The sequence below is a fragment of the Mesorhizobium sp. C399B genome (assembly GCF_030323185.1).
Lineage (GTDB): Bacteria > Pseudomonadota > Alphaproteobacteria > Rhizobiales > Rhizobiaceae > Mesorhizobium.
In genome coordinates this window covers 2473565-2585341 of sequence record NZ_CP100472.1, presented here as the reverse complement: position 1 = coordinate 2585341, position 111777 = coordinate 2473565, and the positions used below count along the sequence as shown (strand labels likewise).

At 63.2% G+C, this 111777-nt stretch carries 110 protein-coding genes, 1 tRNA gene and 1 riboswitch (2 of these 112 only partly in view); of the genes, 54 read left to right on the top strand and 57 right to left on the bottom strand.

The features are described 5' to 3' along the window. Positions 1–500, bottom strand: the beginning of a protein-coding gene (locus tag NLY36_RS12250; RefSeq protein ID WP_023751671.1) for a phytoene desaturase family protein. The gene continues 1066 nt to the left of window position 1, outside the view; the window shows 500 of its 1566 coding nt (coding positions 1–500); it begins with the start codon at positions 498–500; its stop codon lies off the left edge, out of view. Beyond that, positions 487–2106 carry a phytoene desaturase family protein gene (locus NLY36_RS12245; RefSeq protein ID WP_023670078.1) on the bottom strand — a complete coding sequence of 540 codons (1620 nt, stop codon included), beginning with the start codon at positions 2104–2106 and terminating at the stop codon, positions 487–489. Before NLY36_RS12245 ends, NLY36_RS12250 begins: the two co-directional genes overlap by 14 nt. A 201-nt stretch (positions 2107–2307) precedes the next feature. Between NLY36_RS12245 and NLY36_RS12240 the strand changes: the two genes are divergently transcribed. The 5 genes from NLY36_RS12240 (at position 2308) to NLY36_RS12220 (ending at position 7442) form a co-directional block, all read left to right on the top strand. Beyond that, positions 2308–3108 (top strand): class I SAM-dependent methyltransferase, encoded by an 801-nt coding sequence (locus NLY36_RS12240; RefSeq protein ID WP_023696414.1) that lies wholly within the window; start codon positions 2308–2310, stop codon positions 3106–3108. A 27-nt stretch (positions 3109–3135) separates the two neighbouring features. Continuing rightward, positions 3136–3816: a transcriptional regulator BetI gene (gene betI, locus NLY36_RS12235; protein ID WP_023670076.1), complete on the top strand. Its 681-nt coding sequence runs from the start codon at positions 3136–3138 to the stop codon at positions 3814–3816. Between the two features lie 58 nt (positions 3817–3874). After that, on the top strand, positions 3875–4957 hold the full coding sequence (locus tag NLY36_RS12230) for an ABC transporter substrate-binding protein (RefSeq protein WP_023696413.1): 1083 nt from the start codon (positions 3875–3877) through the stop codon (positions 4955–4957). A gap of 116 nt (positions 4958–5073) precedes the next feature. Then, positions 5074–6150: an extracellular solute-binding protein gene (locus tag NLY36_RS12225; RefSeq protein WP_023735210.1), complete on the top strand. Its 1077-nt coding sequence runs from the start codon at positions 5074–5076 to the stop codon at positions 6148–6150. Further along, the gene (locus NLY36_RS12220) at positions 6147–7442 is read left to right on the top strand and encodes a flavin monoamine oxidase family protein (RefSeq protein ID WP_023683950.1); all 1296 of its coding nucleotides are present in this window, start codon (positions 6147–6149) and stop codon (positions 7440–7442) included. Before NLY36_RS12225 ends, NLY36_RS12220 begins: the two co-directional genes overlap by 4 nt. A gap of 40 nt (positions 7443–7482) precedes the next feature. On the opposite strand, the gene NLY36_RS12215 is transcribed toward NLY36_RS12220, so the two are convergent. The 3 genes from NLY36_RS12215 to NLY36_RS12205 form a co-directional block, all read right to left on the bottom strand. After that, on the bottom strand, positions 7483–8556 hold the full coding sequence (locus NLY36_RS12215; RefSeq protein ID WP_023683949.1) for an ABC transporter ATP-binding protein: 1074 nt from the start codon (positions 8554–8556) through the stop codon (positions 7483–7485). 91 nt (positions 8557–8647) lie between these two features. Then, entirely contained in the window at positions 8648–9472 is an 825-nt protein-coding gene (locus tag NLY36_RS12210) for an ABC transporter permease (protein ID WP_023670071.1), read from the bottom strand. Continuing rightward, entirely contained in the window at positions 9469–10386 is a 918-nt protein-coding gene (locus NLY36_RS12205; protein WP_023701363.1) for an ABC transporter permease, read from the bottom strand. The genes NLY36_RS12210 and NLY36_RS12205 overlap by 4 nt, the downstream gene beginning before the upstream one ends. Positions 10387–10681: 295 nt before the next feature. On the opposite strand from NLY36_RS12205, the gene NLY36_RS12200 reads away from it, so the two are divergent. Continuing rightward, on the top strand, positions 10682–12094 hold the full coding sequence (locus NLY36_RS12200; protein ID WP_023670068.1) for an aminotransferase: 1413 nt from the start codon (positions 10682–10684) through the stop codon (positions 12092–12094). Positions 12095–12109: 15 nt separating this feature from the next. Here the strand turns inward: NLY36_RS12200 and NLY36_RS12195 are convergent, their stop codons facing one another. Then, positions 12110–13312, bottom strand: coding sequence for an aromatic ring-hydroxylating oxygenase subunit alpha (locus NLY36_RS12195; protein WP_023670067.1), 1203 nt, complete (start codon positions 13310–13312; stop codon positions 12110–12112). Positions 13313–13815: 503 nt separating this feature from the next. On the opposite strand from NLY36_RS12195, the gene NLY36_RS12190 reads away from it, so the two are divergent. Next, on the top strand, positions 13816–14196 hold the full coding sequence (locus NLY36_RS12190) for a hypothetical protein (RefSeq protein ID WP_023670066.1): 381 nt from the start codon (positions 13816–13818) through the stop codon (positions 14194–14196). A 235-nt stretch (positions 14197–14431) separates the two neighbouring features. On the opposite strand, the gene NLY36_RS12185 is transcribed toward NLY36_RS12190, so the two are convergent. Next, positions 14432–16522, bottom strand: coding sequence for a hybrid sensor histidine kinase/response regulator (locus NLY36_RS12185; RefSeq protein WP_023670065.1), 2091 nt, complete (start codon positions 16520–16522; stop codon positions 14432–14434). Positions 16523–16744: 222 nt separating this feature from the next. Next, complete coding sequence (locus NLY36_RS12180) at positions 16745–17473, bottom strand: response regulator (RefSeq protein ID WP_023670064.1); 729 nt, start codon at positions 17471–17473, stop codon at positions 16745–16747. 94 nt (positions 17474–17567) lie between these two features. On the opposite strand from NLY36_RS12180, the gene NLY36_RS12175 reads away from it, so the two are divergent. After that, positions 17568–18272 (top strand): response regulator transcription factor, encoded by a 705-nt coding sequence (locus NLY36_RS12175; RefSeq protein WP_023670063.1) that lies wholly within the window; start codon positions 17568–17570, stop codon positions 18270–18272. Positions 18273–18343: 71 nt separating this feature from the next. On the opposite strand, the gene NLY36_RS12170 is transcribed toward NLY36_RS12175, so the two are convergent. Both NLY36_RS12170 and NLY36_RS12165 read right to left on the bottom strand, forming a co-directional pair. Next, complete coding sequence (locus NLY36_RS12170) at positions 18344–18514, bottom strand: hypothetical protein (RefSeq protein WP_023670062.1); 171 nt, start codon at positions 18512–18514, stop codon at positions 18344–18346. 33 nt (positions 18515–18547) lie between these two features. Next, positions 18548–18880, bottom strand: a complete 333-nt coding sequence (locus NLY36_RS12165; RefSeq protein WP_023670061.1) for a hypothetical protein — start codon at positions 18878–18880, stop codon at positions 18548–18550. A 331-nt stretch (positions 18881–19211) separates the two neighbouring features. On the opposite strand from NLY36_RS12165, the gene NLY36_RS12160 reads away from it, so the two are divergent. Then, complete coding sequence (locus tag NLY36_RS12160) at positions 19212–19673, top strand: L,D-transpeptidase (RefSeq protein WP_023683946.1); 462 nt, start codon at positions 19212–19214, stop codon at positions 19671–19673. Between the two features lie 164 nt (positions 19674–19837). Here the strand turns inward: NLY36_RS12160 and NLY36_RS12155 are convergent, their stop codons facing one another. Both NLY36_RS12155 and NLY36_RS12150 read right to left on the bottom strand, forming a co-directional pair. Next, positions 19838–22921 carry an efflux RND transporter permease subunit gene (locus NLY36_RS12155; RefSeq protein ID WP_023696405.1) on the bottom strand — a complete coding sequence of 1028 codons (3084 nt, stop codon included), beginning with the start codon at positions 22919–22921 and terminating at the stop codon, positions 19838–19840. Further along, positions 22918–24222, bottom strand: coding sequence for an efflux RND transporter periplasmic adaptor subunit (locus NLY36_RS12150; protein ID WP_023735209.1), 1305 nt, complete (start codon positions 24220–24222; stop codon positions 22918–22920). The genes NLY36_RS12155 and NLY36_RS12150 overlap by 4 nt, the downstream gene beginning before the upstream one ends. 149 nt (positions 24223–24371) lie before the next feature. Between NLY36_RS12150 and NLY36_RS12145 the strand changes: the two genes are divergently transcribed. From NLY36_RS12145 to NLY36_RS12110, 8 genes are all read left to right on the top strand, one after another. Further along, positions 24372–24908 carry a TetR/AcrR family transcriptional regulator gene (locus tag NLY36_RS12145; protein ID WP_023683943.1) on the top strand — a complete coding sequence of 179 codons (537 nt, stop codon included), beginning with the start codon at positions 24372–24374 and terminating at the stop codon, positions 24906–24908. Between the two features lie 332 nt (positions 24909–25240). Next, positions 25241–26029, top strand: a complete 789-nt coding sequence (locus NLY36_RS12140; RefSeq protein WP_023735208.1) for a 3-hydroxybutyrate dehydrogenase — start codon at positions 25241–25243, stop codon at positions 26027–26029. Positions 26030–26169: 140 nt separating this feature from the next. After that, the gene (locus NLY36_RS12135; protein WP_023683941.1) at positions 26170–26988 is read left to right on the top strand and encodes a chromate resistance protein ChrB domain-containing protein; all 819 of its coding nucleotides are present in this window, start codon (positions 26170–26172) and stop codon (positions 26986–26988) included. Beyond that, on the top strand, positions 26985–28376 hold the full coding sequence (chrA, locus tag NLY36_RS12130) for a chromate efflux transporter (protein WP_023683940.1): 1392 nt from the start codon (positions 26985–26987) through the stop codon (positions 28374–28376). Before NLY36_RS12135 ends, chrA begins: the two co-directional genes overlap by 4 nt. A 237-nt stretch (positions 28377–28613) precedes the next feature. Next, complete coding sequence (locus NLY36_RS12125) at positions 28614–29600, top strand: methyltransferase (protein WP_023696403.1); 987 nt, start codon at positions 28614–28616, stop codon at positions 29598–29600. A 379-nt stretch (positions 29601–29979) separates the two neighbouring features. Then, the gene (locus NLY36_RS12120) at positions 29980–31185 is read left to right on the top strand and encodes a pilus assembly protein TadG-related protein (RefSeq protein ID WP_348529196.1); all 1206 of its coding nucleotides are present in this window, start codon (positions 29980–29982) and stop codon (positions 31183–31185) included. Positions 31186–31204: 19 nt separating this feature from the next. Further along, the gene (locus tag NLY36_RS12115; protein ID WP_245260130.1) at positions 31205–31630 is read left to right on the top strand and encodes a TadE/TadG family type IV pilus assembly protein; all 426 of its coding nucleotides are present in this window, start codon (positions 31205–31207) and stop codon (positions 31628–31630) included. 58 nt (positions 31631–31688) lie between these two features. Then, entirely contained in the window at positions 31689–32030 is a 342-nt protein-coding gene (locus tag NLY36_RS12110; RefSeq protein ID WP_023685375.1) for a TadE/TadG family type IV pilus assembly protein, read from the top strand. Positions 32031–32308: 278 nt separating this feature from the next. Here the strand turns inward: NLY36_RS12110 and NLY36_RS12105 are convergent. Continuing rightward, positions 32309–32385: transfer RNA gene (locus NLY36_RS12105), tRNA-Arg, on the bottom strand. A gap of 106 nt (positions 32386–32491) precedes the next feature. Then, the gene (locus NLY36_RS12100; RefSeq protein ID WP_023735206.1) at positions 32492–33655 is read right to left on the bottom strand and encodes a M20 aminoacylase family protein; all 1164 of its coding nucleotides are present in this window, start codon (positions 33653–33655) and stop codon (positions 32492–32494) included. 233 nt (positions 33656–33888) lie between these two features. Here NLY36_RS12100 and NLY36_RS12095 point away from each other — a divergent pair, with 233 nt between their 5' ends. Further along, the gene (locus NLY36_RS12095) at positions 33889–35067 is read left to right on the top strand and encodes a D-alanyl-D-alanine carboxypeptidase family protein (protein WP_023735205.1); all 1179 of its coding nucleotides are present in this window, start codon (positions 33889–33891) and stop codon (positions 35065–35067) included. Between the two features lie 3 nt (positions 35068–35070). Beyond that, a complete protein-coding gene (locus NLY36_RS12090; RefSeq protein ID WP_023726959.1) occupies positions 35071–36165 on the top strand; it encodes a CobW family GTP-binding protein in 1095 nt (364 codons plus the stop codon). A gap of 3 nt (positions 36166–36168) precedes the next feature. Here NLY36_RS12090 and NLY36_RS12085 read toward each other — a convergent pair whose 3' ends face one another. The 5 genes from NLY36_RS12085 to NLY36_RS12065 all read right to left on the bottom strand — a co-directional run bounded on the left by NLY36_RS12085 (position 36169) and on the right by NLY36_RS12065 (position 40140). Then, on the bottom strand, positions 36169–36426 hold the full coding sequence (locus NLY36_RS12085) for a sulfurtransferase TusA family protein (protein WP_031193210.1): 258 nt from the start codon (positions 36424–36426) through the stop codon (positions 36169–36171). A gap of 59 nt (positions 36427–36485) precedes the next feature. Continuing rightward, positions 36486–37781: a L,D-transpeptidase family protein gene (locus NLY36_RS12080; protein WP_023685371.1), complete on the bottom strand. Its 1296-nt coding sequence runs from the start codon at positions 37779–37781 to the stop codon at positions 36486–36488. Positions 37782–38015: 234 nt separating this feature from the next. Next, positions 38016–38966: an acetyl-CoA carboxylase carboxyltransferase subunit alpha gene (locus NLY36_RS12075; RefSeq protein WP_023685389.1), complete on the bottom strand. Its 951-nt coding sequence runs from the start codon at positions 38964–38966 to the stop codon at positions 38016–38018. Between the two features lie 88 nt (positions 38967–39054). After that, on the bottom strand, positions 39055–39966 hold the full coding sequence (locus NLY36_RS12070; protein ID WP_027050748.1) for a site-specific tyrosine recombinase XerD: 912 nt from the start codon (positions 39964–39966) through the stop codon (positions 39055–39057). Between the two features lie 21 nt (positions 39967–39987). Further along, positions 39988–40140, bottom strand: coding sequence for a hypothetical protein (locus NLY36_RS12065; RefSeq protein ID WP_023670666.1), 153 nt, complete (start codon positions 40138–40140; stop codon positions 39988–39990). Positions 40141–40312: 172 nt separating this feature from the next. On the opposite strand from NLY36_RS12065, the gene NLY36_RS12060 reads away from it, so the two are divergent. Genes NLY36_RS12060 through NLY36_RS12050 form a run of 3 tightly spaced genes read left to right on the top strand, consistent with a single transcriptional unit; the run spans position 40313 to position 42947 of the window. Further along, positions 40313–40924, top strand: a complete 612-nt coding sequence (locus tag NLY36_RS12060; RefSeq protein ID WP_023670667.1) for a shikimate kinase — start codon at positions 40313–40315, stop codon at positions 40922–40924. Then, positions 40921–42054, top strand: a complete 1134-nt coding sequence (gene aroB, locus NLY36_RS12055) for a 3-dehydroquinate synthase (protein WP_023694054.1) — start codon at positions 40921–40923, stop codon at positions 42052–42054. Before NLY36_RS12060 ends, aroB begins: the two co-directional genes overlap by 4 nt. Continuing rightward, positions 42051–42947: an HlyC/CorC family transporter gene (locus NLY36_RS12050; protein ID WP_023670669.1), complete on the top strand. Its 897-nt coding sequence runs from the start codon at positions 42051–42053 to the stop codon at positions 42945–42947. Before aroB ends, NLY36_RS12050 begins: the two co-directional genes overlap by 4 nt. A 41-nt stretch (positions 42948–42988) precedes the next feature. Here NLY36_RS12050 and NLY36_RS12045 read toward each other — a convergent pair whose 3' ends face one another. The 3 genes from NLY36_RS12045 to NLY36_RS12035 are packed head-to-tail and all read right to left on the bottom strand — an operon-like array spanning position 42989 to position 47823. Beyond that, positions 42989–44539 (bottom strand): SpoVR family protein, encoded by a 1551-nt coding sequence (locus tag NLY36_RS12045; RefSeq protein ID WP_023685369.1) that lies wholly within the window; start codon positions 44537–44539, stop codon positions 42989–42991. Positions 44540–44548: 9 nt separating this feature from the next. After that, entirely contained in the window at positions 44549–45856 is a 1308-nt protein-coding gene (locus tag NLY36_RS12040) for a YeaH/YhbH family protein (protein WP_023685368.1), read from the bottom strand. Between the two features lie 17 nt (positions 45857–45873). After that, positions 45874–47823 carry a PrkA family serine protein kinase gene (locus NLY36_RS12035; RefSeq protein ID WP_023685367.1) on the bottom strand — a complete coding sequence of 650 codons (1950 nt, stop codon included), beginning with the start codon at positions 47821–47823 and terminating at the stop codon, positions 45874–45876. Positions 47824–47915: 92 nt separating this feature from the next. Here NLY36_RS12035 and NLY36_RS12030 point away from each other — a divergent pair, with 92 nt between their 5' ends. Then, entirely contained in the window at positions 47916–48248 is a 333-nt protein-coding gene (locus tag NLY36_RS12030) for a hypothetical protein (protein ID WP_245260187.1), read from the top strand. A gap of 112 nt (positions 48249–48360) precedes the next feature. Beyond that, complete coding sequence (locus NLY36_RS12025) at positions 48361–49914, top strand: acetolactate synthase large subunit (protein ID WP_023735204.1); 1554 nt, start codon at positions 48361–48363, stop codon at positions 49912–49914. Between the two features lie 11 nt (positions 49915–49925). Here the strand turns inward: NLY36_RS12025 and NLY36_RS12020 are convergent, their stop codons facing one another. Next, positions 49926–50228, bottom strand: coding sequence for a BolA family protein (locus NLY36_RS12020; protein WP_023670675.1), 303 nt, complete (start codon positions 50226–50228; stop codon positions 49926–49928). Positions 50229–50396: 168 nt separating this feature from the next. Here NLY36_RS12020 and NLY36_RS12015 point away from each other — a divergent pair, with 168 nt between their 5' ends. The 4 genes from NLY36_RS12015 (at position 50397) to NLY36_RS12000 (ending at position 55068) form a co-directional block, all read left to right on the top strand. Further along, positions 50397–51026, top strand: coding sequence for a J domain-containing protein (locus tag NLY36_RS12015; RefSeq protein WP_032887126.1), 630 nt, complete (start codon positions 50397–50399; stop codon positions 51024–51026). Positions 51027–51149: 123 nt separating this feature from the next. Continuing rightward, on the top strand, positions 51150–52136 hold the full coding sequence (gene cobS / locus NLY36_RS12010) for a cobaltochelatase subunit CobS (RefSeq protein ID WP_023670677.1): 987 nt from the start codon (positions 51150–51152) through the stop codon (positions 52134–52136). Between the two features lie 11 nt (positions 52137–52147). After that, positions 52148–54046: a cobaltochelatase subunit CobT gene (cobT, locus tag NLY36_RS12005; protein WP_023735203.1), complete on the top strand. Its 1899-nt coding sequence runs from the start codon at positions 52148–52150 to the stop codon at positions 54044–54046. Then, a complete protein-coding gene (locus NLY36_RS12000) occupies positions 54043–55068 on the top strand; it encodes an esterase-like activity of phytase family protein (RefSeq protein ID WP_023731083.1) in 1026 nt (341 codons plus the stop codon). Before cobT ends, NLY36_RS12000 begins: the two co-directional genes overlap by 4 nt. Positions 55069–55073: 5 nt before the next feature. Here the strand turns inward: NLY36_RS12000 and NLY36_RS11995 are convergent, their stop codons facing one another. The 3 genes from NLY36_RS11995 to rpmB all read right to left on the bottom strand — a co-directional run bounded on the left by NLY36_RS11995 (position 55074) and on the right by rpmB (position 56888). Further along, positions 55074–55745, bottom strand: coding sequence for a polyamine aminopropyltransferase (locus tag NLY36_RS11995; RefSeq protein WP_023686729.1), 672 nt, complete (start codon positions 55743–55745; stop codon positions 55074–55076). A 3-nt stretch (positions 55746–55748) separates the two neighbouring features. Continuing rightward, a complete protein-coding gene (locus NLY36_RS11990) occupies positions 55749–56429 on the bottom strand; it encodes a queuosine precursor transporter (RefSeq protein ID WP_023735202.1) in 681 nt (226 codons plus the stop codon). A gap of 162 nt (positions 56430–56591) precedes the next feature. Next, the gene (rpmB, locus tag NLY36_RS11985; protein ID WP_023670682.1) at positions 56592–56888 is read right to left on the bottom strand and encodes a 50S ribosomal protein L28; all 297 of its coding nucleotides are present in this window, start codon (positions 56886–56888) and stop codon (positions 56592–56594) included. A gap of 260 nt (positions 56889–57148) precedes the next feature. On the opposite strand from rpmB, the gene NLY36_RS11980 reads away from it, so the two are divergent. The 3 genes from NLY36_RS11980 to NLY36_RS11970 are packed head-to-tail and all read left to right on the top strand — an operon-like array spanning position 57149 to position 59553. Then, the gene (locus NLY36_RS11980) at positions 57149–57949 is read left to right on the top strand and encodes a DUF3108 domain-containing protein (protein WP_023711708.1); all 801 of its coding nucleotides are present in this window, start codon (positions 57149–57151) and stop codon (positions 57947–57949) included. Between the two features lie 45 nt (positions 57950–57994). Then, positions 57995–58882, top strand: a complete 888-nt coding sequence (yddG, locus tag NLY36_RS11975; RefSeq protein WP_023699112.1) for an aromatic amino acid exporter YddG — start codon at positions 57995–57997, stop codon at positions 58880–58882. Further along, on the top strand, positions 58879–59553 hold the full coding sequence (locus tag NLY36_RS11970; RefSeq protein ID WP_023735201.1) for a lysoplasmalogenase: 675 nt from the start codon (positions 58879–58881) through the stop codon (positions 59551–59553). The genes yddG and NLY36_RS11970 overlap by 4 nt, the downstream gene beginning before the upstream one ends. Here the strand turns inward: NLY36_RS11970 and NLY36_RS11965 are convergent. Together NLY36_RS11965 and gloB are read right to left on the bottom strand one after the other, a co-directional pair. Then, entirely contained in the window at positions 59550–59981 is a 432-nt protein-coding gene (locus tag NLY36_RS11965; protein WP_023699114.1) for a cupin domain-containing protein, read from the bottom strand. The genes NLY36_RS11970 and NLY36_RS11965 overlap by 4 nt on opposite strands. Before the next feature lie 20 nt (positions 59982–60001). Continuing rightward, positions 60002–60769 (bottom strand): hydroxyacylglutathione hydrolase, encoded by a 768-nt coding sequence (gloB, locus tag NLY36_RS11960; RefSeq protein ID WP_023670687.1) that lies wholly within the window; start codon positions 60767–60769, stop codon positions 60002–60004. A 118-nt stretch (positions 60770–60887) separates the two neighbouring features. Between gloB and NLY36_RS11955 the strand changes: the two genes are divergently transcribed. The 3 genes from NLY36_RS11955 to NLY36_RS11945 all read left to right on the top strand — a co-directional run bounded on the left by NLY36_RS11955 (position 60888) and on the right by NLY36_RS11945 (position 64481). Continuing rightward, entirely contained in the window at positions 60888–61670 is a 783-nt protein-coding gene (locus tag NLY36_RS11955) for a class I SAM-dependent methyltransferase (protein WP_023735200.1), read from the top strand. A 137-nt stretch (positions 61671–61807) separates the two neighbouring features. Continuing rightward, positions 61808–63628 (top strand): ABC transporter ATP-binding protein/permease, encoded by a 1821-nt coding sequence (locus NLY36_RS11950; protein WP_286461906.1) that lies wholly within the window; start codon positions 61808–61810, stop codon positions 63626–63628. Between the two features lie 64 nt (positions 63629–63692). Next, entirely contained in the window at positions 63693–64481 is a 789-nt protein-coding gene (locus tag NLY36_RS11945; protein ID WP_023735199.1) for a DUF1194 domain-containing protein, read from the top strand. A gap of 51 nt (positions 64482–64532) precedes the next feature. Here the strand turns inward: NLY36_RS11945 and NLY36_RS11940 are convergent, their stop codons facing one another. After that, entirely contained in the window at positions 64533–65468 is a 936-nt protein-coding gene (locus NLY36_RS11940) for a glycosyltransferase family 2 protein (protein WP_023735198.1), read from the bottom strand. A gap of 248 nt (positions 65469–65716) precedes the next feature. On the opposite strand from NLY36_RS11940, the gene NLY36_RS11935 reads away from it, so the two are divergent. Next, complete coding sequence (locus NLY36_RS11935; protein WP_023735197.1) at positions 65717–66037, top strand: DUF1330 domain-containing protein; 321 nt, start codon at positions 65717–65719, stop codon at positions 66035–66037. Between the two features lie 7 nt (positions 66038–66044). Here the strand turns inward: NLY36_RS11935 and metW are convergent, their stop codons facing one another. Both metW and metX read right to left on the bottom strand, forming a co-directional pair. Next, complete coding sequence (metW, locus tag NLY36_RS11930; RefSeq protein WP_023685353.1) at positions 66045–66659, bottom strand: methionine biosynthesis protein MetW; 615 nt, start codon at positions 66657–66659, stop codon at positions 66045–66047. Beyond that, a complete protein-coding gene (gene metX / locus NLY36_RS11925) occupies positions 66656–67825 on the bottom strand; it encodes a homoserine O-acetyltransferase MetX (protein WP_023685352.1) in 1170 nt (389 codons plus the stop codon). Before metX ends, metW begins: the two co-directional genes overlap by 4 nt. Before the next feature lie 60 nt (positions 67826–67885). Then, a riboswitch (SAM riboswitch) is annotated at positions 67886–67963 on the bottom strand. Between the two features lie 126 nt (positions 67964–68089). Between metX and hisC the strand changes: the two genes are divergently transcribed. Continuing rightward, positions 68090–69199, top strand: coding sequence for a histidinol-phosphate transaminase (hisC, locus tag NLY36_RS11920; RefSeq protein WP_023686716.1), 1110 nt, complete (start codon positions 68090–68092; stop codon positions 69197–69199). 4 nt (positions 69200–69203) lie between these two features. Then, a complete protein-coding gene (locus NLY36_RS11915; protein ID WP_023735196.1) occupies positions 69204–70139 on the top strand; it encodes a prephenate/arogenate dehydrogenase family protein in 936 nt (311 codons plus the stop codon). Between the two features lie 7 nt (positions 70140–70146). On the opposite strand, the gene NLY36_RS11910 is transcribed toward NLY36_RS11915, so the two are convergent. After that, positions 70147–71070, bottom strand: a complete 924-nt coding sequence (locus tag NLY36_RS11910) for a sugar kinase (protein WP_023735195.1) — start codon at positions 71068–71070, stop codon at positions 70147–70149. A gap of 124 nt (positions 71071–71194) precedes the next feature. Next, entirely contained in the window at positions 71195–72193 is a 999-nt protein-coding gene (locus NLY36_RS11905; RefSeq protein ID WP_023735194.1) for a DUF2125 domain-containing protein, read from the bottom strand. Positions 72194–72317: 124 nt separating this feature from the next. On the opposite strand from NLY36_RS11905, the gene NLY36_RS11900 reads away from it, so the two are divergent. The 3 genes from NLY36_RS11900 to NLY36_RS11890 all read left to right on the top strand — a co-directional run bounded on the left by NLY36_RS11900 (position 72318) and on the right by NLY36_RS11890 (position 74673). Further along, positions 72318–72851 carry a gamma-glutamylcyclotransferase gene (locus NLY36_RS11900; RefSeq protein ID WP_023735193.1) on the top strand — a complete coding sequence of 178 codons (534 nt, stop codon included), beginning with the start codon at positions 72318–72320 and terminating at the stop codon, positions 72849–72851. Between the two features lie 164 nt (positions 72852–73015). Beyond that, the gene (locus tag NLY36_RS11895; RefSeq protein WP_023735192.1) at positions 73016–73963 is read left to right on the top strand and encodes an aldo/keto reductase; all 948 of its coding nucleotides are present in this window, start codon (positions 73016–73018) and stop codon (positions 73961–73963) included. A gap of 83 nt (positions 73964–74046) precedes the next feature. Beyond that, positions 74047–74673: a LysE family translocator gene (locus NLY36_RS11890; protein ID WP_023735191.1), complete on the top strand. Its 627-nt coding sequence runs from the start codon at positions 74047–74049 to the stop codon at positions 74671–74673. A gap of 69 nt (positions 74674–74742) precedes the next feature. Here the strand turns inward: NLY36_RS11890 and NLY36_RS11885 are convergent, their stop codons facing one another. Next, the gene (locus tag NLY36_RS11885; RefSeq protein ID WP_023704323.1) at positions 74743–75552 is read right to left on the bottom strand and encodes a lysophospholipid acyltransferase family protein; all 810 of its coding nucleotides are present in this window, start codon (positions 75550–75552) and stop codon (positions 74743–74745) included. Positions 75553–75668: 116 nt separating this feature from the next. Next, complete coding sequence (locus tag NLY36_RS11880; RefSeq protein ID WP_023685345.1) at positions 75669–76574, bottom strand: LysR family transcriptional regulator; 906 nt, start codon at positions 76572–76574, stop codon at positions 75669–75671. Positions 76575–76686: 112 nt separating this feature from the next. Between NLY36_RS11880 and NLY36_RS11875 the strand changes: the two genes are divergently transcribed. After that, the gene (locus NLY36_RS11875) at positions 76687–77319 is read left to right on the top strand and encodes a pyridoxamine 5'-phosphate oxidase family protein (protein WP_023735190.1); all 633 of its coding nucleotides are present in this window, start codon (positions 76687–76689) and stop codon (positions 77317–77319) included. Positions 77320–77417: 98 nt separating this feature from the next. On the opposite strand, the gene NLY36_RS11870 is transcribed toward NLY36_RS11875, so the two are convergent. The 3 genes from NLY36_RS11870 to ftsE all read right to left on the bottom strand — a co-directional run bounded on the left by NLY36_RS11870 (position 77418) and on the right by ftsE (position 79912). After that, complete coding sequence (locus NLY36_RS11870; RefSeq protein WP_245260186.1) at positions 77418–78098, bottom strand: YdcF family protein; 681 nt, start codon at positions 78096–78098, stop codon at positions 77418–77420. A 172-nt stretch (positions 78099–78270) separates the two neighbouring features. Further along, the gene (locus NLY36_RS11865; protein ID WP_023701396.1) at positions 78271–79260 is read right to left on the bottom strand and encodes a cell division protein FtsX; all 990 of its coding nucleotides are present in this window, start codon (positions 79258–79260) and stop codon (positions 78271–78273) included. Then, entirely contained in the window at positions 79253–79912 is a 660-nt protein-coding gene (ftsE, locus tag NLY36_RS11860; RefSeq protein ID WP_023685344.1) for a cell division ATP-binding protein FtsE, read from the bottom strand. The genes NLY36_RS11865 and ftsE overlap by 8 nt, the downstream gene beginning before the upstream one ends. Before the next feature lie 174 nt (positions 79913–80086). On the opposite strand from ftsE, the gene NLY36_RS11855 reads away from it, so the two are divergent. The 3 genes from NLY36_RS11855 (at position 80087) to NLY36_RS11845 (ending at position 81725) form a co-directional block, all read left to right on the top strand. Next, entirely contained in the window at positions 80087–80722 is a 636-nt protein-coding gene (locus tag NLY36_RS11855; protein WP_023735188.1) for a hypothetical protein, read from the top strand. A 24-nt stretch (positions 80723–80746) separates the two neighbouring features. Then, complete coding sequence (gene hpt, locus NLY36_RS11850; RefSeq protein ID WP_023673315.1) at positions 80747–81289, top strand: hypoxanthine phosphoribosyltransferase; 543 nt, start codon at positions 80747–80749, stop codon at positions 81287–81289. Positions 81290–81353: 64 nt separating this feature from the next. Then, positions 81354–81725 (top strand): response regulator, encoded by a 372-nt coding sequence (locus tag NLY36_RS11845; RefSeq protein ID WP_023673316.1) that lies wholly within the window; start codon positions 81354–81356, stop codon positions 81723–81725. 6 nt (positions 81726–81731) lie between these two features. On the opposite strand, the gene NLY36_RS11840 is transcribed toward NLY36_RS11845, so the two are convergent. Continuing rightward, a complete protein-coding gene (locus NLY36_RS11840; RefSeq protein ID WP_023735187.1) occupies positions 81732–82682 on the bottom strand; it encodes a DMT family transporter in 951 nt (316 codons plus the stop codon). A 226-nt stretch (positions 82683–82908) separates the two neighbouring features. Between NLY36_RS11840 and NLY36_RS11835 the strand changes: the two genes are divergently transcribed. Beyond that, the gene (locus tag NLY36_RS11835; protein ID WP_023701399.1) at positions 82909–83772 is read left to right on the top strand and encodes a LysR family transcriptional regulator; all 864 of its coding nucleotides are present in this window, start codon (positions 82909–82911) and stop codon (positions 83770–83772) included. On the opposite strand, the gene NLY36_RS11830 is transcribed toward NLY36_RS11835, so the two are convergent. From NLY36_RS11830 to NLY36_RS11820, 3 genes are all read right to left on the bottom strand, one after another. Further along, positions 83769–84140 (bottom strand): glyoxalase superfamily protein, encoded by a 372-nt coding sequence (locus NLY36_RS11830; protein ID WP_023735186.1) that lies wholly within the window; start codon positions 84138–84140, stop codon positions 83769–83771. The two genes, NLY36_RS11835 and NLY36_RS11830, sit on opposite strands and share 4 nt — an antisense overlap. A 41-nt stretch (positions 84141–84181) precedes the next feature. Next, on the bottom strand, positions 84182–86758 hold the full coding sequence (locus tag NLY36_RS11825) for a TIGR02302 family protein (RefSeq protein ID WP_023735185.1): 2577 nt from the start codon (positions 86756–86758) through the stop codon (positions 84182–84184). 136 nt (positions 86759–86894) lie between these two features. Next, positions 86895–87836, bottom strand: a complete 942-nt coding sequence (locus NLY36_RS11820) for a threonine/serine dehydratase (protein ID WP_023735184.1) — start codon at positions 87834–87836, stop codon at positions 86895–86897. A 50-nt stretch (positions 87837–87886) separates the two neighbouring features. On the opposite strand from NLY36_RS11820, the gene NLY36_RS11815 reads away from it, so the two are divergent. Beyond that, entirely contained in the window at positions 87887–88189 is a 303-nt protein-coding gene (locus NLY36_RS11815; protein WP_023694025.1) for an ArsR/SmtB family transcription factor, read from the top strand. 20 nt (positions 88190–88209) lie between these two features. Here NLY36_RS11815 and lysA read toward each other — a convergent pair whose 3' ends face one another. The 3 genes from lysA to argH all read right to left on the bottom strand — a co-directional run bounded on the left by lysA (position 88210) and on the right by argH (position 91234). Beyond that, positions 88210–89478, bottom strand: coding sequence for a diaminopimelate decarboxylase (gene lysA / locus NLY36_RS11810; RefSeq protein ID WP_023735183.1), 1269 nt, complete (start codon positions 89476–89478; stop codon positions 88210–88212). Between the two features lie 80 nt (positions 89479–89558). Then, a complete protein-coding gene (locus tag NLY36_RS11805) occupies positions 89559–89765 on the bottom strand; it encodes a hypothetical protein (protein WP_023673325.1) in 207 nt (68 codons plus the stop codon). Positions 89766–89833: 68 nt separating this feature from the next. Next, positions 89834–91234 carry an argininosuccinate lyase gene (gene argH / locus NLY36_RS11800; RefSeq protein WP_023735182.1) on the bottom strand — a complete coding sequence of 467 codons (1401 nt, stop codon included), beginning with the start codon at positions 91232–91234 and terminating at the stop codon, positions 89834–89836. A gap of 34 nt (positions 91235–91268) precedes the next feature. On the opposite strand from argH, the gene tlpA reads away from it, so the two are divergent. Next, complete coding sequence (tlpA, locus tag NLY36_RS11795; RefSeq protein ID WP_023734604.1) at positions 91269–91961, top strand: thiol:disulfide interchange protein TlpA; 693 nt, start codon at positions 91269–91271, stop codon at positions 91959–91961. 90 nt (positions 91962–92051) lie between these two features. Here the strand turns inward: tlpA and NLY36_RS11790 are convergent, their stop codons facing one another. Together NLY36_RS11790 and NLY36_RS11785 are read right to left on the bottom strand one after the other, a co-directional pair. Continuing rightward, a complete protein-coding gene (locus NLY36_RS11790) occupies positions 92052–94499 on the bottom strand; it encodes a bifunctional diguanylate cyclase/phosphodiesterase (RefSeq protein WP_023698706.1) in 2448 nt (815 codons plus the stop codon). Positions 94500–94647: 148 nt separating this feature from the next. Continuing rightward, positions 94648–94794 (bottom strand): hypothetical protein, encoded by a 147-nt coding sequence (locus tag NLY36_RS11785; RefSeq protein ID WP_023685332.1) that lies wholly within the window; start codon positions 94792–94794, stop codon positions 94648–94650. A 185-nt stretch (positions 94795–94979) separates the two neighbouring features. On the opposite strand from NLY36_RS11785, the gene ugpB reads away from it, so the two are divergent. The 4 genes from ugpB to NLY36_RS11765 all read left to right on the top strand — a co-directional run bounded on the left by ugpB (position 94980) and on the right by NLY36_RS11765 (position 99173). Beyond that, positions 94980–96290, top strand: a complete 1311-nt coding sequence (gene ugpB, locus NLY36_RS11780) for a sn-glycerol-3-phosphate ABC transporter substrate-binding protein UgpB (RefSeq protein ID WP_023698705.1) — start codon at positions 94980–94982, stop codon at positions 96288–96290. A gap of 71 nt (positions 96291–96361) precedes the next feature. Beyond that, positions 96362–97246, top strand: coding sequence for a sn-glycerol-3-phosphate ABC transporter permease UgpA (gene ugpA / locus NLY36_RS11775; protein ID WP_023686696.1), 885 nt, complete (start codon positions 96362–96364; stop codon positions 97244–97246). Between the two features lie 9 nt (positions 97247–97255). Then, complete coding sequence (ugpE, locus tag NLY36_RS11770; protein ID WP_023698704.1) at positions 97256–98104, top strand: sn-glycerol-3-phosphate ABC transporter permease UgpE; 849 nt, start codon at positions 97256–97258, stop codon at positions 98102–98104. A 7-nt stretch (positions 98105–98111) separates the two neighbouring features. Next, complete coding sequence (locus tag NLY36_RS11765) at positions 98112–99173, top strand: sn-glycerol-3-phosphate import ATP-binding protein UgpC (protein ID WP_023698703.1); 1062 nt, start codon at positions 98112–98114, stop codon at positions 99171–99173. A 35-nt stretch (positions 99174–99208) separates the two neighbouring features. Here the strand turns inward: NLY36_RS11765 and NLY36_RS11760 are convergent, their stop codons facing one another. The 3 genes from NLY36_RS11760 to NLY36_RS11750 form a co-directional block, all read right to left on the bottom strand. After that, complete coding sequence (locus NLY36_RS11760) at positions 99209–100291, bottom strand: ABC transporter ATP-binding protein (RefSeq protein WP_023686694.1); 1083 nt, start codon at positions 100289–100291, stop codon at positions 99209–99211. Further along, complete coding sequence (locus NLY36_RS11755; RefSeq protein ID WP_023694015.1) at positions 100288–101859, bottom strand: ABC transporter permease; 1572 nt, start codon at positions 101857–101859, stop codon at positions 100288–100290. The genes NLY36_RS11760 and NLY36_RS11755 overlap by 4 nt, the downstream gene beginning before the upstream one ends. A 154-nt stretch (positions 101860–102013) precedes the next feature. Continuing rightward, a complete protein-coding gene (locus NLY36_RS11750; RefSeq protein ID WP_023735181.1) occupies positions 102014–103021 on the bottom strand; it encodes an iron ABC transporter substrate-binding protein in 1008 nt (335 codons plus the stop codon). Between the two features lie 204 nt (positions 103022–103225). Between NLY36_RS11750 and NLY36_RS11745 the strand changes: the two genes are divergently transcribed. The 3 genes from NLY36_RS11745 (at position 103226) to NLY36_RS11735 (ending at position 106554) form a co-directional block, all read left to right on the top strand. Continuing rightward, the gene (locus tag NLY36_RS11745; protein ID WP_023671665.1) at positions 103226–103777 is read left to right on the top strand and encodes a sigma-70 family RNA polymerase sigma factor; all 552 of its coding nucleotides are present in this window, start codon (positions 103226–103228) and stop codon (positions 103775–103777) included. 1 nt (position 103778) lies between these two features. Beyond that, positions 103779–104417: an NrsF family protein gene (locus NLY36_RS11740; RefSeq protein ID WP_023671666.1), complete on the top strand. Its 639-nt coding sequence runs from the start codon at positions 103779–103781 to the stop codon at positions 104415–104417. A gap of 202 nt (positions 104418–104619) precedes the next feature. After that, positions 104620–106554, top strand: a complete 1935-nt coding sequence (locus tag NLY36_RS11735) for a PAS domain S-box protein (protein ID WP_050587141.1) — start codon at positions 104620–104622, stop codon at positions 106552–106554. 27 nt (positions 106555–106581) lie between these two features. Here NLY36_RS11735 and NLY36_RS11730 read toward each other — a convergent pair whose 3' ends face one another. The 7 genes from NLY36_RS11730 to NLY36_RS11700 all read right to left on the bottom strand — a co-directional run. Further along, positions 106582–107460, bottom strand: coding sequence for a 3-hydroxybutyryl-CoA dehydrogenase (locus NLY36_RS11730; RefSeq protein WP_023671668.1), 879 nt, complete (start codon positions 107458–107460; stop codon positions 106582–106584). A gap of 120 nt (positions 107461–107580) precedes the next feature. Further along, the gene (locus tag NLY36_RS11725) at positions 107581–108510 is read right to left on the bottom strand and encodes an electron transfer flavoprotein subunit alpha/FixB family protein (RefSeq protein ID WP_023671669.1); all 930 of its coding nucleotides are present in this window, start codon (positions 108508–108510) and stop codon (positions 107581–107583) included. Between the two features lie 20 nt (positions 108511–108530). Further along, positions 108531–109280, bottom strand: a complete 750-nt coding sequence (locus tag NLY36_RS11720) for an electron transfer flavoprotein subunit beta/FixA family protein (RefSeq protein WP_023671670.1) — start codon at positions 109278–109280, stop codon at positions 108531–108533. Between the two features lie 215 nt (positions 109281–109495). After that, a complete protein-coding gene (locus NLY36_RS11715; protein ID WP_023698701.1) occupies positions 109496–110296 on the bottom strand; it encodes a rhomboid family intramembrane serine protease in 801 nt (266 codons plus the stop codon). 31 nt (positions 110297–110327) lie between these two features. Beyond that, the gene (locus tag NLY36_RS11710; RefSeq protein ID WP_023698700.1) at positions 110328–110909 is read right to left on the bottom strand and encodes a cob(I)yrinic acid a,c-diamide adenosyltransferase; all 582 of its coding nucleotides are present in this window, start codon (positions 110907–110909) and stop codon (positions 110328–110330) included. Between the two features lie 19 nt (positions 110910–110928). Continuing rightward, positions 110929–111120 (bottom strand): twin transmembrane helix small protein, encoded by a 192-nt coding sequence (locus NLY36_RS11705; RefSeq protein WP_023671673.1) that lies wholly within the window; start codon positions 111118–111120, stop codon positions 110929–110931. Between the two features lie 24 nt (positions 111121–111144). After that, on the bottom strand, positions 111145–111777 hold the 3' portion of the coding sequence (locus NLY36_RS11700) for an SDR family oxidoreductase (RefSeq protein ID WP_084026156.1). Its footprint extends 234 nt past the window's final position; only the last 633 of its 867 coding nucleotides appear in the window; its start codon lies off the right edge, out of view; it ends in the stop codon at positions 111145–111147.

Here is a 111777-nt window from a genome sequence, read left to right as displayed (position 1 = left end):
TTGCCGAGCTTTTTCAGCGCCACGGCCGTCTGGCCGAGCGCTGCGGTTTCAAGCAGCGACATGCCACCGAGATCGGGCGGGCGCCGCGACAGGAACGGTTTCAGGATGCCGGCATAGCGCATGAGTTGCGCGCGCAATTCCTTCCAGGCGGACTGCTCGGACGGAGTGGAGCCGGTCAGCACTTCGCCATAGGCGCCATGCAGGACAAGCGGCGGGCCGTCCCTCGCCAAGGCGACCGACGGAATGAAGTCTGCGCGGGTGACCTGCAGCCCGTGTTTCTCCAGCTCCAATGTCTTCACCACGTCGGGGTGCAGGCGGTTCAGCACATGCGCGATCGAGGAGACCCGAAAACCTGGCGCAAACTCTTCGGTGCGCGCCGCGCCGCCGACATCGCCGGCCGCTTCCAGCACCAGCACCTTGCGGCCGGCTTTCGCCAGAGTGGCGGCAGCGACAAGGCCGTTATGGCCGCCGCCTATGATGATGGCATCAAATGACGTCATGGGCCGGGCTCATATGGGAGGTCGATTTGGCGAGGTCGCGCAGGATCTCGGCTGCCGCATTGCGGCCGGGTGCGCCCATGACGCCGCCGCCGGGATGTGTCGAGGAGCCGCACATATAGAGCCCGCCGACCGGCGAGCGGTATTGTGCGTAGCCCGGCACCGGCCGGTTGAACAGCAACTGGTCGAAGGTCAGCTCGCCCTGGAAAATGTTGCCTTCGGTGAGGCCGACCTCGGCTTCGATCTCGCGCGGCGTGCGCACCTCCATATGGACGATGCGGTCGCGGAAGCCTGGCGAGTATTCGGCGATCTGCGCAACTACGCTTTCGGCGAAACCGTCGCGGTCGGCATCGGTCCAGTCGCGGCCGTTCACCTTGGGCGGTGCGTACTGCACGAAGCAGCTCATGAAATGCTTGCCCGGCGGCGCCATGGTCGGGTCGAGCGTCGTTGGGATGACCATGTCGAGGAATGGGTCGGCCGACCAGCGACCGGCCTTCCAGTCGTCATAGGCGCGCTCCATGCGCTCCATGGAATCGGTGAAATGCATGTCGCCGCGATAAACGGGTGAATCCTTCGGCAGTGCCGGGAATTCCGGCAGAGAATCCAGCGCGATGTTGACCTTGCCGGAGGAGCCGCGGATCTTGAAGTTCCTGACCCGCCGCAGGAAAATGTCGGGCAGTTCCTTCTCCTCGACCAGTTTCAGGAATGTGCGTTTGACGTCGGCGTTGGAGACGACGAGCTTGCCGTAGACCTCCTCGCCGCCGGCCAGCACCACGCCCTTGGCCTTGCCTCGGCTCACCAGCACATGGTCGACCTCGGCGCCGGTGCGGATAGCGCCGCCGGACGCCTTGAATGAAGCGGCGAGCGCCTTGGTGACGGCGCCCATGCCGCCGCGCGCATAGCCCCAGGCGCCGACCGAGCCGTCGACCTCACCCATATAATGGTGCAGCAGCACGTAGGCTGTGCCGGGCGACATCGGCCCGAGCGCGGTACCGATAATGCCGGACAAAGCGAAGTTCGCCTTGATGACATCGGTCTCAAAATATTCGTCGAGGAATTCCGAGATCGACATGGTCCAGAAGCGCAGCGTCAGCGCCATTTCTTCTGATGACAGGCCGACGAACTTCTTGCCGAGATAGAGAAGCTCTCCGAGGTCGCGCGGCTTGAGACTGGCCGGGTCCGGTGCGGTGCGCATCAGCAGCGGCTGGATGAAACGGCACTGCCGCGTCACGTCGCGCGAATAGCGGTCATAGGCCTCCGCGTCGCGCCTGGAGAAGCGGGCGAATTCGCGCCGGTGCGCATCGTGGTCACGGTAGTTGGCGAGGTAGTCGCCGTCGCGGGTGAACACGGCGCCGCCTTCATAGGAAATAACCTGCAAGCCGAAACGCGGCAGTTCGAGGTCGCGCATGATCTCGGGGCGAAACAGCGAGCAGACATAGGAGCAGTTGGAGTAGAGGAAGCCCGGCGTCAGCTCGCGGCTGGTGGCGGCGCCGCCGACCCAGTCGTTCTTTTCCACCACCAGCACGTCGAGCCCGGCGCGTTGCAAATAGCAGGCGTTGACCAGGCCGTTGTGTCCGCCGCCGATGACGATCGCATCCCAAGCTTTCATTCGCGCCCAGCCTTCATGGTGCTCGACCCTTCATTTTCGCGTGATTTGTCGCCGAATGCGCGGAATTTGGCACGGCAGCGGCTATTCTGTCCAGCCATTCTGAATGAATGTTCAACAAATGATATTGCGTTTTCCTGTTAATACGCTACGCTTTGCCGGCATTCGAACCTGCGCAATTCGGCTGACGGGACTTAAGGTCTGATGATCGAAACGGCAGATGGCGAGCCGGAATATGACGACGCCGCGATCCGCTTCCTCGAGGCGCTGTGGGGCGAGGGCTATCTGTCGCCGGGCGGACCAGACGAGGTCGACCGGGTGGTCGAAGGGCTGTCGCTCAGGGGCAAGACGATCCTCGACATCGGCTGCGGCTCCGGCGGCATCGCGCTGCATCTGGTGGAGCGCCACGGTGCTGCTCATGCCACCGGCTTCGACATCGAGCGGCCGGTGATCGAGGCGGCCAGAAAGCATGCCGCTGCACGAGGGCTTTCAGACCGCGCCAGCTTCGTCCAGGCGCCGCCGGGGCCGCTGCCTTTTGCCGACGCTTCGTTCGATGTCATCTTCTCCAAGGATGCGCTGGTGCACGTGTCCGACAAGGACGCGCTGTTTGCGGAAATCTTCCGCGTGCTGAAGCCGGGCGGCGTCCTTGCCGCCTCCGACTGGCTGATCGGCCATGACGGCGAGCCGTCATCTGAGATGAAGGCCTATGTCGCGGCCGAAGGCCTGTCCTTCGCCATGGCCTCGCCGGCACGCTATGCGCAAGCGATGCGCAGCGCCGGCTTTGCCGATGTCACTGTGAAGGACCGCAATTCTTGGTACCGCGAGGTCGCACGCGGCGAGCTGGAAAGGCTGAAAGGCCCGCTCTACGAGACGGCGGCAGTCGCGGTCGGAGCGGCCTATGTCGACAAGAACATCAAGACCTGGGAAGCCATGCAGAAGGTGCTTGACAGTGGCGAGCACCGTCCCACTCATCTTCGCGGGTGGAAGCCGGCTGTGGTGGGATAGCCGGCAATGTGGAGCATGACGGCACCGATGAAAGCTGCAGCGCGCGAAGAGCGATCCTCCGACACGTCTGGAAAAACCGAGCCGGAAAAACGCGGCCGCAAGGCGTCGAAGGAGGTCAGGCAACAGCAGCTGATCGAAGCGACCATCGATTCGCTGGCCAAGCGCGGTTATTCGGAAACGACGATGGCCGATGTCGCTGACGGCGCCGGCCTGTCGCGCGGCATCGTCAACTTCCATTTCGAGAGCAAGGAGAAGCTGCTCGTCGCCACGCTGGCCTATATGGCCGACGAATATGCGGCGCATTGGCGCGTCGCGCTGACCAAGGCCGGCGAGGATCCAGCCCGGCAGCTGCGGGCGCTGGTCGCCGCCGATTTCGACCGTTCGATCTGCAACAAGCGCAAGCTCGCGGCGTGGTGCGCGTTCTGGGGCGAGGCCAAGTCGCGGCCGACCTACCAGGCGCTGTGCGGCGCGCGCGACGCGGCCTACCAGAAGATCTTCATCGACCTCTGTGCCACGCTCAAGCAGGGCGGTGGTTACGCCTATGAGCCGCAGGTCATGGCGCTGGCGCTCAGCGCCATGCTGGAGGGCTTGTGGCTGCGGCTGATGATGGGGACCGAGGACGTCACCCGTGAGAGCGCGCTACAGGCGGCAAACGAATTCCTGTCGGCCGCCTTTCCGAAGCACTACCCGCCGGACAGCGGACGTTGACAACAACCGGCGGATCCAAGCCGGAGCGAACAATCAGAAACAAAGAGGATGGAACAGCATGAAAAGAATAGCCCGACGCCTGACACTGACATTGGCGCTGACGGCGACGCTGGCTGGTTCGGCCGCGGCGATTGCGGTCGCCGCCGACAAGGACCTGATCGTGTTCGACTGGTCCGGCTATGAGGACCCGAGCTTCCACCCCAAATATGTCGAGAAGAACGGCGACTCGCCGACCTTCGCCTTCTTCGGCGACGAGGACGAAGCCTTCGAAAAAGTGCGCTCCGGCTTCAAGGCCGATCTTGGTCATCCCTGCTCGCAGAGCGTGACAAAGTGGCGCGAGGCGGGGCTGCTGCAGCCGCTCGACACCTCGAAGATCACCGGCTGGAAGGATCTCAATCCCGGCATCATGGCGATGAAGGATCTGGCCACCACTTCGGACGGCAAGGCCTGGTTCATGCCGTGGGACTGGGGCAACACCCAGCTCACCTACAACTCCGACAAGATCGACGCGAAGGATGTGCAGTCGCTGAAGGCCTTCGCCGATCCCAAGTTCAAGGGGCGGGTCTCGATCGGCGACAATGTCGACGACGCCTATGCGCTGGCCAGCCTTGCCATGGGGCTCAAGGACTGGACCAAGATGACGGACGACCAGTTCAAGCAGGCGTCCGACTTCCTGCGCCAGGTGCACAAGAATGTCCGCTCCTACTGGACCGATACCACGGACGTCGTCCAGTTGCTGAGCGGCGGCGAGGTCGATCTCGCCTGGGCATGGAACGATGCCACGGTACAATCCGTCGCTGCCGGTGTGCCGATCAAGTCCAAGAAGGATACGGACGAAGGCATCTCGACCTGGGTCTGCGGCTACGTGCTGTTCAAGGACGCACCCGGCAATGTCGACAAGGCCTATGACTACCTCAACGCGATCAACGATCCCGAGACCGCCAAGGTGCTGGTCAAGGACTGGGGTTATGGCCAGGCCAACGCCAAGGGCATGGCCGGCGTCGACCCGGCGATCCTGAAAGAAAAGGGCTATGACGATGTGCAGAGATTCGTCGACAAGACCCTGTTCCAATCGCCCGTGCCGTCGTCGCTCAAGCTCAAGATGATCGCCGAATTCGAGAAGATCAAGGCGGGGTACTAAAGGTCTGTCCGGCTTCCTCCGTCTGCCTGTCAGTGCGCCGGGCAGACGGTCTCGCCAAGGCCGCTGAAATTCCGTAACGTCGCCCGGCCGCTTTTCGCGATGAGGAGTTTCGCGCCATGAATTCCATGCTTCGCCGCCTTGCTCTTGCTGCCGCCCTTACGGTCGGCGCAGGCGCCGTGCTTGCTTATGCCGAAGGCGGCGGAGACCTCGTCGTGTTCGACTGGTCGGGTTATGAAGATCCGTTGCTGCACCCTGACTACACCGCCAAATACGGCGCCGAGCCGACCTTTGCTTTCTTCGGCGACGAGGAGGAAGCGTTCCAGAAGATGCGCGCCGGCTTCAAGGCCGACATCGCCCACCCCTGCTCGCAAAGCGTGACCAAGTGGCGCGCGGCCGGCATTCTGCAGCCGCTCGACACCTCCCGGATCGCCGGCTGGCAGGATCTCAATCCCGGCATCATGGCGATGAAGGATCTCGCCGTCACCGCCGACGGCAAGGCCTGGTTCATGCCGTTCGACTGGGGCAACACTTCGCTGCTCTACCGCACCGACAAGGTCACGGCGGAGGAAGCGCAGTCGCTGAAGATTTTCGCCGATCCCAAATTCAAGGGCCGCGTCACCATCGGCGACAATGTCGATGACGCCTATGCGCTGGCCAGCCTGGTCATCGGCCTCAAGGACTGGACCAAGATGACCGACGCGCAGTTCCAGGAGGCGTCCGCCTTCCTGCGTGACGTCCACAAGAACATCCGCTTTTACTGGACCGACGACACCGACCTCAACCAGGCCTTTACCGGCAATGAGGTCGACCTCGTCTGGGGCTGGAATGAGACCTTCGTGACGCTCAAGGGCCAAGGCATGCCGATCGCCATGAACCGCGACACCAGGGAAGGCATATCCACCTGGGTGTGCGGCTATGTGCTGATGAAGGACGCGCCGGGCAAGCTCGATCAGGCCTATGATTTCCTCAGTGCGGTCAACGCGCATGCCGTGTCCGATTACTTGGTCAAGACCTTCGGCTACGGCCACGGCAACAGCGCCGGGATGGCCGCGATCGACCATCAGGTGCTGAGCGACCGTGGCTTCGACAATCTCGACAAGTTCTTGGACAAGACGCTGTTCCAGCAGCCGGTGCCGCCTGAGCTCAAGCAGCGCATGGTCACGGAATTCGAGAAGATCAAGGCCGGCTATTGAGCGACAGGACTGAAAGAACCGATGTCGTCATCGTCGGCGCCGGTTTCACCGGCCTGTCGGCTGCGCTTGAGCTGAGAAAGGCCGGCATCAATGTCGTGCTGCTCGAGGCACGCGACCGCGTCGGCGGCAGGGTCGAGGCTATTCGCAACGGGCTTGGCGAGCGCATCGACAGCGGCGGCCAGTTTTTCTGCGAAGACATGCCGGAGGTGACGGCGCTGGCCGCGTCCCGTGGCAAGGCCTTCGTCGAAACCTATGTGAATGGCGATTTCATCACCCATCCATCGCTGTCGGTCGAAGAGGCCGAACGGACCTATCATGGCGCGATGGCAATCCGCGAGCGGATGAATGCGATCGAGCCGGACGATCCCTCGATCGCCGGCATGAGCGCTGCCGCCTGGCTCGAACGCCAGCATGATCCCACTGACGCCAAGACGGCTTTCCGCTCGATGATCGAAGGCCTGTGGTGCTTGGCGATGCACAAGGTGCCGCTGTGGTACCTCATCGACAATGACCGCCGCATCACCAACGAGGTGCCGGAGCTGCAGTATTCGCTGCTCGAAACCATGCAGTCGCTGGCCGACGACATGGCGGGAGATCTCGGCGACAGGGTTTGGCTGAACGAACCGGTTACGCGCATCGAGCACGGGCCGCAACGGGTTCGTGCCGTCTCGGCGAGCAACTCCATCGAAGCGCGAAAAGTGCTGGTCGCGCTGCCGCCGGCGACGGCCGCGAAGCTGGATTTCGCGCCCGCTCTGCCGCCGGCTCTCGCAAAGGCGCTCGGCGTCTGGGAAAGCGGTGCGGTGATCAAGATCCTGGTGCGCTATCCCACGCCGTTCTGGCGCGAGCGCGACCTGTGCGGCATGGTGATGTGGCGCGACCTGCCGGGCCTGTTCGCCTGTGACGCCAGCAAGGATGCGCAACATGCCGCGCTGGTCGTCTTCGTCGGCGGACCACTGGCGTTGCGTTGGCGTCCGCTCGCGGACGCGGCGCTGCGTGCGGAGGTCACGGCAAGGCTCGTTGATGCCCTTGGCCCGGAGGCGGCCGATATTATCGATTTCAGCCAGCGCGACTGGATCGATGACCGCTGGAGCGGCGGCGCCTACAGCGACCTTATTGTCGATGTGACGGCAAGGGATGCCGAGCGCACGATCCGTGCCGGCGCAGATCCTGTTCATTTCGCATCGTCGGAACTGTCGCCGTCATTCCCGGGTTATGTCGAAGGCGCCATCGTGATGGGGCGGATCGCAGCCAAACAGATCGCGACGGAACTTAAAATTCTTAGTGGAGCATGATCTTATTCCGAAAACCGGTTTCCACTTTTCGGGATCATGCTCAGTCCGCCATCGCCACCAAGGCCTCCGGATCGTAGCCGAGGCGGATCGAAGTGCCGACGGGGATATCGTCGGCGCCGAAGTCGTTGGTCTCGGTGACCGACAGTGGCTTTTCCAATCCGGGTATCTCGACGATGAGATGGGTGATCTCGCCAAAATAGTGGCGTTCGACCACCTTGCCGGCCACTTCGAATTTCGCCGTCGCATTGTCCCACAGCACGCGCAATCGCTCCGGCCTGATGCCCAGAGTGGCGCCGCCGCCATTGCGCATGAAGGCCTTCGGCTTGTCGGTCCTGACGCGGCCGAAGCCCAGCGTGTCGACGACCAGCGAGGCGGCATTCTCCTCTATAATCTGCGCTTTTACGAAATTCATGCCGCCGAGGAAATCGGCGACCTGGCGGTTGACCGGCCGCTGGTAGATTTCCTTGGGCGAGGCGACCTGGGCGATCTTGCCGCGGAACATTACGGCGATGCGGTCGGACATAGCGAGCGCCTCATACTGGTCATGGGTGACCAGCACGAAGGTGATGCCGACCGCCTGCTGCAGGCGGCGCAGTTCGACCTGCATCTGCTCGCGCAATTTCTTGTCGAGAGCCGACAGCGGCTCGTCGAGCAGCAGCACCTTGGGCCGCATCACCAAGGCGCGGGCGAGCGCCACGCGCTGGCGCTGGCCGCCGGAAAGCTCGGTGGCGAGGCGTTTGCCGAGGCCGGTGAGCGACACCTGCGCCAGCCCTTCCTCGACGCGGCGCTTTTCTTCCGTTCCTCCCAGCCTGAGCCGTTTCAGCCCATAGGCGACATTCTGCTCGACATTGAGATGCGGGAAGATGGCATAACTCTGGAATACCATGTTGGTCGGCCGGCGGTTGGCGGGGATGCCTTCCATCGACTGGCCGCCGACCGAGATCGAGCCGCTGGTCGGGTTGTCGAAACCGGCAATCATGCGCAGCAGCGTAGTCTTGCCGCAGCCGGAAGGGCCGAGCAGCGAAAAGAATTCGCCCTCCTTGATGGTCAGCGAGGCGTCGTCGAGCGCCTTGAACGCCCCATAGCTGCGGGTAACGCTGCGGATTTCGATCATTGCTCGGTCGGTTTGGGGTCGATCAGATTGGGCCCGCTCGGACTTATCTTGCTTGGATGGTTCATCCTGAGGCCGTTCGGCCCGGGACTGCTCAGGCATAGAGGCCTCCCTCGCTCTGGGTGCGTCTGGCCGCATGGCGGCGCAGGATCTCGGCAACGGTCATCAAAACGAAAGAGGCAACCAGCAGCAGCGTGCCCAGCGCCAACACACCCGGCAGCTTGGCGGCAAAGCGCAACTGGCCCCAGATATAGATCGGCAGCGTCGTCTCGGTGCCGGTCAGGAAGAAAGCGATGACGAACTCGTCGAGCGAGATGGTGAAGCAGACCAGGAGGCTGGAAATGATCGCCGGCGCCACCATCGGCAGCGTCACCCGCCGGAAGGTGCCGAAGGCACTCTCGCCGAGATCGGCGGAGGCTTCTTCGAGGCTGCGGTCGAAGCCCTCGAAACCGGCGGTCAGCACCGTCATCGAATAGGGAATGCAGATCAGGACATGGCCGAGTACGACGGTGAACAGCGAAAGGCTCAAGCCCAGTTGCAGCATGACCAGCAGCATGGAGATGGCGAGGATGATTTCCGGCAGCACCAGCGGCGCCATGATCAGGCCATTGATTGTGCGGCGGCCGGGATAGCGGTAGCGGGTGATCGAGCGGGCGGCGAGGATGCCGAGCAGCGTCGCCAGCACCGATGCCGAGATACCGACGATCAGGCTGTTCCAGGCGGCGTCAAGCAGCGCCGGCGTCTTCGGCAGGTCTTGGTACCATTTCAGCGTATAGCCGGTGAGAGGAAATTTTGGCGTCGGCGCGGTGTTGATCGAGAAGATCGGCAGGAAGATCACCGGCAGATAGAGAAAGACGACGTAGAGGAAGGCGTAGGCGGACAGCCAGCCGCCGGGAAAAAGGCGCCGCCTCGCTGTCATCGCGCCAGCCTCTGCAGCGCGCGGATGATGAGCACGGTGGCGCCCGCCATCAGCGTCACGACCAGCATGGTGGTCACGGACAGTGCCGCGCCGAGTGGCCAGTTGGAGGCCTTATGGAACTGCGACTCGATGGCATTGGCGATCATCACGCCATCCTTGCCGCCGACCAGCCTTGGGGTGACATAGTCGCCGACGGTGGGGATCATGACGATGAGAGCGGCCGAGATGACGCCCGGCGCCGACAGCGGCAGCGTCACGCGCAGGAAGGAGCGCAGCGGGCCGTCGCCAAGATCGGTGGCAGCCTCGACCAAGGTGCGGTCGACCTTCTCGAGCGAAACGAAGATCGGCAGGATGGCGAAGGCCGCCCAGGCGTGTGTGAGCGTGATGATGACGGCGCTGGAATTGTAGAGTAGCGCGGTCGATGGTTCGTCGATGATGCCGAGGCCCATCAGGCCGGAATTCAGCACGCCATTATAGCCGAGGATGACTTTCCATGACATCACGCGCAGGAGATAGCTGGTCCAGAACGGGATGGTAATCAGGAACAGCCACAGGCTCTTGTGGCGACCGCCATGGAACGAGATGAAATAGGCGATCGGATAGGCGAGGATGACGGTGAAAAAGCTCACCGTCAGCGAAATGTAGAGCGAGCGCCAGAGCAGATCGCGGTAGATCGGCTCGGTCAGCGCGATGCGATAATTCTCCAGCGTGAATGTATGGTCGATGGTGAGGTAGTTCTGCGTCCAGAAGGAGTGGGCGAAGACCACCAGGATCGGCACCAGCAGCAGGATCAAAGCGTAGACCAAGGTCGGGCTGATCAGGGCAAGGCCCTGGACGGACTCGGACTGCAGAAGGGCGTTTCGCCTTGCTCGCGTCATGCGCCGCGTGGGCACCCCTTCGGCAGCTACCGTCATTGCAGCGACCCGGGCGTGATCTCGGTTGCTGGCTCGAACTGTTCCGCCATGATGCTCCCTTCGACCGGGCCGGCTGCCTGTTCCCAATTTTTGCGGAGCGCGCTTTGCTGGTTGCGCGCTCCAAGCTTGCCGGCTTTCTTTCATCATGAGCGCATCCGTGCATTGAAATCAAGCGCTATTTCTGTAATATTGATTGAACGGACATTCAAAATGGAGTGAAGAAAGCCGGCTTTCCTGCCCTTGGCGCTTCATGTTCTGTCCGGTGAAAATTACGCTCAGACGATGCGAGGCAATGATGGCGGCTGCAAGAGACCTAAGAGCGATGGAAATGGCTGACGGTGGCGATGCGGTCGAGCTGGCCAAGCGCCATCTCATCCAGCCCTGGCCTTATGCCGGCTCGGTCGGCAATGAAGCGCGTGCGCTGATTGGCGAGGGCGATGGCATCTACATCACCGATGTAACAGGCAAGCGACTGATCGACGGGCCGGCCGGCATGTGGTGCATCAATGTCGGCCACCGCCGCGAGGAGCTGGCCAGGGTGATGTACGACCAGGCGATGATGCTGTCCTACAACACGCCCTGGTATACGATGAATGCGCCGTCGGCCGAGCTCGCCAAGCGCCTCGCCGATCATGCGCCGGGCGATCTCAGCCATACCTTCTTCACCACCGGCGGATCGTCGGCTGTCGAGACGGCACTGCGCTTCATGCAGTTCTACAACAATGTGCGCGGGCGGCCGGAAAAGAAGCTGATCCTCAGCCGCGGCGGCGCCTATCACGGCTCGACCTATCTGTCGGCCTCGCTCAACGGCCGGCCGCGCGACCGCGACTGGATGGACGGCGCCGACGATCTGGTCGTCAAACTGTCCTCGCCAGACCCGTTCCGGCGGCCGAAAGGCATTGACATCGCCGCCTTCTGCGATTTCCTGGTCGATCAGTTTCGCGATACGGTCGCCCGCGTCGGCGCAGAGAAGATCGGTGCTTTCGTCGGCGAACCGGTGCAGGCATCCGGCGGCGTCGTCGTGCCGCCGGATGGCTATCTCAAGCGCATTCGCGAAATCTGCAGGGACAACGATATCCTCTATATCTCCGATGAGGTGGTGACCGGCTTCGGGCGGCTCGGCCATGTCTTTGCCTCCGGCGATGGCTTCGGCATCGACCCCGACATGATCACCTTCGCCAAGGGCGTTACATCAGGCTATTTCCCGCTTGGCGGCGTCATCATCTCGGAGCGGCTGCTTCAGGAAATGCGCCGTTCCAACCATCCCGATGCGATGTTCGGCCATGGCCTGACCTATACCAGTCATCCCATCGGCTGCGCGGTGGCGCTGAAGAACCTCGATATCCTGGAAGACAGCGTGCTGGCCCACACGCGCGATGTCGCGCCCTATTTCCAGGCGCAGTTGAAGACGCTGGAGGAACTGCCGCTGGTTGGCGAAGTCCGCGGCATGGGCCTGATGGGCTGCGTCGAGTGCGTAGCCGACCGCGAAAGCAAGGATCCGCTGCAGCTCGACAAGGATGTCGGCAAGCGCATCGACGCGCATTGCCACGAACTCGGCCTCCTGGTCCGGCCGCTGATCAACATGTGCGTGATGTCGCCGCCGCTGATCATCACGCGAGAGCAGATCGACGACATGGTGGCGATCCTGCGCGAAGGCATTTCGCGGACCATGGATGATCTGCGCAAAGAGGGCGTGTGGCAGGGGTGACTGGCAGTTCCGCCCCTACACCTGCGAGCGCATAGCCTCATTGAGGTTCCACATGTCCTTCTCCTCCGGCGCCGTCTCCAGGCCCAGCACCGGGATCTGCTTGCGCAGATGGTCGTGGTGGGTGCGCACACCGTATTCGAGGTCGGAGAGATAAAAACCCTCGAAGGCCTCCGAGATCATGGACTCGTTTGACCAGACGGAAAGCTGCACGTCCTCGTTCATGGTGTCCCGGTCGATGCGGTAGGCGAGATAGCGGGCGGCCGCCTGTTCCCGGGTCTCGTCGGGGTAGCGGTAGATGGCGCCGCGCAGCAGCGTCTCGCCGGTCGACAGCGGGAACTCCTGATAGAACTGCACCGATTCCGGCATGATCGACAGCGCGTTGTTGGGGAAGATGCCGTAATAGATCCAGGCCCTGCGCAGATGCTCCGGCAGGTGTGAGGCATCGGGCGTGAGCTTGATGTATTCGCGCACGCTCCAGCGCCGGCCGGCATGCGGATTGTAGGTGGCAAACGAGCGCGACACGCCGTCGATGAACGGCTCGTCGAAATAGGTTGAGCCGTAGAGATCCTGCAGCGCCGGATGCGCCATGGCAACGTGGTAGCCTTCATTGTCGACGTCGCGCACCGACTTCCAGTTGACCGGCGTCTTCTGTGTCCAGATGCCCCAGGACGGCACCATCTCGGTCACATTGTAGTGTGCCATCTCGGCCTCGATCGGCTTCAACAGTTCGGCCACCGAAGGCTGCGGGCCGCCCTTGCGAAAGCGGACAAAGATGAAGCCCATCCATATCTCGAGGTTGAGCGGCATCAGGCCGAATTCGGTCTTGTCGAGCTCGGGGAAGGAGCGCGGCCGGGCGGCGCCGCGCAGCGTGCCGTCGAGATTGTAGACCCAGCCATGGAACGGGCAGACCAGCGCGTTCTTGCAGGTGCCCTGGCTGTCGGCGACGACGCGGCTGCCGCGATGCCGGCACATGTTGTTGAAGGCGCGCACGATGCCGTCCTTGCCGCGCACGATGAGCGCCCGCTCGCCGACCACGTCCATAGTCAGATAGTCGCCGGCATTCGGCACGTCGCAGACATGGCCGGCGATCTGCCAATGGTTCCGGAAGACGTATTCCTTCTCAAGTTCGAGAAGCGCGTCGGAGTGATAACTCCAGCCCGGCAGACCCCGCCGGTCCCAATCATTGGGGATCGCCACGTCACGGAGATGCGGGTTCATAAAAAAGCTCTTCTTTTATTGAATACTCATTCAATAAAACCATATTTTACATTGAAATGCAATGGCTTGTAGAAATCACAACTTTTCAAGTCGGCACAACAGGACCAGCTGAAAGCCAGAAAATCCCGGAATATCCGGGCGTTAACCGGGGGCGTGAAATAGCTGTCCGGCATGCGGATTTGGCCGTGCCGAGCTTGCAAACACGGCCCGCTCCGAGACGAAAATACCTGGCGTCCGCAAATTCGATCCGCAGTGTGAGCTTGTTCATAGTGCGGCCGACAGGAAGCGGGCTTGGTGCGTTCGCGGCCCGCCTGTCGTCAACATTTGATTGCCCGGATGAAACAGCTTCGCAAACGCATCTTGCCGTCGGCACATGACCGGATCTGTCCGGATATGCCCGAATTTCTTGTTTCAAACCTGTTACGCGGGCAAGCCAAGCGCATCATTCGCCCGTTACCAGGCGCGCTTAGGTTCGTTTCATAAGAAAACGAAGGGGAGCAGCAATGCATACGAAAGTCGAGATCACCAGCAACGAACGACGCGCCAAACTGGCACTGCGTCAGCGCGCCAGCGACCATCCGGTTGCGATGTTCTCCATGCTGGGCGCCTGCGCTCTGGCCGTCATGTTCCTGACACCGGCTTCCGGTCCGGCTTTTGCTTCGCTCAACCCGCCGGCCAATGTTGTCCAGGGCGCGCCGACCACCATCAAGACCGCCCGGCTGCCGGAGCCGGAAATCGATTTTGCCTGCCAGGGTCAGGCCTGGGGCGCCGAGAGCGCGGAGTGCCTGCGCGTCATCGCCGCCCAGTCCGGCGTGCACAAGGCGCGTTCCGTCCGCATGATCGCCAACGCAGCGCCGCTGACCACGACACCCAACGTTTTCTGAACCTCCCGAGCGCTTCCTCCCGCGCTCGTTCTTGGCTCCCGCCGCTTCCCTCGGTCGGGAGCCTCTTTTTTAGGGCCTATCGATATTCGGGTGAGGCCGGCCTGCGCATGGAGGTTCCCTGCGCTTCCGGTGCTCGCGTACTTCAAGTACGCTCCGCTCCGGTTCTCGGGAACCACCATTCTCGACTCGGCCTGACCCGAATCTCGATAGACCCTACATGGGTGCTTCCGAAAACTTAGCCGGCGGCGGCGACCTGGTCGGCTATTGCCGAGAGTACGCCGCGGACGTCCAGCGTCGAGAACGGCTTTTCCAGGATTTGCGGGCGCTGCGGCGCCGGCAAGGCTTCGATCTCGGCCTTGGCGCCGATCAGGTCGCCGGTGACCAGCACGAAGCGTTTGGCCAGCGCCAGGTTGTCGGCGAGCAATTCGCGGTAGATGGCAATGCCGCTGGTGCCGGGCATGCGCAAGTCGGAAAAGACGATGTCTGGCGGCATGTGGCCGGTCAAGGTCGCCGCCGCCGACGTCCAGGCCGGCACGACCCGCGACTTGATACCCATCAGTTCCAGGATGTCGGAGAGGGAGCCGGCGACGTCGGGTTCGTCGTCGATGATCAGCGCATGGCGCAAGCCGCTGGAACGAGCCGGGCTGTCGCCGGCTGCTGCCGCGCCGCCGGTGATTACCGGCAGCTGGACGACGAAGCGCGCGCCACGCGGCAGCACCTCCTCGAACCAGATATTGCCGTTGTGGCGCTCGACGATCGATTTCGAGATCGACAGGCCGATGCCGGTGCCGACGCCGACCGGCTTGGTGGTGAAATAGGATTCGAAGATGCGGCTGCGGATCGCCTCGGGAATGCCCGGTCCGTTGTCCTCGACCGAAAACCCGGGGTTGCCGCGATCGCTGCGGAATGTCCGCACCTTGATCAGGCGGTCGCCGCCGATACCGGCCAGAGCGTGTTGGCTGTTGATCAGGAAATTGGCGGCCACCTGCGTGACGTGGTCGGCATCGGCCATCGCCAGCAGCGGGCCGGGCGCGAAATCGGTGTCGATGATGATGCCGCTCGAGCGTGCGCCATAGGCGGTTACTTCGAGTGCGGCGCGGATCACCTGGTTGAGATCGGTCTCGGCCTGCGCCGCCGGATGCAGGCGCACCATCGACAGGAAGCTTTTGACGATGCGGCCGCAGCGCTCGGCAGCGGCGCGCACTTTCTCGGCGCGAACCTTGGTCTGCGGGTCGGTGGCGAATTCATGCAGCAGCGTCGACTGCGCAACGACCACGGCGAGCGGGTTGTTGAGCTCGTGCGAAACACCGGCCAGCAGTGAACCCATCGCCGCCATCTTCTCGTTCTGGTGCAGTTTTTCGCGCTGGCGGTTGATCTCTTCTTCGGCGCGCAGCTTATCGCGCAGATCGCGGATCGAACCGAAGATGAGCTGACGGTCAGCCACCCGCATCTCGGTCGCCGTCAATTCGATGGGAAACACCTCGCCGGCCGCATTCTGTGTCACGGTCTCAAGCCGTTGGCCAACCATCGGCGCGCCGCGGCCAGACATGTATTCGGCGCCCGAGACATAGCCCTTGCGGTAATATTCCGGCACCACGGTATCGAGCAGGTCCTTGCCGAGGATGTCGCTGCGCTGATAGCCGAACATCTTTTCGGCGGCCGGATTGAATTCGATGATCGAGCCGGTCTCGTCGATGACGATGATGGCGTCGAGCGACGCCTGCAGCATGGTGCGGCGGATGACTTCGCTGGCATGGGCGTCGGACGGCGAGTGCTCGATGGCGTCGCCGATGGCGAGCGCGATGATGTGCATCGTCGCCTCTTCCTCTTCGGTCCATTCGCGCTCGTTTAGGCAGTCATTGACCGCGAACGTGCCCCACAGATGACCGTGCGCGAACACCGATACCGACAGGAACGACTTGATGTGCTGCTTTTCGAAATCGGCCCTGAGGAACCCGTCGAGATCGCGCGTATGGCCGGCGAAGATCTTGCCTTGCCGCTCGTCCTCTCCAATCCGCTCCAGCAGCGGATCGGTATCGACGATCGACTGCATGATCACCGTCGGCGAAGCCAGTTCGCCGCCGAAGCGAGGATCGATCCAGTAGGCGGCGACCGATTGGGCGAAGCCCTGGCCGGGCAATTCGCGCAGCCTGAACAGGATGCCGCGCTGGCAATTCATGGCGCTGCAGAGCGTTTCGAGGATGGTTTCCATCTCGCGCTGCCAGTCGCCGGCATCGCGCAACCGGCGGACGACGCGCACAGCCGCCATCGCGGCGCTCTGGCGAGCGCCTTGCGGGTCCATACGTGGTGCTGGTTCAGCGGTCATGTCAGCCATCAGTAAAGGGCCGTCGAATTAGGCAGCTATGGAGCATTTCACGAAAAAGGTGAAACGCTCCATGTTTCAATGTAATCCCGAACGGAAATCGCTACGCACTGTTCCTGGAATTGCTAGAGCGTTTCACCGTTTCACGGAAACGGAGAAGCCTCTATCTCTTTGTTTTTACGCAATTCCGGGCGGAAAACCGCGTACACTTTTCCTGTAATTGCTCTAGTGCCCGTCACCGGTCGGCAGCGAGAAGATATAGCCTTCGCCGCGCACTGTGCGCAAAAATTTCGGATTGGCCGGATCGGTTTCGATCTTCTTGCGCAGCCGCATGATGCGAATGTCGACGGCGCGCGACGATTCAGGATCCTCAACAAAACCAATCGCCTCGGAGATCGCCGATCGCGTCAACAGCCGGTTGGCGCGGGTCAGGAAAACCTCCAGCACATCGAACTCGCTCTTGGCCATGTCGATGACGGCGCCGTTGGCGCCGGTGACAAGCCTGCCGTCGAGGTCGGCCTGGAACGGGCCGAAGGTCAGGCGGCGGCCGCCATCGGCTTGTGTCTTCGCCGCCTGGGGCGGGCTCGGCTGCGGAACGCGGCGCAGCACGCTGCGCACACGAGCCAGCACCTCACGCAACTCGTAGGGCTTGACGATGTAGTCGTCGGCGCCAAGCTCCAGCCCGACAATGCGGTCGAGTGCGGTGCCGGCAGCCGTGGCATAGATGATGCCGACCGGTATTTTCGAGCGCAGCCAGCGGCCGAGCGACAGTCCGTCCTCGCCCGGCATGGCGATGTCGAGAATGGCCAAATGAAACGATTCCGTCTCCAGCAAGGCGCGCGCCTCGGCCGCGCTTCCGGCCTGGGTCACATCGTAGCCGTTGGCGCCGAGATACTCGGCGACCGCGTCCCGGAGATCGGGCTCGTCCTCGACGATGACAATCCGTGCCCGCACTATGGCCTCGCTCCCGCTTTCAGCGGAAAGTAGATTGGGTATAAACATGATGTCCAGCACTCATATCCGGTTGCGGGGGAACGGGAAGAAAAACATGGCTGCACGATCCGTCATCGCGCTGGTTTCCGTCGCCGATGTGGTGGCCGGCGATCTTGCCGATCATCTCGACCGGCGCGGCCATGACGTGCGCGAGGCGCGGCAGCCCTGGGAAGCTGAATCCCTGCTTTCGGCCGGAGGCATCGATATCGTCATCGTCGGCGACAGCCTCAGCCAGGCGGAAGGGCGGGACCTGCTCAGGCGTTATGGCGGCGGCCAGAGCGCGGACGGGAAGGCGGGGCCGGATTTCATCCTGATCTGCCGGCCGGCCGATCTGGTCGACAAGGTGCTGGCGCTCGAGCTTGGCGCCGCAGATGTCGTCGAAAGTCCGCTCAATGTCAGGGAGCTTGCCGCGCGCATCGGCGGCCTGCTGACGCGGCGCGGCAGGTCCGCCCAGGAACTGATCGTGCTGGAAAATGCCACCGTCGATTTGCGGTCGGCCATCGTCATGCACCGTTCGGGTACGGAAGAACAGCTGTCGCCGGGCCAGGTGGCGCTGCTCAGGCTGTTTCTGGCCAGCCCGCGCAAGGTGCTGACGCGCGACGACATCATTGCGGCGGCGCCCGCCGAAAATGCCGATGCCTTCGACCGCTCGATCGATTCGCGCATCGTGCGGCTGCGCCGCAAGCTCGACACCGAAACCATCACAACTATACGCGGCGCAGGCTACCGGTTCGACCCGCCGACGCAGCGCGCCGACTGAGGGTCGGGAGGCTGGATTGTTCCTCGGCTCGCCCAAAAAAGCTGCGCAATCTCGGGCGCCATGCATAGGCGTCAGCGCACCACCAGAAGCGATGGTCCCGACGGCAATTCGCTGGCGACTACGATTTCGCTGGCGGCATGCGCGCGGTCCTTCAGGAGAACCGTGGCGAGACCGGCAAAGCCGAGCAGGCCTTGTGCATAGAGCAGTACCGAAAGCACGGAGGCTGCAGATTTCGTCTTCATCGGTTGTCCCCAAAAATCAGAACCGCGGGTGCTTCAGGATAAACCCGAAGTGCCCGCGTCGCCCACGGAGCCCCCCGTTGCGACGCGGGCCTTCGGTCCTCTCGGCAGCAAGTTGCCGGAGGGGCCGCGCATCCACTTCAACCCGAGGCCGACCCGCCAGAGGGCCCTGAGACGGTTGATGCGCAGACTGGAGACAATCCAGACCAAGGCTATGAACAGCGCGGCATGCAGCGTCGAAATCTCACCCGAATTCATCACCGCCAGTTTCGTCATCGGGGTGCCGGCTACTGTGCCGATGCCGCCGACGACAAATGCGGCGATGCTTATCCTGAAGAGCCAGGACAGGGTGGTCGATTTGATGCTCATTTTCGTTGGCGCCGGCTGTTCTCGTTGGGATGACTGTGCCGCGAGCCTGTAACCAGATCATGCCGCCCAGGCCGCGCTTTGTTGCAAGTCGGTTTCGAGCGAAGCCAATCTTCTTTCATATAAGGACATCAGCACTTTCGTTTGGGGGCGCGGTGCGTGATCGGGAGTGCGCAGCGAAGGCGGAGCACGCTTCCCTTGTCCACCTTGCTTGTTAACCAGAGGAAACAGATTCGAAACACAAACGAGCCTCAGCGAAGTCAGTCTGAAACATGGCGCGGGGATAAGGCGGCCACCGAATTGACGCCGGCAGGACCGGCAAAGAGGAGCCATCATGTACAAAGCCATTTCCGCCAAACTCATCAACGTCACCGCCGCAGCCGGCGGCGCCGCGCTTCTGCTTGGCACCGCCAACAGCACCGCCCATGCCGCGGCAAACCAGATCGTGGCGCGTGTTTCGCTGTCGCAGCAGACCATGGAAGTGCTGGTCGATGGCCGGCCGACTTTCGCCTGGAAGGTCTCGACCGGCGACAGTGCGCATGTCACGCCGACCGGCTCGTTCAAGCCGACCCGCATGCACGAGATGTGGCATTCGAAGAAATACGACAACGCGCCGATGCCGCATTCGGTCTTCTTCAGCGGCGGCTACGCCGTGCATGCGACCAACGCCATCAAGCGGCTGGGACGGCCGGCGTCGCATGGCTGCGTGCGGCTGCATCCCGACAATGCCGCCGACTTCTACCAGTTGGTCGAAACCTTCGGCCCGACCAACACCAGCATCGTCATCGTCAAGTAGCAGACTGCGTTTGGAGCGATGGTGCAGCGCAGCCGGCCAGGTCATGCCGCACCGCAAGTTCCCGCCTGAAGCTCCATCAGAGCTTCGCGGTAAATCAATCCAGTCAAAAAAGAGGCCGGAAATTTCCGGCCTCTTTTCGTTTGTTCGCTAACGCCGTTCGCAGCTCAGTCCGCGTGCACCGGCATCAGCTTCGGGTCTGGCTTTTCGGCGTGGTGCGGCAGGTCCTTGCTGGCGATGAAGGTGTAGAACATCGGCACCACGAACAGGGTGAACATGGTTCCGACCAGGATGCCGGTGAAGATCACGAGGCCCATCGAATAGCGCGCCGCCGCACCAGCACCACTGGACACGATCAGCGGCACGACGCCGAGCGCCATCGCCGCTGTCGTCATCAGGATCGGCCGCAAGCGCACCTTGGCCGAGGCGACGATCGCATCGCGCCGCCTCATGCCATGCAGCTCGCGCTGCTGGTTGGCGAACTCGACCAGAAGAATGCCATGCTTGGTGATCAGACCTATCAGTGTGATCAGGCCGACCTGCGTGTAGATATTGAGCGTTCCAAGCCCCAGATTGAGCGGCACGATGGCGCCAAAGATCGACAGTGGCACCGCCATCATGATGATCAGCGGGTCGCGGAAGCTTTCGAACTGCGCCGCCAGCACCAGATAGATGACGATTACGGCGGCTGCGAACGCGATAAGGATCGTGTTGCCCTGCTCCTTCTCCTGCCGGGACTGGCCGGAATAATCGATGAAGAAGGTATCGGGCAGGCTCTCCTTGGCAAGGTTCTCCAGGGTCTGCAGCCCGTCGCCCGTGGTGACGCCGGGAAGCGGCAGCGCTGATATCGTCGCCGAGTTCAGCTGGTTGAACTGCTCGATCGCGGCCGGCGCGGCGTTGGTCGAAATCTTCACTACCGCTGAAAGCGGCACCATTTCGCCGGTCACGCTACGCACGAAATATTCGCCGAGCTTCTCGGGATTGTCGCGGAATTCCTTCGGCACCTGCGGGATGATGTCGTAGCTGTTGGAGTCGCGGTCGAACTGAGCCACTTCGGCGCCGCCGACCAGCAGCGTCAGCGTCTGGCCGATGTCGGCGATCGGCAGGTTGAGAGCCGCCGCGCGGTCGCGGTCGATGGTCACCGTCACCTGCGGAGCGTCAAAGGACATCGAGTTTTGCACGACGATGAAGCGGCCGGAGGCCTGCGCCTTGTTCTTAATCTGCTCGGCCGCCTCGTAGACCTCGGCGGAACCACCGGTCGAGCGCACCACCATGGAGATCGGCAGGCCGCCGCCGGAGCCCGGCAGCGTCGGCGGCGCGAAGACGAAGGCCTCGACGCCGGCCACCTTGCCGAGGCGTCCCTGGATATCGGCTTGAAGCTCCTTTGAGTTGCGCTGGCGCTCGGCCCAATCCTTGAAGGCGAAGCCGACAAAGGCGCCGTTGGTGGCGCCGCCAAAGGCAACGGCAGAGAATTGCGCCCTGGTTTCGGGAATGTCCTTCACCAGGCCGAGGATCTGGTTGACGTAGGTCTCGGTGTAGTCCGAGGTCGCGTAGCGCGGTGCCGTCACGATCGACAACAGGAAGCCCTGGTCCTCTTCCGGCGCCAGTTCGCTCGAGGTCTTGGTGAACATGAAGCCGGTGAGCGCAACCAGCGCCACGACCATCAGCAGTGTCACCGGTCGATTTCTCAAGGAGGCGGTGACCGCCCGCTCATAGACATGCTCGACACGGCTGAAGGTTCCGTCGACGACGCGCTGGAAGCGACTGTGCGATCCCGCCTTGAGCAGACGCGCCGCCATCATCGGCGTGATGGTGACGGCTATGAGGCCGGACAGCACCACCGAACCGGCGAGCGTCACCGCGAACTCGCGGAACAGCGCGCCGGTCAGGCCGCCGGTGAAGGCCAGCGGCGCGAACACGGCGGCGAGCGTGATGGTCATGGCCACGATGGCGGAGAAAATCTCGCGCATGCCGTTGAAGGCCGCCTGCATCGGCGACATGTGGTCCTCCTCCATGTGGCGATGAATGTTCTCCACCACCACGATAGCGTCGTCGACGACAAGGCCGATGGCCAGCACCATGGCCAGCAGCGACAGAAGGTTGATCGAATAGCCGACCGCAAACAAAAGAAAGCAGACGCCGACCAGCGACAGCGGGATGGTCACGATCGGCATCATCACCGAGCGGAATGAGCCGAGGAACAACAGGATGACCACGACGACGATGGCGACGGCTTCGGCGATGGTCTTGAACACTTCATCGATCGAGGCGCTGATCTGTTCGGTGGAATCGTAGACGATTTCGATGGTCATGCCTTTCGGCAGCGTCTCTTGAATCAAAGGCACGATCTTGTGGATCGCCTCCGCCGTTGTCAGCGGGTTGGCGGCCGGCGTCGGGAAGATGGCGAGGAAGGTGCCGGGCTTGCCATTGAAGCTCACCCTCGTGTCGGTGCTCTCGGCGGCAAGCTCGACTCGCGCCACGTCGCGCAAGCGCACCACCTGGCCGTCCGTCGAGCGCAGCGGAAGCTCGGCAAAGGCCTCAGGCGTCTGCAGCGTCGAGCGAACCGTGATCGAGGAGACGACATATTCGTTCTCGGTGTTGCCGGGCGCCGACAGGAAGTTGGAGTTGTTGATCGCCGCCAGCACTTCGGCGGCGGTGACGCCACGCGCAGCAAGCTTGACCGGGTCGATCCAGACCCGCATCGAATATTCCTCGGCGCCGAAGATCTGCACGTCGGCGACACCTTCGACCGTCGACATGCGGGGCCGCACGACGCGCTCGATATATTCGGTGAGCTGCTCCTTGCTCATGTTCGGATTCTGCATCGAGATGTACATCATCGCGAACTCTTGGCCGGTGCCCTTGACGATGACCGGGTCCTTGGATGCATCCGGCAAGGTGCCGCGTACGCCCTGCACCTTCGACAGGACCTCGGTCAGCGCGACATCCGGATTGGAGCCGAGCTTCATCTGGACGACCACAGTGCTCGAAGACGGCCGGCTGGACGAGGTGACGTAGTCGATGTTCTCGGTCGAGGCGACGGCCCGCGCGATCGGGGCGGAGATGAAGCCCTGGATCAGGTCGGCGCTGGCGCCGGGATAGGCGGTGGTGATGGTGATCGCCGTCTCGTCAACCTTGGGATACTGCCGGATCGACAGGTTGAAGATGCCCTGGAACCCGAGGAGCAGGATCATGCAGGCGAGGACGGTGGAGAGGACCGGCCGGCGAATGAAGATGTCGGAAAAGTTCATTGCTGAGCCTGCTGGTTAGCCGACTTGCTGGGATCAATGGTGTTGTCGACAGCGACGGACATGCCGTTGAAGAGACGGTTCTGACCGGCGGTGACGACCTCGTCCCCGGCCTTGATGCCCTCGATGATCTCGACCATGCCGTCGTTGCGGCGGCCGGGCTTCACGAACACCTGCGACAGCACGAGCGCCGGCTTTTCCGGTTCTGCCGCGGGCTTCGCGGGGTCGACAGCCGGCTTGTCCGCGGGCTTCGCCGCGGCGTCTTCGGCAGCCGGTTTCGCGCCGGCCGGCTTTGCATCTGCCGCCGGCTTTGCCGCGTCGGCCCCTGCAGCAGGCTTTTCCTCGGGTTTCGCGGCTGGGGCGCCTTCCGCCGGCTTCGCCGGAACGACGACGAAGACGAAGTCGCCATAGAGGCTCGACGTCAATGCCGTCTGCGGCAAGGACAGAATGTTTTTCTCCTGCGGCAGCTCGACGCGAACCTGGACGAACTGGCCGGGCGTCAGCTTGCCGTCGGGGTTGGCGACCTCGCCGCGCACGGACACCAGGCGGCTTGAAGCGTCGATCTTGGGATCGATGCCGCGAATGGAGCCGGCAAACGGCATGTCGGCGCCGCCGCCGGTGCCGCCGAGGCCGAGCCGCACGGCCTGGCCTATCTTGAGCAGCGGCAGCTGCTGTTCGGGTACCGAGAAATCGACCCGCATGGTGTCCAGATCCTGCAAGGTCACCACTGCGTTGCCGGGCGAGAGATATTGGCCGAGGTCGATCTTGGGGATGCCCACGGTGCCGGCGAAAGGCGCCGTCAGCTGCTTCTGATCAAGCACGGCCTGCAGCTTGTTGACCTGCGCGGCGGAGGCCGATGCAGCGGCTTGAGCGGTGTCGAGCGTGGCATCCGTTCCGACGCCGCGCCGCTGCAGTTCCAGCGCGCGTTCGAGCGCCGTCTTGTCGGACACGGACTGCGCCTTGGCCGCGACGAGATCCGCGCGTTCGACGGCATCGTCGAGCTGCAGCAGGACCGAATCGACAGGCACCTTCTGGTTGGCGTGGAAAAGGATGTCCTTGACGATGCCGCTGGTCTCGACGGTAAGGTCGACACCGCGCACGGCGCGTACCGTGCCGATCGCCTCGACGCCCGGCGTCCAGTCGGAAGGCTTGACGACAACCGTCGATACGGTCGTCGCCGGCGGCTTCATGGTGGCGAAATACTGTTTGATAGCGTTGTCGCGGAACAGGTTGAAGCCGACAACGCCGACGCACACCAGAGCGAGCAGAAGCAGAATTGCGGTGATAGAGATGAAGCGCTTCACGAACTGTCCCCTCGGCCGGTGTCCGGCAAAATAGCCGAATAGCGGGACACTTATCGACGCCAGGTCCCGATTACAAATGACGGCGAACTTACTGTACCGTCTGGACGGTCTTGTCAATTCCGCCTAGGCTGGTGCGGGGGAAGGGATCGATGAAGACCCAAAGGGCAAATTCGCGCGACAAGATACTCGCCGCCGCCGCCGATGTCGCACGCGAGGCCGGTCCCGGCAGCCTGTCGCTTGACGCCGTCGCCAGCCGCGCCGGCGTGTCGAAAGGCGGCCTGTTATATAACTTTCCGACCAAGGCCAAACTGATGCAGGGCCTGGTGGAGAATTACCTGCGCGCGTTCGAGCTGGCGCTGGAATCGGGCCGTGTCGCCGGCGCCAGCGGCGAGAGCCTGCTCGCCACCTATATCCGGCTCTCGGCGGATGATTGCGAGGAGCCGAAGCCGACGGCTTCGTGGATATTCTCGGCGATCGCCGAGGATCCGGATTTCCTGACGCCGATAAAAGCCTTCAAGTCGCAGCTGCTGCAGCGGCTGAAGAGCGAGACGCCGGACCTCAAGACGCTGCTGGTCTGCTTTCTGGCCATCGAAGGGCTGCGCAGCATGAACCTCTTCGATTCCGACGTGCTGTCCGCCGACGAACGCCACTTGCTGGTATCGGCCCTGCTGGAGATTGCAGGATAGCTCAGGGCGTCGGATCGAAGAAGCGATACGGGCCGGGCGGAAAGGACGGTTGGTGAGCGGCATGGCATAGGCACGCATCACGACATCGGCGATTTCAAGCTACAGCCCCCTGATTCGTTGGATCGATGGTTCAGGAATGACTGCGCGAATGCGCGGCCGACTATGTTGCGCCGCACCATAACACTGCCGTGTCAGCCTTGAGACGGCGCTCGGCGAGGCCGGCAAAGCGCGTTTTAGGGCTGTGATGGCGCCGACATATGGTTATGGCATTGTCATGTTGCGGCGCACAAACTATGTGCCTTTGTAGTCCTCCTAACAGTCGCGAGATCTCCATGGGTTCCCTTTCTTCGAAGAATGCGCTCGTCACCGGATCGACCAGCGGCATTGGCCTGGCCATTGCCCGCGCCCTTGCCGCCGAGGGCGCCAACGTCACGATCAACGGCCTTGGCGAAGCCGCGGCGATCGAACAGGAGCGCGCCGGCATCGAGAAGGATTTTGGCGTCCAGTGCCGCTACTCCGGCGCCAACATGATGGACGGCGCAGCGGTGACCGCCATGGTGCGCGAAGCCGAGCAGGCCTTGGGCAGCCTCGACATTCTGGTCAACAATGCCGGGATACAGCATGTCGCGCCAATCGAGGAGTTTCCCGACGACAAGTGGGAAGCCATCATCCGCATCAATCTGCTTGCCGCCTTTTACGCGATCAAGGCCGTGGTGCCCGGCATGAAGGCGCGCAAATGGGGCCGCATCATCAACACCGCGTCGGCGCATGCACTGGTCGCCTCGCCGTTCAAGTCGGCTTACGTCTCGGCCAAGCACGGCATAGCGGGTCTGACCAAGACGGTAGCGCTGGAAGTCGCGCAGGACGGCATCACCGTAAACGCCATCGCGCCCAGCTATGTCTGGACGTCACTGGTCGAAAAGCAGATCCCCGACACGATGAAGGCGCGCGGCATGACCGAGGAACAGGTCAAGCGCGACGTGCTCCTGGCGGCACAGCCGACGAAGCAATTCGTCACCGTCGAGGAGCTCGCCGCGCTGACGCTGTTTCTGTGCTCGGACTCGGCCAGGCAGATTACCGGCACGACTTTGCCGATGGATGGCGGCTGGACGGCGCAGTAGGCGCGCTCCCCCGGCGCCGCTCTTTCCTTGACAAAGACGAAAGATCAATCCAGCATTGTGGCAAGGGGTTCCTTCGCGACGACCCCGTGAGGCGTCAGCCCAATGATCGCGTCCAAACTCTCACTCTGGAGGTGGACGCCATGCCGTCAACAACCGCAATCACCGTAGCGCAGCTTTCCCGCCTTGTCGGTCTGTCCGACGCGCCTGTTCTTGTCGATGTCCGCATCGACGAAGACTACGACGTCGATCCGCGGCTGCTTCCGGCCTCGTGCCGGCGCGACTTCAAGTCTGTTTCGAGCTGGGCGGCCGAGTTCACGGGGGCTCATGCTGTCGTCATCTGCCAGAAGGGGCTGAAGCTCTCGCAAGGCGTTGCCGCGTGGCTGCGCCATGAGGGCATTGCTGCCGAATCCCTTGAAGGCGGCTTCGAGGCGTGGCAGGCGGCCAAGGGACTTCTGGTCAAGGCCGACAAGATACCGCCCCGCGACGACAAGGGCCGCACGGTCTGGGTGACGCGTGCCCGCCCCAAGGTCGACCGCATCGCCTGTCCTTGGCTGATCCGCCGCTTCGTCGATCCCTCGGCGGTGTTCCTGTTTGTCGAGCCGTCTGAAGTGCTGGCGGCCGCCGATCGGTTTGGGGCGGTTGCCTTCGACATCGACGACGTGTTCTGGAGCCATCGCGGCGAGCGCTGCACCTTCGACACGATGATCGAAGAGTTCGGGTTGCGGTCCGAAGCGCTCGATCGCCTTGCGCTGATCGTGCGTGCAGCCGATACGGCGCGCCTCGATCTCGTACCGCAGGCGGCCGGGTTCCTCGCTGCATCGCTCGGGCTGTCGCGCATGTTCCGCGACGATCTCGAACAGCTTGATGCCGGCATGCTGCTCTACGATGCGTTCTTCAGATGGTGCCGCGATGCCACTGACGAAACCCACAATTGGCCCAGCGCGGGCAAAGCGCCATGAGCGCCCTCGCCGCGGACGACGATGCACAGGCTACCGAGGCTCCGATCGTCCCGACCTTCCGCCAAGCCGCGAAACTGTGGGCAAGGATCGGCCTGCTCTCCTTCGGCGGGCCGGCCGGACAGATCGCGCTGATGCACAAGGAATTGGTCGAGGATCGCCGCTGGATCGGCGAGCAGCGGTTCCTGCATGCGCTCAACTACTGCATGCTTCTGCCAGGCCCCGAGGCACAGCAGCTCGCCATCTATATCGGCTGGCTGCTGCACCGGACCGCCGGCGGCCTCGTTGCCGGCATCCTGTTCGTGCTGCCCGGTGCGTTTGTCATGCTGGGCCTCAGCATCTTCTACGTGCTTTACAATGATGCGCCCGTCATCGAGGCGCTGTTTTTCGGCATCAAGGCGGCGGTGCTGGCCGTCGTCGTCGAGGCGGTCCTCCGCATCGGCAAACGGGCGCTCAAGAACCGGGTGATGATGGCGATCGCGGTGGCCGCGTTCCTTGCCATCTATGTCATCAGGCTGCCGTTTCCGCTGATCATCCTGGTTGCAGGGCTGACCGGCTGGATCGGCAACCGCTTGGCACCGGCGCGTTTTTCCGGAGCCGCACGCGGCAAGGACAATTTGCCCGATGTCAGGGGCGCCGTCGACGTCATGTTCGAACGCGGCGACCTCGCTCACACCAAGCCGACGAAATGGCACGCGCCGCGCACCATCGCGATCTGGCTGCCGATCTGGCTCGGGCCGGTCGTACTGATCCTGGCGCTGACCGGCCCTGCCAGTGTTTGGGCACAGCTTGGCGGCTTCTTCAGCCTGATGGCGGTGGTCACATTCGGCGGCGCCTACGCTGCGCTCTCCTATGTCGCGCAGGCAGCGGTGACCTCGTTCGGCTGGCTGGCGCCGGGTGAAATGGTCGATGGGCTTGGTCTGGCCGAGACGACGCCGGGACCATTGATCCTGGTGCTGCAGTTCGTCGGCTTCGTCGCCGCCTATCGTCACGCCGGTGCGATGGGACCGCTTGTGGCCGGATCGCTCGGCGCATTGCTGACGCTCTGGGTGACGTTCGTGCCGTGCTTCTTCTGGATCTTTCTGGGTGCCCCCTACATCGAGGCGCTGCGCGGCAACAAGGCGCTGTCGGCGGCGCTGAGTGCGATCACGGCGGCTGTGGTCGGCGTGGTGATGAACCTTGCGCTGTGGTTCGCACTGCATGTCGTCTTCGGCGCGGTGCACCGTTTTGGTCTTGGGATGGAGCTACCGGTGCTGTCGTCGCTGGATTGGCGCGCCGCGCTGCTGGCGGCGGCCGCCATGGTCGCCATGCTGAAACTGAGGATCGGCATGCTGCCGACATTGGCCGGCTCGGCGCTGGCCGGACTGGCGCTGCTGGCCTTGCCTGCGTAGCGTCCGAAGGCGCGGCCAGCCATTATCACAGCCGGATTTTTGAGGTATGCCGGGCCGGCGCACAACGGTCGCGGGCGCTGGTAGGATCAGCGCTGGCCCCGGAGATACGCTTTACGTCGAACCCGATACCGCCAAGCTGAACCTGCTCGACGCGGAGAGCGGCGCGCTGGCGAACTGATTTGACGAGGTTGGCCGAGCTGTTCAAAGTCGATCCTGGATCGCACAACGGGATATGACATGGTGGATTCCGATCGGATCGACAAGCTGATCGCAGGGGTGCCCCCCGCCTTGGCGCTTCGTGCCGGGCTGGACCTTGGCATCTTCACCTGGCTCGGCGGCGATGCTGCGACTGCCGACAGCCTTGGGGCAGCGCTCAAAGTCGAGCCCGCTCGTCTGTCGCGGTTCCTCTACGCGCTCGCCAGCATCGGTCTCCTCGACGTCGAGGATGGTCAGTTTCGCAACGGAGCCGAAGCGTCGGAGTTCCTCGACGCGTCCAAGCCGACCTATCGCGGCGGCGATCATGTGCTGCTGCGCGAACTCTGGGGAGCCGACCTTTTGACCGCAGAGTCGCTGCGGCAGAATCGGCCGGCCGCGCTGCACGACTTTTCCGAAGCGGGGCCAGAATCCGCAGCGGCCTTCAGCCGCATGCTCGCACCGGGAGGGGTGATTTTCGGCCGAAATCTCGCCCGTGAACTGGACTTCTCGGCGGTCAGTTCGGTGATCGACATCGGCGGCGGCGCCGGGACCATTCTGGTCGGTCTTCGCGAGCGATGGCCGCATATTGCGGCGACTTTGATGGAACTCCCGACGGTCGCGGCGGTCGCACCAGCGATCCTGTCGGAATACGGTGCCGGCGATGTGGTTGTCGAAGAAGGCGACATAACGGTCGCGCCATCGACCGGCCGGCATGACTTGGCAATCCTGAAGGCTGTCGTCCAGGTCCTGCCGCCGGACCAGGCGCGCAGTTCGATCCTGAACGCGGCGCGTTGCCTCACCCAAGGAGGCGAGATCGCAATTGCGGGGTGGGGTGTCGTCGATGACGACCGTCTCGGCCCGCCTGAGGGTGTCTTTCTCAATCTCACCTTCCTGAACCTTTACCGCGCAGGCGAATCGTACACGGAAGGTCAGTATCGCGGGTGGATGGCCGAAGCTGGGTTCCGGGATATCTCCAGGTCGCAGCTGACCGACGGCACCACGTTGTTTCGTGGGCGCCTCACGGACTGATTGTGGCTGGAGTAGTTGGTTTCGGGCGTGTGTGGCCCTCAGAGCCAGCCCCGGACGGATTGCACAAAGTTCCTGAGGCGGCGTGAGCCGATCTTTCCCCGTACCGGCAGCGCGGTGTCCCCTGTCTTCTCGATAGCTTCTTCGCAGAGGGGGCATTTAAATGTCACTTGGTCGACAACAAAGTTCGGGATAGCGGCATATTTCGCATTCGTCGATTGGGGCGGAACCTCCGACAGGATGTTGCGCGGTCGCTGCAACTTGCGCCTAGCTAGCCCGTTCGACTACGTCGAATCGGAATGGAGTTTTTAGACATTCGTTTATCTATTCGTGGTTTCTAATACATATGGCATCCAACGCGTTCACCCGGATTTGGTTTGCTTTGAGCCGCCTAAGGCGCGCCACGAACGGTAACGTTGCCGTCATCGTTGCCTTCACCTTGCCGGTCGTGGTTGGCGGCGCCGGCCTCGGTGTGGAGACATCCTTCTGGTATTACAGCAGCCTCAAGCTGCAGGCCGTTGCCGATGCCGCGGCCTATGCCGGCGCGCTCGAGAAAGTCGCGGGTTCCGATAACCCGACCATCATCGCCGCCGCCACGCAGTCCGCGACCTCGAACAATTTTGCCACGCCGGGCACGATCCAGGTCAACACGCCGCCATTGTCCGGCCCGAACACCGCGAAGAAGGCAGTGGAGGTCATCGTCAAGCAGAACCTCGACCGCTACTTCACGGCGATTTTCAACCAGGCGCCCGTTGCCGAACAGGCAAGGGCGGTGGCGCTGATCAATGACGCCTCCAAAGCTTGCGTGCTGGCGCTCAGTCCGTCGGCCTCCCAGGCTGCGCTCTTTTCCGGCAACACCACCGTCAACCTCACCGGCTGTTCGGTCATGTCGGACTCGATTGCCTCGGACGCCATAAAGACGCAGGGCTCGGCGGTGCTCAAGGCCGACTGCCTGATCACGGTCGGCGGCATGGTGCTGAACAATCCAGCGACCACAGTCTGCAAGTCCAACATCACCCGAGCCTTGCCGGCAGCCGATCCTTTCTCCGGCTTGGCGACGCCGACAGCCGGCAACCCTTGCAAGAATGTCAATGGCAACAAGACGTCGCAAACACTCCAGCCTGGCACCTACTGTAGCGGCATGAGCCTCAGCGGCAACGTCACCCTGCAGCCCGGCGTCTACGTCGTGCAGGGCGGTATGAAGGTCAACGCCAACGCGGTCGTCGCCGGCAGCGGGGTAACCATCTTCATGGCAGGCAGCAACACCGTCAGCATGAACGGCAACGCCAAGGTGACGCTGAGCGCGCCTACCTCCGGAGCCTATTCCGGCGTGCTGTTCTACGGCGACAGGACCGGGACTGCGGCACAGAGCACCTTCAACGGCACAGCGGACTCGCTTTTGACCGGCGCCATCTATTTCCCCAGGCAGCAGGTCAACTACCTTGGCAACTTCTCGGGGAACGGCGGCTGCACTCAGGTCGTCGCCGACACCATCCAGTGGTCCGGCAGTACGACCATCAAGCAGGACTGCACCAGCCTCGGGATGAAGAACATTCCGGCGACGCAATCCGTTCAGCTCGTCGAGTAGCGGGATGGGTGGGCGGACCTTGCGCATTGTCCTGGACAAATCCGGGATAGCTGCCGTCGAGTTTTCCATGTTGCTGCCCATCCTGTGCCTCGTCTGCCTCGGCATCGCCGACGGCTGGTCCTACGTAACGAGTTACCTGCAGATGCGCGCGGGCGTCAAAACCGCGGCCAATCTCGTAATGGCCGGCGCGTCCAATGACACCGGAACGCAGGCGGTCGCGCTTTCGAGCTGGAACGACAAGCCCGAGGACGCCGCGGTCGTACTGGTCCGCTCCTATTTGTGCGGCGCCACGGTCGTGGATGCGACCACCATTTGCGGCGGAACGAAGCTGCCGACCGTCTTCGTCCAGATAACGGCGACGGGCACCTGGGTGCCCCCGTTTAACTTCGGTGTCTTCCCGGACCCGCGCGCGATCAGTCATCAGCAGGTGATCCGTGTCCGCTGAAAGGATCGGATCCAGGTGGCGCCGTGACTGCTCCGGCGCAGCCGGGCTGGAATTCGCCTTGATCGCGCCTTTCCTGGTGATGCTTTTGTTCGGAATCTTCGCCTTCGGCTGGGCCATGAATGCCGTGTCGACCGTCCGCTATACACTGGAAACCTCTTCCCGGGCGCTGCAGCTGAACAACACGCTTTCGCAGAGCGACATCCAGGCCATCGCCACGCAGAAATTGGTGAACCTGGGTCTGAAGAACGTCATTGTGACGATCGCAACCGACCCTGCCAGCGGCGGTTTCAAGATGGCGCATCTGACCGCCAGCTATGCCTTCGTCATCGCTTTCCCGTATTTCGACCAGTATCCGATAAATTACGCCACGACCGTCACGGTGCCCCTGGTTGCCAGCTAGGATACGGCCGGCTTCGTTGAGTTGGCGGCGCCGAACTCAGACCGTAACGGATCGACTGGGAACCATCGCTCGATCTGAAATTGTACTTGCAAGAGGTCGATTCTCTTCGCGGCTGTAGATGCTTAAAGCTCGCTCCTGAGACCTCAGGGATGGACTTTTTCTATGGAACTAAAGTCAGGCTGCTTGCTTGGTCGCGTCCGTGAAAATCACCGAAAACCAGTCCATCAGTGCTGCAACATGCCGACAGGCTATCTCAGTCACCAAGCCTTTGATCTTGCTGGTGATCCCGACAGGAATCGAACCTGTGACCTACAGATTAGGAATCTGCCGCTCTATCCTACTGAGCTACGGGACCACGCGGCCCGACACATAGCCGCTTCCGATCGTTTCGCCAAGAGGCTCGCCGAAGGCAATGAAAAGGCCGGCCGAAGGCTAATCGGCCGGCCTTTCGTCGGGGCAGGTCAGGCTGCCAGCGCCGTTTCGGCCAGTTTCACCCAGTAGCTCATGCCGTGCGGTATGACTTCGTCGTTGAAGTCGTAGGCCGGATGATGGAGGCCGGCGGTCTCGCCATTGCCGATGAAGATGAAGGCGCCAGGTCGGGCTTCCAGCATGTAGGAGAAGTCTTCGCCGCCCATCACCGGCTGGATGGCGCGGTGGACCTGGGTGTCGCCGGCGACATTTGCCGCGACATCGCCGGCAAAGACCGTTTCTTCCGGATGATTGAAGGTCACGGGATAGTTGGCGTCATAGTCGACGGCGATCGTCGCGCCGAAGGCGGTGGCTATTCCTTCGCAGATGGTGCGGATGCGCTCTTCCGATTTCTTGGCGATCTCTTTCTTCAGTGTGCGCACCGTGCCGGCAATCTCGGCGGTCTCGGGAATGACGTTATAGGCGTCGCCGGCGTGGAATTTCGTCACCGAAACCACCACCGCCTCGACCGGATCGGTGCTGCGCGAAGCGACCGTCTGCAGGGCGCCGACCAGCTGGCTGGTGATGACGATCGGGTCGATCGTGCCGTGCGGCATCGCCGCATGGCCGCCGCGGCCCTTGACCGTGATGGTGAACTCGGCGGTCGCCGCCATGATGGGACCCGGCCGGATGGCGAACTGGCCGACCGGCAGGCCCGGCATGTTGTGCATGCCAAAGACGCGCGAAATGTCGAAACGCTCCATCATGCCGTCCTTGACCATCTCGTTGCCGCCGCCGCCGCCCTCTTCGGCCGGCTGGAAGATAACCGCGACCGAACCGGCGAAATTGCGCGTTTCGGTCAGATATTTGGCGGCGCCCAAAAGCATCGCCGTATGGCCGTCATGGCCGCAGGCATGCATTTTGCCAGGAATGGTCGAGGCATAGGGCTTGCCGGTGATCTCGTTGATCGGCAGCGCGTCCATGTCGGCGCGCAAGCCGATGGTCGCGCCTTGCCCCTTGCGGCCATGGATGATGCCGACGACGCCGGTCTTGCCGAGGCCCGTCACCACGTCGTCGCAGCCGAATTCCTTCAGCTTCTCGGTGACGAAGGCGGCGGTCTTGAAGACATCGAAATTCAGTTCTGGCGTCTGGTGCAGATGGCGTCGCCAGCCGGCAACTTCGTCCTGCATCTCGGCGGCGCGGTTGAGAATCGGCATAATGGTTCCATCTCGCTGTTGGAGCAGACGATCTGGCCTGCTTGATTGCAATTGTGATTGCCATGCTTGTTGCCATCTTGGCACTTTGCCATCTTGGCGTCACATAGGGTAAATAGCACCCCAGACAATGTGATCCGGAAATTGAGGGCCGGATCAGGTCATGCTGGCCATCGCGTAACGAAATCTTACGGAGCCAGGGGCGACTACGGCAAGAGGCGATTTCGGATTCCATGATGCGGCACAGCCATATCCTCAAATTACTGCTAACGGGCGGCTTGGCGCTACCTATGCTGGCTGGGCCAGCTTTGGCCAATCCGGTGATCCTGTTCGACCTCAACAGCGGCAAGGTTCTGCAGCACCAGGACGCCTTCAAGCGCTGGTATCCCGCTTCGCTGAGCAAGCTGATGACCGCCTATGTCACCTTCCGGGCGATTGCCGCCGGCGAGGTCCAGCTCGATTCACCGATCAAGGTGACCAAGCATTCGGCGGGCGAACCGCCGAGCAAGATGGGCTTCAAGCCGGGCTCGGTGATGCGGCTCGACAATGCGTTGAAGATGATGCTGGTCAAATCGGCCAACGATATCGCCATGGCCATCGGCGAAAACATAGGCGGCTCGCAGGCCGGATTCGCCGTTCGCATGAATGCGGAGGCGGCGCGGCTCGGCATGACCGGAACGCATTTCGTCAATCCGAACGGACTGTTTTCGCCGGAGCAGTATACGACGGCGCGCGATCTTGCCCTGCTGGTGATGGCGATCCGCAAGGAATTCCCGCAATACGCCCCCTGGTTCTCGATCGAAGGCCTTGCCGTCGGCAAGAAGGCGATCTCCAACTACAATCTCTTGATCGGGCGCTATCCCGGCGCCGACGGCATGAAAACCGGGTTCGTTTGTCCCTCGGGCTTCAACATGATCGGCTCGGCGACACGCAATGGCCGCACGCTGGTCGCGGTCGTGCTCGGCGAAAAATCGGCGATCAGCCGTGCCGAGACCGCCGCCAGGCTGCTTGACCAGGGCTTTGCCATGCCCGACCCGAACTGGCTCACGGTCGCGGCCATGCCTTCCTATGGCGATACCATGTCACCCAACGACATGCATGATGAGATCTGCAAGAAGAAGGCGCCGCACGAGCAGTCCGAGGCGGCTCCGCCGGTGGCCGCGAGGGGCGCCGACGTGCCGAAATCGCCCTATCAGGAAAAGCTCGACCACGTGCCGACGCTGGTTGCCGTGGGCCTCGGCGGCGCCACCGGGCCGGCGCCGAAGGCGATGCTCGACCAGGGCGGCCAGGAATACGCCGATGTGCCGCTGCCGAGCTGGCGGCCAGACATTCCGGCGCCAAAGGGCGCCGAACCGGCCGTGGTGGGCCAGGCAACCGCGGTGCAGGGCGACCAGCTGGTCAAAGCCGCGAACTAGGCGATGGCTGGCTTTCCGATACCCGTCACGGTGGTCACCGGCTTCCTCGGCGCCGGCAAGACGACATTGCTCAACCGGCTGCTCAAAGATCCGGCACTGGTCGACACGGCCGTCATCATCAACGAATTCGGTGAGGTGGCGATCGACCACCTTCTGGTCGAGCAGGCCTCGGACGGCATCATCCAGCTGTCCGACGGGTGTCTATGCTGCACGGTGCGCGGCGAACTGGTCGACACGCTGGCTGACCTCGTCGACCGGCTGCAGACGGGCCGTATCGCCCGTCTCGCCCGCGTCGTCGTCGAAACCACCGGGCTCGCCGATCCGGCGCCGGTGCTGCAGTCGATCATGGCGCATCCCGCCCTGGTGCAGGCCTTCCGACTTGATGGCGTCATCACGCTGGTCGACGCGGTCAACGGCAACGCGACGCTCGACGGCCATGTCGAGGCGGTCAAGCAGGTGGCAGTCGCCGATCGCATCGTGCTGACCAAGGTCGATCTGGCCAGCGATTCCGGCGACGTCGATGCTTTGCGAACGCGAGTCCATCAGCTCAATCCAGGCGCCGTGGTGCTGGAGGCCGGCGACGGCCGAACCGGCGTCGCGGCTCTGTTCGACTGCGGCCTCTACAATCCGGCGACCAAATCCGCCGATGTCCGGCGCTGGCTCGGCGAAGAAGCCGCCCATGAGCACCACCATCATCATCATGATCACGGCGAGCATGAGCACCACCACGATTCCCGCGTGCGCTCCTACTCGCTGGTCCATGACGGCCCGGTGCCGTTTTCGGCGATCGAGATGTTCCTCGACCTGCTGCGTTCTGCGCATGGCGACAAGCTTTTGCGGATGAAGGGCGTCATCGAGCTTGCGGAGGACCCGTCGCGGCCGCTTGTTGTCCACGGGGTACAGAAGATCCTGCATCCGCCGGCGCGGCTACTGGCCTGGTCGGACGGCCAACGCGGCACCAGGCTGGTGCTGATCACGCTCGATATGCCGGAAGATTATGTGCGCCGGCTGTTTTCCGCTTTCACCAACCGGCCGTCGATCGACACGCCGGATCGCGCGGCGCTGGAGAGCAATCCGCTGGCGATAGCCGGGGGCTGATTCTCAGGCTCGCTCTGCGCCGCGTTCGACCAGGAAGCGGTGGCCGCCGGTGACGGCTGACGTTTCAACCAGTTGGTGACCAGCGTCGGCGCAAAAGGCGGGGATGTCGATGACCGCCAGCGGGTCGGTGGTCTCCAGCCAAAGCCGGCTGCCCGGCTGCATTGCCGCTAGGCGTTTTTTCGCCTTGAGAACGGGCAGGGGGCAGTTCAGGCCCTTGAGGTCATAGATTGCGGTGTGATTTGTTTGTTTGTTTTCATGCATGTCTTTGTCCCAAAACCGCTGCGCACTTTTGGGCGGCATGCATCGGCAAGGCGAAAACCTCAGCCGCCGAACATGCCTAGCAGCTTGTTCTTGATCTTCGACATCCGGCTTTCGTCCGCCGGCGGTTCCGCAGGCGCCGCCTCGACGCTCGCAGTGGCGACCGGCTGCTGGGCGGCCTGCTTGGCTGCTTCCTTTTCGGCCAGCGATTGGGCCTTTGCGGCTTGCTTTTCAGCCAGTGCCTGGGCCTTGGCGGCTTTCGCAGCCTCGATGGCAGCAACCCGCTGTTCCTCGGCCTTGCGCTTGGCTTCCTTCTCTGCGTCCAGCGCCGCCATCTTGCGGCCGGCGGGCGAATCGATGCGGCCCATGCGCGCCGTCTCGGTCAGCGTGCCGTCGGAATTCAGCGACGGCGGTTCGATCGGCACGCGCTCGCCCCGGGCGCGGCGCTTCGACCAGTCTGAAACGATGGCGGCTTCCTTGATGCCGGCAATGGTTGGCTTGGGCGCTGGCACGCTGGCCTTGACCGCGCCGGTGAAGGCCGCGTCATAGCTGCTTTGATAGGCGTTGAGTGCGCTCTTCAGCGAATCGGGCTGCGTGGTCGCGGGGCATGCGCCAGTCGGATCGAATGTCGTGCCCTCAGGCGCCACCTGGTTGAAGACATAGCGCTTGTCGCAGACATCGACCTTCGGTGGCACCTTGGTGATCTCGAAATTGTCGTAACCGACCTTCAGCATCTTCCAGAACTCATAGTTCGGGTCGTTGCGGTAGCGCGCCATGTTGGCGGCGGTCATGCGGAACGGGAAGGCCTGGATCTGGAACTCGGTCTGGCCGCCCTGGAAGGCATCGCGACCAAAAGCGTAGATCTGCTCGATCTGCGGGTCGGTCATCGAATAACAGCCCGACGACGAGCAGGCGCCGTGCACCATCAGATTGGCGCCGGTGCGGCCATTGGCACGGTCATAGGCGTTGGGATAGCCGATGTTGAAGGACAGGTGATAGTTCGAGCGCGGATTCATCTGCGACGGGCGGACCGTATAGAAACCTTCCGGCGCCTGGCGGTCGCCCTCGGTGTATTTTGGGCCGAGCTTGCCCGACCATTTGCAGATGTCGTAGCTGGCGACCATCTCGTAGCGGCCGGTGGTCTTGGCCTTCCAGATTTCGAGCTTGCCTTCTTCCTTGAAGATGCGAGCCATCACCGACGAGGTGCGGATCATGCCCTTGGCTTTCATGTCGGCCAGGATCTTGTCCGGCAGCGGCTTGCTGGCTTCCGGCGCAAAATTCTTCATCGAGGAATCGTTGCAGCCGGCAACGCCAAGCGCGGCGATCAGGAGTCCAGTGCGGGCAAGCTTGGTAAACATGGATACGGCTATGTCTTTTTCTCGCGGCACGGCCGGATAGCGCCCGGGCCTGCATGCTGAACACTGACGGACCCTAAGCCCGTTAACCTTGAAAATTCCTTACCGCAAGCGTCGGACGGCGCCCCCCACGGCAATTCGCCCGGTGTCACGGATTTTTTATTGAGCCGAATGCGGCGGCATTTTTGTGGCGAAATTGCTCCTTGACGCCACATTGCGGTGCGCTGCCGGCCAAAATCAGAGGCTGCGGCCCATCGCCAGATATTTTTCGCGGCGCTGTTCGCGAAAATCGGTGTTGGCGCCGGCAAAATCCTTCATCGTCTTGGCGATGAGATCGCCGGTGGCGGCGATCACCGTTTCGGGCGCGCGCTGGGCGCCGCCGAGCGGCTCGGCAATGATGGCGTCGATGATCTTCATTTCCAGAAGGTCCTGGGCGGTGATCTTCATGTTGGTCGCCGCATCTTTCGAGCGCGTGGTGTCGCGCCACAGGATCGAGGCAGCGCCTTCCGGCGAGATCACCGAATAGATGGCGTGTTCCAGCATGTAGACGCGGTTGGCGGTGGCGATCGCAATGGCGCCGCCCGAACCGCCTTCGCCGATTACAACCGAAATCGATGGCACTTTGAGGCCGAGGCAGGCCGAGGTTGAGCGGGCGATGGCTTCAGCCTGGCCGCGTTCCTCGGCGCCAACGCCGGGGTAAGCGCCGGCGGTGTCGACCAGCGTCAGAAGTGGGATCTGGAAACGGTCGGCAAGTTCCATCAGCCGCACGGCCTTGCGGTAGCCTTCAGGGCGCACCGAGCCGAAATTGTGCTTGAGCCGGCTCGCCGTGTCGGAGCCCTTTTCCTGGCCGATGACGGCCACCGGTTCGCCGCGGAAGCGGGCGAAGCCGCCGATGATCGCCTGGTCCTCGCCGAAATTGCGGTCGCCGGCGAGCGGCGTGAAATCGCTGAACAGACCCTTGATGTAGTCGAGGCAATGCGGCCTGTCGGTGTGGCGCGCGACCTGCACCTTCTGCCACGGCGTCAGCGCCTTGTAGATGTCGCGCAGCGCGTCGCGCACGCGCTTCTCGAGCCGGCTGATTTCGTCGCCGACGTCGACCGCCTCGCCATTCTCGGCAAGCTTCTTCAGCTCGAGGATCTTGAGTTCAAGGTCCTGCACCGGCTTTTCGAAATCGAGGTAATTGTACATTCTTGAGCGGACCGATGCGTCGGAAGGCAAACATCGCGCAGATGTAGGCTCCGCGCGGGCACGTTGCCCTCACATAGCGATATGAGGCCTAGTCGGCAAGCGGATGATGATCGTTGACCAGCCGCACCAACCGCTCTTCCAGCACATGCGTGTAAATCTGCGTGGTCGAGATATCGGCGTGGCCGAGCAGCTGCTGCACCGCCCTGAGATCGGCGCCGTTCTGCAGGAGATGGCTGGCGAAAGCATGGCGCAGCACATGCGGCGAAATTTTCGCCGCCGATATGCCGGCCCGCGCGGCAAGGCCTTTGAGATCGCGGGCAAAGACCTGCCGGGAGAGAAAGCCGCTGTCGCCGGCGGCCGGGAACAGAAACGGGCTGTCGGCGAAAGCCGGCACCGTGGCCCGGGCTGTGAGCCAAGCCCGCATCGCCGTGCGGGCCTTGGCCGACAGCGGCACCATGCGCTCCTTGTCGCCCTTGCCGCGCACCATGAAGAAGCGGTCGTCGCGCTGGGCGACGGTCACCGGCAGGCCGACTAGTTCGGAGACGCGCAAGCCGGTGGCATAGAGCACCTCCACCAAAGCGTGCAGGCGCAGTGCAGCCACCCGGTCACCATTGACGGCATCGCCTGTCTCAAGCGCGGCGCGGTCGAGCAGCCGACCGGTATCGGCCTCGCTCATCGTCTTGGGCAGCGGCCGGCCCTTTTTCGGACTGTCCAGCGTGCCGGTCGGGTCGTCGCCGCGCAAGCCCTCGGCGTAGAGAAACTTGAAGAACTGGCGGATCGCCGACAGTTTGCGCGCCTGCGACGTCGACGCAAAGCCGCGCGCCGCGATATCGTCGAGATAGGCGCGGATGTCGGCTGCGGCGGCAGCGGCAAGCCCGCCGGCAATCTGCTGCGAAGCGTCTTCGAGATCACGGCGGTAGGAAGACAGCGTGTTTGCAGCGGCACCGCGTTCGGCGCTCATCATCTCGAGAAAGGCTTCGATGCGAGCCGCGCTGTTCATGTTCCAGGGGTCAGTTTTGGGTCAGTTTTTCTTGGGGTTCAGCTTTTCCGGTGGAATGCGCACGGTGATTTCGGCTTTTTTCGGCTCGACGAACATCGCCAACGCCACCATCGTACCATAGGCAATGCCGGCAAGAATCATCATCGTCACGACAAAGCGGAACAGTGTCGGCATCAATCTTCGCCCGTCTTCTTGCTCTGCGATTCCAAGCCCTGTGTCCTTATGGGACGCTAATTCCGTCAATTCAAGGACGAAGGGCTCTGCGTGCGAAAGGCGCTGTGCTTGACGCAAACGGGCTTTTGATGTCGATACGCCGGCAAAGACGGCTTAGAAACAGCATGGTCTCATGAACGCGTTACCAGCAAATCCTCCCGGCGATAGCCATGCCGCGCTGCTCGACAGGCTGGGCAGCCGCTCGATCGTCTTTGTCGGCCTGATGGGCGCCGGAAAGACGGCGATCGGCCGCAAGGTGGCGACGATGCTGTCGCTGCCCTTCGTCGACAGCGACCAGGAGATCGAAACCGTGTCGCGCATGACGGTGCCGGAACTGTTCGAACGCTATGGCGAGACCGAATTCCGGGCATTGGAGCAGCGCGTCATCCTGCGCGTGCTGGAGAGTGGGCCGCAGGTGCTGTCGACCGGCGGCGGCGCGTTCATGAATGCGCAGACGCGGGAAGCGATCGCCGGGCATGGCGTGTCGGTGTGGCTGAAGGCCGAGATCGACCTGTTGATGGAACGCGTGTCCAAGAAGCAGAACCGGCCGTTGCTCAAAAGCGCCGATCCGCGCGCCGTGCTCGAGCGACTGATGGGCGAGCGCTACCCGGTCTATGCCACGTCCAACATCACCGTGCCGACACGCGACGACCGCAAGGAGGTCATTGCGACGGAGGTTGTCGACGCGCTGTGCGGGCATTTCGGCATTCCGGCTCCGACTGCGCCAGGCGAGGTGCGGCTGTGAGCGAACCGGTCACTGTCGAGGTCGGCCTTGGCGAGCGTGCCTATGACATCCTGATCGGCCCTGGCCTTTTGGCGCGCGCCGGCGCCGAGATTTCGCGCCGCCTGCCCGGCACGAGGGCGGCGGTGGTCACCGACGACAATGTCGCGGCGGCACATCTCGACGCGCTGAAGGCCGGTCTGGAAACAGGCGGCATCCAGCCTGCCGTCATCACTTTGCCGGCCGGCGAAAAGACCAAGAGCTTTGCCCATCTCGAAGAGGTGGTCGACGGCGTGCTCGCCGCCAAGCTGGAGCGCGGCGATGTCGTCATTGCGCTCGGCGGTGGCGTCATCGGCGACCTGACCGGCTTTGCCGCCGGCATCGTGCGCCGCGGCATGAATTTCGTCCAGATTCCAACCTCGCTGCTGGCGCAGGTCGATTCCTCGGTCGGTGGGAAGACCGGCATCAACAGCCCGCGCGGCAAGAATCTGGTCGGCGTCTTCCATCAGCCGAAGCTGGTGCTGGCCGACACCGAAGTGCTCGACACGCTGCCGATCCGCGAATTTCGCGCCGGCTATGCCGAGCTTGCCAAATACGGGTTGATCGACCGACCGGCGTTTTTCGCCTGGCTGGAAGCGAACTGGGAAAAGGTGTTCGCCGGTGGTGCGGAACGGGCGGAGGCGATTGCCGAGGCCTGCCGCGCCAAAGCCGATGTCGTCGCCCGCGACGAGTTCGAAACCGGCGACCGCGCACTGCTCAATCTTGGCCACACGTTCGGCCATGCGCTGGAAGGCGCCACACAGTATGATGGCGCCCGCCTCGTCCATGGCGAAGGCGTCGCCATCGGCATGGCGCTGGCGCACCGCTTTTCCGCAAGGCTCAATCTGGCCAGCCCGGACGACGCGGCGCGCGTGGAGGCGCATCTTCGCGCCGTCGGTCTACCCTGGCGGATGGCCGACATCCCTGGTGAGTTGCCCGATGCCGAGGCGCTGCTTGGCTTCATCACCCAGGACAAGAAAGTGTCGCGCGGCGCGCTGACCTTCATCCTGACGCGCGGCGTTGGCCAGGCTTTTATTGCCAAGGATGTACCGGCGTCGGAAGTGCTTTCGTTCCTCAGGGAGAACCACCCGGGCCAGGAAAGCCGGCAGCGATGATCAACGAGCCCGGCTGGACCGTCGTCGCCGTCCTTGCCATCCTCATCCTGCTGGTCCTGGCCGTGCGCACGCGCCTGCTTGCCATGTTCGGCTATGAGCTGTCGCGCATCGAGCCGCAGCGCTCGACACAGGACGAGTTGCGCGGCGCGGTCGACGATTTCCGCCGCGACGGCCAGATGGTGCGTGAGGACCGCGACCGCGTCGGCGGGCTGTTCGATCTCGCCGAGCTCGAAGTCTCCGACATCATGGTCCACCGCACCAATATGCGCTCGGTCAATGCCGACAATGGGCCGGAAGCGGTGGTGCGCGAGATCCTGCAAAGCCCGCACACCCGCATGCCGTTGTGGAAAGGCTCTCTCGACAACATTGTCGGCGTGCTGCACGCCAAGGACCTGCTGCGAGCGCTGAACGAGGTCGGCAACGACTTTTCCCGGATCGACGTGATGAAGATCGCTTCGAAGCCTTGGTTCGTGCCCGACACCACGACGCTGCAGGAACAGCTCAACGCCTTCCTGCGCGCCAAGGCGCATTTCGCTATCGTCGTCGACGAATATGGCGAGGTCGAAGGGCTGGTGACGCTGGAGGACATTATCGAGGAGATCGTTGGCGAGATCGCCGACGAGCACGATGTAGACATTCAGGGCGTGAAGCAGGAGGCGGACGGTTCCGTGGTCGTCGACGGCACCGTGCCGATCCGCGATCTCAACCGGGCGCTCGACTGGAACCTGCCTGACGAGGAAGCGACCACCATTGCCGGCCTGGTCATCCACGAGACGCAGTCGATCCCCGAGGAAAAGCAGGCTTTCACCTTCCACGGCAAGCGCTTCGTGGTGATGAAGCGCGACAAAAACCGGATCGCCAGAATCAGGATCAGGCCGGCGGGCGAATCTTAAAGGTACCGAGCAGGCCCGCCACATGACGCTCTTTGCCGAGCTTATGCCGCGATCTGGCTCGTAGACCGTTCGTGGATGGTCGCACCGGTTTGAGCGTCAACTGCGACCAGGCTGACCTCGTAGCCCCAGAGGCTGCGGACATGGCGCAGCGTCGCGTCACGGCTGGCCCCTTCGAGCACAACACCATCCTTTACCCTGTGTTGCAGCCGCAACTGCCGGTCGCCGAGCAGGTCGACATCAATCACCTGGATGTCCGGCCGATTCGCTCCAAGGTCGTAACCGTGGGCTAGCTCGGCCCGTATCTTGTGATAGCCACGTTCGTTGTGGATCGAGGCGACTTCGAAATGCGGTTGGTCGGCTCCATCGCCAAGCACGAAGAACCGCCATTTTCGGATCAAGCTCGGGCTGAGGTACTGGCGGATAAAGGATTCGTCGCGGTGGTTGGCCCAGGCCTCAAGCAGGACCTCGCGCCAGTTGCCATGTCCTGCAATGTCCGGGAACCAGTCGCGGTCCTCCGCCGTCGGCTCGGTCGAAATGCGCTGTATGTCCTGCATCATGTCGAGGCCGAGGGCATAGGGATTGATGCCTGAAAACCGGGGATCGTCAAAGGCCGGCTGGAAGATCACGTTCGAATGGTTGCGCAGGATTTCGAGCATGGCACCTTCGCCGATCCGGCCGCGATCGAATAGCATGTTCATGAGCGTATAATGCACGAAGGTGGCGCAGCCTTCATTCATGACTTGAGTCTGTCGCTGCGGGTAGAAATATTGCGCGATGACGCGGACGATCCTGATGATCTCGCGCTGCCAGGGTTCCAGGATCAGGCTGTTCTTCTCGAGGAAATAAAGGAGGTTTTCCTCGGGAAGGTTGAGCGATCTCTTGCGCTCCGCCATCCCTTGATCCTCATTGCCGGACTTGTTTTTGTTCTGCGACGGCGGCAGCGTGCGCCACAGATCGTTGTAGGAGCGCTCTTCGTATTCGAGGCGCTCGCGAAGCCCTTCGCGCTGTCGCTCCGACGAGAGCTTTGGCGGCCGGTGGTAGCGGAACACCCCTTGTTCCATCAGCGCATGGGCGGAATCGAGAATAGCCTCCACTGCTGCAAGGCCGTGCCGCTCCTCGCACCGGGCGATGTAGCCCTTGGCGAAGTCCAGATAACCCAGGATTGCCCCGGCGTCGGTCCATTGCTGAAACAGATGATTGTTCTTGAAGAAATGATTGTGGCCAAGCGCCGCGTGGGCCGTCACAAGGGCCTGCAAGGCCATGGTGTTTTCCTCCATGAGGTAGACGATGCAGGGATTGGAGTTGATGACCAGTTCATAGGCCAGCCCCCGACCACCCTTACGGTAAAGAAGCTCCTGGTGAAGGAAATGTTTGCCGAACGACCAATGCCGATACATCAGTGGCATGCCGATAGATGAGTAGGCGTCGAGCATCTGCTGGGAGGAGATTATCTCCATCTGGACCGGGTAAGTATCGAGATGCAACTCGTCGACCGCGATCGCCTCGATCTCTTCAAAAGCCCGCGATAATTTCTCGAAATTCCAGTCGGAACCGGAAAACAACAAATTCGTTTCGTTGGCTCGCCTGACCATCTCTCTCTCTCAAGCGCTCTTGATGGCCACCGGCTGCCTGGCGAAGAGCCGGTGGAAGACCGGGTAAATATCCGCGGGAGCAGCGATGCGGCTCATCTGGAAGTTGGGCCATTTCAGCTCGATCGTACTGTAGGCGCGCCAAAGCGACGTCCCGTTTTCGGTAGCACCGAATATGTGGCTCTCGCGTTCGTCGATGATCTCGACATAGGCGAAATACTGGCACAGGCGCATGAGCTTGCCGTTCATGAGCTCTATGCATCGCTCGGAATCGGTGGTGAAATTGTCCCCGTCAGAGGCCTGCGCGGCGTAAATGTTCCACTCGCTGGCAGGATAGCGCTGGCCGATAATGCGGTGCATTTCGTCGAGCGCGGTGGAGACGATCGTACCGCCGCTCTGCGTGTTGTAGAAGAACGTGTCCTCATCCACTTCGTGCGCCTCATGGGTATGGCGGATGAAGACGATCTCCGTGCGTTCGTAGCGCCGTTTCAAGAACAGGTGCAGCAGCACGAAGAAGCGTTTGGCCAAGTCCTTTTCGCGTTGGCCCATCGATCCGGACACGTCCATAAGGCAGAACATGACGGCATTGGCATTCGGCACCGGCCGGGCGTCGAAGCGGTTAAATCGGATATCGACCGGATCGACAAAGGCAATTCGCCTGCGCCGTCGCTCCAGCCGGTCAAGCTCGTCGCGTAATTCCGCGATGCGCTGGCGCACCGCCGCGCCGGCCGGGGCCGACTCAAGCGTGACGATTTCCCGGAGGATCGCCTCCAGTTCCTGCTGCGTGGGGCGCCTCAGCGCAATGCGCCGGCCTAGGCTGTTGCGCATCGTGCGGCCGGCATTGATGTTGGTCGGGGAACCAGTTGCCGCGAAGCCGGCCCGGCGCGGCTTGAAGGCAAGGATTTCCTTGAGATTGAGCTTAACCAGGTCGGGCAGTTCGAGATCCTCAAAAAAGAGTTCGAGCACCTCCTCGCGTGACAGCACGAAACGAAAATCGTCTTCCGACGCCGTGTTTCCTGGCGACGACGCCGCGCCGCCCCCATGCGGCTTCGGGAGCAGGTCTCCAGGGGAAAAATGCCTGTTGCCCGGAAGGATGTGTCGGCGCCGTCCGCTGGCCCTGTCATCGTTGAAGCTCGGCTCGGCTGTTTTCCTTTCAGGCATGGGCACGGCGTGCTCGGTATCCACGTCGGCGATCCTGCCAGTGCGGATTTGATCGCGAATGCTCCGCTTCAACTCCTCGCGAGCACGCCTGAGGAAGCGCTGTCGATTGCCAAGGCTCTTGTCCTTGGGGTTCAGGCGACGGTCGATGAAGATCGGCATGGAACCATCCGGCTCTGTCAACCCGCCTTGTTCACCCGCATGTACCAGTCCACCAGCCGGCGTACCTGCCGTTCTGTGTAGCCACGCTCGATCATGCGCTGCACGAATTCGTTGTGGCGCTTTTCCGTAACGCTGTCTTGCTTGGAGCCGAAGCTGATCACCGGCAAGAGGTCCTCGACCTGTCCGAACATCCGCTTCTCGATGACCTCGCGCAGTTTTTCATAGCTGGTCCATGACGGGTTGCGGCCGTGGTTTCTTGCGCGAGCGCGCAGAGTGAACTTCACCACCTCGTTACGGAAGTCCTTGGGATTGGCGATGCCTGCCGGTTTCTCGACCTGCGAAAGTTCGTTGTCCAGGATCTCCCGGTTGAGGATCTGGCCGGTGTCGGGGTCCTTGTAGTCCTGGTCCTCAATCCAGGCATCCGCATAGGCGATGTAGCGGTCGAAGAGGTTCTGGCCGTATTCGCTATAGGACTCCAGATAGGCCTTCTGGATTTCGTGGCCGATGAACTCGGCGTAGCGCGCCGCAAGCTCCGACTTGATGAATTCAAGATAGGCCGCTTCCGTTTCCTTCGGGAACTGCTCCCGCTTGATCGCCTCCTCCAGAATGTACATCAGATGCACAGGATCGGCGGCCACCTCCTCATTATCGAAGTTGAATGTCTGCGAAAGGATCTTAAAGGCAAAGCGCGTGCTGACGCCCGTCATGCCTTCATCGACGCCGGCGGCGTCGCGATACTCTTGGACCGACTTTGCCCTGGGATCGACTTCCTTCAGATTTTCGCCGTCATAGGCGCGCATCTTGGTGTAGAGCGGCGAGTTGTCGTGCTCGGCCAAGCGCGTCGAAACTGCAAAGCGGCTGAGGATGTCCAAAACTTCAGGGGCACAGGGGCTGGCGGCCAACTCGCTCTCACGCAGCAATTTCTCATAGATCTGCCTCTCTTCGGTGATCCGCAGGCAATAGGGTACCTTGACCACCAGGATGCGATCGAGAAACGCCTCATTGTTCTTGTTGCTCTTGAACTGTTGCCATTCCGACTCGTTGGAATGGGCGACGATGATCCCCTGGTAGGGAAAGGCGCCGAAATTTTCAGTGCCGTTGTAGCTGCCTTCCTGTGTCGCGGTCAGCAGCGGATGCAGAACCTTGATGGGTGCCTTGAACATCTCGACGAATTCAAGCAGACCTTGCGTGGTCCGGTTCAGGCCACCGCTATAGGAATAGGCATCGGGGTCGGACTGGCTAAAATTTTCCAATTGCCTGATGTCGACCTTGCCGACCAGGGCCGAGACATCCTGATTGTTCTCATCGCCAGGTTCGGTCTTGGCAATGCCGATCTGGCGCAGCCGCGAAGGCATCAGCTTGACGACGCTGAATTTGGAAATGTCGCCAGACAATTCGTCGAGGCGCTTGGCCGCCCATGGCGAAATCAATCCGTTCAGCCGGCGCCGGGCTATGCCGTATTTATCCTCTAGCAGATCACCCATGTGATCGGGATGGAACAGCCCAAGCGGCGACTCGAAAACCGGGCTGATCTGGTTGCCGACCTTCAGCGTGTAGATCGGGCGCTGCTCCATCAGTTTCTTCAGGCGCTCGGCCAGAGAGGATTTGCCGCCGCCGACCGGGCCGAGGAGATAGAGGATCTGCTTGCGTTCTTCGAGCCCCTGCGAGGCATAGCGGAAATACCCGGCTATGCGCTCGATCGTATCCTCCATTCCATAGAAGTCGGAAAAATGAGGGTAGACCTTGAGGGTCCGATTCGCGAAAATGCGGCCGAGCCGCTCGTCTTTGCTGGTGTCAACCAGTTTTGGTTCGCCGATTGCGTCGACCATCCTTTCGGGAGCCGAAGCATACATCGATTTGTCTTCCCGACAGGCAAGAAGATACTGTTGGATGCTGACCTCTTCGTCCGCCGCATTGGCATAAATTTCCGAAAAAAGATCGAAGACGTCGGATTGGGTTGCACGCATGATGTTCTGCCCTCGGAGCCGATCTGGATTCCAATCGCCTCATCACCTTCAACTGTCGGAAAGCATTGTTGGTTCCCTTCACATGAAGGAGAGTGGCTGCAATCCGGGTAGAAGGCTTGGGAGGAAACATTCGGAGTGGCTGGAATGGCGGGTTGCCCGGTGCTGCGGCGCTGATGGGCGGCGTTGTCGCCGGCCAGCTATCTCGATGGACACAAGCATCCGCCGACCTTCATCGCCTATTCGCGCGCCGAAGGCTGCGACGACCAATCGAAGGCTTTGCCAAGCGCCTGCGCGCCACCGGCACTGAAGTGACGCTGTTCGACGGCAACGCCTACACGCATATGTCGATCAATCACGACTTCGGCGAGGACGTCGACGCGTTGACCGCCGCGATGCTGGCCTTCCTGAATGCGACCGTCGGTTGATCCCGGATCCCCGCGAGGCGTCCTGGATCAGACCAAAAGCCCCGGCGGGACATTGCCGACCCGGCGCCTACAGGTGCAATTGTTCCTGAATTGTCGATTGGGAAAGAAAATCATGAATGGCGCCGATCTGCTGTGCGACGTGCTCCTGGCCAATGACGTCACGGTCTGCTTCGCCAATCCTGGCACATCCGAAATGCATTTCGTTGCCGCACTGGACCGCAAACCTCAGATGCGCTGCGTGCTCGGCCTGTTCGAGGGCGTGGTGACCGGCGCCGCCGACGGCTATGCGCGCATGACCGACCGCCCGGCAGCAACGTTGCTGCATACCGGACCGGGTCTCGCCAACGGTTTGGCCAACATGCACAACGCAAGGCGTGCGCGCAGCCCGATGATCAACATTGTCGGCGACCATGCTTCTTACCATCTGCCGCTCGATGCCCCGCTGACCAGCGACATAGAAGGCCTAGCGTCGCCGATGTCGAACTGGGTTGGCCGCGTCAAGGGGCCGGCCGATATTGTGCCGGCCGCAGAGGCGGCTTTCCGCGCTTCACTCACGCCGCCTGGCGTCACGACCTTGATCCTGCCTGCGGATGCCGCCTGGGGCGAAGTTGCTGCGATTTCGCCTGGCAAGGTGAAGCTGGAGCCGCCGCCCGCCGTCGACATGGATGTTGTGCGCACGATCGCCGAAGCAATCCGCGCCGCGCCGGGCCGTGTCGGCATGGTGGTGCGTGGGCAGGCGGCGCGCGCCGATGGACTTGAAATCGCAGGGAGAATCTCATCGGGAAGCGATGTCAGGCTGTTCAGTGAGGTTCTGATCGCCCGCATGCAGCGCGGCCGCGGGCGGTTCGCCCCGACCCGCATTCCCTATCCGGTCGATGCGGCGACGGCCATGCTCCGGGATATCGACTTGCTGGTGCTGGTCGGCGCCAAGGAGCCGGTTGCCTTCTTCGCCTATCCCGGCAAGCCCGGGCGGCTGGTTCGGGACGATTGCAAGGTGCTTTCGCTGGCGGCGCATGGCCAGGATCTGAAAGCGGCGCTGGAGGCGCTGGCTGCCGAGGTCGGCATCAAGCCGACGCAGCAATTCGCCGCCGCAACCGCCTTTCCAGACGAACCGACGCTGAGCGGCAGACTGACGGACGATGCCATCGCGCTGTCGGTGGCGCGCAAACTTCCGGCCAATGCCATCGTCTGCGACGAAGCGGTCACCTCGGCGAGACGGTTCTTCGCGCTATCCGCCTTTGCGGCGCCGCACGACTACATGATGGGTACGGGCGGATCGATCGGCGGCGGCATTCCGATGGCGACAGGAGCAGCGATCGCCTGCCCGGACCGCAAGGTGATCAATCTCGAGGCCGACGGCAGCGGCATGTACACGGTGCAGGGACTGTGGACCCAGGCCAGGGAAAAGCTTGACGTCGTGACCATCATCTTTTCCAACCGGACCTACGCCATCCTGCATGGCGAAATGAAGAATGTCGGGGTCAATGAGATCGGCGAGAACGCTAGGCGCATGCTCGATCTCGACCATCCGGCGCTGGACTGGGTTGCGCTGGCCAAAGGCATGGGCGTCGAGGCGGCCCGCGCCGACACGTGCGAGCGGTTCGACGCGCTGCTCGACAGTGCCCTGTCGCGTCCGGGACCGTTTCTCATCGAAGCGGTGATCTGAGGCGGAGAGACTTACCAACGGGTCTTTTCGCCGGGTGCAGCCGGTTCGATTGCCAGCGCATGGACGCCGGCTTGCAGCTCCGCTGCGAGCAATTCGTTGACGGCGCGGTGGCGGTCGATGCGGCTCATGCCGGCAAAGACGGATGAGACGATGCGGACGCGAAAATGCGTCTCGCCGGTGCCGTCATAGGCACCGTGATCGTCGGAGCCGTGGTGGTGATGACCGGCATGAAGGTGGCTTTCATTGACGATCGCCAGCCGCTCCGGCGAAAACGCCTTGTTCAGCTTGTCTTCCATCGTCGCCTGTATGGACATCGCCATCTCCCTTCACCATATCTGCAAGGCGTGATCGGGAAATCGGGATCGATCCCGCCGGGCCGCCTCAAAAATCGCCATTCGCCCTGCTTTATGCCGCGATTCAGCGGTTAGGGCGATGATCGCGAAAATGTCAATTCTTGTTTCGCACGTGCGAACAGCCCATAAATGGGTGAGATGAAACCGTACCCCAAATATTTCGAGAAAATTCGGGTCCGTCCCGACAAGGATGCGGAGCTGAAGTCGCACTCGCCGATCTGCCAGTGGGACGGCTGCAAGGAGGCCGGTACCCACCGGGCGCCGGTCGGACGCATGAAGGAAGGCGAGTATTTTCAGTTCTGCTTCGATCATGTGCGCGAATACAACAAGGGTTTCAACTACTTCTCCGGCGTGCCGGACACCGAGATAGCCCGCTTCCAGAAGGAAGCGATGACCGGCCACCGGCCGACATGGAAGATGGGCGTCGCCGGCGCCTCGACGCGCTCCTCGCCCGATTTCGCCCAGCAGCGTTCCGGTCGCGCCGGCTATTACAACCGCATGCGCGATCCCTTCGATCTGTTCAAAGGGCCGAAGGACCCGCGCGAGGCGCGCGAACGCAAGGCCAAGCCGCTTGAGGCCAAGGCGCTGGAAACGCTTGGCCTTGATACAAAGGCGACTGGCAAGGACATCAAGGCGCGCTATAAGGAACTTGTGAAGCGCCACCATCCGGATGCGAATGGCGGCGATAGAGGTTCGGAAGACCGGTTCCGCGATGTGCTGCAGGCCTATCGCGTGCTCAAGCAGGCGGGTTTGTGCTGAGCAACCTAACGGTTCGTGTCGTTTTCCAACTTTCATAAGGGTGGAAAAGGCTCTAAGACCGCCCCCGGACAAAATCGATTGCCGGCGAAATCAGGCATTTCGCCCGTGGAGACTTGGATAGAGATGAACAAGGTCGATCGCGACATCGCCAATTTGCCCGACACGACGGTGTCGGTGAAAGACAAATTCGGCTTCGAGTCCAAGATGGTGGTGCCGGCCTATTCGGTGACCTCGGAACATGTGCCGGACATCGATCCGGATTATCTGTTCGACAAGGCGACGACGCTGGCGATCCTTGCCGGCTTTGCCTACAACCGCCGCGTCATGGTGTCTGGCTATCACGGCACCGGCAAATCGACCCATATCGAACAGGTCGCCGCCCGCCTTAACTGGCCCTGCGTGCGCGTCAACCTCGACAGCCATGTCAGCCGTATCGACCTCGTCGGCAAGGACGCCATCGTCGTCAAGGATGGCCTGCAGATCACCGAATTCCGCGACGGCATCCTGCCCTGGGCCTACCAGCACAATGTCGCGCTCTGCTTCGACGAGTACGATGCAGGCCGTCCGGACGTGATGTTCGTCATCCAGCGCGTGCTGGAATCGTCGGGCCGCCTGACGCTGCTCGACCAGAGCCGGGTCATCCGCCCGCATCCGGCGTTCCGGCTGTTTTCGACCGCCAACACGGTCGGCCTCGGCGACACTACCGGCCTCTATCACGGCACGCAGCAGATCAACCAGGCGCAGATGGATCGCTGGTCGATCGTCACCACGCTGAACTACCTGCCGCACGACAATGAGGTGAACATCGTGCTGGCCAAGGCCAAGCACTATCGCGACGGCAAGGGCAAGGACATCGTCAACAAGATGGTGCGGGTCGCCGACATGACGCGCTCGGCCTTCATCAATGGCGATCTGTCGACCGTGATGAGCCCGCGTACCGTCATCACGTGGGCCGAAAATGCCGAGATCTTCGGCAATATCGGCATGGCGTTCCGGCTGACCTTCCTCAACAAATGCGACGAGCTGGAGCGTTCGGTGGTGGCCGAGTTCTACCAGCGCGCCTTCGGCGAGGATTTGCCCGAGAGCGCCGCCAACGTGGTGCTGGGCTGAGCAGAGCCTCGATGGCGGGTCCGGGCGACAACACGCGCAACAAGTCGAAGACGGGGTCTGAAGCCGACAGCTTCAAGCGTGCCGTCACCGTCTGCATGCGCGCCATCGCCGGCGACAAGGAGCTCGAAGTCGGTTTCGCCAAGGACCGCCCGGCGCTCGCCGGCAGCCGCGCCCGACTGCCCGAACTGCCGAAGAAAGCGTCCAAGACAGACATTGCGATTACTCGTGGCCTGGGTGATTCCATGGCGCTGAAGCGCGCCTGCCACGATCAGCGCATCCACACCAAACTGGCGCCGGAAGGCAAGCTGGCGCGCTCGATCTATGACGCCGTGGAACAGGCCCGCGTCGAGGCGATCGGCAGCCGCGCCATGCAAGGCGTCGCCGACAATATCGGCTCGATGCTGGAGGACAAATACGCCAAGGCCAACCTTGTCGACGTCAAGGACAAGGCCGACGCGCCGATCGAGGAGGCGCTGGCGCTGATGGTGCGCGAAAAGCTGACCGGACGGCCGATCCCGAAGAGCGGCGAACGGCTGGTCGAACTCTGGCGGCCCTGGGTCGAGGAGAAGGCCAAGGCCGATCTCGACGGACTGTCGGCCAAGCTCGGCGACCAGCAGGCCTTCGCCCGCATCGTGCGTGAGATGCTGGCGTCCATGGAGATGGCCGAGGAACTCGGCGACGATCAGGAGACCGAAGACTCCGAGGACAATGACGAGGACCAGCCGCAAGGCGAGGAGCAGAGCGAGGAGGGCGGCGAAGAGGATTCCGGCTCCGAGCAGTCGCAATCCGAGGACGCCGAGGCCTCGGCCGACGACGAACAGTCGTCCGAGACTGAGGCCTCCGACGCCACTGCCGACGATCTTTCCGACGATGACGATGCGGACGCCGAAACGCCGGGCGAGGCGCGCCGTAACGACAACCCGTTCGCCAACCTGCCGAAAGAGATCGACTACAAGGTTTTCACCACCGCCTTCGACGAGACCGTCGGTGCGGAAGAGCTGTGCGAGGAAGAAGAACTCGACCGGCTGCGCGCCTTCCTCGACAAGCAACTGGCCAATCTCTCCGGCGTCGTCGGACGGCTCGCCAACCGGCTGCAGCGCCGCCTGATGGCGCAGCAGAACCGTTCCTGGGATTTCGACCTCGAAGAGGGTTATCTCGATCCGGCACGCCTGGTTCGTGTCGTCATCGACCCGATGCAGCCCTTGTCGTTCAAGCAGGAGCGCGACACCAAATTCCGCGACACGGTGGTGACGCTGGTGCTCGACAATTCGGGCTCGATGCGCGGTCGGCCGATCACGGTTGCCGCCACCTGTGCCGACATTCTGGCGCGCACGCTGGAGCGCTGCGGCGTCTCGGTCGAGATCCTCGGCTTCACCACGCGGGCGTGGAAGGGCGGACAGGCTCGCGAGAAGTGGCTGAAGGACGGCAAGCCGCCGAACCCCGGCCGGCTCAACGATCTGCGCCACATCATCTACAAATCCGCCGATCATCCGTGGCGTCGCGCCCGGCGCAATCTCGGCCTGATGATGCGCGAGGGCCTGCTCAAGGAAAACATCGACGGCGAGGCGTTGTTATGGGCGCACAACCGGCTGATCGCCCGGCCCGAACAGCGCAAGATCCTGATGATGATCTCGGACGGCGCGCCGGTGGACGATTCGACGCTGTCGGTCAATCCTGGCAACTATCTCGAGCGGCATCTGCGCGCCGTCATCGAGCTGATCGAGACGCGCTCGCCGGTCGAGCTGCTGGCCATCGGCATCGGCCACGACGTTACCCGCTATTACAGGCGCGCCGTCACCATCGTCGATGCCGAGGAACTGGCCGGCGCCATGACCGAGCAGCTGGCCTCGCTGTTTGCCGAGGAAAACGTGCGCGATACACGCCGCGGCGGCTACCGGCGCGCTGGATGATTTTTTTGCGCGGCGGGTTTCGGCAGATGCTCTTCGCGGTCACTGCCTTGTTCGGCATGGCGTTTGCGCCGGCCATCGCCGCCGGCCCAAGCGCGGTCGAGCCGGTCGAAGTCTCGGCGCGGCCGATCACCACCTTCAATATCGGCAGCGCCGACAAGCAGTTTGGGCTGCTGGAATTCGTCGGCGGTCTTGAGATGAACTCGACGACGCGCGATTTCGGCGCGCTGTCGGCATTTCGGTTCGTCAAACCTGGCAGCGATTTCATCGGCGTCGCCGATACGGGCTTCTGGTTCTTCGGCTCGATCACCCATGATGCCGACAAGCGGCCGTCCGGCATCCAGAATTTCCGCATGCAGCAGATGGTCGATGAAAAGGGCCGGCCGATCGACAGGAAATGGGAAGTCGATGCCGAGGGCCTTGCAGTCAAGGACGGCATCGCCACCGTCGGCTTCGAGCGCGATCACCGCGTCGCCCAGTTCAAGATTGACCCCAGCAACATGACGGCGCCGTTCAAGCAACTGAACTTTCTGGTTCCAGCCCGCGAACTGCGACAGAACCGCGGTTTCGAGACCGTCACCCACGCCAATCCCAACGGCCAGCACGAGGGCGGCCTCGTCGTGGTCTCGGAAAAGAGCTTGGACAAGGCTGGCAACATCTATGCCGCCATCATCGAAGGGCCGCACAAGGGCGTCTTCACGGTCAAGCGCAACGGCGATTTCGACATCACCGACGGCGCTTTCCTGCCGGATGGCGATCTCTTGCTGCTGGAGCGCAGTTTCTCGATGGCCGGCGGTGTCAGGATGCGGCTGCGACGCATCTATGGCGAAAGTGTCGAGAAGGGCGCGGTTGCCGACGGGCCGGTGCTGATGGAAGCCGACATGGGCTACCAGATCGACAATATGGAAGGGCTCGACGTCTGGACCCGCGATGACGGAGCGCTGATGGTGTCGCTGATCTCGGACGACAACCATTCGATCCTGCAGCGCAACCTCTATCTGGAATTCATCCTGCACCAGGATTGAGAGCCCTAAGGCTTGGTGGCGATCCAGATGACGTGGCGCGCGCCGCGCTTGCCATTGGCGCGCGTCTTCACCTCGTCCACGACAAAGCCCGCCTGCTTGAGCCTAAGTGTGAAGCCGGCATCGGGGCCTTGCGACCAAACAGCCAGCACGCCGCCGGGCCTGAGCGCTGCACGCGCCGCGCCGAGGCCGGCAGCGCCATAGAGGGCGTCGTTGCCCTTGTAGACGATGCCTTCGGGGCCATTGTCGACATCGAGCAGGATGGCGTCCCAGGCTGCCTTGTCGGATCTTATGATGTGCCCGGCGTCGGCTTCGCGAACCGTCACACGGGGATCGTCGAGACAGCCGGCGAAGACCGCCTCCATGGGGCCGCGCGCCCAGGCGATGACGGCGGGGACAAGCTCGGCAACGGTGATGCCTGCGTCGGCGCCCATTTGGGCAAGCGCAGCGCGCAGCGTAAAACCCATGCCGAGGCCGCCGATCAGGATTTTCGGTTGGGCGCGGCCGCCGATCTTTTCACAGGAGAGCTTGGCCAGCGCTTCCTCGGAGCCGCTGAGGCGGCTGTTCATCAGCTCATTGGTGCCGAGCATGATCGAGAATTCGCTGCCGCGCTGCTTGAGGCGCAGTTCCTGCCCGCCGTCAGGCGTTTTGGCCGAGCCGAGCTGGACCCAGGGAATCACGGCCTAGACAGCCACGGCCGGCTGGCTCCAGTGGGCGGCGAGCAGCCGGTAGGGGATCAGGGCCACAACAGCGATGATCAGCTTCACCGAGAGGTCGCCCAGCGCCCAGGAGACCCAGCGCATGGACTCGACCGGCAGCACGCCCATCAGCGGCGCCGTCTCCAGCGCAAAGCTGTCGTTCGGGCCGGCAAAAGCGAAGGCGGCCGAAAAGGCGATGCTGAAGAACACCAGGGTGTCGAACACCGAGCCGACCAGCGTGCCGACGATCGGCGCGCGCCACCAGCTCTGCCGGCGCAACCGGTTGAACACGGTGACGTCGAGCAATTGCGCGCAAAGGAAGGCCGCGCCGGAAGCTGTGGCGATGCGCACCAGCCGGTCGGCTGATGTCTCGAACTCGATCAGGCCGTGGCGAAACAGGAAGGGCGGGACGAGGATCGAGCAGACTACCGCGGTCATTAAGCCGACAAGGACGATGCGGCGCGCCACGGTCGGCCCGTAGCGGCGGTTGGCAAGGTCGGTGACCAGAAAGGAGAAGGGATAGGTGAAGGCGCCCCAGGTCAGGATGTCGCCCAGCGACAGACCGCCGGCCTGGCCCTGCATCGGGAACTGCACGAGGATGTTCGATGCCACGACGACAAGCGCCATGGCGGCCACAAAGGGCAGATATCGCGAGAAGGAAGTCATTTTTTTATCCTGGGTAATGGAACCAGCCAGGCGCTAGCCGAAGTTCGGGTCGCGCTGCCTTAGAAGTTTTGAGCATCGGATTGCTCCGATGCTGCTGCCTTAGAAGTTTTGAGCATCGGATTGCTCCGATGCTCAGGGCGGTCGTCCCCCGCCTTGATATCGTTAAGCGGCGGGCTGGTCGGCCAGCTTCTTGGCGATCTGCTTCTTCAACAGGCGCGCGCGCTGCGACAATTCCTTGGCGTCGGCCTTGGCCAGGAAGGCGTCGAGGCCGCCGCGATGCTCGACCGAACGCAGCGCGTTGGCCGAAATGCGCAGGCGCACATTCTGGTTCAGCGCTTCCGAAATCAGCGTCACATTGACGAGGTTCGGCAGGAAGCGGCGCTTGGTCTTGTTGTTGGCGTGGCTCACATTGTTGCCGGTCTGGACTGCCTTGGCAGTGAGTTCGCAGGTGCGGGACATGGTTCTAACCTTCAGTTCTGTCTAGCCTGCCAAACCTTGTTCGCCCGCGCCGGGTGGCGCGCGGTTTCAGTCAGGCGGCCTTATGGAAAAGTTGGCGTTCCATAGTTGCATTTCGCCAATGCGTCAAGCTCCGGCTTGCCCACGACTGTGACGAGCGTTTCACATAAAGGCCGGAATTCAGCCTATAAGCGGTCGGACAGGGACATCTTAAGCCGGAGTCGCCCGCCTCCGGTTAAAAAAAATCAAGGACCGAGCCCGCCATGCTTCGCCCGTCACATGCCGTTGTCGCCATACTTGTCGCCGCCTTGCCGACATCAACCCTTGCCGCCGCGCCCGCAGCCACCGCACAGTCCTTCAAGGGCGAATACACGGTGTCGTTCCTCGGCCTTTCCGTGGCCAAGGCGACATTTTCCAGCCACTACGAAGGCGATAGCTATTCCATAGACGGCACCGTCTCCAGCGCCGGTCTCGCCACCTTGTTCGACGACACGAGCGGCACGATCTCGTCAAAGGGCAAGATCCTGGGCAAGCAGATGCAGCCGCAGGTATTTCGCGCCGATTATAAGTCCGGCAAGAAGGCTTCCATGGTCGATATCCGCTTTGCCAATGGCGCGGTGACCGCCACCCAGGTCATTCCCGAGCCGAAAAAGCGCAATCCCAAAAACTGGATACCGCTGGGCAGCAACGATCTGGCATCTGTGCTCGATCCGATGGCGGCTACCGTCATCCATGCCGACAGCCTCGACCAGGTCTGTGGGCGCAAGGTGAAATTCTATGACGGCGAGATGCGCGCCGACCTGACGCTGACCTACGCCTCGAAAGGATCGATCTCGGTCAAGGGCTACAAGGGCGACACCGTTACCTGCAAGATGAGCTTCGAGCCGGTGGCAGGCTACCGCAAGGGCCGCAAGGCGCTTAATTACCTGAAGAAGAAGAGCCAGATGATGGTGACGTTTGCACCGCTCGGCCAAACCGGCATATATGCCCCGATCCACGCCACGGTCGGGACGCAGATCGGCACCTTGACTGTCAGCGCGGGGCGGTTCGAAGCTACTGAATAGACGCGCCCACCCGAATAGAAATGGGGCGAGTCGCCGGAGACGGGCATGGGGCGCGCAACACTGATCGGTTTCTCGGCGGTCGCCATGTGGGCGCTGCTGGCGTTGCTCACCGATGCGTCGGGCGCCGTGCCGCCATTCTTGCTCTCGGCCATCACCTTCACCATCGGCACCGCGGTCGGGCTGGTTGCCCGGCTGTTCATGCCGGCGACCGATAAAAGCCTGAAGATCCCACGCCAGGTCTGGGTGATCGGCATTGCCGGACTGTTCGGATACCATTTCTTCTATTTCACCGCGCTGCGCAACGCGCCGGCGGTGGAGGCAAGCCTGATCGCCTATCTGTGGCCGCTGCTGATCGTGCTGGGATCAGCGCTGATGCCGGGCGAGAAGCTGGCCTGGAACCATGTCGTCGGCGCGCTGCTCGGGCTCGCCGGGACCGTGCTGATCGTCACCAAGGGTGGCGGCCTCGCCTTCGATGCTCGCTACACCTTCGGCTATGCGATGGCGGCCGTCTGTGCGCTGCTGTGGTCGTCCTATTCGCTGCTGTCGCGGCGCTTTCCGGCGGTGCCGACCTCGATCGTCACCTGGTTCTGCGCCGCCACGGCAGCCCTGTCTCTCGTCTGCCATCTTCTACTGGAAAAGACGGTGCTGCCCGATGGTCCCGGCCAGTGGCTGGCGGTGCTTGGTTTGGGGTTGATGCCGGTGGGCGCGGCCTTCTACGCCTGGGATATCGGCGTAAAGCGCGGCAACATCCAGGTGCTCGGCGCGGCAAGCTATGCGGCGCCACTGCTGTCGACATTGGTGCTGATCGCGGCGGGCGTTGCCGAGCCGTCGCTGCGTATCTTGGCCGCCTGCGTGCTGATCACCGGCGGCGCGGCGCTGGCGGCGAAATCGTTGTTCCTGCGCAAGGCGGCAACTGGCGGGGCAAGCGCATGACCATGCCGTTCGCCGGCGGCATCGACGCCAACGCAAATGCAACATTGATTTTTTCGCTGGTGGCGGCGGTGATCTACGCCTTCACCCTGGACATGCGGCCGACGCTGGCCCGCTCGGCGGCAAAGACGCTGGCCGTGGCCGTGCTTGCGGCGCTGGCCTTCATGCAAGGTGGGCCGCTGTTGCTCGTCGATGCGCTGGCGCTCAGCGCCGTCGGCGACGCCTTCCTGTCGCGTGACGGCGAAAAGGCCTTCCTCGGCGGGCTGGCCAGCTTCCTTGCGGCGCATGTCCTCTATGTGCCGCTCTTCCTGCGCAGCGGCGGCGGGCTGGATGTGCTCAGCGCCGAGACATGGCGCGGCGTCATCGCGCTGGCCATGGCGGCCTTCGCAGTCATCATGCTGGCGGCACTCTGGCGCCGTGTCGGCCCCGGCCTGCGGGTGCCAATCGCCGTCTATATCCCAGCCATTCTGGCGATGGGCATCTCGGCGTTGACGCTCGACAATCCGTGGGTCATCGGCGGCGCTGTTATGTTCATGGCATCGGACGGGCTGCTTGCCGCGGAGAAATTCCTGGTTCCGGCAATAGCACCCTATCGCGCCGGCATCCGTTATGCGGTCTGGGTGCTCTACTATGCCGCCCAGCTCTGCATAACTCTTGGTTTTCTTCTGGCCTAAGGCTGCCAGCCCGGCTCGGCCATTTCGAACGCGGCGAAGTCGAAGCCCGGTGCCACGGTGCAGCCGACCAACGTCCATTCGCCGAGGCTGCGCGCCGATTGCCACCAGCCGGCCGGCACGACGATCTGCGGCCGCTCGCCCGCCGCAAGCTCAATGCCGAGCACCTGCTCGATCACCTGGTTAAGCATTGGACTACCTTCCTCGCACATCGACAGCGCCAGCGGCGCTCCGGCATGGAAGTGCCAGACCTCGGCCGCGTCCTTGACCCGGTGCCAGGCCGAAATCTGGTCCTGTTCAAGGAGGAAATAGATCGCCGTCGAATGGCCACGCGCGCCACCGGCGCCGTCGCGAAAGGTCTCGGCATACCAGCCGCCTTCCGGATGCGGCTTGAGGCCAAGCATGGCGATGATTTCAGCGGCGCTGGTCATGGCTGATCCCGGAACGATGCTCAGAAATTGTCCTTGCGCTTGCGGATTTCCGCGAACACTTCGGCGTCGGAGGCCTCCTCCATACCGAGATGCTTGCGGATCGCCGGGTCGTGCCAGCGCAGGAACGGATTGGTCGACAATTCCTCGCCGATCGTGGTCGGCAGCGTCGCCTTGTTGTCGGCGCGCAGGGTCTCGATCTTGGCGGCGCGTTCTTTCAGCGCCGAATTGGTCGGGTCGACGGTCAACGCAAAGCGGGCGTTCGAAAGCGTATACTCATGGCCGCAATAGATGACCGTGTCCGCCGGGAGTGCCGCCAGCTTCTTCAGCGATTCATACATCACCGGCGGCTTGCATTCGAACAGCCGGCCGCAGCCGAGCGCGAACAAAGTGTCGGCGGTGAACGCCACTTTCGAGGCCGGAAAATGATAGGAGACATGGCCCGCTGTGTGGCCGGGCGTGGCGATGACATCGATCCGCTCGCCGCCGAGATGGACGACCGAGCCTTGCCCGACGGTCTCGTCGATGCCGGGGATCTTTTCCTTTTCAGCCTCCGGTCCGACGATGCGCAGCTTGAAGCGCTCCTTCAGCGCCAGATTGGCCTCGACATGGTCGACATGGTGGTGGGTGGTCAGGATCATCGTCGGCTTCCAGCCGGTACGCTCGATCGCGGCAATGATCGGCGCTTCTTCGGGTGCGTCGATAATGGCGGTCTCGCCGCTTTTCGGGTCATGCACCAGCACGCCGAAATTGTCGCTGCGGCACATGAACTGTTCGATTTCGACCGGCATTGGCATCTCTCCATCTGTTGGCGCAGACATAGGGCGCTTGGCCGCCGATGTCACTCTAGCTTTGCAGAACGTGGCGGCTTTGTTGAACTTGGGCGGCATCGCAGCTACCGTCCCGCGCATGCATTCCGATATCGTCGATCTCCGCTCCTTCTATTCGACCACGCTCGGCCGCCTGGCAGAACGCTCGATCACCATGGCGCTGTCCTCAATATGGGCAACAGTGCCCAATGAGCGGCTGGTCGGGCTCGGCTATACCTTGCCGTGGCTGGAGCGGTTTGGCACCGATGCCGAGCGGGTGTTTGCCTTCATGCCTGCCACGCAAGGGGCCGTCGTCTGGCCGGCGAACGGACCGACGGCGACGGCGCTGGTCTTCGACGAGGAATTGCCGCTGGTCGATTCCTGCATCGACCGCATGCTGCTCGTGCATTCGCTCGAACATGTCGAAAACCCGCGCGAGACGCTGAACGAGATCTGGCGGGTGCTGTCGCCGGCAGGGCGCGTCGTCATCGTCGTGCCCAACCGGCGCGGTGTCTGGGCGCGGTTCGAGCACACGCCGTTCGGCAGCGGCCGGCCGTTCTCGCGCGGCCAACTGACAGAATTGCTGCGCGAGGCGAATTTCACACCGGCTTCCTGGTCCGACGCGCTGTTCTTCCCGCCATCGCCGCGGCGCTTCATGATGCGGTTCCACAATGTTCTGGAGCGCGCCGGCCGGCGGTTCTGGCCGATCTTTTCCGGCGTCATCGTGGTCGAGGCGCAGAAGCGGCTCTATCAGGGCGTGCCGGTCGCGCAGCGCGCTTCGCGCCGTGTCTTCGTGCCGGTACTGTCACCGCACGGTGCCACCCGGCTTGGCCGCCGGGCGGAAGGGGTGACATCGACGACGCGTCAGGTGACACCTTCGTGATCATCATGAAAACTGGTGTTGCGTGGGTTTTTCCCACCTTTCTGTCGCAGATGCATTCGCGGTCCGTTTGAGCGGCGGATGCCTTCAAGTCTCTCCATCTGGTTTCAGCAACGCTTCTGAACGCAAGGACTTCGTGCATGGCTGATCAACCGGACAAGTCCGCCACCGCTCAGCCGGTAACCGTCGAAGCCAGCAGCCTGCGCGATCAGGTGGCGACGATCAAACGGGCGCTGATAGGCTCACCGGTGCGCAAGTGGCTGGTCTGGACGTCGGTCGGCATTATGGCGGTCATCGTCGCGACGTCGATCGGCCAGGTTCTGCTCAACCGCTGGAACCAGCCTTTCTACGATGCGCTGGCGCGTCGCGACATGGCGGCCTTCCTGCATCAGCTGTTGATCTTTGCCGTGATTGCCGGCACGCTGCTCCTGCTCAACATCGCTCAGACCTGGCTCAACCAGATGATCCGGCTGAAGCTGCGCGAGGCGCTGACGCTCGACCTGATCGACCAATGGATGCGGCCGGCGCGGGCCTTCCGGCTCGCCAATGCCGGCGCCATCGGCGTCAATCCCGACCAGCGCATGCAGCAGGATGCCGCGCATCTGTCCGATCTGTCGACGGACCTCGGCGTCGGCCTGCTGCAATCCTTCATCCTGCTGGTGTCGTTCGTCGGCGTGCTTTGGCAACTCTCGTCGGGCTTCGTCTTCCACATCAACGGCTGGTCGCTGGCGATACCGGGCTACATGGTCTGGGCCGCGTTCCTCTATGCCGGCATCGCCTCCTGGCTGAGCTGGCTGGTCGGGCGGCCGCTGATCCGCCTCAACAGCGACCGCTACACCCGCGAGGCCGAACTGCGCTCCTCGATGGTGCGCGTCAACGAGAATGTCGACGCCATCGCGCTCTATCACGGCGAAGCCGATGCCAAGAGACGGCTCGAAATCGACCTTGGCACGGTGCTGGGCGCGATGCGAAACATCTACAAAGCGCAGATCAACCTTTCCTGGGTGACCGATACCTATGGCTGGATCACCGTGGTGGCGCCGATCCTTGTGGCATCGCCGGTCTATTTTTCAGGCGATATCAGCTTTGGCGGGTTGATGATGGCGGTCGGCGCCTTCAACCAGGTGCACTCGTCGCTGCGCTGGTTCATCAACAATATCGGCGGCATCGCCGACTGGCGCGCCACGCTGATGCGCGTTGCCGACTTCCGCATTGCGCTCGATGAAACCGATGTGCTGCACGACAAGGAAAAGCGCATCGAATTCGGCGATAACGCCAATGGCAGCCTGACCTTCGAGAAGCTCCAAGTGGCCTCGCCGGAGGGCTGCACCAAACTTTCAGACAGCCATGTCGAGATTCATCCCGGTGAGCGCGTCATGATCACCGGCGACCCAGGCGCCGGCAAGACATTGTTCTTCCGCGCCATTGCCGGCCTTTGGCCCTGGGGCAGCGGGCGGATCGGCTTGCCGGCCGGAGAAACGCCGATTTTCGTGCCGCGTGTTCCGTATTTTCCTGCCGGCACGTTACGCGAAGTGCTGCATCCGAATGGCTCGGCGCCGGCTGGCGATGCTGATTTTGGGGCGGTGCTGGCCGAGGTCGGCCTCGAGCGGCTGTCATCCTCGCTCGACCGTTCCGCACGCTGGGAGCGTGAACTCAACGATGACGAACAGCGGTCGCTGGCCTTCGCCAGGCTGGCCTTGCGGCAGCCGAAATGGGTGATCATCGACGAAGCGATGGACGCGTTCGATGGTCCTTCGCTGCGAAGGGTACTGTCCATGCTGGAGAAACGCCTGCCGGAAACCGCGATCCTCAACATCGGGCGCGGACTGCACAATGGTCATTTCTTTCCACGCGCATTGAACATCGTGAAGGATACGGGTGCTGCGCCACTGAAACCCGCCCGAGTCAGGACCGGCGCCATCGACCCGCCGCCGAAAGCGGCCGTGCGGCGAAAGAAGTAGAAGGGGCTTTATTTCGCCGCGATCGCGGCGAAGATTCACGGGGCGAAACATCCGTGGTGCGGCCATGCTCGATGCGCTCAGCCTGCTTGCCTGCCTTGCCTGCACCACGCCCGTGGCTGCCCCGGCCGTTGCCGTGGATGTCGAACTGGTGCTGGCCGTCGACATCTCACAGTCGATGGACGAGAGGGAGTTCGCGCTGCAGCGCGCTGGCTATGTCGAGGCGCTCAGGCATCCCGATTTCATCAAGGCCGTGCGCTCGGGAACCACCGGGCGCATCGCGCTTGCCTATTTCGAATGGGCGGGCGTCGTGCGCGAGGATGGCGTCATCGCCTGGCAGGTGATCGACAGCGCAGAGAGCGCCAACGCCTTCGCCGACAAAATAGAAGCGCGGCCGTTCCGCAGCTTTCGCGGCACCTCGATTTCCGGTGCGCTTGCCTTCGGCGCCGGGCTGTTCGAGGGCACGGGGTTCGATGCGCCACGCAGCGTCATCGACATTTCCGGCGACGGTCCCAACAACACCGGGCTGCCCGTCGCCACGACACGCGATGCGGCGGTGGCCAAGGGCATCGTCATCAACGGCCTGCCGATCCTGATCAGCCCGTCGCCGACCTTCAGCCATCTCGACCAGTATTATGACGACTGCGTCACCGGTGGGCCCGGCTCCTTCGTGTTGCCGATCTATGCGGCCTCGGAATTCGCCACCGCCATACGCCGCAAGTTGATCCTGGAGGTGAGCGGCATCGCCGATGCGACCGTGGTCCCGATCGATGCCGCCGCACCCATGGACTGCCTGCAGGGCGAACGCGACCGGCGGCTATATTCCGACCCATATCTGCCGGAACTCGACAAATGAGGTTTGAGGCAGTTCGGAGGGGAAAGCCGCTGCGCGGCTTGTCGGCAAACTTCAGGCCGGCCGTGCACCGTATTTGTCGCGAAATTCGGCATAGAGATCGCGGCGCCAGCGCCGGCCGCCGACATAGCCACGCAACAGCTGCAGCAGCGAATAGCCAAGCGCCTTCGACGACCGGTTGGCCATATAGCCGGAGAACGCCTGCGAAACCCTGCCCTTGAGTGCATCGGCGATGAGCTGCCGGGCGATCATGTAAGGCGGAATGTAGGGGTAGCGGTCGGCGATATAGGGGTGCTTGTCGATCAAGCTCGCATAGGCTTCGACATAGCCGTCCCGGCGACCGGAGATCGAATTCTCCGAGTTGTACTTTTTCCAGTCGATCACTTCGGACAGCTGCGCGCCGCTGCGACGGGCAAAGCGCAGCAACAATTCGCGATCCTGCATGCGCGTGACGTCACTGTCGTAGCCGCCGATGGCCAGCAGCGACTCGCGCCGGGCGGTGATTGCCGACCCGGCAATGAAGATGGTCTGCGCGACAAGGGCCCGCTCCAGCGAGTCGCGGCTCAGCAGCGCTTCGCGGTTGACGCAGTTGGTGCGGCGATTGCCCTTCAGCGACACGAAGGAACTGATCAGCACTTCGAGCGAGGGATTGTTGTCGAACTGCTCCAGCGTCCGCGCCAGGCGATCCGGCAAATAGACGTCGTCGGAATCGAGGAATGTCACCACCGGCGCCTGCGCCCGCTCGATGCCGGCATTGCGGGCGGCATTGGCGCCGCGCCATTTCGAGCCAACATAGATCAGCCGTGGATCGCGGATTTCGGCAAGTGCGGCTGCCGTACCGTCGGTCGAGCCGTCATCGACGACAATGTGTTCGAACCGGGGAAAATTCTGCGCCAGCACGCTCTCCACGGCGCGCACCACCTTGCTGCGGCGATTGTGCGTCGGTGTGATCACCGAGATCAGCGGAGCGAGGTCGGTTGCCTTGGACATGTTGCTTCGATTGTGCCCCGAAATGCCTGGAGGCCGGAGGTTTTGATGGTCGCCGTCCAAGCCTTACCCCGGGATGGCATTCGATTCGACGCTACAAAAAACCAGCGGCAATGTCATCACAAACTGTTGAGCCAGGACGCCGGTAAGCCGGCCGATTACCCCAGACGTAATCGACCGATGGCCATCATGTCTGCAGATTGCGCCAACGAAGCCGGTCGTCGGGCTTCGATCTCACAGGGAGTTCAGCCATGGCCGCCTACGCCGTCGCCCATATGCGTCAAGTCACAATGGGCCCGCAGATTGTCGAGTATCTGCAGAGGATCGACGCCACATTGGAGCCGTTCGGCGGCCGCTTCCTTGTCCACGGCGGCGACATGGACGTGGTCGAAAACGAATGGCCCGGGCATCTGATCGTCATCGAGTTTCCGGACAGGGCGCATGCGTGGGGCTGGTACGATTCATCAGCCTATCGGGTGATTCTGGCCTTGCGCACCGACAACTCCCACGCCGATGTGATCATCGCCGATGGCGTTCAGCACCCGCACAAGGCGACGAACGTGCTGGAATAGGGGCAAACTACCGCTTCAGCAAGAACACCGCTTGCTGGCCGAAGAAATTCCAGAACCACCATGGCATCGACAGGCCGATCTTCTGGCCGTTGCCGTCGAGCGCGGTGGCTTTCTCGACCGAAGCGCCGAGTTCCTCGACCAGATTGACGAAGTCGCGGATGGTGCAGAAATGGATGTTGGGCGTGTCGTACCAGGAATAGGGCAGGTCCGCGGTTACCGGCATCCGGCCCTTGACGAACAGCGACAGCCGCACCCGCCAGTGGCCGAAATTGGGGAAGGAGACGATGGCGCGGTTGCCGATTCGCAGCAGCTCGTCGAGCACCAGCTTCGGGTTGCGGGTCGCCTGCAGCGTCTGAGACAGGACGACGAAGTCAAAACCCTTGTCCGGATAGAATTCGAGGTCGGTATCGGCATCCCCCTGGATGACCGAGAGACCGCGCGCCACGCATTCATTGACGCCGCGCTGTGACAGCTCCAGCCCGCGGCCGTCGACCTGCTTAGTCTCCTGCAGGAGTTCGAGCAGCAGGCCGTCGCCGGAGCCGACATCGAGCACCCGCGACTGCGGCGGTATCAGGTTGGCCACGACTTCGAGGTCGACGCGCTGGCTGCCATTGACGCTCATGAGGCGAGCCCCCTTGCGCGGGCCGCCGAGCCGATGAAGCCCTTGATGGCGGCAAACAGTTCGGGTTCATCGAGCAGGAAGGCATCATGGCCGCGGTCGGTGTCGATCTCGACGAAGGAGACGGAGGCGCCGGCGGCGTTAAGCGCATGCACGATCGAGCGGCTCTCCTCGGTCGGGAACAGCCAGTCCGAGGTGAAGGACACCAGGCAGAAGCGGGTCTTGGTCCCGGCAAAGGCATCTGCCAACCGGCCGCCATGGTCGGCGGCGAGGTCGAAATAATCCATCGAACGGGTCATGTAGAGGTAGGAGTTGGCGTCGAAGCGGTCGACGAATGTCATGCCCTGGTGGCGCAGATAGCTTTCGATCTGGAAATCTGCGTCGAAACCGAAGGTCAGCGCTTCGCGGTCCTGCAGATTGCGGCCGAATTTCCGATGCAGGGCGGCTTCCGACAGATAGGTGATGTGGGCGGCCATGCGCGCCACGGCGAGCCCCTTTTCCGGGCGCTTGCCGTGCTCGAAATATTTGCCGCCATGCCAGTCCGGATCGGCCATGACGGCCTGCCGGCCGACCTCGTGGAAGGCGATGTTCTGCGAGGAATGGCGTGCGCCTGTGGCGATCGGCAGGGCCGAGAAGACGCGCTCGGAATAGCATGACGCCCATTCCAGCACCTGCATGCCGCCCATCGAGCCGCCGAGCACGCAAAACAGCTTTTCGATGCCGAAATGGTCGACCAGCATCAGTTGCGCCCGCACCATGTCGCGGATGGTGATGATTGGCAGGTCGAGGCCGTAGGGCTTGCCGGTGGCGGGATTGGTCGAGGCCGGACCGGTGGAGCCGAGGCAGCCGCCGATGACGTTGGAGCAAATGACGAAGAAGCGGTTGGTGTCGATGATCTTGCCGGGACCGATCAGCACTTCCCACCAGCCGGGCTTGCCGGTCACCGGATTGGTGCTGGCGACATGCTGGTCGCCGGTCAGCGCGTGGCAGACCAGGATGGCGTTGGTGCGGGCATCGTTGAGGGCGCCATATGTCTGGTAGGCGATCTGGAACGGCGACAAAAGCGTGCCGGCGTCAAGCTTCAGCGGCTTGTCAGGGCCAAAACGCAACACAGGGCTCGACGGGTTGTCGGCCTCGTTGTTGGTTTTTGTAGCGCGGAGCGCGGCCATGTGACTCTCCTTGCCCGCCGTCAGGCAATAAAAAACCGGCAATGCGATCGCAAAGCCGGTTACGTCACGCAAACGGCCCTTTAGCGAGTTGTTTAACGTGGCTGCAAGCCGACCGGCCAAATCACCACGGAACTGTTGCGTTCTTCTAGAACTCGTGCGGCCCGGCGTCAACGGCCAGCTATTGCCCGCCTCTCGACATTCGCGGCTACGGCTTGTATTTCCGCTGCGGCCTCCGGACGGAGGCATTCTCGATGGATTTGCGACATGGACAAGACAGCGGACAAGGCACGACCGACGCCCCGCGCGGGCATTATGGACATCGACGCCTATGTGCCGGGCAAGAGCACAGCACCGGCCGGCGTCGCCAAGGTCCATAAATTGTCGTCGAACGAGAACCCGCTCGGCCCGTCGCCGAAGGCGATCGAGGCCGCGCGCGAAGTGGCCAGCAAGCTCGATGTCTATCCCGACGGCACCGCCCGCCGGCTGCGCGAGGCGATCGCCGAGGTGCATGGCCTCAACCCGGCAAACATCATCTGCTCCAACGGTTCCGACGAGATTTTGGGCCTGCTGGCGCAGACCTATCTGGCGGCCGGCGATGAGGCCATCATCACCGAACACGCCTTCATGATCTACAAGATCTACATCCAGTCGGCCGGCGGGACACCGGTGACGATCAAGGAAACCGAGGAACGCGCCGACGTCGACGCGATCCTGGCCGCGGTGACGCCGCGGACCAAAATCATCTTCCTCGCCAATCCCAACAATCCGACCGGAACCTATCTGCCGTTCCAGGAGGTCCGCCGCCTGCATTCCGCTCTCCCGGGCAACGTGCTTCTGGTGCTCGACGCGGCCTATGCCGAATATGTCAGGCGCAATGACTATGAGGCCGGCATCGAGCTGGCGGGCAGCGCACAGAATGTGGTCATGACCCGCACCTTCTCCAAGCTCGGCCTTGGCGGCGCGCGCATCGGCTGGATGTATGGCCCACTGCACATCGTCGATGCCATCAACCGCATCCGCGGCCCTTTCAACGTTAACGCAACAGCGATCGAGGCCGGCATTGCCGCCATCCGCGACCGCGCCCATGTCGAGCGCAGTTCGTTGCACAACGAGACCTGGCTTACCTGGCTGAATGAAGAACTGACGAAGCTTGGGCTGCGCGTGACGCCCAGCGTCGGCAATTTCGTCCTCATCCACTTTCCCGACGACAAGAGGCATTCGGCTGAGGCGGCGGACGATTACCTCACCCAGCGCGGCTATATATTGCGGCGCGTTACCGGCTATGGCTTTCCCAATGCGCTGCGCATGAGCGTCGGCACCGAAGAAGCAAATCGCGGCGTCATCGATGCCCTCACGACATTCCTGAAAAGCTGAAACAATGACAGCACCGATGTTTGAAAAGATCGCGCTGGTCGGCATCGGCCTGATCGGCTCGTCGCTGGCCCGCATCATCCGCCGCGAGGGCCTGGCCCGCCATGTCGCCATCGCGACGCGCAGCCCGGCCACGCTGGCGCGGGCGAAGGAGCTCGGTCTTGGCGAGAGCTACACCACCGACGCCAGGGAAGCGGTCCTCGACGCCGACCTGATCATCGTCTCGGTGCCAGTGGGGTCGTCGGGCGAGGTGGCGCAAGAGATCGCAGCGGCGCTGAAAAAAGGCGCCATCCTCACCGATGTCGGTTCGACCAAGGCCTCCGTCATTGCGCAAATGCAGCCCTATGTGCCGGACGGCGTGCACTTCATTCCGGGACACCCGCTGGCGGGTACGGAGAAATCGGGCCCGGATGCGGGTTTCGCCGAGCTGTTCGAAAACCGCTGGTGCATCTTCACGCCGCTGCCGGGAACCGATCCGGCCGCGCTGGAAAAGCTGTCGGAATTCTGGCGGCGCTGCGGCTCCAACATCGACACGATGGACCCGCAGCATCATGACATGACGCTGGCCATCGTTTCGCATCTTCCGCACATCATTGCCTACAACATCGTCGGCACGGCCGACGATCTGGAATCGGTGACCAAGTCGGAAGTGATCAAATATTCGGCTTCCGGTTTCCGCGACTTCACCCGTCTGGCCGCCTCCGACCCGACCATGTGGCGCGACGTGTGCCTGCACAACAAGGATGCCATCCTGGAAATGCTGGCGCGCTTTTCGGAGGACCTCGCCTCGCTGCAGCGGGCGATCCGCTGGGGCGACGGCGACAAGCTGTTCGACCTGTTCACCCGCACCCGGGCCGTTCGCCGTTCGATCATCGAGGCCGGCCAGGATATCGACGTGCCGGATTTCGGCCGGCAGGCGGTCGAGCACCCGGTGAAAAGTTAAATCTGTTTCAGACGGGCCAGGTCGCCGCGACCATGGCCATTGTCTCGGCCCGGTCCGGCGCGCCCAGCCGGCCGCCGAAGCGCTGGCATTTGAGCGCGGCCGCCGCGCTGGCAAAGCGCAACGCCTGCTCGATCGCCATGGTTTCCGCCAACGCGACAGCAAAGGCGCCGTGGAAGACGTCGCCGGCGGCAAGCGTGTCGACCGCCTTGATCTTCGGCGCCGCGATGTGGCGCACGCATCCGGCGGACCGGTCATGCCACCAGCTTCCCGAGGCGCCGCCGGTCACCGCCACGAAGGCGTCGGTGCGGCTGGCGAGGTCGGCACAGGCGGTTTCGGGGTCCAGCGCATGGCCGCAGACGATGCGTGCCGCCGTCTCCGAAGCGACGATGTGCGATGCCAGCGGCAGCAGGCGCTCCAGCACCTCCAGCGGCGCCGTGTCGGCGTCGAGGATTGCCGGGCAACCGGCGTCGCGCGCGGCGGTCAAGGCAAGAGCAGCGGCGCCCGGCCAGCGCACATCGACCAGCACGGCATCGAAGCCGGAAAGATCGGCGACAGGCACCGCCTCGGGGTCGGCCTGCGCCTTTGGGTCGTAGAAGGGCACGATGATGCGCTCGCCATGAGCGTCGACCAGGATCGCGGCCAGCGCCGAGCGGGCGCCTTCGACGCGGCGGACAAAGTCGCAATCGACGCCCTCGGCCTCGATGCCGGCCAGCAATTGGTCGCCGACGGCATCGTCACCTGCACTTGCCCACAGGAACACCTCGGCGCCGAGACGGCGGGCGGCGCAGGCAGCACTTGTCGCCATGCCCGAGGCGATCTGGACGCCGTCCGAGGCGATGAACTTGCCCTGATGCGTGGGCAGGGTTTCGACGCGCAGGATGGTATCCAGCGTCAGCGCGCCAACGCTCAGCAGTTTCACCGGTCGGTTCATGCGTCGGCTTGCTCGAGCATGATCTCTCCCCAAAAGCCGTTGCCGCTCTTTGCGATCATGCTCTGTCTCTTTGTTTTAACGCAATTCCGGACGGAAAACTGCTCACACTTTTCCTGGAATTGCTCTAATCGAGCGGCTTGATCTTGCCCAGCGGAATGAAGCCGAGCGAGACCTTGCCCTTCACCACCTTGAGCGGCATCGACGGTTCGTTGCCGAGCAGCGCCAGACCGGCAAAGCCTTGCTCGATCTGGCTCTTCTGCTCGGGGATTGCGGTGGCGAGGATTGCCGCCACGGCTTTGGGATCCTGCAGCTTGATCGTCAGGTCGGCATTGACCTGGCCGTTGGCGTCGACCGACACCGGGCCGGAGACGGTGATGCGCGCGGTTCCCGACGAGAGATCGAGCTTGTGGATGCCGACCGCCTGGCCGCGCAGGCTCCTGGCCTGCGTCTTCATCAGCGCGACGCCGTTCTTCAGCGTCGCGTCGCCGCTGCCGTCGAGCGGCGGCAGCACGCGCCCGCCGATCGCGTCGGCGTCGATCTCAAGATCGGTGAAGCTTCCGGTATAGCCAAGGTCCTGACCGTCCGGCCGCAACTCGCCCGCCGCCGTTCCGGCGCTGAATAGTGAAACCGGGTCGGTGTCGTCGGCCGGATCGGTCTGGCCGGACAAGCTCTCGGCCTGCAGCGAAATGCTGCGTGGCAAGGGCCAGGAGAGCTTGGCATTGGCCTGCAGATTGTCCCAATCGATCCATAGCGGCGCCATCCCCGGCACCGAGGTGCGCAGCGGCCCACGCAACTCGGCGGCAGGCGACAAAGGCCGGATGAGCTCTGCAACGAAGTTGAAGCTGCCTGCCGAGGCGGCAACGTTCCTGGCGTCGTCCTCGTAAGCCAGATTGTCACAGGAGATGGCAAAACTCAGGGGGTAGCCGCTGACGGTGAGGTTGGCGCAGCCGGCCTCGATGCCTTTGTCCTTGAGCGAGGCTACCGCTTTGTCGGCTTCGCTGCTGACGCGACCGGCGACATAGAACCAGACCGCGCTGTAGACGCCGAACAGCATAACGACCAAGGCAGCGAGCCACATCAGCCGGCGGCGAAACTTCGACGGACGCTCGTCACTTGACGTCATGCTGCGGCTTTCATTAACGCGGGCGTGTTGCGGGTGGACTGTGGCTTACGCAACAAGCAAAAAGAACAGAAGAGCACCGATTCCGATGCGGCGGCGTCACTCTCGTGCAATCAGGCTTGGCGATATGGGCGATTTTTGGGTTTTTGGCTACGGCTCGCTGATCTGGCGACCGGGATTCGCGCATGTCGAGACCCGCCGCGCGCGGCTTTACGGCTACCGCCGGTCGCTCTGCGTCTATTCCTTCGTGCATCGCGGCACGCGTCAGCGGCCGGGCCTGGTGCTCGGCCTCGACCGTGGCGGCTCCTGCATCGGGCTGGCCTTTCGCGTGCCCGGCGAGCTGCGCGATGAGGTGCTGACCTATCTGCGCGAGCGCGAATTGGTGACCAGCGTCTACCTCGAGCGTGTGCTCGATATCAGCCTCGACGGGAATGGGGCGGCCGCGGGAGAGAGAGTGAAAGCGGTCGCCTATATCGTCGACCGCCAGCATGAGCAGTATGCCGGCGGGCTCGACCCCGCGCATGCGGCAGGTGTTATCCGTGGCGCCGTCGGCCAGTCCGGAAACAACGAGGACTATGTGCTCAACACGCTGCAGCATCTCGCGGCGCTGGGTATCAGCGACCACTGGCTGGAAGAGGTGGCGAAGCGGATCGCCACGTGAGCCAGTAGACCACGGCGAGCCTGCAGGCGAAGCTCTTGCGCCTTTGTGAAGCGCTGGCCCGCTGGAAAAATTGGCTGAGGCCTTTGACCTCGGCGCGGCGAGACCTAGCTTAGCTGCGGCCCGGAGCATTCGGGTCGCCCGCCGCCAGCCCACGGAGCCCCGTCTTGCAAAAACGCCGTCTCGGTCAAACCGACCTTTCCATCGCGCCGCTGGTCCTGGGCGGCAATGTCTTCGGCTGGACCGCGGACGAGAAGACCTCCTTCGACCTGCTCGACCGGTTCGGCGACGCCGGCCTCAACGCTATCGATACGGCCGATGCCTATTCGCGCTGGGTGCCCGGCCACGCGGGCGGCGAGTCCGAGACCATCATCGGCAAATGGATGAAAAGCCGCGGCAACCGTGACAAGATCATCGTCATCACCAAAGTCGGCTCGGATATGGGACAAGGCAAGAAGGATCTGTCCGCTGCCCATATCGAAAGGGCAGTCGAGGCGTCGCTCAAGCGATTGCAGACCGACGTGATCGACCTTTATCTCTCGCATTGGCCGGACCCGACAACCCCTTATGAGGAGACGCTCGGCGCCTACCAGAAGCTGCTCGCTGCCGGCAAGGTCCGCCATATCGGCGCCTCGAATCTTGACGCCGGCCAGCTGCGCGCCGCGCTCGATGTTGCCAGCCTGCGCGGGCTGCCGCGCTACAGCGTGCTGCAGCCGGAATACAATCTCTACGACCGCTCATCCTTCGACGGGCCGCTGCATGATCTGTGCGTGGCCGAGGATATCGGCGTCATCACCTATTTCAGCCTCGCCAAGGGGTTTTTGAGCGGCAAATACCGTAGCGAGGCCGATCTCGGCAAAAGTGAACGCGGCGGCGGCGTGAAGGCTTATCTCAATGCGCGCGGCATGCGCATTCTGGCCGCACTCGACACTGTGGCGGCGCGCCATTCGGCCAAGCAGGCGGAAGTAGCACTCTCTTGGGTGATGGCGCAGCCCGGCATCACCGCGCCGATCGCCAGCGCCACGACGCTGGACCAGGTCGACAGCCTGGTGCGCGCCGCATCGCTGAAGCTCAGCGCGGAGGATCTCGTGGCGCTGGACAAGGCCAGCGCCTAGCCGCGCAGGTTCGGCACGATCGTTCAAGACGACGGCTGTCCGCCTTGCCACACTGTTCTCCATTATTGTGGAGAAGAGGCAGCATGGCCGCAGACATTCTTTCGCAGGCGCAGCCCTGGCAGCAATTGCTGGCGCTGGTGCTGGCGGCAACCGTCGTCATGGGCAGTCCTGGCCCGGCGACGATCAGCGTCACGGCGATAGGGGCCGCCTTCGGCCTGCACAATTCGCTTCACTACACATCGGGGATCATTTTAGGCACGGTCGCGGTGCTGCTGGTGGTGGCCACCGGCATCAAGGCTATCCTCACCTCGATGCCGGGCGTAGCGCCAGTGCTGGCGGTCGCTTCCGCCGCCTATATTCTCTACCTCGCTTACAGAATAGCGACAGCGCCGCCGCTGGCCGCGCGTGACAGCAGCGCGGTTCTGCCGACCTTCCTCGGCGGCTTCCTGCTCGCCGTTGCCAACCCGAAAGCCTATGTGGCGATTGCTGCGGTCCTTGCTGGCTCCGCGACCGCAGCCGGCGCCGATGCTCTCGGCATCCCGGCCAGGCTGGCGGTTCTCACCCTGATGATCGTAGCCATCCATGTGCTGTGGCTGCTGGCCGGCGCGGCCTTCGCCCGCACCCTGCGCCAGCCGCTGACGTCGCGGATCATCAATCTGGCCTTCGCGGCGACGCTGGTGCTGACCACGGCGCTGGCGGCGTGGCCTTGAGCCGGCCCGCAGAAGAGATCAAGCTTTGGTCTTTTTTGTTTTGGCGCGATTCAGGACGGAAAAAACCGCTCACACTTTTCCTGGAATTGTTTTGGCGGCCGCGGCGAGTTCGGCCAGCCGCTTGACCGCCGTCGGCGGCATTTGCGGCGGGTTAGGAGCCTGCGATGCCTCGATCAGCAGCTGGTCGCAGGCGACTTCCGTATCGCCGATCAGCCGGTCCATGAATTCGTCCTTGCCGAGCCCGGGCGGAATCGGCGGCAGGAAGCGGGCCTTGATGGTGCCGGGAAAGCGCAAGAATTTGCGGCGAGGCCAATAGAGGCCGGCGACATGGGCGACCGGTACCACCGGGACGCCAAGCTGCGTATAGAGCTCGACAATGCCGTATTTGTAAGCCGGCTCGTCGCCTGGCGCTCGGCGCGTGCCTTCGGGGTAGATAATCAGCTGGCGCGGATTGCGCCCCATCTCCTGCTTTGTCGATGCAACGACCTGCTTCAACGCCTTGGAGCGGCTGCCGCGGTGAACCGGGATCATCCGCATCTTCAGGATGTACCAGCCGAAGAAGGGGATCCAGGTCAGCTCGCGCTTCAGGATATAAAGCGGATCGTGGAGGAAGGGAAAGAAAGCGATCGCGTCCCAAAACGACTGGTGTTTCGGCGCCAGGATGAAAGAGCCCTCCGGCAGGTTCTCGACGCCGGTGATGTCGCTCCTGGTGCCGGCGATCTTGTCGTAGAGCCACAGGCTGGTGCGCGACCAGAATTTCGGCACGAACCAGGCGCGATGGCGTGGCGAGAGGAAGTAGTAAGGGGTCCAGAGGACCATCTGGACGATCAGATTGACATAGAAGACGAAGTTGAACGCCAGCGAGCGGATATAGAGCATGCGGGGAAGGGCCCGTTGAGGAGGTGTGCGTTGGTTACACCAAGCGCGGGCAAAAAGGAAACGCCGCAATGGCCTGACATAGGCCGGCTCGCCACTGACTCAAAGCCAGTCTCAACTCACCACGTCGCCTGCAATAGCCGCTGCTTCAGCCGCGGAGCGGCGAAATCGAGGAACGCCCTGAGTTTCACCGCCAGCAGGCCTTGGCCGGCATGGACGAGGCTCACCGGCCACGGCTGCGGCTCGAAGGGTCGCAAGACCGGGACGAGCACGCCGGAACGTACTGCGTCCGCGATCTGGTAGGAGAGCACCCGCGTCATCCCGGCGCCTGCAATCGCGGCATCGATTGCAGCTTCCGCCGTGTTGACGCGCAGCCGTGAGTGGATCGGCACGATCAGTTCGCCCTTGTCGCCGGCAAAGCTCCAGCTGGCGAGCGCTGCAGGCCCTTCGAAACTGATGCATTCATGCGCGGCCAGATCGTCCGGCGTCCGCGGCATGCCATGCGCGGCGATATAGGCGGGGCTGGCGCACACGACGCGACGGATCGCGCCGACGCGGATGGCAATGAGGCTCGAAGGCGCAAGCTCGCCGATGCGGATGGCAAGGTCGAGATGTTCCTCCGCCAGTTGGGTTATCCGGTCAGCCAGCGTCAGGCGAATGTTGACTTGAGGATAAGCCGCCAGGAATTCGGTGACGACAGGCAGCACGTGCAAGCGACCAAAGACGACCGGCGCGGTGATGAACAGGTCGCCAGTCGGCGTGCTGTATTCGCCGGCAGCGGTGCGTTCGGCTTCGCCGACCTCGCCGAGGATGCGGCGGCAGGCGGCGAGATAGGCTTGGCCGGCATCGGTCAGCGTGAGCTGCCGGGTCGAACGGTTCAGCAGGCGCGCCTGAAGGTGCTTTTCGAGGTCGGAAACCTTGCGGCTGACCGTTGCCAGTGGAATGCCGAAATGGCGGCCGGCAGCGGAAAGGCTGCCCGCTTCCACCGCGGCGACGAACAGCGACATGGCTTCGAGACGATCCATAGTGTCTTCCGGAAATTGGAAGGATAGCTTGCAACTATGCCATCTACATCCAAAACATGGAAGGACCTACCTCTTCGTACAATGGCCGTGTTTCGGCCTCGCGGAGGCTTCCATGAATGCTCATACTTTCACCAGCGATGTCGCCTTCACGCCGACGATCAAGGCGATCCAGACCCGCAAAGGTTCGCGCAAGGGCTATGCCAGCGCCGAGGAGCGCGGCGGATGGCGCGCCCATATCACGCCCGACCTCGCCGACTTCATCGCGGCGCAGACCAGCGTCTTCCTGTCGACGGCCAATGGCGAGGGTCAGCCCTATATCCAGCATCGCGGCGGGCCAGCCGGCTTCCTCAAGGTGCTGGACGAAAAGACCATCGGCTTTGCCGATTTCTCCGGGAACAGGCAGTTCATCACGCAAGGGAATCTCGCCGACAACAACCAGGCATTCCTGTTCCTGATCGACTATGCGCATCGCCAGCGCGTCAAGATCTGGGGCACGGCGCGCGTCGTCGAGGACGATGCCGAGCTTCTGGCAAGGCTGATGCCGCAGGACTACAAGGCGCGCCCCGAGCAGGTCATCTTGTTCACCGTCTCGGCCTGGGATGCCAATTGCCCGCAACACATTCCGCAGCGATTCGAGGCCGCCGATGTCGCGGCCGCACTCGCCGAACGCGACAAGCGGATTGAAAGCCTCGAACAGGAGATTGCGCGGCTGCGTGGCGCGGAAGACGGCACGGCCAAGGGGTAATCGAGCGCCGTCAGAGTCGTCTGTCTGGACGCAATTCCCAAGGGAAAGCGTACGTGCTTTTCCCGGGAAAACCGCTACACACTTTTCCTGGAATTGCTTTAGTCCTTGGCGGTCGAAACCTCGGCCAGTGCGACGCTGTCGGCAGTCTGGCGGACCGGGACGACGCCGCGCGCAAGCGCCAGCAGGTATTTGCTGTATTCGGTCAGAAGCACGCGTAGCGCTTCTGGCTTGGTCAGCCAGTCGCCATTGTCCAGATTGGTGTTGACCACCGGATAGGGTTCAAGCCTGGCGCCATGCAGCAGGCGGCCCATCTCGAGCAGGCTGCGCGGCATGTGGTAATTGTTGGTGACGAGGATGACGCTGCCATAGGCGTGGCTCTCCACCCATTTAGCGCTTTCCTCGGCATTGCCGATCGTGTCGAGCGCGGCGCGGTCGATGTCGACACAGCAGGAAAACAGCGCCTTGTCGCCGCCGGTAGCAGCCTGCAATTGGCGGCGGCTGGCAGAGGGATGCACGCCTGAGATCAGCAGCCGCTCGCCCTTGCCGGAGGCAAGCAGATCGAGTGCTGCGTCGAGGCGGGCCTGACCGCCGGTCAAGACGATGATCGCATCGGCCTTGGCCGGGTTGGTCGGGGTCGTCATGTGGCTGACCTTGCTGGCGAACCAGCCGAAGCCACCGGCAAACAGGGCCACCAGCAGCAGTAGACAGAGGGAGGCGAGACGCAGGGCGGTGCGCAAACGGCCCAGCCCGGTGCGCACACGCGAACGCACCACTGGCATCTGTCCAGCCGTTCCGGTCGACTCCCGCGCGTTCATCGTCCTATGGTTAATCCTGAAATGCCTTTTTGGTAAGGAAAAAAGCGCACATTGCGTTACGTCGGTTTTCGATCCGTGATCGTCCCTTCCATTCCTGTCCTTGCCCCCGAACTGTTTTCGCTTCTGCCCTCACGGTTCACCCCGCATCCGGCTGGCGGACATCGATGTCGCTGAGATAGGCGACGACTGTGGCGTGCGAGGTCGCCGCCGTCAGTCCGCCGATCACCAGCACCATCAGGCCGACACCGAGATAGCCTGCCGATCCGATGGCGAAATTGCCGAACAAAGCAGTGGCCTGGTCGGCCTGCGGCGTTGCCATGTTGCGCGACGACCACCAGGAAAAGACGATGAAAACCAGGATCGCGGCTGCGCCGCCGGCGGCCGCGCCCTTCATCCCGGTGACCAGGAAATGCCAGCGGAATTCGCGCGCGATGAAGCGCGCCTCGGCGCCGACGAAATGCAGCACTTCGATGATATGGCCGTTACCCGCCATAGCGCCGCGCGTCGCAAACACTACGGTCAGCACCGTCGCCGACAGCATCAGGACCAGCACGGCGATGCCGATGGTGACCGTGGTGCGGGCCATGGCGACCAGCCGGTCGACCCATGTACGGTGATCGTCGAGCGAAGCACTCGGCAGCTTGGGCGTGAGCGCCGCACGGATGGCGCTAAAGTCGGGCGGACTGGTCTCGTCGATGGTGACGATGATCAGGCGCGGCACCGGCAATTCGTCGATATTCAGGCCCGAGCCCAGCCATGGCTCCAACAGACGCGCGGTGGCGTCGCGATCGATGATCCGGGTTTCCTTCACGCCGGGGAATTCGCCGACGATCTGCGAGGCCTGGGCAAGGGCTGCCTCCATGTCGAGGCCGTCGACCGGTTTGATCTGAATCGTCGCCTCGCGCGAGATCTGGTTTTCCCAGACCGAGGCAGTGTCGCGCACCAGCGTGACGGCGCCGAAAGTCAGGCAGGACAGGAAGGTCATGATGGCGATCACCAGCACCAAGGCGCGGCCGGCAATATTCTGCGCCGGCACGATCGGCGCCATGCGGCGCTGGACGCGCTGCGTCGTCGTCGCCGGTTCGGCGGCGTCTTCATGCAGCTGTTCGGCCGATACTTCAGTCATAAATATCCAGCCTTCCGCCGGCCAGGATCATGCGGCGCGCGTCGACCTGTTCCATCAGGCCGAGATCGTGAGTGGCGATCACCACCGCGGTGCCGAGCCGGTTGAGCTCGATGAACAGCCTGAGCAGCCGGCGTGCCAGTGGCGGGTCGACATTGCCGGTCGGCTCGTCGGCAAGCAGGATTTCGGGCTGTTCGATCAAGGCCCGGGCGATTGCCGCGCGCTGCTTTTCGCCACCCGAAAGGACCGGCGGCAGCACATGCATGCGCTCGCCCAGGCCAACCCATTTCAAAAGTTCGGTGACGTCGGTGCGGTAGCTCGCTTCCTCGCGGCCGCGCACGCGCAGCGGCAGAGCGACGTTCTCATAGGTGGTCATGTGGTCGAGCAGGCGGAAATCCTGGAACACCACGCCGATGCGGCGCCTGAGATGCGGCAGTTCAGCGCGCGAGATGCGCGAGCGGTCCTTGCCGAAGATGGTGATCAGCCCGCGTGTCGGCTTCAGCGACATGAACAGAAGGCGCAGCAGCGTCGTCTTGCCGGCGCCGGAGGGCCCGCTCAGGAACTGGAAGGAGCTCTCCGGAATGTGCAGGGAGATGTCGCGGAGGATTTCCGGACCCATGCCATAGCGGAGGCCGACATTTTCGAAGCGGATCACGTGCGACGACCTGAGGGCGGCGGCGTGCCAGCCCTTTCTGTCCGACGACCATCGGCCGCCATGGTTAACCCTCGGTTAATTTTCGCTGTTTTTGAGTGCGTCACAAGGGTTCCGGTGGGGAAGCGTTAACCATTTCCATTTACGCAAAAGAAACGAACAGGCAACAGCGGGGCCATGATGGCTGAGCAACGAACCGCGCGCCCGGTTTCCGGCGAAATCATGACCGGGACAAGTGTCGCACCGGAATCGCGTCCTGTGGCGACCGACATCGTCGATGCGGATTATGAGGTGCTGCCGCAGCCGATCCCAAGGGTAGAAGCCATGCCGACGCCGGCGCGCGACATCGCGACGCCGTCGATGGAAGGCATGGAGATGCTGCGCAAATCAGATGCGTCAGCCGGGCGGCCGGCATCGCGTGGCGGGCCGATCTTCTGGATTGCCGGCATCGGTGCGGCGCTTGCCGCCTTCTGGGTCTCGGGTGGCCACGCGCTGGTGCGCCAGACGCCGTTCTGGTCAGTCGAACAGCCGGAGGGCGCCGTACTCAGCATTGCCGGCGTCACGTCGCGTGTCGACGCCTCGGGACCCACCCCGGTGCTGTTCGTGGACGGCGAGGCCGTCAATGACGGTTTGAAGGCGGGACAATTGCCTTCGCTGGAGATACGTGTCACCGGCAATGACAGCCGCATCACCCGCTATACTCTGGGGACATCCAACCGTTCTCTGGCGCCCGGCGAAAGATTCGGCTTTTCCAGCCGCCTCGATGTGCCTAGAAACGGCGTCAAGGCCGTGGCGGTCACCTTCGCCGGCTAGTCGGTTTCTCTGGAAAGGTTGTTGATGCCAGTTGTGCGCGGCAAGGACATCGAGGTCCTGTTTTCGGCGTCCGCGATCGCGCGGCGCAATCTCGAACTCGCCAAGGAGATCGCCGAGCACGACTATCACGACCTGCTGGTGATTTCGGTGCTGAAGGGCTCGTTCATCTTCGCCGCCGATTTGATCCGCGCCATGCACGATGTCGGGCTGTCGCCGGAGGTCGAGTTCATCTTCATTTCCAGCTATGGCGCCGGCACCACCAGCGGCGAGGTGAGGGTGCTGCGCGACATCGACAATGAGGTCGCCGGCCGCGACGTGCTGCTGATCGACGATATCCTGGAATCCGGCAAGACGCTGTCCTTCACCCGCAACCTGATGCTGTCGCGGGGCGCCAAAAGCTGCGCCATCGCGGTGCTGTTGGACAAGCGCATGCGCCGCCAGACGGAGCTGAACGCCGACTATGTCGGCTTCGACTGTCCCGATTACTTCGTCGTCGGCTACGGCATGGACGTCGCCCACGCTTTTCGCGAACTGCCGTTTGTCGGTGTCGTCAAAGGCGATGCCTGAGAAAAGGCCCCCGACGCTTCAAATTTTCAGAAAAAGTCAACTTTTGCCCGCCAAATTCCGGCCCATGGCAAAGCTTCTGATCGTCGAGGACGATGAGTCCGTCCGCACCCTCGCCGCCCGCGCGCTCGAACGCGCCGGGCACTCGATCGATATCGCCGCCGACGGCGCGCAGGGGCTGGCGATGGTCAGTGCTGCAGGCGGCGGTTACGACCTCGTCGTCTCCGATATCCGCATGCCGGAAATGGATGGCATCGAGATGGCGATCGCCGCAGCCAGGCTTTTCCCTGACATGAAGATCCTGCTGATGACCGGCTATGCCGACCAGCGCGAGCGCGCCGAGGAATTGAACGGCATCATTATCGACGTCGTGCAAAAGCCTTTCACGCTGGCCGAAATCCGCTCGCGGGTCGACCAGGCGCTCGCCTGCTTCGCCTGACACGCTTCAGGCGGCATCCTGAGACGCGGCGAGGACAGGCGCAGCGCTCCTGCGCCGCTCGGTGTCTAGCGCCAGCAGCCCGGCGCCGATGATCAGCGCCGCACCGATGGCGGTGGTCGAGCGCGGCACCTCGTTGAAGAACAGGAAGCCCCACAACGGCGACCAGATGATCCCTGTGTATTCGAAGGTGGCGACGCGGTTGGCTGGCGCCAGCCGATAGGCCTGCGACAGAAGGATCATGCCCGCGGAAGCGACGAAGCCGCAGGCGGCCATCTTGAGGAAATCCGGTGTCGTCGGCCAGACCCACGGCCGCACCAGGAATTCGAGGCTCGGATGGACCGCGTGGGTTATGCCGGCAAGCCAGAACGTGCCGGCAACCATAGCGGCCCCGACCAGATAGGCGCCGTTCTGGTAGAAGGCCATGACGGTGGAGGATTCTGTGTCGCCGATCTTGCGCGCCATCAGCTGCGAAAAGCCGTAGAGCAGCGCCGAGCCCAGCGACAACAGGGCCGCCCAGTCGAACAGGCCTGCGCCCGGGCGCAGCATCACGACCACGCCCAGCATGCCGATCAGCACGGTGGCCAGCGCCTGCCATGACACACGCTCGCCGAGATAGGGCCCGGCCATCGCCATGATGAACAGCGGCGCCATGAAGTAGAGCGCCACCGCATCGGCCAGCGGCAGAGCGGCGATCGCCAGATAGTAGACGGTATAGGAGCTGAACTGGATGAAGGCGCGGATCGTCAGCAGGCCAAACCGCTTCGAGGCGATGGCCCGCAGGCCGACGTCGGCGCGAACGAGAAAGATCAGGATCGGCAAAGCGACGATCGAGCGGATCCACATCACCTCGGTCACGGGATAGCCGGCCGACACCGCCTTGACCAGCGGGTCCTGGAGCGAGAACACCAGCACGCCAAGGCAGAGGCTGATGATGCCGAGAACGATCCGGTTACGCATGTTGTTCTGCCGGCCCTTGCCTTAACTGCCCGCAGCCGCCCGGCCATGGGGTAAAAAGAACCCGCCACCGTTTCGGGCAGCGGGTATGAGTGAGGACTCTTTGATTGGTCCGCAGCCGATTTCGCGGCGGCATATCCAATGGGCGAGCGGACTATGCTGCGGCGTTTGACATGTTGCAAACGAATTGGAATGATACCAGCGATCAAATTTGCTTATGACGGATTCGATGCGGCCGACTCTCGACAGCGATCTCCTGCGCACCTTCGTCGCCATTGCCGAAGCGGGCAATTTCACCCGGGCGGCGGAGCAGGCCGGGCGCACCCAGTCGGCGGTGTCGATGCAGATGAAGAAGCTCGAGGAGCTGGTCGGCGACAGCCTGTTCGAACGCGGCTCGCGCGGCGTGGCGCTGACGCGCCGTGGCGGCGAGCTGATCGTCAATGCCCGCCGCATCGTCTCGCTGCTCGACGAGACGGCGGCATCGATGGCGGCGGCACCTCTTGGCGGGCCGGTGCGCATCGGCATTCCCGAGGAATATGGTCACGCCATCCTGTCGCGCGCGCTCGGCGCCTTCTCGAAGCGTCACACCAAGGTCGAGGTCACCGTGCGCTATGCACATTCGGGCGCCCAGCTGGCAGCGTTGGCGGCCGGTGAACTCGACCTCGCCGTGGTGTTCGAATGGCAGGATCCTTCCGGCGGCGAGGTGCTGATGCACGATCCGACCGTGTGGGTGACATCGAGCCTGCATCACATGCATGAGGAGCGGCCGGTGCCGATCGCGCTCTACAACCGGGCCGGCTGGTGCAAGGACTTTGCCATCAAATCGCTGGAGCAGCGTGGGCTGGCTTACCGTGTCGCCTATACCAGCGACACCACCGGCGGCCTGAAGCTCGCCGTCACCTCTGGCCTGGCGATCGCGCCGATCTCGCACAGCAATATTCCGGATGGCTGTCGTGAACTCACCGCCGCTGACGGGTTCGGCCATATCGATTCCTCGAATGTGGTGATGCACCGCAGCCCAAATGCCTCAGGCGAAGCTATCGACGGCATGCAGGAGGCGATCCGCGAGGCGTTCGTCAACCGGCCGGCTTAGACTGTTGCATCCTCGTAGAAATGCAGCCGATTGCCGAAGGGGTCGCCGACCGACACTTCACGGGTCTGCCACGACGTGGTTTCGAGGCCCGGCCGGGCGTAGCGGTATCTCTTGCCGATCAGTTCGCGGTGCAATGCCGCGATGTCCTCGACCTTGATGCGCATGGCTATACCCGGCGCGCCGTCGCCATGATGTTCGCTCAGATGCAGGACACAGCCGTCGCGGATTACACCCATGTAGAGCGGCGCATTGTCGTCGAAGCGGTGCTCGAACTCGACCTTGAAGCCGAGAAAGTCGACATAGAATTCGCGTGCCTTGGCGATGTCGAAGATGCGCAGGATGGGCGTGACGGCACCGAGTTTCGGCATGGCGCTGATACCATTCAGTTCGACGGATGTTGCCTTGGAGGCTACTTCAGCTCCAGCAGCCGCTCGAGGTAGCTGCGCTCGATGTCGGGGCTGAGCGCGTTGCCGAGCCGCTTGCGAATCGCCTCGAGAATCTGGCGGGCGCGCTGCACGTCGATCTCGTCGGGCACCTTCACCGAATCGCCGAAATCGGGTCCGCGGCTGGCGCGCGGTCGGCCCAGCGGATCGCGGCCGGCGTCCTGTTGGCGGCCGCCTTCCTGGCTGCCGCCCTGGTCCCCCTGCATCGCCTGCAGCTGCTTCATCATCTCCTTGGCGCCCTTGCGCAGCGCTTCCAGCGCGCGACCCTGGTGGCCGACTGCCTGGTCGCCTTCGCCTTCGCCAAGCGACTTTTCGGCATTGCCCATGGATTTGCCAGCGTCGCCAAACCCCTCATTGGGTTGCATGCCCATGCCTTCCAGGCCCTTCTTCAGCTTGTCGAGTTCGCTCTGCAACTGGCCCTGGCCTTCCTGCAACTGCTTCATCGCATCGGCGAATTCCTGCGGTGTCATCGACTTCGGCCGGGCGAGAGGATCGCGATCCTTGCCGACGCCCGGCTGGTCCGGGTCGTCGCCATTGCCTTCGCCGGGCTGCTGATTATCTCCGCGCTGCATCTGGTCCATGCGGTAGGTGTCGTTCATCATCTCCTGCTGGCGGCGCATGATCTCGCCCAGCTTGTCCATCTGCTGGCGCATCTCGCTGTCCTGCTGCTGACGGCCGGCCTGCAGGTTGTTCATCATGTTTTCCAGCTGCGACAGCAGCTCCTGCGCCTTGTCGCGGTCGCCCGACTTCGCCAGGTTCTCGATCTGGTCCATCATGCGGTCGATATCACTGTGACGCAGCTCGCGACCATTCTGCTGCACCTGCGGCGCGTTCGGGTTCTGCTTGGCGCGCTCGGCGAATTCCTGCAGGAATTCGTTCATCGCCTCGCGCAGTTCCTTCATCGCCTTTTCGATCTCTTCGTCGCTGGCGCCGCGCTTGATGGCGTCCTGCAGCGCCTGCTGGGCCTGGCGGAGCCGCTTTTCGGCGGACGAGAGATTGCCTTCCTCGATGCCGAGCGCGATTTCCCAGAGATAGGCAACCTCGTTGCGCAACTGATCGTCGCTGTCCGACATCTTCAGCCGGCTGCGGGCGCTCATGATGGCGAGGTAATGCGACATGTTGTCGAACGTGTCCTCGGGCCGCAACGTGATGGCGTCCATCAGGTCGAGCACGCGCGGCTTGGCATTGGCGTCGAGCGCCAGCAGGCGGCGCTGCTCGACCACCGCCCGCGCCAGCGGGTTGGCGAAGGGCCGCTCCGGCATCACAATAGTCTTGGTTTCGCTGGTCGCGGTGTGTCCGGCATCGTCGGTGGCCACAAGCGACAGCTTGATGCTGGCGCCGGCCCAGACGTGCTCGGTGAGGTCCTTGGTGGTCTTGGCGGCGTTCGCCTTGCCGCCGCGGCGCGGCAGCGCCAGCGGCAGGTCAGGCGGACCGTAGAGCGGATGCGCATCGGGCGCCGCCGGATCGGCCAGCGCGAAAACCGCCTTGGCGGTGGCCGCGCCATAGTCGTCGTCGATCTGGTAGTTGAGCTCGAAGGCGCCGTTGACGGCGCGCTTGGGCTCGCCGACGAAGCGGATCGTCGGCGGCTTGTCGGGGATCACCGCGAAGGCCCAGCGACCGAGATCGGCTTCGCCCGACTTCAGCGTCAGCGTGCCGTCGGCGGTCAGCTTGCCGGTGAACTGGCGCAGCTTGGGGGTCGCGGGGTTGACCGCCGCTGCCTTGACGGCCGCCACCTGTGGTCCCGACGGGTCGATGGCGCGAGCATTGCCGCCCTTGTCGGCAAAGCTTAGCGTTTCCTCGCCGGAGCCGCCGGTCACGCGCAGCGAGACGTCGCTGCCTTGCGGCACGGTGAAGGTGGCAACCGCCTGCTTGGCGTTGCCATCGATGACTGGCGCGGTCAAGAAGATGGGCGGCTTGCCGGTATAGGCCGGCGGGGTCACCCAGGCATCGACGCGCGGCGGTACGATGTCGCGCGCCGCATGGGCACTGAAACCATCGGACAGCCTGCCGCCGGACGGTCCGAAGGAGAAGGCAAAAGCGGTGACCAACAGCAGCGCCGCCACGGCACGCAATGCCCACGGATCGCGCTCCGGCACGCGGGTACGCGGCAGGTCGGCGCCAAGGCTGCCGAGCTTGTCGGCCATGCGCTTTTGGTGCTCGCGCCACAACGCCTGGGAAAAGATGCTTTCCTTGCCGCTGGGACGGTCGGTCTGCACCAGCACCGGGCTGTGCTGCAACTGGTTGGCCGCCTCGATACGGCGGTCGATTTCGGCGGCGGATGGAAGCTTGAAGAAACGCAGCGGATAGAGCGCCGCCAGCGTGGCAATACCGAACGCAGTGACCAGGATAATGCGCGCAATGTCAGGCAGCCGGGGGAAAAGGCCGAGCCAGGAGAGGCTGAGAAACAGGCTGGCGATGATGAGCAGCGGCAGAAGCAGCGGCCAGCCGCGCTCGACCGTCATCGAGACCCGTGTCGCCAGCCGGCTCAGGGCAAGCCGCCCGGCCAGGCTGCGATCGCCACTGGAAATGGGGCGTTCCGTCATCGGCCCTTCCTGCCCGGGCGGGATAGCCCGGACTCAACAAGCAGAAGTTTACCAGCAAACACGGCAAAGGCGAGGCGGTTCCGGAAAACTTGAAAAGCTTTGACGGGTTTGCGTCCCACTTCAGTCGAAGCAAGGTTTAGAATTTCGCCGGATCGGTATTCGAGCCGCAGACAAGGACGGCGATCCGCTCGCCCGGCGCCGGCGTGTAGCGGCCGGACAGCAGCGCTGCGAAGGCCGCTGCGCCGCCCGGCTCGGCGATGATCCGCACCCGCTCCCACAGCGCCTTTTGCGCGGCGATGATGGCGCCGTCGGTGACCAGGATGGAGCGTTCGACGAAGGCCTCGGCGATCGGGAACATCATCTCGCCGACGCGTTTGGGCGCCAGCGAATCGGCGGCGACGCCTTCGGCCGGCGCATCGACGGGGTGGCCGGCTTCGAAGGCGCGATGCAGCGTCGGCGCGCCTTCGGGCTCGATGGCGATGATCCTGATGCGGCCGGCAAACCAGGCGGCGATGCCGCCGATCAGGCCGCCGCCGCCGACAGCGACCAGCAGCGTGTCGATGTCGGGCAGATCGTTTTCGATTTCGAGGCCGAGCGTGCCTTGGCCGACCAATGTTTCCTCCTGGTTGAAGGCATGGATCTGCAGCGCGCCGGTCTTTTCGGCAAAAGCCTCGCTGGCGGCCAGCGCCTCGGCATAGCGGGCGCCGCCGACGATCAGTTCGGCGCCGTAGCCGCGGATGCGCTGCAGCTTGGCCGCCGGGCTGACTTCGGGAACGAAGATCGTCGCCTTGTGGCCAAGCCGCATGGCGGCATAGGCGACCGCGGCGCCATGATTGCCGCCCGATGCGGCGACGACGCCGGCCGCAGGCACCGGCCGTTCGAGCAGATTGGTGAAGGCGCCGCGCGCTTTGAACGAACCGGAATGCTGCAGGCATTCGAGCTTGAGGTCGACCGCCAGCGGCGGCCGGTCGAAATCGGCCATGTCGACGCGCAGCACCGGCGTGTGCCTGATATAGCGGCGGATGCGCGGTTCCATCGCGGCAATGCGTTCGCGCGTGACGGTGTTGCCGTTCGTCATGACCATCTCCTTGGGATTGACAGCAATTAGTAACTTGGCAAAATGGCTAAATGCAAGAGGTTGATGTCTTCAAGGCGATCGCCAACGAACGCAGGCTGCAGATCCTCGACTGGCTGAAGGATCCGCAGGCGCATTTCCCGGCCCAGGCAGACGGCGATCTGGTCGAGGACGGCGTTTGCGCGCTGCTGATCGCGGAGAAGCTCGGCATTACGCAGGCGACGCTCTCCGAACATATGCGCGTGCTTACCCAGGCCGGCCTGCTGCGCCCCAAGCGCATCAAGCAATGGACGTTCTACCGCCGCGACGAGGACAGGATCGCCGACACAAGGATGCTCATCCAGAACCGGCTGTAGCGCAGCCGGCGCTGCGGCTTCTATTTCAGCCAGTCGGGCACCGAATCCAGGCCGATCAGCTCGTCATAGGTCTGGCGCCGGCGCACGACGTGGAAACGGTCGCCGTCGACCAGAACCTCAGGCACAAGTAGGCGGGTGTTGTAGGTGCCGGATTGCACCGCGCCATAGGCGCCGGCGGTGGTGACGGCAATTAGGTCGCCAGACTTGAGCCGGGGCAGGTCACGGTCGAGGCCGAGATAGTCGCCTGTCTCGCAGACCGGGCCGACGACATCGACCGCCATGCGCGGCGTGTCGGCCGGCGGCTGCACCACCGGCTTGATGTCGTGGAAGGCATCGTAGAGCGTCGGCCGGATCAGATCGTTCATGGCGGCGTCGACGACGAGGAAGTTCTTGGCGTCGCCTTCCTTCACGAAGATCACTTCCGAGACCAGGATGCCGGCATTGCCGACGATCAGCCGGCCCGGCTCGAACATCACCTTCACTCCAAGCTTTGTCAGATGCTTCCTGACGATCTCGGCATAGGCATCGGGCAAAGGCGGCGGGCTGTTGTCGGTGCGGTAGGGGATGCCGAGGCCGCCGCCGAGATCGACATGCTCGACGGCATGGCCATCGGCGCGCAGCGCGCCGACCAGTTCCGCCAGAAGCGCGAAAGCATCGTCAAAGGGCTGCAACTCGGTGATCTGGCTGCCGATATGGGTATCGATGCCGATGGGCTTGGTGCCCGGCAGCCCGGCCGCGCGGGCATAGACCTGGCGCGCCCGTTGCCAGGGAATGCCGAACTTGTTCTCGGCCTTGCCGGTGGAGATCTTCCTGTGCGTCCTGGCGTCGACATCCGGGTTGATGCGCAGCGAGACCGGCGCCACCTTGCCGAGCGCGGTGGCGCGGGCCGACAGCAATTCAAGCTCCGGCTCGGATTCGACATTGAAGCAGAGAATGCCGGCCTCGAGCGCAAAATCCATCTCGCGCGCGGTCTTGCCGACGCCCGAGAATACGATCTTGCTGGCCGGGATGCCGGCGGCGAGCGCGCGGCGCATTTCGCCTTCCGAGACGGTGTCGGCGCCGGCGCCGAGCTTTGCCAGCGTTCGCAGCACCGCCTGGTTGGAATTCGCCTTCAAGGCGTAACAGACCAGCGTGTCGAGCCCGGCAAAGGCCCCGGCGAACACCCGGTAGTGCCTGGTCAAGGTTGCCGCCGAATAACAATAGAACGGCGTGCCGACGCTTGCGGCGATGTCTGGTATCGCCACGTCCTCGGCATGGAGCACGCCGTCGCGGTAATCGAAATGGTTCACGAGAGTGTTTCCGGAAGTTGGAGCACGAGACCTGGTTAGCACGAGACCTGGTCAGAAAGACCAAGCCGGTCTCATCGGCTCTAGATCAGCGGGTCGAGGATGAACTTCTTGTCCACGACCGGTTTTTCCGGCTCCGGCGGTACCGGCTGTTTGGCGCGCTCGGCGTCCTTGCGGGCCTGGACGGCCGCTTCATAGGGCGTGTCGAGACCGGCCTTACGGCCGCAAGCGGTCACGGCAGCCATCGCCGTCAGCAGCGTCAGCGTCACCAAAATCCTGCTTGCGGTCATCGATCCATCCGTCCGAAACTTTATGTGCTGCGCTTTTAACCGAGTTTTAGGCGCATTGCACCCCGGCATCATGCCTTGGCGATGCGCTTTTTCCAGCTGCGGATCTGCTTCCTGACTTCCGACGGCGCGGTGCCGCCGAAGCTGGTGCGGCTCTTGACCGAATTCTGCACGGCCAGAACCGAGAAGATGTCCTGGGTGATGCCGGGATTGATCGACTGCAGATCCTCCAGCGCCAGCTTTTCAAGGCTCACCTTCTTCTCTTCGGCCAACGCCACCGCGCGGCCTGTGACATGGTGTGCCTCACGGAAGGGCAGGCCCAGCGTGCGCACCAGCCAGTCGGCGAGGTCGGTCGCGGTCGCGTGGCCCGAGCCGGCGGCTTTTTTCATGGCGGCGGCATTGACCGTCATGTCGCGCACCATGCCGGTCATCGCCGCCAGCATCAGATCGAGCGTCTCGGCGGCGTCGAAGACCGATTCCTTGTCTTCCTGCATGTCCTTGCCGTAGGTCAGCGGCATGCCCTTCATCACCGTCAAAAGGCCGACCAGATGGCCGGTGACGCGGCCGGTCTTGCCGCGCACCAGTTCGGCGGCGTCCGGGTTCTTCTTCTGCGGCATGATCGAGGAGCCGGTGGAGAAGGAATCCGACAGCCTGACAAAGCCGAATTGCGGCGTCGACCAGATGATGATTTCTTCGGCGAGCCGTGACAGATGCGTGGCGCAGATCGCGGCCAGGCTCAAGAACTCCAGCGCGAAATCGCGGTCGGAGACGCTGTCGAGCGAATTGCGCATCGGCTCGCGAAAGCCGAGCGCCTTCGCGGTCTTGTGGCGGTCGATCGGAAAACTGGTGCCGGCAAGCGCTGCCGCGCCGAGCGGGCTTTCATCCATCCGCTCGATGGCATCGTGGGTCCGCGACAGGTCGCGCGAAAACATCTCGACATAGGCCATGCAATGATGGCCGAAGGTCACCGGCTGCGCCGCCTGCATGTGGGTGAAGCCGGGCATCACGGTCGCCGCATGCTCCTCGGCGCGGTCGAGCAAGGCTGAGATCAGCCCCTTCAGCGCCTCGGCGACGCGAAAGCACTCGTCCTTGACCCAGAGCCGGAGATCCACCGCCACCTGGTCGTTGCGTGACCGCGCCGTGTGCAGGCGGCCGGCGGCCGGGCCGATCAGATCGGCAAGGCGGGCCTCGATGTTCATGTGAATGTCTTCCAGCCGGGTCGAGAACTCGAACGTGCCGGCCTCGATCTCTTTCAGGATCGTGTTCAGGCCTTGAGCGATTTTGTCTTGATCGGCCGCCGAAATAATGCCCGTTTCAGCCAACATTTCGCTGTGGGCGACCGAACCTCTTATGTCTTGCGCATAAAGTTTGCGGTCGAACGAGATCGACGCGTTGATCGCTTCCATGATCGCGGCCGGACCCGAGGCAAAACGTCCGCCCCACATCTGGTTGCTGGCCTTCTTGTCGCTCATCGCTATAACCCGTGCTCCGGAGCAGTCTTAGAAAATGGCAGACGGTAACAGATACTTCCCGGCCCCGCGCCTGATCCTCGCCGCTTTGCTGGCGGGCGTGCTGGCCGGCGCGGTCGCGGTATATGTCAGCGAGAGCGGGTCTGGCAACAACGCAGCCACCGGCAGCGCACCTGCGGCCGGCGCGGGCAACAGCAAGGACGACGTCGCCTGCGCCGCCAAGAGCGACCGCGCCAAAAAAGTTGCCGCCGCAGCCACCGGCCAGGTTGCGGCATTGCTGCCCGCCGATCCGCCGCAATCGCTGGAAAGTCTCGCCTTCAACGGTCCCGACGGCAAGCCGATGACGCTCGCCGATCATGCCGGCAAGACCGTGCTGCTCAATCTGTGGGCAACGTGGTGCGCGCCCTGCCGCGCCGAAATGCCGGCGCTCGACGCCTTGCAGAAGGAAAAGGGCAGCGATGCCTTCGAAGTGGTCGCGGTCAATGTCGATGCCGGCGACGATGTGAAGCCCAAGAAGTTCCTCGCCGATATCGGCATCGGGTCGCTCGGCTACTACCGCGATTCGACGCTGGCGCTGTTCAACGACGTCAAGACGCGTGGCTTGGCGCTAGGCCTCCCCGTCACCATGCTGATCGATGGCGAAGGCTGCCTGATCGCGCATATGAACGGACCGGCCGAATGGTCAGGACCGGATGCCAAGCGCCTGGTCGAGGCCGCACTCGCCCCTTAGAGCGGTTCACCGTTTCGTCGAAACGGCTACCCGCGCTAACTTTTTTGTTTCGACGCAATTTCGGACGGAAACCGTTTCACACTAATTGCTCTAGGCTGAGCGCAGGGCCGCCGCCGGCGGCAGCATCAAGATGCTGCCGCCGCGTTGTTTGACGCCGGCGTCGTCTTGTGCCGCCGGTGCCGCGACGCCGGTCAGTTCGCTGAACGCCTCGATCGGGCTGGGCCGGCCTAGATAGTAGCCCTGGCCGATCTCGCAGGCCTCGGCGTCGAGGAATTTCAGCTCGCCCAGCGTCTCGACGCCCTCGGCCAGAACCGGCAGGCCGAGACCGCGGCCAAGCCCCAGAACGGCGCGCACGATGGCTGCCACCTGGCCGTTGCTGTCGACTGATTTGATGAATGAGCCGTCGATCTTGATCTTGTCGAAGGGGAAGGCGCGGAGATTGGACAGCGAGGAGTAGCCGGTGCCGAAATCGTCCATCGCCACACGCACGCCAAGCGCCTTCACCTGGCGCAAGGTCGCCAGCGCGCGCGGCATGTCCTTGACCAGCGCCGTTTCGGTGATCTCGAGTTCGAGCCTGCCGGGCGTCAGGCCGGAGCCGAGCAGGACTTCATGCACCTTGCGGCTGAAATTCGGATTGTGGAGCTGCACCGCCGAGACATTGACCGCGACGGTGAGAGGGTTCTTCCAGCGCGCTGCCTCGGCGCAGGCCGTCGCCAGCACCCATTCGCCGATCTGGATGATGACGCCGCTGTCTTCGGCCACCGGGATGAAGGTCGCCGGCGACACGTCGCCGCGCTGCGGATGGCGCCAGCGGATCAGCGCTTCGAACCCGACCATCCGCCCGCTGCTGATCTCCTTTTGTGGCTGGTAGACGAGGCGAAACTCATCGCGCGCCATGGCCTGGCGCAGTTCGTGCTCCATCACGCGCCGGTCTCGCGCCTCGGCGCCCATCGAGGCCTCGAAGTAACGGTAAGTGTCCTTGCCCTCGGCCTTGGCGCGGTAGAGCGCGGTGTCGGCGTGGCTGACCAGGAGTGTCGGCTCATCGGCGTCGAGCGGATAAAGTGCAATGCCGATGCTGGCCGACACCAGCCCGCCACCGACCGACAGCCGGTTTTCCTCGCGCATGGCCGCCAGCACCGCCTCGGCGATGCGGCCGGCCGCCTGCGGATCGGGAAGGTTCGGAGCGATGATGGCGAACTCGTCGCCGCCGAGACGCGCCAGCATCTGTCCGTGGCGGAGCACGGCGGAGGCGCATAGCGCCACCTTCTGCAGCATGGCATCGCCGGCGCCATGCCCGAACAGGTCGTTCACTTCCTTGAAGCGGTCGAGGTCGAGCAGCAGCAGCGCAAGATGCCCACCCTTGCCGCCGCGGTCCATTGCGGCAATTTCGGCCTCGAGCCGGCCGGAGAAACTGCGGCGGTTGGGGAGCCCGGTCAGCGGGTCGAAATGGGCGAGGCGCAGGATCTCCTGCTCGGCCTTCCTGCGTTCGCGGATGTCGCGCACGGCGACCACGCTGTGCCGCTTGCCGCAATAGTCGATGCTTCTGGCGATAAGTTCGACGGGGATGGTGGCGCCGTCATGGGCTCTGAGTTCGGCTTCCTGTGCCTGTCCGCTGCAGTCGGACATGCCGGCCGCGGTGCGTTCGCCGAAGAGGTCGCCAAGCAGCATCGCGTTCAGCACTTCCGGCGCAATGCCGGTGAGTGCCGCGATGCTGTCATTGGCGCTGACGATGCGGGCGCCGTCGCAGACGATCAGCCCCTCGACGGCGGCGTTGGCGAGGCCGTGCATGCGCTCGGCCTCGAGCTTGTGACGCCGGAAGCGAAGGTCGATCCACAATGCTGCGGCTGAAAGCACCAGGATAGCCATGCTGACTGCAGCGGCGGCGAAGGCCTGCGACACCGGTTCGACCGTGAACTGCGATATCTCGATGGAGGAGTCCGGGAAGATCGACACCGCGCCCATGGCGATGAAGTGCAGGCTGCAGATCGCCAGCGTCAACAGGATGGCGGCGGCGATTGTGGCCTGCATGGACGGCCGTCGCAACACGACCAGCAGCGCCAGCGCGGCGAGGGTGACGCCTGTCAGCACCGAGACGCCGACCAGCAGCGGGTTCCAGACGATGCGCCCTTCGACCTCGAAGGCGGCCATGCCGATATAGTGCATGGCGGCGATACCAGCGCCGAGGACCGCGCCGCCGACCAGAGGGTAGTCGATGCCCCGGCGCAAGGTGGCGATCCACATGCCCGCAGCGGTCAGGGCGACGGAACCGGCGAGCGAAAGCGCCGACATTTCCGTATTGTAGGCGTTGGGGATTCCGGGAGAAAAGGCAAGCATTGCGATGAAATGCGTCGCCCAGATACCGAAGCCGGTGGAAGTGGCTGCTATCATCAGCCAGGTATAGCGGTTGCGCTCGCTCGAGCGGTCGACATGGCGAAGCAGGTTGACCGCCGAGAAGGAAGAAATACCGCAAATGAGCGCTGCCAGTGCGACCAGTCTCAGATCGTGCTCATGCACGATACAATTATAGACCGTCAGCATCTCGCCCCACCTGCTCTCCCACAGCAATCAAGCCGTCCACTTGATTAGTATGCCACGCTTGACGAAGAATCGGTTATGCGAACTACAACTACAGCGGGTTTTTCGGGTTGTACGTTGCGGCGATCCTGTTCTCATTCCAGACGCACGGTTACAGCAGCGCCTGGCGCGATGCCGCTCGGCCGATCTCGATCTGGCCGAGCGCCGGTTTGGCGGCCGCACGGTGCAGGTGCGTGGCGCTGTCACGCGGGCCCTTCACGCATCGCTGGGCGGTCGGCGATCCTTGCAGGCCCACCATGCCCCATTCTATCGCTGAGCCGGCTTGGCATTTCTCTCTGTCCTCGTTGCAAGGCGAGGGGGCGCGAAGTTAGCCGGGTATGAAATTCACGAAACAGCAACAAATCCGTTGTCCGATTGTCATCAGCGACACATATTGCGTTCGCGGGAGCGCCCCTTTCGCCAATGACAAACGGGAGATGAAACATGAAGTTGTTCGGCTTTGCGGCCGGTGTTGCCGCCACCTTGACCCTGCTTTCCACCACCTCCGCCTTCACCGCCACCCAGATCAGTTGGTGGCATGCAATGACCGGCGCCAATGCCGAGGTGGTCGACAAGATCGCCAAGGATTTCAATGCCAGCCAGAGCGACTATGAAATTCTCCCTGTTTTCAAGGGCACCTATCCCGAAACGCTGAATGCCGGCATCGCTGCCTTTCGTGCGGGGCAAGCGCCCGACATCATCCAGGTGTTCGACGTGGGTACCGGCGTCATGATGGCCGCCGAAGGTGCGATCAAGCCGGTGGCCGATGTGCTGACCAGCGCCGGCGTGACCTTCGACAAGAGCCAGTATTTGCCCGGCATCGTCGGCTACTATTCGAAGCCGGACGGGACCATGCTGTCCTTCCCCTATAATTCCTCGTCGCCCATCCTCTACTACAACAAGGATATCTTCCAGAAGGCCGGGCTTGATGTGAACAATCCGCCAAAGACCTGGAACGAGGTGTGGGAAGCCGCCAAGAAGATCAAGGCGAGCGGCGCCGCTTCCTGCGGCTATACCTCGACCTGGTTGACCTGGATCCACCTTGAGGCCTTCGCTGCCTGGAATGACGTTTCCTATGGCACCAACCAGAACGGACTTGCCGGAACCGACGTCGAGCTCAAGATCAATGCGCCGATCTTCGTCAATCATTTCCAGGCGCTCGCCGACCTGGCCAAGGACGGCACCTTCAAATATGGCGGCCGTACATCCGAAGCCAAGCAGATCTTTCTTGCCGGAGAATGCGGCATCTTCACCGAATCGTCGGGGGGTCTCGGTGACATCGTCAAGTCGGGCATGAACTACGGCATCGGCCAGCTTCCCTATGATAGTGACGCCAAGGGCGCGCCCCAGAACACCACGCCGGGCGGCGCCAGCCTGTGGGTGTTCGGCAACAAATCGGACGAGGAATACAAGGGCGTCGCGGCGTTCTTCTCCCACCTGTCCAAGACCGAAGTGCAGGAGTATCTGCATCAGAAGTCGGGTTATCTGCCGGTGACGCTCGCTGCCTATGAGGCGACCAAGAAGTCCGGCTTCTATGACAAGAACCCGGGCCGTGAGACGCCGATCCTGCAGATGCTGGGCAAGGCGCCGACCGAGAACTCGAAGGGCGTGCGCCTCGTCAACCTGCCGCAGGTGCGCGACATCGAGAATGAGGAGTTCGAGAAGATGCTGGCCGGCCAGCAGACTGCGCAGCAGGCGCTCGACAACGCGGTCGCACGCGGCAACAAGGCGATTCAGGAAGCGATCGGAAACTGAAGCGATTTGTCAGTTGAACCTCGTCCACGCGGACCCGCGTGGACGATTTCCTGAATAGCGAGGGAATCACCCTGTCTCCACGCGTCGTCTTCCCCAACAAGACCCTGCCTTACCTGCTGGTGGCGCCGCAACTCGCCATTACGCTGATCTTTTTCTACTGGCCGACCGGGCAGGCGCTCTACCAGTCGATGCTTAGGGAAGACCCGTTCGGGCTGAAGAGCAAGTTCGTCGGGCTCGCCAACTTTCGCAAGGTGCTGGCCGACCCGGCCTACCTCAACTCGATCAAAGTCACGCTGGTGTTCTCTCTGGCGACCGCGATCGTCGCCATGGGTGTGGCCCTGTTGCTTGCCGTCATGGCCGAGAAGGTGGTGCGCGGCAGAGGCCTTTATCGCACGCTGCTGATCTGGCCGTATGCGGTGGCGCCGGCGATTGCCGGCATGTTGTGGCTGTTTCTGTTCAACCCCTCGATCGGTTCGCTGGCCTACGCCTTGAGAGGTCTCGGCATTGCCTGGGATCCTTTGCTTAACGGCAACCAAGCCATGATCCTGCTGGTGTCTGCGGCTGCCTGGAAGCAGATCAGCTACAATTTCCTGTTCTTCGTCGCCGGGCTGCAGGCGGTGCCGAAGACGTTGATAGAGGCGGCGGCCATGGACGGCGCCGGGGAGACGAAGCGCTTCTGGACCATCGTCTTCCCGCTGCTCGCGCCGACGACCTTCTTCCTGCTGGTCGTCAACACGGTCTATGCGCTGTTCGACACTTTCGGTATCGTCCATGCCGTCACCGGCGGCGGGCCGGGCAAGGCCACCGAGACGCTGGTCTACAAGGTCTACAATGACGGTTTCGTCAATTTGATCCTCGGCGATTCGGCCGCGCAGTCGGTCATCCTGATGGTCATCGTCATCTCACTCACGGCCATCCAGTTCCGCTATGTGGAACGCAAAGTCCACTACGGTTGAGCGCGAGCGATGATTGGTCAGTCCCCGCTTCGCGCCCTCATCGCCCACGCCGTGCTCATCCTGGGCATCCTGATCGTCGCTTTCCCGATCTACTACACCTTCGTTGCCTCCACGCAGACGCTGCAGACCATCCTCAAGCCGCCATTGCCTCTTTTGCCCGGCGACCAGGTCTGGAACAATTACAGCGAGGCGCTGTTCGGCGGTGTCGGCCGCATCGGCGGCGTCAGTGTCGGCCGATTGCTGCTCAACACCACGATCATGGCGCTCGGCATCGCGGTGGGGAAGATTTTCATCTCGATCCTTTCGGCCTATGCGATCGTGTTCTTCCGTTTTCCGCTTCGGATGGTCTTCTTCTGGCTGATCTTCATCACACTGATGCTTCCCGTCGAGGTGCGCATCCTGCCGACCTACAAGGTGATGGTCGATCTCGGCATGATCGACACCTATGCCGGCCTGATCATTCCGCTGATCGCCTCGGCCACCGCCACGCTTCTGTTTCGCCAGTTCTTCATGACCATCCCAGGTGAGTTGGTGGAAGCGGCGCGTGTCGACGGCGCCGGACCATGGCGCTTCTTTTTCGACATCCTGCTGCCGCTGTCGCGCACCAACATCGCAGCACTGTTCGTCATCCTCTTCATCTATGGCTGGACGCAGTACCTGTGGCCGCTGCTCGTCACCAACAGCAACGACATGAACACCATCGTCATCGCACTTAGAAAGATGGTCTCCTTCGCCGATGCCGATACCCAATGGCATCTGGTCATGGTCACCGCGATGCTGGCCATACTGCCGCCGATCCTGATCGTGGTGCTGATGCAACGCTGGTTCGTGCGCGGACTTGTCGATTCCGAAAAGTGAGAAGCCGATGGCGACCGTCGATCTGAAGGATGTGAAGAAGGTCTATCCCAGCGGCGTCGAGGCGGTGAGGGGTGTCTCCATCGCCATTCCCGACAAGGAGCTTTGCGTGCTGGTTGGGCCGTCCGGCTGCGGCAAGTCCACGCTGCTGCGGATGATCGCCGGGCTTGAGACCATTTCTTCCGGCACCGTCGCCATCGACGGCAAGATCGTCAACACGATCGGTCCGACCGAGCGCGACATCGCCATGGTGTTCCAGAACTATGCGCTCTATCCACATATGAAGGTCTACGACAACATGGCCTACGGGTTGCGCAACCGGGGTACTCCCAAGGACGAGATCGACAGCAGGGTTCGCTCGACCGCCAAGGTGCTGGAGCTCACGGCGCTGCTCGACCGGCGCCCGCGCGAGCTTTCCGGCGGCCAGCGCCAGCGCGTGGCCATGGGTCGCGCAATCGTGCGCAATCCAAAAGTCTTCCTGTTCGACGAACCGCTTTCCAACCTCGACGCCAAACTGCGCGGCCAGATGCGGGTCGAAATAAAGAATTTGCAGCGCTCGCTCGGTGTCACCTCGGTCTACGTCACCCACGACCAGCTTGAGGCGATGACGCTGGCCGATATTCTCGTCGTCATGAATGGCGGGTTGGTCGAGCAGACGGGCGCGCCGCTCGACATCTACGAGAAGCCGGCATCGACCTTCGTCGCCTCCTTCATCGGAGCGCCGCCGATGAACCTTCTGCCTCTTTCGCAAGGACCGGCTGGTCCGGCGCTGACCGACGGCAAGACGGTTGACTTCGCGCCTACGAACGCCGCCACGCTTGGCTTCCGCCCTGAGGATGCCGACGTCACCTTCAGTGCCGAGGCATCATCCGGCGCGCTTATTCTGCCTGCGGCGGTCGAGGCGGTCGAACCTGTGGGAGCCGAAAGCTTTCTTCACTGTGCCGCCGGCGGCAACCGCATCGTCGTGCGTGTGGCCGGCCGCGCCACGGCCAAACCCGGCGATCAACTGCGCGTCGTGGCGAGGGCCGAGAAGCTGCATTGGTTCGACAATGCTGGGAAACGAGTCGATTGACGCAGCCGCTCGCGCCAAACCGACGCATCGGCAGTTCAGGCGAAGACATGCGCCTTGCCGGAAACTGTCAGACGCACGATCTCGCCGACGGCAGGTGCGTCGATTCCCGGCTTGCGTAAGGTCAGCGGTGTGCTGCCGATCGCCGCGGCGTCCGGCGGATCGGGGTTGTTCAACAGCCGCACGGCAATGGTGCACATCGAGCCTGCGAATTCCGAGTCCGTCACCTCGGCGAATATCGTGCCCGCAGGACCCGACATGCCTTCGCGCGACGTGCGCTTTACCTGCACCTGCTCCGGTCGCAGCATGATGCGGGCGATGTCGCGCCGCTCCTTCGAGTCGACGGCTATGCGACCAAGCGAGGAGGTGGCGAAGCCGCCTGAAATCTTTGCCGGCAAGATGATGGCGTCGCCAAGAAACTCGGCAACCATGCGGTCTTTCGGCTGCAGATAGAGTTCTCGCGGTGTGCCGATCTGAGAGAACTTTCCGTCGCGCATGACCGCCACCTGGCTGGCGAAGGACAGCGCCTCGGCCTGGTCGTGGGTGACCAGGATGGTGGTGATGCCGGCGGCTTCGAGTAGTTCGGCGACCGCCTTGCGCATCGAGGCGCGCAGACCGGTGTCGAGCGCCGAGAACGGTTCGTCGAGAAGCATCAGCCTGGGCTTCATCGCCATGGCGCGGGCCAGCGCCACGCGCTGCTGCTGGCCGCCGGAGAGCTGGTGCGGGCGGCGCTTGAGGATCGCCTTGTCCAGCCCGACGGTATAGGCGAGCTCGGCGATGCGCTCGGCGCGCTGGTCCTCGCCGCGGGCCATGCCAAAGCCGATATTGTCGCCGATGCTGAGATGCGGGAACAGGGCGCCGTCCTGCGCCACCAGGCCGATGCCGCGGCGGTGCGCCGGCACCGCATGGCCGCCATTGGCCAGCACCTCGCCGTCGAGCACGACGCGGCCCTGGTCGGGCGCCTCGAAGCCGGCGATCAGCCGCAGCAACGTCGTCTTGCCGCAGCCGGACGGGCCGACGATCGCGGTGCGACTGCCGCTTGCGGCGCTGAGCTCGATGCCGGCAAGGGCTGCGACCGGGCCGTAGTGCTTGGTGAGGCCACTGATTTCGAGAAAGCTCATCGCCCGGCCATCCGTTTCGACTGGACATAGAGCAGCCAGGTCAGCGGCAGCGACATCGCCACCATGATGAAGGCGTAAGGGGCGGCGGAGGCATAGTCGATCTCGCCGCTATAGGACCAGAACGCCATGGCCAGCGTGCGCGTGCCGTTGGGCGCCAGCATCTGGGTGGCGGTCAGCTCGTTCATGATGCCGAGCGCGACCAGCGCCATGCCGGCCGCAGCCCCCGGCGCCGACAGGCGAATCGTTGTCGACCAAAGCGCCTTCAGCGGCGGCCGGCCAAGGCTGGCGGCGGCGCGTTCGAGCTCGACCGGCGCCTGTGCGATCGAGGCTCTGAGGCTGATCAAGGCGCGCGGCAGGAACATCAGCGCATAGGCGACCAGGATTGTGAACAGCGTCTGGTAGAGCGGCATGGCGATGCGCACGGTGATGGTGACCAGCGCCAACGCGATGACGACGCCGGGCAGCGAACCGACGATGTAGTTGCAGCCCTCGAGCAGCCGCTGCAGCGGCCCGGGCGCGCGGATCGAGATCCAGGCCATCGGCATGGCGGCGATTGTCGCAAGCAAGGCGCCGGCGAGCGCCAGGAAGAGCGTCTGGCCAAGCGCCAGGCCGATCTCGTCGAAACGCCAGACATCGGCGCCGCCAGCGACCAGCCAGCGGCCGATGGTGACGAAGGGCACGCCGATGGCGAGCAGCGTGGTGATGGCAGGCAGAGCCAGGCAAGGCAGCGTGGCGCGCCCGAGCCTGGTGCGCTGCTGGCGGCGCGCGGCACCCGAGCCTACGCGGGCATAGCGTTCCTCGCCGCGCACCAGCACCTCCAGCGCGAGCAGCACGAAGCAGCAAGTCACCAGGACGCCGGCTAGCATGTTGGCGGCGGGACCGTTGAAGGTCGACTGGAACTGGTCGACGATCGCCGTGGTGAAAGTGTCGAAGCGGATGAAGACGTAGAGGCCGTATTCGGCCAGCAGATGCAGGCCGACCAGCAGCGCGCCGCCGCAAATGGCCAGTCTCAGCTGTGGCAGCACGACACGCCAAAACACCCGCCATGGTCCAAGGCCGAGTGCTGCGGCTGCGTCCTCCAAAGCAGGATCGAGCCGGCGCAGAGCCGCCGCCAGCGGCAGATAGAGGAACGGGAAATAGGCGAGAACCGAGACCAGCACGCCGGCCCACAGGCCGTGCAAGGTCGGCACCATGGTGATCCAGGCGTAGGAATGCACGAAGGCGGGGATGGCGAGCGGCGCCACCGACAGCCAAGCCCACAGGCGGGCGCCGGGCAGGTCGCTGCGCTCGGTCAGCCATGCCAGCGTCACCGACAGCACGGTGGCGATCGGCACGGTGAGCGCCACCAGAAGCACGGTGTTGACCAGAAGTTCGCCGACGCGCGGCCGGAAGACCAGGGCCGAAGCAGTGTCCCAGCCGATCTGCACACCGATCCAGATGATGAACGCCAGCGGCAGCAGCGACAGCAGCGAGACAATTATGGCGGCAAGCGCGATCCAGGACATGGGCTTCCGGCGGGACCGCCCGACTGTCTGGCCTGAACGTGCGAGATCGACCGCAGTTTGCATCAGCTCGACCGCGCCACTGCCGCCGGGGCGGGGGCGCCGCAGGCGCGGCCGGAAACGCAATGTGTTGTCATGGACAATGCCATCTCGAAAACAGAGCGCTCCTGCGGAAAGTCCGGCAGGAGCGCAATCGTTGCCCTTTTAGGACGAACCCAGCCTAAAGCAAGCCGGCTGCCGTCATCAGGTCCGTCACCTTTTTGGAGTTCAGTGTCGCCGGATCGACCTTCGGCGCCTGCAGGTCGGCCAGCGGCACCAGCTTGGGATTGGACTGCGCGTCCTTGCCGATAGCGTATTCGAAGGACGTGCCGGTCTTCAGCACGTCCTGGCCGCCTTTCCCGGTCACCCATTTGAGGAACGCCTGGGCTTCCTTCGGGTGTTTGCTCGAGGCGAGCACGCCGCCGCCGGAGATCGAGACGAAAGCGCCGGGATCCTGGTTCTTGAAATAATGCAGTTCGACGTTCTTGCTGTTTTCGCCGGTCTTTGCCTGATCGCCGAAATAGTAATAGTGGTAGATGATTCCGCCTTCGATCTCGCCGGCATTGACCGCCTTCATCACCGTGCCGTTGCCCTTGTAGGCGGTGAAATTCTCCTTCATGGCCTTCAGCCAGTCGGCGGTTGCGGCTTCGCCCTTGAGCTCGAGCAGCGCGCTGACGATGGCCTGAAAATCGGCGCCGGAAGGCGAGGCTGCCCAGCGGCCTTTCCAGGCGGGATCGGCGAGATCGAGCATCGATTTGGGCAGCTTTTCGGCCGTGAGCTTGGTCTTGTTGTAGGCAAAGACGGTGCTGCGCGCCGCGACACCCACCCATTTGCCGCTGCTCGGCTGGAATTCGGCCGGGACTTGCGCCAGCGTGTCGGCGTCGACCGGCGCGAAAAGGCCCGCCGCTTCGACCAGGGTCATCGCCGGCGAGTTTTCGGCCAGGAACACGTCGGCCGGCGAAGAAGCGCCCTCGGCGACGATCTGGTTGGAGAAATCGCTGTCGCCGCCATTGCGCAGCGTGACCTTGATGCCGGTTTCCTTGGTGAAACCTTCGACCCATTCCTTGGCCAGGCTCTCATGCTGGGCGTTGTAGACGATGATGCCTGCATCCGCGGCCATCGCCGGCCCGGCGATCATGCTCACGGCCAGCGCTGTGGCCCCCGCTAGGGTGGAGAGCGTGTATCTCATGGCGTCATCCTCAATCTCGGTGGTTCTGGTTTCGCAGGCTGCACCTATCGATACCTGACAGCAGTAGTCAACATTGCTCGGCTGCTTCAATCGGTCGCCGCTCCCGCAAACTTTCGTGATTTTGCGGCACTTTGGCTTGGACATTATTTCGCCGGACACGTAACAAATCGGTGCCGAGGCGCGAAGATCGGGGAGTGAACTCTTGTGAGCGGCAAGGATGAGGCCGAGCTTTCCCGGCTGATGCGGGCCGCGATCGCGGGAGATGAAAGGGCCTACGCCGACTTTTTGCACCGGATCGCCGCGCTGGTTCGCGGCTTTGCGAGGCGCAAGATCGTACAGGGCGGGGTCGATCCCGAGGATGTCGTGCAGGAAACCTTGCTGGCCATTCATGTGAAACGGCATACCTGGCGCCAGGACGCGCCGGTGTTGCCATGGATCTATGCGATAGCCCGCTTCAAGCTGATCGATGCTTTCCGGCGGCGCGGACGGCGCATCGAAATCGAGATCGACGAGATCGCCGAGACCTTTGCCGAGCCGGAAACCGAGACCGTCAGCGAACGCGACATCAACCGGGCGCTGGACGGACTGCCGGCTGCGCAGCGCTCCGTCGTTTCTTCGATCTCGGTCGACGGCCGCTCCATCGGCGAGACGGCGGCCAGGCTCGGCGTCAGCGAGACGGCGGTGCGGGTGTCGCTGCATCGCGGGCTTGCCGCGATCGCCAAGCGATTTGGGCAGGGGCGCTTCGGGCGGCAGTGACATGAGGACGGAGGATCTCATCAAGGCACTCGACGCCGACACAAGCAGCAAGGCGATGCCGCTGCGCTCGGCCTGGTTGATGGCGGCGGCAGCCGCGGCGGTGATCGCGGCTCTGGTCTTCTTTCTCACCATCGGCCCGCGTCCCGACATCATGACCGCCATGCACACGATGCGGTTCCTGGCGAAGTTCGTGTTCACCATCGTGCTAGCCGTCACCGCCTTTGGCCTGGTCCGGGCGTTGTCGACGCCGGGCGCTTCGACGGCAAGAGCCGCGGCCTGGATGCTGGCGGCGCCGCTGCTGGTGGCCGTGGCGGTGGCTCTCGAACTGTTCATGGTGCCGGAGCCGATGTGGAGCACGCGCATGGTCGGCTCCAACATGATGATCTGCATGGGCTTCATCCCGCTGATCGGAATCGGCCCGCTTGCCGTCTTCCTGTGGATGCTGCGCTATGGCGCGCCGACGCGGCCGGTGTTGGCCGGGGCGGTCGCGGGACTGCTCGCCGGCGGCCTGGCGGCAACCTTCTACGCCGCGCACTGCTTCGACGATTCGCCGCTTTTCGTCGCCACCTGGTACACGCTCGCCATCGCCGTCCTCGCCGGTCTGGGCGCGCTCGGGGGACGGTTCTTCGTGCGCTGGTGACCGGGCGGTTCAAGATCGCCCAATAATCACCGATCCTTAATCATGCCGGCAATTGTTTGCGGGTTCACCGTGTTGCCGGTGGCTCCGGCGCAACCTTTCCTTAAAATCGATCATCCAGTGTTTTTTGCAGAAATGTGTTGCGCATGGGGTGGCATGCACAGTGATGCGACGAGAGCGAAAAAGCCTGCGGGCTGACAGTCACGTGGCTTTGGTGCTTGCGGCCGGAGGGCTTTGCGCTGCCGTGGTCGCGCTCCTGCTGTCGCGGCTCGATGTCAGCGCCGAAGTGCTGAAACTCTGCCTGCAGATATCGGTGCCGGTCGCCGCCGTTGCGCTGATTCTCGCCGCCCTGTTCATTTACCGGATACTGGACGACCGCCGGCAGATCGCCGAAAGCGAGCAGCGTTTCCGCCGCGCCATGGAGGATTCGGCGATCGGCATCGCCATTGTCGGCCTCGACGGCCGCATCCATGAAACCAACCCGGCCTTCGCCGCCATGCTCGGCTATAGCAAGCAGGAGATCGAGGCGCTGACCTTCTTTCAGATCACCCATCCCGACGATGTGCAGATCGGCCGTGAGACGATGGACGGCATGCGGGCGGGCACCGTCAACGCCTTCCACTTCGAAAAGCGCTACCTCAGGAAGGACGGCACGCCGGTATGGGCCCATCTTGCCGGTTCCGTCATTCGCGACGAGAAGAGCGGGAGCCCGCTCTACCTGGTCTCCCAGATCGAGGATATCGATGCGCGCAAGCAATCCGAGGCGCGCATAGCCGAAGCCGAAACGCGCTGGAATTTTGCCCTGGCCAGCGCCGGACAAGGCGTCTGGGATCTTGATATGCGGAAGGGCGGCACCACCTACTCCGCCACCTGGGTGAAGATGCTGGGCTATGCCGATGGCGAACTGGACGGCGACCCCGACCGCTGGCTGGCGATGATCCACCCCGACGATCGCGAAAACGTCGCCGAAGCCGATCGTGCCCATCTGGAGGGCAGGACACCGTTCTTCGAAGCCGAGTTCCGGATGCGCCACAAGGATGGCCACTGGGTCTGGATCCTCGACCGCGGCAAGACGCTCGAACGCGACAAGGACGGACGGCTGGTCAGGGCCATCGGCAGCCTGACCGATATCACCCAGCGCAAGCAAACCGAGGAAAGCCTCATCGTATCGGCGGCAATGCTGGCCGACGAGAAGGAGCGGCTGAGGGTGACGCTGCAGTCGATCGGCGACGCCGTCATCTGCACCGATGCCGCCAACCGCATCACCTTCATGAACCCGGTCGCCGAAAAGCTCACCGGCGTTGTTGGCGCGGAGGCGCTCGGCAAGACGCTTGGCCATGTCTACTGGGCGGTGGACGAAGAAACCGGGCAAAGGATCGGCATGACGCGGCCGGCGCTCGGCAGCGCCAGCCCTGCCGACCAGAACAGTCGCGCCGTCCTCATCCGTCGCGACGACACACGCTGCAGCATCCGCCAGGTGGTGTCGCCGATCATGAACGACCGCCAGGAGTTCTGCGGTCTTGTCATCGTCTTCCAGGACTTCACCGATGCGCGCGCCTTGCAGCGCCAGCTCGCCTATGCCGCCGCGCATGATGCGCTGACCGGCCTTGCCAACCGTTCGAGCTTTATCCGCACCATGGAGGAACTGGTCGACCGGAGCCGCAAGGCCGGCACAGCCAGGTCGGCGGGCGAACATCATTTCATGTTCATCGATCTGGACCATTTCAAGCTGGTCAACGACACTGGCGGGCACGCCGCCGGCGACGCCTTGCTGAAGCGGGTTGCCGAGGCCATTCGCGGTGCGCTTGGGCCGGAGGATATCGTGGCCCGCCTCGGCGGCGACGAATTCGCGGTCATCCTGAAAGCCGGGCCGAGCGCCGGCGCCAGGATTGCCGCACGCTCTGTCATCGACGCCATCCGCGGCCTGCAGTTCAGCTGGGACGGCCGGCCGCATGCGATCGATGCCAGCATCGGGCTGGCGCCAATCCACAGCAACAGCGGTGAAGTCGACGAGATCATCGCCCGGGCCGATGCTGCCTGCTATGCGGCCAAGGCCGCCGGCCGCGGCTGTGTTTCCGTGGCGCCTGACGATACCGGGTCAAGAGGCCAAGCAGAGCCGCCGCTTGCAGCGGCGTCCTGAGGGAGCACGGAACTTTCGTTCTGGTGGTTAGCGCGTCGGAACCGGATGCTCGCCGCGATAGTCGTAGAAGCCGCGCCCGGTCTTGCGGCCGAGCCAGCCGGCCTCGACATATTTCACCAGCAGCGGGCAGGGGCGATATTTCGAATCCGACAGGCCGTCATGCAGCACCTGCATAATCGACAGGCAGGTGTCGAGGCCGATGAAATCGGCGAGCTGCAGCGGTCCCATCGGATGGTTGGCGCCGAGCCGCATGGCGGTGTCGATGGCATCGACCGAGCCGACCCCCTCATAGAGCGTGTAGATCGCCTCGTTGATCATCGGCAACAGAATGCGGTTGACGATGAAGGCCGGAAAATCTTCAGAGACGGTGATGGTCTTGTCGAGCTGTTTCACATAGGCCTTGGCCGCCTCGAAGGTCTGATCCTCGGTAGCGATGCCGCGCACCAGTTCGACCAGCTTCATCAGCGGCACGGGGTTCATGAAATGTATGCCGATGAAACGCTCAGGACGGTCGGTCTGCGCGGCAAGCCGGGTGATCGAAATCGACGAGGTGTTGGTCGCCAGAATGGCTTCCGGGTTGAGCTGGGGACAGAGCTGCGCGTAAATCTTGCGCTTGACCGTCTCGTCCTCGGTCGCCGCCTCGATAACCAGATCGGCACCGGCGAGATCAGCCATGGTGGGGGCTGCGGAAATGCGCGCCATCGCTTCGTTACGCAGCTTTTCCTCAAGCTTGCCGGAGCCGACCTGGCGGGCCATGTTGCCGCTGACCGTGGCAATGCCCTTCTCGATACGGTCGGGCGAGACGTCGTAGATCAGCACCTTGAAACCCGAAAGTGCTGATACATGCGCGATGCCGCCGCCCATCTGGCCGGCGCCGATGATGCCGATCGTCTCGATCTTGGCCATTTGCAGCGATCCCGTCGAAAAGGCCTTTGCGGCCTGCTTTTTGTGCAGTGCAAACTAAAAGGGTGGGGCAGCTTCGTCTACCCCACCCTTTCACAATTTAATACGCTTTGGCAGAAAGCGTCAAAGCGCCTTTTGCAGTTCCGGCAGGATGACGAACAGGTCGCCGACCAGGCCATAATCGGCAACCTGGAAGATCGGCGCCTCTTCGTCCTTGTTGATGGCGACGATGACCTTCGAATCCTTCATGCCGGCAAGGTGCTGGATGGCGCCGGAAATGCCGACGGCAATATAGAGGTCAGGCGCCACGACCTTGCCGGTCTGGCCGACCTGCCAGTCATTCGGGGCGTAGCCGGCGTCGACGGCAGCGCGCGAGGCGCCGACGGCTGCACCGAGCTTGTCGGCGACCGGCAGGATGACTTCCTGGAACTTTTCCGAGGAACCGAGCGCGCGGCCGCCCGAAATGATGATCTTGGCCGAGGTCAGCTCCGGACGGTCGGTTTCCGAGAGTTTGTTCTCGACGAAAGTGGAGAGGCCGGGATTGGCCGCGGCCTTCACCGTCTCGACAGCTGCCGAGCCGCCCTCGGGGGCAGCCTGGAAGGAGGCGGTGCGCACAGTGATGACCCTCTTGGCGTCGGTAGACTGCACCGTCTGGATCGCATTGCCAGCATAGATCGGCCGCTTGAACGTGTCTGGTGAAACCACTTCGATGATCTCGGAGACCTGCGCGACATCGAGCAGGGCCGCCACGCGCGGCGCGACGTTCTTGCCCGACGAGGTCGCCGGCCCGATTATGGTGTCGTAGGCGCCGGCCAGCGAGACAACGAGTGCGGCGAGCGGTTCGGCGAGGCGCTCGGCCAGTTCGTCGGCCTCGGCCAGCAGCACCTTGCTCACGCCCTTGAGCTTGGCGGCGGCGTCGGCAGCGCCTTTGGCGCCTTTGCCGGCCACCAGCACATGCACGTCCGAACCGATCTGCAGCGCCGCCGAGAGCGCTTTGGCGGTCTGGTCGGAAAGAGTTGCGTTGTCGTGTTCTGCGATGAGGAGAATGGTCATTTTATCTGTTCCTTCCAGTCTCAGAGCACGCCGGCTTCGTTCTTCAGCTTGTCGACCAGTTCGGCGACGCTCTTGACCTTCACGCCCGCCTTGCGGCCGCTGGGCTCCTCGGTCTTGAGCACCTTCAGGCGCGGCTTGACGTCGGCGCCGTAATCGGCCGGGCTCTTTTCGTCGAGCGGCTTCTTCTTGGCCTTCATGATGTTGGGCAGCGAGGCGTAGCGCGGCTGGTTGAGGCGAAGATCGGCGGTGATGATCGCCGGCATCTTCAGTTCCACCGTCTGCAGGCCGCCATCGACTTCGCGCGTCACCTTGGCCTTATCGCCGTCGAGCACGACCTTGGAGGCGAAGGTGCCCTGTGCCCAGCCGAGCAGGGCGGCCAGCATCTGGCCGGTCTGGTTCGAGTCATCATCGATCGCCTGCTTGCCGAGGATCACGAGGCCGGGCTGCTCGGCGTCGACGACGCCCTTCAGCACCTTGGCGACGCCGAGCGGCTCGGTCTGTTCATCTGTCTTGACCAGGATGGCGCGGTCGGCGCCCATGGCGAGCGCGGTGCGGAGCGTTTCCTGCGCCTGCTGCGGGCCGATCGAAACGACGATGATCTCTTCGGCCTTGCCGGCTTCCTTCAGCCGGAGTGCCTCTTCCACCGCGATCTCGTCGAACGGGTTCATCGCCATCTTGACATTGGCGAGTTCAACCGCCGAACCATCAGCCTTGACGCGAACCTTGACGTTCGCATCCACAACCCGCTTCACGGGCACAAGGATCTTCATTTGCCTGTCACCTCTCCTGAGATATCCGGGCGCGCTATAGCAGCGTGCGCCTCCGCAGAGTTGTCGAAAGCCGACATTCCTGACTGAATTGCGGCCAAACGGAATCCTGGCCGGACGAATTCTGGTCTTCTGCCGCCTAGCGGTGGCGCTCTCCGTAGTTGTGGCGACGCAACACGTCAATATGCCACGGCAGCGGCCAAACCGCTCAAATCGGTTCAGTTGTGACCGGAAGCGCCACCCCGGCCCCAACGCGTCTCAGGTTGCACGGGAGCGGGACCGGCTGGCGCCGGCCCAGTAGAAGCGGCTGGCTGATCGGCGGGTTCCGGCTCGCCGTCGTCACCGGCGAGCAGCGGCACGCCGCGGCTGCGCATGATGAGCACCAGCACGCCACCGGCAATGATGCCGCCAATATGGCAGGCCCAGGATATCTGGTTTTCGCCGCCGGCGGCAAACATCACCACTTGGAAGCCGATCCACAGGATCAGCGGGATGAAGGCCGGGATACGCAGCGGAATGCGGGCAAAGACCAGCACCCACACTTTCACCCGGGGGTAGAGGACCAGATAGGCGGCGACGACGCCGGCAATGGCGCCGGAGGCGCCGATCAGCGGCACCTCCGAACTCCAGGCGACGAGCCCTTGGAAGAAGGCGCCGGCGATGGCGCAAAGCAGGTAGAAGATAAGGTAGCGGATGTGGCCGAGTGCGTCCTCGACATTATCGCCGAACACCCACAGGAACAGCATGTTGCCGCCGAGATGAATGATATCGGCATGCAGGAAGGCATAGGTGAGGTAACTCAGGCTCTCCGGAATGACGACGAATTGGGGCGAGAGTTCTGCCGTGTCGTGGACAACCGAAGGGATGAAGCCGAGGCCGAGCACGGCGGCGTTGTTGAAATTTTCGCCGCCGATCGTGGTGATGAGAAAGACCAACGCGTTGGCCGCGATCAGGCCGATCGTCACATATTGCAGCCGGATGTGGCGCAACCTGTTGGAGTCGTAAAGCGGGATGAACATGCCCCAAGCCCTTTCCCGCCTTCGAGAAAATTCAGCGGTTCTTGCCGGGCACCCATAACACGTCGGCATTTCCGTTGTCATTGACCGCACGAGCGGCGACGAACAGAAAGTCGGAGACGCGGTTTATGTATTTCAGCCCCTCGCGATTGACATGTTCGGCCGGGTCCTGCGCCAGCGCCACCATGATCCGCTCGGCCCGTCGCGCCACGGTGCGGGCAAGATGAAGTGCTGCCGCCGCCGGCGTGCCGCCATTGAGCACGAAGGATTTGAGCGGCTGCAGATCCTTGTTGAGAAGGTCGATATCCTTTTCGACGCGGTCGGTCTGCGAGGCGATGATGCGCAGCGGCTCGTAGCCGAGCGGCTTGCCGTCGTCGGGCACGGCGAGATCGGCGCCGAGGTCGAACAGATCGTTCTGGATGCGGGACAGCATGGCGTCGATGGCGGGATAACTTGCCGCTGTGTGCAGGCGGGCGATGCCGATGCAGGCATTGGCTTCATCGACGGTGCCGTACGCATCGACGCGCAGGTCGGATTTCAGCCTGCGTTCACTGGTGCCGAGGCCAGTGGTGCCGTCATCGCCGGTGCGGGTGTAGATCTTGTTGAGCTTGACCACGTCGCCTCCCGAACGGCCGTCACTTGCGGGTGAAGTACACCACCAGCAGGATCAGTGCCAACGCCAGCGCCTGCAACAGCACGCGCGCCTGCATCAGCTTGTTCGAGCTCACACCGGAGCCGCCGCGCATCATGTTGATGAGGCCGCGGACAAGCACGATCACCACGGCGACCATGACGAGGACGAGGAGGACTTTGATGACGGTTGCCATGATCTGTTCCCAGTTCTGTTGCGGTCAGGCGCGTCTGGCCAGAACGCGGTAGAGCATCGATGCCGGCAGGATGCGCTTGAGCATCACGCCGATCCTGGCCGGCACTGTTACCACATAGTGCGGGCGCGGGCGCCGCGACAGAAGTGCATGGCGCAAGGCCGCATAGACCACCTCCGGCCCCTTTTTCAGCCGCGATGAGCTGCCGCCGGCCCGAAGCCGCGCCAGCTGCGAGGCATAGGCGAGGTGGTGGACGGAATTCTTGTGGTCGATGTTCTTCAGGAACCAGAACAGCCCGTTGCTGGCGATTTTCGAGGTCACTGGCCCCGGTTCGATCAGCGAGACATGGATGCCGCTGCCCCTGAGTTCCTGCTGCATGCACAGCATCAGGCCTTCGAGCGCGTGCTTGGAGGCTGAGTAGGCGCCGCGAAAAGGCACCGGCGCGAGCCCAAGGATGGAGGAACAATGAACGAGGCGGCCATGTCCCTGGCGACGCATTACCGGTACGATGCGTCGGGTGAGGTCGTGCCAGCCGAAGAAATTGGCCTCGAACTGCTCGCGCAATGCCGCAACCGGCAGGTCTTCCACGGCGCCGGGCTGTGCATGGGCGCCGTTGTTGAACAGGGCGTCGAGGCGTCCGCCTGTCCGCTCCAGCACCGA

Excerpts from the sequence above, each read along its gene's own strand:
- NLY36_RS12210 (WP_023670071.1), bottom strand. The coding sequence starts at position 9,472 with ATGACAGCGAGGCGGCGCCTTTTTCCCGGCGGCTGGCTGTCCGCCTAC.
- cobS (WP_023670677.1), top strand. The coding sequence starts at position 51,150 with ATGAACAAGGTCGATCGCGACATCGCCAATTTGCCCGACACGACGGTG.
- hpt (WP_023673315.1), top strand. The coding sequence starts at position 80,747 with ATGCCAGTTGTGCGCGGCAAGGACATCGAGGTCCTGTTTTCGGCGTCC.
- NLY36_RS12245 (WP_023670078.1), bottom strand. The coding sequence starts at position 2,106 with ATGAAAGCTTGGGATGCGATCGTCATCGGCGGCGGACACAACGGCCTG.
- metX (WP_023685352.1), bottom strand. The coding sequence starts at position 67,825 with ATGGCCGCGCTCCGCGCTACAAAAACCAACAACGAGGCCGACAACCCG.
- NLY36_RS12165 (WP_023670061.1), bottom strand. The coding sequence starts at position 18,880 with ATGAGCATCAAATCGACCACCCTGTCCTGGCTCTTCAGGATAAGCATC.
- NLY36_RS11890 (WP_023735191.1), top strand. The coding sequence starts at position 74,047 with ATGGCCGCAGACATTCTTTCGCAGGCGCAGCCCTGGCAGCAATTGCTG.
- NLY36_RS11940 (WP_023735198.1), bottom strand. The coding sequence starts at position 65,468 with ATGTCCAAGGCAACCGACCTCGCTCCGCTGATCTCGGTGATCACACCG.
- NLY36_RS11805 (WP_023673325.1), bottom strand. The coding sequence starts at position 89,765 with ATGACCGCAAGCAGGATTTTGGTGACGCTGACGCTGCTGACGGCGATG.
- NLY36_RS12100 (WP_023735206.1), bottom strand. The coding sequence starts at position 33,655 with ATGCCGATTCTCAACCGCGCCGCCGAGATGCAGGACGAAGTTGCCGGC.
- NLY36_RS11990 (WP_023735202.1), bottom strand. The coding sequence starts at position 56,429 with ATGACTTCCTTCTCGCGATATCTGCCCTTTGTGGCCGCCATGGCGCTT.
- NLY36_RS11875 (WP_023735190.1), top strand. The coding sequence starts at position 76,687 with ATGAATGCTCATACTTTCACCAGCGATGTCGCCTTCACGCCGACGATC.
- NLY36_RS11750 (WP_023735181.1), bottom strand. The coding sequence starts at position 103,021 with ATGAGATACACGCTCTCCACCCTAGCGGGGGCCACAGCGCTGGCCGTG.
- NLY36_RS12065 (WP_023670666.1), bottom strand. The coding sequence starts at position 40,140 with ATGCCGACACTGTTCCGCTTTGTCGTGACGATGATGATTCTTGCCGGC.
- NLY36_RS12125 (WP_023696403.1), top strand. The coding sequence starts at position 28,614 with ATGGTGGATTCCGATCGGATCGACAAGCTGATCGCAGGGGTGCCCCCC.
- NLY36_RS11765 (WP_023698703.1), top strand. The coding sequence starts at position 98,112 with ATGGCGACCGTCGATCTGAAGGATGTGAAGAAGGTCTATCCCAGCGGC.
- NLY36_RS11825 (WP_023735185.1), bottom strand. The coding sequence starts at position 86,758 with ATGACGGAACGCCCCATTTCCAGTGGCGATCGCAGCCTGGCCGGGCGG.
- NLY36_RS11885 (WP_023704323.1), bottom strand. The coding sequence starts at position 75,552 with ATGCTCTATATCCGCTCGCTGGCGTTCAACTTCGTCTTCTATGTCAAT.
- betI (WP_023670076.1), top strand. The coding sequence starts at position 3,136 with ATGAAAGCTGCAGCGCGCGAAGAGCGATCCTCCGACACGTCTGGAAAA.
- NLY36_RS12230 (WP_023696413.1), top strand. The coding sequence starts at position 3,875 with ATGAAAAGAATAGCCCGACGCCTGACACTGACATTGGCGCTGACGGCG.
- yddG (WP_023699112.1), top strand. The coding sequence starts at position 57,995 with ATGGGGCGCGCAACACTGATCGGTTTCTCGGCGGTCGCCATGTGGGCG.
- NLY36_RS11915 (WP_023735196.1), top strand. The coding sequence starts at position 69,204 with ATGACAGCACCGATGTTTGAAAAGATCGCGCTGGTCGGCATCGGCCTG.
- NLY36_RS12040 (WP_023685368.1), bottom strand. The coding sequence starts at position 45,856 with ATGCCGATCTTCATCGACCGTCGCCTGAACCCCAAGGACAAGAGCCTT.
- NLY36_RS11980 (WP_023711708.1), top strand. The coding sequence starts at position 57,149 with ATGCTTCGCCCGTCACATGCCGTTGTCGCCATACTTGTCGCCGCCTTG.
- chrA (WP_023683940.1), top strand. The coding sequence starts at position 26,985 with ATGAGCGCCCTCGCCGCGGACGACGATGCACAGGCTACCGAGGCTCCG.
- NLY36_RS11840 (WP_023735187.1), bottom strand. The coding sequence starts at position 82,682 with ATGCGTAACCGGATCGTTCTCGGCATCATCAGCCTCTGCCTTGGCGTG.
- NLY36_RS11835 (WP_023701399.1), top strand. The coding sequence starts at position 82,909 with ATGCGGCCGACTCTCGACAGCGATCTCCTGCGCACCTTCGTCGCCATT.
- NLY36_RS12025 (WP_023735204.1), top strand. The coding sequence starts at position 48,361 with ATGAATGGCGCCGATCTGCTGTGCGACGTGCTCCTGGCCAATGACGTC.
- NLY36_RS12045 (WP_023685369.1), bottom strand. The coding sequence starts at position 44,539 with ATGGTCAGGCGAGCCAACGAAACGAATTTGTTGTTTTCCGGTTCCGAC.
- NLY36_RS11815 (WP_023694025.1), top strand. The coding sequence starts at position 87,887 with ATGCAAGAGGTTGATGTCTTCAAGGCGATCGCCAACGAACGCAGGCTG.
- ugpB (WP_023698705.1), top strand. The coding sequence starts at position 94,980 with ATGAAGTTGTTCGGCTTTGCGGCCGGTGTTGCCGCCACCTTGACCCTG.
- NLY36_RS11725 (WP_023671669.1), bottom strand. The coding sequence starts at position 108,510 with ATGACCATTCTCCTCATCGCAGAACACGACAACGCAACTCTTTCCGAC.
- NLY36_RS11910 (WP_023735195.1), bottom strand. The coding sequence starts at position 71,070 with ATGAACCGACCGGTGAAACTGCTGAGCGTTGGCGCGCTGACGCTGGAT.
- NLY36_RS12035 (WP_023685367.1), bottom strand. The coding sequence starts at position 47,823 with ATGCGTGCAACCCAATCCGACGTCTTCGATCTTTTTTCGGAAATTTAT.
- hisC (WP_023686716.1), top strand. The coding sequence starts at position 68,090 with ATGGACAAGACAGCGGACAAGGCACGACCGACGCCCCGCGCGGGCATT.
- NLY36_RS11955 (WP_023735200.1), top strand. The coding sequence starts at position 60,888 with ATGCATTCCGATATCGTCGATCTCCGCTCCTTCTATTCGACCACGCTC.
- NLY36_RS12015 (WP_032887126.1), top strand. The coding sequence starts at position 50,397 with ATGGGTGAGATGAAACCGTACCCCAAATATTTCGAGAAAATTCGGGTC.
- NLY36_RS12185 (WP_023670065.1), bottom strand. The coding sequence starts at position 16,522 with ATGACCGCTGAACCAGCACCACGTATGGACCCGCAAGGCGCTCGCCAG.
- NLY36_RS12240 (WP_023696414.1), top strand. The coding sequence starts at position 2,308 with ATGATCGAAACGGCAGATGGCGAGCCGGAATATGACGACGCCGCGATC.
- gloB (WP_023670687.1), bottom strand. The coding sequence starts at position 60,769 with ATGCCGGTCGAAATCGAACAGTTCATGTGCCGCAGCGACAATTTCGGC.
- NLY36_RS11900 (WP_023735193.1), top strand. The coding sequence starts at position 72,318 with ATGGGCGATTTTTGGGTTTTTGGCTACGGCTCGCTGATCTGGCGACCG.
- NLY36_RS12215 (WP_023683949.1), bottom strand. The coding sequence starts at position 8,556 with ATGATCGAAATCCGCAGCGTTACCCGCAGCTATGGGGCGTTCAAGGCG.
- NLY36_RS11905 (WP_023735194.1), bottom strand. The coding sequence starts at position 72,193 with ATGACGTCAAGTGACGAGCGTCCGTCGAAGTTTCGCCGCCGGCTGATG.
- NLY36_RS12080 (WP_023685371.1), bottom strand. The coding sequence starts at position 37,781 with ATGTTTACCAAGCTTGCCCGCACTGGACTCCTGATCGCCGCGCTTGGC.
- NLY36_RS11970 (WP_023735201.1), top strand. The coding sequence starts at position 58,879 with ATGACCATGCCGTTCGCCGGCGGCATCGACGCCAACGCAAATGCAACA.
- NLY36_RS12000 (WP_023731083.1), top strand. The coding sequence starts at position 54,043 with ATGATTTTTTTGCGCGGCGGGTTTCGGCAGATGCTCTTCGCGGTCACT.
- NLY36_RS12200 (WP_023670068.1), top strand. The coding sequence starts at position 10,682 with ATGGCGGCTGCAAGAGACCTAAGAGCGATGGAAATGGCTGACGGTGGC.
- NLY36_RS11705 (WP_023671673.1), bottom strand. The coding sequence starts at position 111,120 with ATGGCAACCGTCATCAAAGTCCTCCTCGTCCTCGTCATGGTCGCCGTG.
- NLY36_RS12085 (WP_031193210.1), bottom strand. The coding sequence starts at position 36,426 with ATGCATGAAAACAAACAAACAAATCACACCGCAATCTATGACCTCAAG.
- NLY36_RS12155 (WP_023696405.1), bottom strand. The coding sequence starts at position 22,921 with ATGAACTTTTCCGACATCTTCATTCGCCGGCCGGTCCTCTCCACCGTC.
- NLY36_RS12090 (WP_023726959.1), top strand. The coding sequence starts at position 35,071 with ATGGCTGGCTTTCCGATACCCGTCACGGTGGTCACCGGCTTCCTCGGC.
- NLY36_RS12135 (WP_023683941.1), top strand. The coding sequence starts at position 26,170 with ATGCCGTCAACAACCGCAATCACCGTAGCGCAGCTTTCCCGCCTTGTC.
- rpmB (WP_023670682.1), bottom strand. The coding sequence starts at position 56,888 with ATGTCCCGCACCTGCGAACTCACTGCCAAGGCAGTCCAGACCGGCAAC.
- NLY36_RS12175 (WP_023670063.1), top strand. The coding sequence starts at position 17,568 with ATGGCTGCACGATCCGTCATCGCGCTGGTTTCCGTCGCCGATGTGGTG.
- NLY36_RS11760 (WP_023686694.1), bottom strand. The coding sequence starts at position 100,291 with ATGAGCTTTCTCGAAATCAGTGGCCTCACCAAGCACTACGGCCCGGTC.
- NLY36_RS12070 (WP_027050748.1), bottom strand. The coding sequence starts at position 39,966 with ATGAACAGCGCGGCTCGCATCGAAGCCTTTCTCGAGATGATGAGCGCC.
- NLY36_RS11715 (WP_023698701.1), bottom strand. The coding sequence starts at position 110,296 with ATGTTCATCCCGCTTTACGACTCCAACAGGTTGCGCCACATCCGGCTG.
- NLY36_RS11855 (WP_023735188.1), top strand. The coding sequence starts at position 80,087 with ATGATGGCTGAGCAACGAACCGCGCGCCCGGTTTCCGGCGAAATCATG.
- NLY36_RS12075 (WP_023685389.1), bottom strand. The coding sequence starts at position 38,966 with ATGTACAATTACCTCGATTTCGAAAAGCCGGTGCAGGACCTTGAACTC.
- NLY36_RS12195 (WP_023670067.1), bottom strand. The coding sequence starts at position 13,312 with ATGAACCCGCATCTCCGTGACGTGGCGATCCCCAATGATTGGGACCGG.
- NLY36_RS11755 (WP_023694015.1), bottom strand. The coding sequence starts at position 101,859 with ATGCAAACTGCGGTCGATCTCGCACGTTCAGGCCAGACAGTCGGGCGG.
- NLY36_RS11830 (WP_023735186.1), bottom strand. The coding sequence starts at position 84,140 with ATGCCGAAACTCGGTGCCGTCACGCCCATCCTGCGCATCTTCGACATC.
- NLY36_RS11880 (WP_023685345.1), bottom strand. The coding sequence starts at position 76,574 with ATGGATCGTCTCGAAGCCATGTCGCTGTTCGTCGCCGCGGTGGAAGCG.
- NLY36_RS11945 (WP_023735199.1), top strand. The coding sequence starts at position 63,693 with ATGCTCGATGCGCTCAGCCTGCTTGCCTGCCTTGCCTGCACCACGCCC.
- NLY36_RS11870 (WP_245260186.1), bottom strand. The coding sequence starts at position 78,098 with ATGCCAGTGGTGCGTTCGCGTGTGCGCACCGGGCTGGGCCGTTTGCGC.
- NLY36_RS12190 (WP_023670066.1), top strand. The coding sequence starts at position 13,816 with ATGCATACGAAAGTCGAGATCACCAGCAACGAACGACGCGCCAAACTG.
- NLY36_RS12020 (WP_023670675.1), bottom strand. The coding sequence starts at position 50,228 with ATGTCCATACAGGCGACGATGGAAGACAAGCTGAACAAGGCGTTTTCG.
- NLY36_RS11790 (WP_023698706.1), bottom strand. The coding sequence starts at position 94,499 with ATGCTGACGGTCTATAATTGTATCGTGCATGAGCACGATCTGAGACTG.
- NLY36_RS11740 (WP_023671666.1), top strand. The coding sequence starts at position 103,779 with ATGAGGACGGAGGATCTCATCAAGGCACTCGACGCCGACACAAGCAGC.
- NLY36_RS11965 (WP_023699114.1), bottom strand. The coding sequence starts at position 59,981 with ATGACCAGCGCCGCTGAAATCATCGCCATGCTTGGCCTCAAGCCGCAT.
- cobT (WP_023735203.1), top strand. The coding sequence starts at position 52,148 with ATGGCGGGTCCGGGCGACAACACGCGCAACAAGTCGAAGACGGGGTCT.
- NLY36_RS11820 (WP_023735184.1), bottom strand. The coding sequence starts at position 87,836 with ATGACGAACGGCAACACCGTCACGCGCGAACGCATTGCCGCGATGGAA.
- NLY36_RS12160 (WP_023683946.1), top strand. The coding sequence starts at position 19,212 with ATGTACAAAGCCATTTCCGCCAAACTCATCAACGTCACCGCCGCAGCC.
- NLY36_RS11720 (WP_023671670.1), bottom strand. The coding sequence starts at position 109,280 with ATGAAGATCCTTGTGCCCGTGAAGCGGGTTGTGGATGCGAACGTCAAG.
- NLY36_RS12060 (WP_023670667.1), top strand. The coding sequence starts at position 40,313 with ATGAACGCGTTACCAGCAAATCCTCCCGGCGATAGCCATGCCGCGCTG.
- metW (WP_023685353.1), bottom strand. The coding sequence starts at position 66,659 with ATGAGCGTCAATGGCAGCCAGCGCGTCGACCTCGAAGTCGTGGCCAAC.
- NLY36_RS12095 (WP_023735205.1), top strand. The coding sequence starts at position 33,889 with ATGCGGCACAGCCATATCCTCAAATTACTGCTAACGGGCGGCTTGGCG.
- NLY36_RS11865 (WP_023701396.1), bottom strand. The coding sequence starts at position 79,260 with ATGACTGAAGTATCGGCCGAACAGCTGCATGAAGACGCCGCCGAACCG.
- NLY36_RS12050 (WP_023670669.1), top strand. The coding sequence starts at position 42,051 with ATGATCAACGAGCCCGGCTGGACCGTCGTCGCCGTCCTTGCCATCCTC.
- tlpA (WP_023734604.1), top strand. The coding sequence starts at position 91,269 with ATGGCAGACGGTAACAGATACTTCCCGGCCCCGCGCCTGATCCTCGCC.
- argH (WP_023735182.1), bottom strand. The coding sequence starts at position 91,234 with ATGAGCGACAAGAAGGCCAGCAACCAGATGTGGGGCGGACGTTTTGCC.
- NLY36_RS12145 (WP_023683943.1), top strand. The coding sequence starts at position 24,372 with ATGAAGACCCAAAGGGCAAATTCGCGCGACAAGATACTCGCCGCCGCC.
- NLY36_RS11935 (WP_023735197.1), top strand. The coding sequence starts at position 65,717 with ATGGCCGCCTACGCCGTCGCCCATATGCGTCAAGTCACAATGGGCCCG.
- NLY36_RS11785 (WP_023685332.1), bottom strand. The coding sequence starts at position 94,794 with ATGGTGGGCCTGCAAGGATCGCCGACCGCCCAGCGATGCGTGAAGGGC.
- NLY36_RS11845 (WP_023673316.1), top strand. The coding sequence starts at position 81,354 with ATGGCAAAGCTTCTGATCGTCGAGGACGATGAGTCCGTCCGCACCCTC.
- NLY36_RS12205 (WP_023701363.1), bottom strand. The coding sequence starts at position 10,386 with ATGACGGTAGCTGCCGAAGGGGTGCCCACGCGGCGCATGACGCGAGCA.
- NLY36_RS12140 (WP_023735208.1), top strand. The coding sequence starts at position 25,241 with ATGGGTTCCCTTTCTTCGAAGAATGCGCTCGTCACCGGATCGACCAGC.
- NLY36_RS11730 (WP_023671668.1), bottom strand. The coding sequence starts at position 107,460 with ATGGCCAAGATCGAGACGATCGGCATCATCGGCGCCGGCCAGATGGGC.
- ugpE (WP_023698704.1), top strand. The coding sequence starts at position 97,256 with ATGATTGGTCAGTCCCCGCTTCGCGCCCTCATCGCCCACGCCGTGCTC.
- NLY36_RS12225 (WP_023735210.1), top strand. The coding sequence starts at position 5,074 with ATGAATTCCATGCTTCGCCGCCTTGCTCTTGCTGCCGCCCTTACGGTC.
- NLY36_RS11950 (WP_286461906.1), top strand. The coding sequence starts at position 61,808 with ATGGCTGATCAACCGGACAAGTCCGCCACCGCTCAGCCGGTAACCGTC.
- NLY36_RS12170 (WP_023670062.1), bottom strand. The coding sequence starts at position 18,514 with ATGAAGACGAAATCTGCAGCCTCCGTGCTTTCGGTACTGCTCTATGCA.